The sequence below is a fragment of the Mesorhizobium sp. RCC_202 genome (genome assembly GCF_041355295.1).
In the GTDB taxonomy this organism is placed as follows: domain Bacteria; phylum Pseudomonadota; class Alphaproteobacteria; order Rhizobiales; family Rhizobiaceae; genus Mesorhizobium.
Window position 1 is genome coordinate 113,081 of record NZ_JBFUPO010000008.1, and the last position, 112,683, is coordinate 225,763.

111 protein-coding genes and 1 pseudogene (2 of these 112 only partly in view) are annotated in these 112,683 nt (G+C 64.1%); 54 read left to right on the forward strand and 58 right to left on the reverse strand.

All coding sequences use genetic code 11. The annotated features are described in order from the left end of the window. The 5 genes from AB6802_RS19330 to AB6802_RS19350 form a co-directional block, all read left to right on the forward strand. Positions 1-892, forward strand: the 3' portion of a protein-coding gene (locus tag AB6802_RS19330) for a glycosyltransferase family 2 protein (protein ID WP_371011965.1). The gene continues 122 nt to the left of window position 1, outside the view; the window shows 892 of its 1,014 coding nt (coding positions 123-1,014); its start codon lies off the left edge, out of view; its stop codon occupies positions 890-892. After that, positions 889-1,296: a GtrA family protein gene (locus tag AB6802_RS19335; protein ID WP_371011773.1), complete on the forward strand. Its 408-nt coding sequence runs from the start codon at positions 889-891 to the stop codon at positions 1,294-1,296. Before AB6802_RS19330 ends, AB6802_RS19335 begins: the two co-directional genes overlap by 4 nt. A 2-nt stretch (positions 1,297-1,298) precedes the next feature. Continuing rightward, complete coding sequence (locus AB6802_RS19340; RefSeq protein ID WP_371011774.1) at positions 1,299-2,015, forward strand: methyltransferase domain-containing protein; 717 nt, start codon at positions 1,299-1,301, stop codon at positions 2,013-2,015. Positions 2,016-2,028: 13 nt separating this feature from the next. Further along, the gene (locus tag AB6802_RS19345; protein WP_371011775.1) at positions 2,029-3,639 is read left to right on the forward strand and encodes a hypothetical protein; all 1,611 of its coding nucleotides are present in this window, start codon (positions 2,029-2,031) and stop codon (positions 3,637-3,639) included. 161 nt (positions 3,640-3,800) lie between these two features. After that, positions 3,801-4,064, forward strand: coding sequence for a DUF1344 domain-containing protein (locus AB6802_RS19350; RefSeq protein WP_140783436.1), 264 nt, complete (start codon positions 3,801-3,803; stop codon positions 4,062-4,064). A gap of 235 nt (positions 4,065-4,299) precedes the next feature. Here AB6802_RS19350 and AB6802_RS19355 read toward each other — a convergent pair whose 3' ends face one another. The 4 genes from AB6802_RS19355 to AB6802_RS19370 form a co-directional block, all read right to left on the reverse strand. Then, entirely contained in the window at positions 4,300-4,887 is a 588-nt protein-coding gene (locus AB6802_RS19355) for a histidine phosphatase family protein (RefSeq protein WP_371011776.1), read from the reverse strand. Positions 4,888-4,942: 55 nt separating this feature from the next. Further along, the gene (gene fabI, locus AB6802_RS19360; RefSeq protein ID WP_371011777.1) at positions 4,943-5,761 is read right to left on the reverse strand and encodes an enoyl-ACP reductase FabI; all 819 of its coding nucleotides are present in this window, start codon (positions 5,759-5,761) and stop codon (positions 4,943-4,945) included. 109 nt (positions 5,762-5,870) lie between these two features. After that, complete coding sequence (locus AB6802_RS19365; RefSeq protein WP_371011778.1) at positions 5,871-6,800, reverse strand: DnaJ C-terminal domain-containing protein; 930 nt, start codon at positions 6,798-6,800, stop codon at positions 5,871-5,873. A gap of 111 nt (positions 6,801-6,911) precedes the next feature. Next, positions 6,912-7,361 (reverse strand): RT0821/Lpp0805 family surface protein, encoded by a 450-nt coding sequence (locus tag AB6802_RS19370; RefSeq protein ID WP_371011779.1) that lies wholly within the window; start codon positions 7,359-7,361, stop codon positions 6,912-6,914. On the opposite strand from AB6802_RS19370, the gene pdxH reads away from it, so the two are divergent. Continuing rightward, positions 7,351-8,019: a pyridoxamine 5'-phosphate oxidase gene (pdxH, locus tag AB6802_RS19375; protein WP_371011966.1), complete on the forward strand. Its 669-nt coding sequence runs from the start codon at positions 7,351-7,353 to the stop codon at positions 8,017-8,019. The two genes, AB6802_RS19370 and pdxH, sit on opposite strands and share 11 nt — an antisense overlap. Before the next feature lie 98 nt (positions 8,020-8,117). On the opposite strand, the gene AB6802_RS19380 is transcribed toward pdxH, so the two are convergent. The 6 genes from AB6802_RS19380 to AB6802_RS19405 all read right to left on the reverse strand — a co-directional run bounded on the left by AB6802_RS19380 (position 8,118) and on the right by AB6802_RS19405 (position 13,990). After that, the gene (locus AB6802_RS19380) at positions 8,118-8,687 is read right to left on the reverse strand and encodes a hypothetical protein (RefSeq protein ID WP_371011780.1); all 570 of its coding nucleotides are present in this window, start codon (positions 8,685-8,687) and stop codon (positions 8,118-8,120) included. A 7-nt stretch (positions 8,688-8,694) separates the two neighbouring features. Next, entirely contained in the window at positions 8,695-9,273 is a 579-nt protein-coding gene (locus AB6802_RS19385) for a hypothetical protein (protein WP_371011781.1), read from the reverse strand. Then, on the reverse strand, positions 9,270-9,863 hold the full coding sequence (locus AB6802_RS19390; RefSeq protein WP_371011782.1) for a hypothetical protein: 594 nt from the start codon (positions 9,861-9,863) through the stop codon (positions 9,270-9,272). The genes AB6802_RS19385 and AB6802_RS19390 overlap by 4 nt, the downstream gene beginning before the upstream one ends. Further along, the gene (locus AB6802_RS19395; protein ID WP_371011783.1) at positions 9,856-11,175 is read right to left on the reverse strand and encodes a hypothetical protein; all 1,320 of its coding nucleotides are present in this window, start codon (positions 11,173-11,175) and stop codon (positions 9,856-9,858) included. The genes AB6802_RS19390 and AB6802_RS19395 overlap by 8 nt, the downstream gene beginning before the upstream one ends. A 272-nt stretch (positions 11,176-11,447) precedes the next feature. Next, the gene (locus AB6802_RS19400) at positions 11,448-12,203 is read right to left on the reverse strand and encodes a crotonase/enoyl-CoA hydratase family protein (RefSeq protein WP_371011784.1); all 756 of its coding nucleotides are present in this window, start codon (positions 12,201-12,203) and stop codon (positions 11,448-11,450) included. A 17-nt stretch (positions 12,204-12,220) separates the two neighbouring features. Next, complete coding sequence (locus AB6802_RS19405) at positions 12,221-13,990, reverse strand: acyl-CoA dehydrogenase family protein (RefSeq protein WP_371011785.1); 1,770 nt, start codon at positions 13,988-13,990, stop codon at positions 12,221-12,223. A 476-nt stretch (positions 13,991-14,466) separates the two neighbouring features. Between AB6802_RS19405 and AB6802_RS19410 the strand changes: the two genes are divergently transcribed. Next, positions 14,467-14,697 (forward strand): hypothetical protein, encoded by a 231-nt coding sequence (locus tag AB6802_RS19410; RefSeq protein ID WP_371011786.1) that lies wholly within the window; start codon positions 14,467-14,469, stop codon positions 14,695-14,697. An 8-nt stretch (positions 14,698-14,705) separates the two neighbouring features. On the opposite strand, the gene AB6802_RS19415 is transcribed toward AB6802_RS19410, so the two are convergent. The 6 genes from AB6802_RS19415 to AB6802_RS19440 form a co-directional block, all read right to left on the reverse strand. Continuing rightward, on the reverse strand, positions 14,706-16,313 hold the full coding sequence (locus tag AB6802_RS19415) for an FGGY-family carbohydrate kinase (protein ID WP_371011787.1): 1,608 nt from the start codon (positions 16,311-16,313) through the stop codon (positions 14,706-14,708). 83 nt (positions 16,314-16,396) lie between these two features. Further along, on the reverse strand, positions 16,397-17,125 hold the full coding sequence (locus AB6802_RS19420; protein ID WP_371011788.1) for an SDR family oxidoreductase: 729 nt from the start codon (positions 17,123-17,125) through the stop codon (positions 16,397-16,399). 87 nt (positions 17,126-17,212) lie between these two features. Next, positions 17,213-18,472 (reverse strand): sugar ABC transporter permease, encoded by a 1,260-nt coding sequence (locus AB6802_RS19425; RefSeq protein WP_371011789.1) that lies wholly within the window; start codon positions 18,470-18,472, stop codon positions 17,213-17,215. Next, positions 18,469-19,299: an ATP-binding cassette domain-containing protein gene (locus tag AB6802_RS19430; RefSeq protein WP_371011790.1), complete on the reverse strand. Its 831-nt coding sequence runs from the start codon at positions 19,297-19,299 to the stop codon at positions 18,469-18,471. The genes AB6802_RS19425 and AB6802_RS19430 overlap by 4 nt, the downstream gene beginning before the upstream one ends. A 130-nt stretch (positions 19,300-19,429) precedes the next feature. Beyond that, on the reverse strand, positions 19,430-20,512 hold the full coding sequence (locus tag AB6802_RS19435) for a sugar ABC transporter substrate-binding protein (protein WP_371011791.1): 1,083 nt from the start codon (positions 20,510-20,512) through the stop codon (positions 19,430-19,432). Positions 20,513-20,772: 260 nt separating this feature from the next. Then, positions 20,773-21,657, reverse strand: coding sequence for a helix-turn-helix domain-containing protein (locus AB6802_RS19440; RefSeq protein WP_371011792.1), 885 nt, complete (start codon positions 21,655-21,657; stop codon positions 20,773-20,775). A gap of 357 nt (positions 21,658-22,014) precedes the next feature. Between AB6802_RS19440 and AB6802_RS19445 the strand changes: the two genes are divergently transcribed. After that, positions 22,015-23,127: a glycoside hydrolase family 25 protein gene (locus AB6802_RS19445; protein ID WP_371011967.1), complete on the forward strand. Its 1,113-nt coding sequence runs from the start codon at positions 22,015-22,017 to the stop codon at positions 23,125-23,127. A gap of 19 nt (positions 23,128-23,146) precedes the next feature. Here AB6802_RS19445 and AB6802_RS19450 read toward each other — a convergent pair whose 3' ends face one another. Beyond that, complete coding sequence (locus AB6802_RS19450; protein ID WP_371011968.1) at positions 23,147-23,989, reverse strand: AraC family ligand binding domain-containing protein; 843 nt, start codon at positions 23,987-23,989, stop codon at positions 23,147-23,149. A 246-nt stretch (positions 23,990-24,235) separates the two neighbouring features. On the opposite strand from AB6802_RS19450, the gene AB6802_RS19455 reads away from it, so the two are divergent. The 6 genes from AB6802_RS19455 to AB6802_RS19480 all read left to right on the forward strand — a co-directional run bounded on the left by AB6802_RS19455 (position 24,236) and on the right by AB6802_RS19480 (position 33,222). Continuing rightward, positions 24,236-25,702, forward strand: a complete 1,467-nt coding sequence (locus tag AB6802_RS19455; protein ID WP_371011793.1) for an alpha-glucosidase/alpha-galactosidase — start codon at positions 24,236-24,238, stop codon at positions 25,700-25,702. A gap of 101 nt (positions 25,703-25,803) precedes the next feature. Further along, positions 25,804-27,888, forward strand: a complete 2,085-nt coding sequence (locus tag AB6802_RS19460; RefSeq protein ID WP_371011794.1) for an ABC transporter substrate-binding protein — start codon at positions 25,804-25,806, stop codon at positions 27,886-27,888. A gap of 112 nt (positions 27,889-28,000) precedes the next feature. Beyond that, the gene (locus tag AB6802_RS19465; RefSeq protein WP_371011795.1) at positions 28,001-29,008 is read left to right on the forward strand and encodes an ABC transporter permease; all 1,008 of its coding nucleotides are present in this window, start codon (positions 28,001-28,003) and stop codon (positions 29,006-29,008) included. Continuing rightward, positions 29,009-30,148, forward strand: a complete 1,140-nt coding sequence (locus AB6802_RS19470; RefSeq protein ID WP_371011796.1) for an ABC transporter permease — start codon at positions 29,009-29,011, stop codon at positions 30,146-30,148. It begins immediately after the preceding gene. Positions 30,149-30,158: 10 nt separating this feature from the next. Beyond that, positions 30,159-31,829 (forward strand): ABC transporter ATP-binding protein, encoded by a 1,671-nt coding sequence (locus tag AB6802_RS19475; RefSeq protein ID WP_371011797.1) that lies wholly within the window; start codon positions 30,159-30,161, stop codon positions 31,827-31,829. A gap of 22 nt (positions 31,830-31,851) precedes the next feature. Beyond that, entirely contained in the window at positions 31,852-33,222 is a 1,371-nt protein-coding gene (locus AB6802_RS19480; protein ID WP_371011798.1) for an alpha-glucosidase/alpha-galactosidase, read from the forward strand. On the opposite strand, the gene purD is transcribed toward AB6802_RS19480, so the two are convergent. Together purD and AB6802_RS19490 are read right to left on the reverse strand one after the other, a co-directional pair. Continuing rightward, entirely contained in the window at positions 33,223-34,497 is a 1,275-nt protein-coding gene (gene purD, locus AB6802_RS19485) for a phosphoribosylamine--glycine ligase (protein ID WP_371011799.1), read from the reverse strand. It lies immediately after the preceding gene. Between the two features lie 177 nt (positions 34,498-34,674). After that, complete coding sequence (locus tag AB6802_RS19490) at positions 34,675-35,469, reverse strand: phytanoyl-CoA dioxygenase family protein (RefSeq protein WP_371011800.1); 795 nt, start codon at positions 35,467-35,469, stop codon at positions 34,675-34,677. Positions 35,470-35,617: 148 nt separating this feature from the next. On the opposite strand from AB6802_RS19490, the gene AB6802_RS19495 reads away from it, so the two are divergent. Continuing rightward, a complete protein-coding gene (locus tag AB6802_RS19495; protein WP_371011801.1) occupies positions 35,618-36,529 on the forward strand; it encodes a LysR family transcriptional regulator in 912 nt (303 codons plus the stop codon). A gap of 51 nt (positions 36,530-36,580) precedes the next feature. Then, entirely contained in the window at positions 36,581-37,564 is a 984-nt protein-coding gene (gene ubiA, locus AB6802_RS19500; protein ID WP_371011969.1) for a 4-hydroxybenzoate octaprenyltransferase, read from the forward strand. A 49-nt stretch (positions 37,565-37,613) separates the two neighbouring features. Here ubiA and AB6802_RS19505 read toward each other — a convergent pair whose 3' ends face one another. From AB6802_RS19505 to AB6802_RS19515, 3 genes are all read right to left on the reverse strand, one after another. Further along, positions 37,614-38,180: a DUF6101 family protein gene (locus AB6802_RS19505; RefSeq protein ID WP_371011802.1), complete on the reverse strand. Its 567-nt coding sequence runs from the start codon at positions 38,178-38,180 to the stop codon at positions 37,614-37,616. Positions 38,181-38,366: 186 nt separating this feature from the next. Next, entirely contained in the window at positions 38,367-39,797 is a 1,431-nt protein-coding gene (locus AB6802_RS19510) for an FAD-binding oxidoreductase (RefSeq protein WP_371011803.1), read from the reverse strand. Positions 39,798-39,879: 82 nt separating this feature from the next. After that, entirely contained in the window at positions 39,880-40,842 is a 963-nt protein-coding gene (locus AB6802_RS19515; RefSeq protein WP_371011804.1) for an L-threonylcarbamoyladenylate synthase, read from the reverse strand. Between the two features lie 166 nt (positions 40,843-41,008). Here AB6802_RS19515 and AB6802_RS19520 point away from each other — a divergent pair, with 166 nt between their 5' ends. Continuing rightward, the gene (locus AB6802_RS19520; RefSeq protein WP_371011805.1) at positions 41,009-41,524 is read left to right on the forward strand and encodes a hypothetical protein; all 516 of its coding nucleotides are present in this window, start codon (positions 41,009-41,011) and stop codon (positions 41,522-41,524) included. Between the two features lie 108 nt (positions 41,525-41,632). Next, entirely contained in the window at positions 41,633-42,016 is a 384-nt protein-coding gene (locus tag AB6802_RS19525; protein WP_371011806.1) for a hypothetical protein, read from the forward strand. 71 nt (positions 42,017-42,087) lie between these two features. Here the strand turns inward: AB6802_RS19525 and AB6802_RS19530 are convergent, their stop codons facing one another. Together AB6802_RS19530 and glyS are read right to left on the reverse strand one after the other, a co-directional pair. Next, positions 42,088-42,417 (reverse strand): ATPase, encoded by a 330-nt coding sequence (locus tag AB6802_RS19530; RefSeq protein ID WP_371011807.1) that lies wholly within the window; start codon positions 42,415-42,417, stop codon positions 42,088-42,090. Positions 42,418-42,581: 164 nt separating this feature from the next. Continuing rightward, positions 42,582-44,735 carry a glycine--tRNA ligase subunit beta gene (glyS, locus tag AB6802_RS19535; protein WP_371011808.1) on the reverse strand — a complete coding sequence of 718 codons (2,154 nt, stop codon included), beginning with the start codon at positions 44,733-44,735 and terminating at the stop codon, positions 42,582-42,584. A 255-nt stretch (positions 44,736-44,990) separates the two neighbouring features. Between glyS and AB6802_RS19540 the strand changes: the two genes are divergently transcribed. Further along, positions 44,991-45,167 (forward strand): hypothetical protein, encoded by a 177-nt coding sequence (locus AB6802_RS19540; RefSeq protein ID WP_371011809.1) that lies wholly within the window; start codon positions 44,991-44,993, stop codon positions 45,165-45,167. On the opposite strand, the gene AB6802_RS19545 is transcribed toward AB6802_RS19540, so the two are convergent. Then, positions 45,164-46,084, reverse strand: a complete 921-nt coding sequence (locus tag AB6802_RS19545; RefSeq protein WP_371011970.1) for a glycine--tRNA ligase subunit alpha — start codon at positions 46,082-46,084, stop codon at positions 45,164-45,166. The two genes, AB6802_RS19540 and AB6802_RS19545, sit on opposite strands and share 4 nt — an antisense overlap. Before the next feature lie 272 nt (positions 46,085-46,356). On the opposite strand from AB6802_RS19545, the gene AB6802_RS19550 reads away from it, so the two are divergent. Next, positions 46,357-46,818: an N-acetyltransferase family protein gene (locus AB6802_RS19550; protein ID WP_371011810.1), complete on the forward strand. Its 462-nt coding sequence runs from the start codon at positions 46,357-46,359 to the stop codon at positions 46,816-46,818. A gap of 71 nt (positions 46,819-46,889) precedes the next feature. Here AB6802_RS19550 and AB6802_RS19555 read toward each other — a convergent pair whose 3' ends face one another. The 5 genes from AB6802_RS19555 to AB6802_RS19575 all read right to left on the reverse strand — a co-directional run bounded on the left by AB6802_RS19555 (position 46,890) and on the right by AB6802_RS19575 (position 52,002). Further along, positions 46,890-48,659 carry a tetratricopeptide repeat protein gene (locus AB6802_RS19555; protein ID WP_371011811.1) on the reverse strand — a complete coding sequence of 590 codons (1,770 nt, stop codon included), beginning with the start codon at positions 48,657-48,659 and terminating at the stop codon, positions 46,890-46,892. A gap of 207 nt (positions 48,660-48,866) precedes the next feature. Next, complete coding sequence (locus tag AB6802_RS19560) at positions 48,867-49,283, reverse strand: DUF1284 domain-containing protein (protein ID WP_371011812.1); 417 nt, start codon at positions 49,281-49,283, stop codon at positions 48,867-48,869. Then, positions 49,280-49,870: a biotin transporter BioY gene (locus AB6802_RS19565; protein ID WP_371011813.1), complete on the reverse strand. Its 591-nt coding sequence runs from the start codon at positions 49,868-49,870 to the stop codon at positions 49,280-49,282. Before AB6802_RS19565 ends, AB6802_RS19560 begins: the two co-directional genes overlap by 4 nt. A gap of 359 nt (positions 49,871-50,229) precedes the next feature. Beyond that, positions 50,230-50,892: a GntR family transcriptional regulator gene (locus AB6802_RS19570; protein ID WP_371011814.1), complete on the reverse strand. Its 663-nt coding sequence runs from the start codon at positions 50,890-50,892 to the stop codon at positions 50,230-50,232. Positions 50,893-50,988: 96 nt separating this feature from the next. After that, on the reverse strand, positions 50,989-52,002 hold the full coding sequence (locus AB6802_RS19575; protein ID WP_371011815.1) for a polyprenyl synthetase family protein: 1,014 nt from the start codon (positions 52,000-52,002) through the stop codon (positions 50,989-50,991). Between the two features lie 279 nt (positions 52,003-52,281). Here AB6802_RS19575 and AB6802_RS19580 point away from each other — a divergent pair, with 279 nt between their 5' ends. The 7 genes from AB6802_RS19580 to AB6802_RS19610 all read left to right on the forward strand — a co-directional run bounded on the left by AB6802_RS19580 (position 52,282) and on the right by AB6802_RS19610 (position 56,522). After that, the gene (locus AB6802_RS19580; protein WP_371011816.1) at positions 52,282-52,506 is read left to right on the forward strand and encodes a DUF2007 domain-containing protein; all 225 of its coding nucleotides are present in this window, start codon (positions 52,282-52,284) and stop codon (positions 52,504-52,506) included. Continuing rightward, positions 52,506-53,303: a tRNA1(Val) (adenine(37)-N6)-methyltransferase gene (locus AB6802_RS19585; protein ID WP_371011817.1), complete on the forward strand. Its 798-nt coding sequence runs from the start codon at positions 52,506-52,508 to the stop codon at positions 53,301-53,303. The genes AB6802_RS19580 and AB6802_RS19585 overlap by 1 nt, the downstream gene beginning before the upstream one ends. An 80-nt stretch (positions 53,304-53,383) precedes the next feature. Further along, positions 53,384-54,241: a S49 family peptidase gene (locus AB6802_RS19590; RefSeq protein ID WP_371011818.1), complete on the forward strand. Its 858-nt coding sequence runs from the start codon at positions 53,384-53,386 to the stop codon at positions 54,239-54,241. 82 nt (positions 54,242-54,323) lie between these two features. Beyond that, positions 54,324-54,509 (forward strand): hypothetical protein, encoded by a 186-nt coding sequence (locus AB6802_RS19595; RefSeq protein WP_371011819.1) that lies wholly within the window; start codon positions 54,324-54,326, stop codon positions 54,507-54,509. 22 nt (positions 54,510-54,531) lie between these two features. After that, positions 54,532-55,416, forward strand: a complete 885-nt coding sequence (locus AB6802_RS19600) for a 4-(cytidine 5'-diphospho)-2-C-methyl-D-erythritol kinase (protein ID WP_371011971.1) — start codon at positions 54,532-54,534, stop codon at positions 55,414-55,416. Further along, positions 55,416-55,973, forward strand: a complete 558-nt coding sequence (gene moaB / locus AB6802_RS19605) for a molybdenum cofactor biosynthesis protein B (RefSeq protein ID WP_371011820.1) — start codon at positions 55,416-55,418, stop codon at positions 55,971-55,973. Before AB6802_RS19600 ends, moaB begins: the two co-directional genes overlap by 1 nt. Before the next feature lie 123 nt (positions 55,974-56,096). Next, entirely contained in the window at positions 56,097-56,522 is a 426-nt protein-coding gene (locus tag AB6802_RS19610) for a GFA family protein (protein WP_371011821.1), read from the forward strand. Between the two features lie 51 nt (positions 56,523-56,573). Here AB6802_RS19610 and AB6802_RS19615 read toward each other — a convergent pair whose 3' ends face one another. Further along, positions 56,574-57,077, reverse strand: a complete 504-nt coding sequence (locus tag AB6802_RS19615; protein WP_371011822.1) for a glycosyltransferase — start codon at positions 57,075-57,077, stop codon at positions 56,574-56,576. Between the two features lie 149 nt (positions 57,078-57,226). Here AB6802_RS19615 and AB6802_RS19620 point away from each other — a divergent pair, with 149 nt between their 5' ends. Next, the gene (locus AB6802_RS19620) at positions 57,227-58,381 is read left to right on the forward strand and encodes a PA0069 family radical SAM protein (RefSeq protein WP_371011823.1); all 1,155 of its coding nucleotides are present in this window, start codon (positions 57,227-57,229) and stop codon (positions 58,379-58,381) included. Between the two features lie 147 nt (positions 58,382-58,528). After that, positions 58,529-59,224 carry a ribonuclease HII gene (locus AB6802_RS19625; protein WP_371011824.1) on the forward strand — a complete coding sequence of 232 codons (696 nt, stop codon included), beginning with the start codon at positions 58,529-58,531 and terminating at the stop codon, positions 59,222-59,224. 444 nt (positions 59,225-59,668) lie between these two features. On the opposite strand, the gene AB6802_RS19630 is transcribed toward AB6802_RS19625, so the two are convergent. The 7 genes from AB6802_RS19630 to AB6802_RS19660 form a co-directional block, all read right to left on the reverse strand. Further along, on the reverse strand, positions 59,669-60,160 hold the full coding sequence (locus AB6802_RS19630) for a F0F1 ATP synthase subunit B (protein WP_371011825.1): 492 nt from the start codon (positions 60,158-60,160) through the stop codon (positions 59,669-59,671). Between the two features lie 11 nt (positions 60,161-60,171). Then, entirely contained in the window at positions 60,172-60,753 is a 582-nt protein-coding gene (locus tag AB6802_RS19635; protein ID WP_371011826.1) for a F0F1 ATP synthase subunit B, read from the reverse strand. A 58-nt stretch (positions 60,754-60,811) separates the two neighbouring features. Further along, entirely contained in the window at positions 60,812-61,039 is a 228-nt protein-coding gene (locus AB6802_RS19640) for a F0F1 ATP synthase subunit C (RefSeq protein WP_095816382.1), read from the reverse strand. A 78-nt stretch (positions 61,040-61,117) separates the two neighbouring features. Then, complete coding sequence (locus AB6802_RS19645) at positions 61,118-61,879, reverse strand: F0F1 ATP synthase subunit A (RefSeq protein WP_371011827.1); 762 nt, start codon at positions 61,877-61,879, stop codon at positions 61,118-61,120. Between the two features lie 65 nt (positions 61,880-61,944). Next, on the reverse strand, positions 61,945-62,337 hold the full coding sequence (locus tag AB6802_RS19650; RefSeq protein ID WP_371011828.1) for an AtpZ/AtpI family protein: 393 nt from the start codon (positions 62,335-62,337) through the stop codon (positions 61,945-61,947). A 312-nt stretch (positions 62,338-62,649) separates the two neighbouring features. Next, the gene (locus AB6802_RS19655; RefSeq protein WP_371011829.1) at positions 62,650-63,834 is read right to left on the reverse strand and encodes a cell wall hydrolase; all 1,185 of its coding nucleotides are present in this window, start codon (positions 63,832-63,834) and stop codon (positions 62,650-62,652) included. A 132-nt stretch (positions 63,835-63,966) separates the two neighbouring features. Beyond that, positions 63,967-65,238: an MFS transporter gene (locus AB6802_RS19660; RefSeq protein WP_371011830.1), complete on the reverse strand. Its 1,272-nt coding sequence runs from the start codon at positions 65,236-65,238 to the stop codon at positions 63,967-63,969. A gap of 116 nt (positions 65,239-65,354) precedes the next feature. Between AB6802_RS19660 and AB6802_RS19665 the strand changes: the two genes are divergently transcribed. After that, the gene (locus AB6802_RS19665; protein WP_371011831.1) at positions 65,355-66,275 is read left to right on the forward strand and encodes a LysR substrate-binding domain-containing protein; all 921 of its coding nucleotides are present in this window, start codon (positions 65,355-65,357) and stop codon (positions 66,273-66,275) included. 93 nt (positions 66,276-66,368) lie between these two features. On the opposite strand, the gene der is transcribed toward AB6802_RS19665, so the two are convergent. Both der and AB6802_RS19675 read right to left on the reverse strand, forming a co-directional pair. Continuing rightward, a complete protein-coding gene (gene der, locus AB6802_RS19670; protein WP_371011832.1) occupies positions 66,369-67,799 on the reverse strand; it encodes a ribosome biogenesis GTPase Der in 1,431 nt (476 codons plus the stop codon). A gap of 67 nt (positions 67,800-67,866) precedes the next feature. Then, positions 67,867-68,532 carry a tetratricopeptide repeat protein gene (locus AB6802_RS19675; RefSeq protein WP_371011833.1) on the reverse strand — a complete coding sequence of 222 codons (666 nt, stop codon included), beginning with the start codon at positions 68,530-68,532 and terminating at the stop codon, positions 67,867-67,869. Positions 68,533-68,759: 227 nt separating this feature from the next. On the opposite strand from AB6802_RS19675, the gene AB6802_RS19680 reads away from it, so the two are divergent. Beyond that, positions 68,760-69,770, forward strand: a complete 1,011-nt coding sequence (locus tag AB6802_RS19680) for a polysaccharide deacetylase family protein (protein WP_371011834.1) — start codon at positions 68,760-68,762, stop codon at positions 69,768-69,770. Positions 69,771-69,788: 18 nt separating this feature from the next. On the opposite strand, the gene sbmA is transcribed toward AB6802_RS19680, so the two are convergent. From sbmA to AB6802_RS19695, 3 genes are all read right to left on the reverse strand, one after another. Continuing rightward, positions 69,789-71,045: a peptide antibiotic transporter SbmA gene (gene sbmA, locus AB6802_RS19685; RefSeq protein ID WP_371011835.1), complete on the reverse strand. Its 1,257-nt coding sequence runs from the start codon at positions 71,043-71,045 to the stop codon at positions 69,789-69,791. A 122-nt stretch (positions 71,046-71,167) separates the two neighbouring features. Beyond that, on the reverse strand, positions 71,168-72,313 hold the full coding sequence (locus AB6802_RS19690) for a YbfB/YjiJ family MFS transporter (protein WP_371011836.1): 1,146 nt from the start codon (positions 72,311-72,313) through the stop codon (positions 71,168-71,170). 224 nt (positions 72,314-72,537) lie between these two features. Further along, complete coding sequence (locus tag AB6802_RS19695; protein ID WP_371011837.1) at positions 72,538-72,738, reverse strand: hypothetical protein; 201 nt, start codon at positions 72,736-72,738, stop codon at positions 72,538-72,540. A 99-nt stretch (positions 72,739-72,837) separates the two neighbouring features. Here AB6802_RS19695 and AB6802_RS19700 point away from each other — a divergent pair, with 99 nt between their 5' ends. From AB6802_RS19700 to AB6802_RS19710, 3 genes are all read left to right on the forward strand, one after another. Continuing rightward, on the forward strand, positions 72,838-73,752 hold the full coding sequence (locus tag AB6802_RS19700; RefSeq protein ID WP_371011838.1) for a LysR substrate-binding domain-containing protein: 915 nt from the start codon (positions 72,838-72,840) through the stop codon (positions 73,750-73,752). Between the two features lie 129 nt (positions 73,753-73,881). Beyond that, positions 73,882-75,138 (forward strand): aminopeptidase, encoded by a 1,257-nt coding sequence (locus AB6802_RS19705; RefSeq protein ID WP_371011839.1) that lies wholly within the window; start codon positions 73,882-73,884, stop codon positions 75,136-75,138. 24 nt (positions 75,139-75,162) lie between these two features. Then, a complete protein-coding gene (locus AB6802_RS19710) occupies positions 75,163-75,513 on the forward strand; it encodes a DUF488 domain-containing protein (protein ID WP_371011840.1) in 351 nt (116 codons plus the stop codon). 208 nt (positions 75,514-75,721) lie between these two features. Here the strand turns inward: AB6802_RS19710 and AB6802_RS19715 are convergent, their stop codons facing one another. Continuing rightward, complete coding sequence (locus tag AB6802_RS19715; RefSeq protein WP_371011841.1) at positions 75,722-76,075, reverse strand: ArsC family reductase; 354 nt, start codon at positions 76,073-76,075, stop codon at positions 75,722-75,724. A 172-nt stretch (positions 76,076-76,247) separates the two neighbouring features. Between AB6802_RS19715 and AB6802_RS19720 the strand changes: the two genes are divergently transcribed. Beyond that, entirely contained in the window at positions 76,248-76,601 is a 354-nt protein-coding gene (locus AB6802_RS19720) for an ArsR/SmtB family transcription factor (RefSeq protein WP_371011842.1), read from the forward strand. Further along, positions 76,598-77,077 (forward strand): SRPBCC family protein, encoded by a 480-nt coding sequence (locus tag AB6802_RS19725; protein ID WP_371011843.1) that lies wholly within the window; start codon positions 76,598-76,600, stop codon positions 77,075-77,077. The genes AB6802_RS19720 and AB6802_RS19725 overlap by 4 nt, the downstream gene beginning before the upstream one ends. A 55-nt stretch (positions 77,078-77,132) precedes the next feature. Here AB6802_RS19725 and AB6802_RS19730 read toward each other — a convergent pair whose 3' ends face one another. From AB6802_RS19730 to AB6802_RS19755, 6 genes and pseudogenes are all read right to left on the reverse strand, one after another. Next, positions 77,133-77,486, reverse strand: coding sequence for a SnoaL-like domain-containing protein (locus AB6802_RS19730; RefSeq protein WP_371011844.1), 354 nt, complete (start codon positions 77,484-77,486; stop codon positions 77,133-77,135). A 106-nt stretch (positions 77,487-77,592) separates the two neighbouring features. Next, complete coding sequence (locus AB6802_RS19735; protein WP_371011845.1) at positions 77,593-78,204, reverse strand: 2'-5' RNA ligase family protein; 612 nt, start codon at positions 78,202-78,204, stop codon at positions 77,593-77,595. Between the two features lie 92 nt (positions 78,205-78,296). Next, entirely contained in the window at positions 78,297-79,274 is a 978-nt protein-coding gene (locus tag AB6802_RS19740) for a 2-dehydropantoate 2-reductase (protein WP_371011846.1), read from the reverse strand. Then, on the reverse strand, positions 79,274-80,800 hold the full coding sequence (locus AB6802_RS19745) for an acyl--CoA ligase (protein WP_371011847.1): 1,527 nt from the start codon (positions 80,798-80,800) through the stop codon (positions 79,274-79,276). The genes AB6802_RS19740 and AB6802_RS19745 overlap by 1 nt, the downstream gene beginning before the upstream one ends. Positions 80,801-80,848: 48 nt before the next feature. Beyond that, positions 80,849-82,435 (reverse strand): gamma-glutamyltransferase, encoded by a 1,587-nt coding sequence (ggt, locus tag AB6802_RS19750; RefSeq protein WP_371011848.1) that lies wholly within the window; start codon positions 82,433-82,435, stop codon positions 80,849-80,851. 15 nt (positions 82,436-82,450) lie between these two features. Continuing rightward, positions 82,451-82,756, reverse strand: a pseudogene (locus AB6802_RS19755) (ABC transporter permease); the annotation flags it as partial. Between the two features lie 232 nt (positions 82,757-82,988). Here AB6802_RS19755 and AB6802_RS19760 point away from each other — a divergent pair. Next, a complete protein-coding gene (locus AB6802_RS19760; protein WP_371011849.1) occupies positions 82,989-83,690 on the forward strand; it encodes a GntR family transcriptional regulator in 702 nt (233 codons plus the stop codon). Positions 83,691-83,786: 96 nt separating this feature from the next. Here the strand turns inward: AB6802_RS19760 and AB6802_RS19765 are convergent, their stop codons facing one another. The 6 genes from AB6802_RS19765 to AB6802_RS19790 all read right to left on the reverse strand — a co-directional run bounded on the left by AB6802_RS19765 (position 83,787) and on the right by AB6802_RS19790 (position 89,746). After that, positions 83,787-84,872, reverse strand: a complete 1,086-nt coding sequence (locus tag AB6802_RS19765) for an ABC transporter ATP-binding protein (RefSeq protein ID WP_371011850.1) — start codon at positions 84,870-84,872, stop codon at positions 83,787-83,789. After that, positions 84,862-85,470 (reverse strand): cupin domain-containing protein, encoded by a 609-nt coding sequence (locus tag AB6802_RS19770; protein ID WP_371011851.1) that lies wholly within the window; start codon positions 85,468-85,470, stop codon positions 84,862-84,864. The genes AB6802_RS19765 and AB6802_RS19770 overlap by 11 nt, the downstream gene beginning before the upstream one ends. Before the next feature lie 87 nt (positions 85,471-85,557). Next, positions 85,558-86,628 (reverse strand): ABC transporter substrate-binding protein, encoded by a 1,071-nt coding sequence (locus AB6802_RS19775; RefSeq protein ID WP_371011852.1) that lies wholly within the window; start codon positions 86,626-86,628, stop codon positions 85,558-85,560. 25 nt (positions 86,629-86,653) lie between these two features. Then, the gene (locus AB6802_RS19780; RefSeq protein WP_371011853.1) at positions 86,654-87,472 is read right to left on the reverse strand and encodes an ABC transporter permease; all 819 of its coding nucleotides are present in this window, start codon (positions 87,470-87,472) and stop codon (positions 86,654-86,656) included. Beyond that, positions 87,469-88,359: an ABC transporter permease gene (locus AB6802_RS19785; RefSeq protein ID WP_371011854.1), complete on the reverse strand. Its 891-nt coding sequence runs from the start codon at positions 88,357-88,359 to the stop codon at positions 87,469-87,471. Before AB6802_RS19785 ends, AB6802_RS19780 begins: the two co-directional genes overlap by 4 nt. 103 nt (positions 88,360-88,462) lie before the next feature. After that, positions 88,463-89,746 carry an NAD(P)/FAD-dependent oxidoreductase gene (locus AB6802_RS19790; RefSeq protein ID WP_371011855.1) on the reverse strand — a complete coding sequence of 428 codons (1,284 nt, stop codon included), beginning with the start codon at positions 89,744-89,746 and terminating at the stop codon, positions 88,463-88,465. A 180-nt stretch (positions 89,747-89,926) separates the two neighbouring features. Here AB6802_RS19790 and AB6802_RS19795 point away from each other — a divergent pair, with 180 nt between their 5' ends. The 7 genes from AB6802_RS19795 to AB6802_RS19825 all read left to right on the forward strand — a co-directional run bounded on the left by AB6802_RS19795 (position 89,927) and on the right by AB6802_RS19825 (position 97,896). Further along, complete coding sequence (locus AB6802_RS19795) at positions 89,927-91,084, forward strand: fumarylacetoacetate hydrolase family protein (RefSeq protein WP_371011856.1); 1,158 nt, start codon at positions 89,927-89,929, stop codon at positions 91,082-91,084. A gap of 105 nt (positions 91,085-91,189) precedes the next feature. Next, positions 91,190-92,776, forward strand: a complete 1,587-nt coding sequence (locus AB6802_RS19800) for a sugar ABC transporter ATP-binding protein (RefSeq protein ID WP_371011857.1) — start codon at positions 91,190-91,192, stop codon at positions 92,774-92,776. Next, on the forward strand, positions 92,773-93,810 hold the full coding sequence (locus AB6802_RS19805; protein ID WP_371011858.1) for an ABC transporter permease: 1,038 nt from the start codon (positions 92,773-92,775) through the stop codon (positions 93,808-93,810). Before AB6802_RS19800 ends, AB6802_RS19805 begins: the two co-directional genes overlap by 4 nt. 208 nt (positions 93,811-94,018) lie before the next feature. Next, positions 94,019-94,951 carry a substrate-binding domain-containing protein gene (locus AB6802_RS19810; protein ID WP_371011859.1) on the forward strand — a complete coding sequence of 311 codons (933 nt, stop codon included), beginning with the start codon at positions 94,019-94,021 and terminating at the stop codon, positions 94,949-94,951. 94 nt (positions 94,952-95,045) lie between these two features. Continuing rightward, positions 95,046-96,032 carry an ABC transporter permease gene (locus AB6802_RS19815; RefSeq protein WP_371011860.1) on the forward strand — a complete coding sequence of 329 codons (987 nt, stop codon included), beginning with the start codon at positions 95,046-95,048 and terminating at the stop codon, positions 96,030-96,032. Between the two features lie 3 nt (positions 96,033-96,035). Continuing rightward, positions 96,036-96,830 (forward strand): ATP-binding cassette domain-containing protein, encoded by a 795-nt coding sequence (locus AB6802_RS19820; protein ID WP_371011861.1) that lies wholly within the window; start codon positions 96,036-96,038, stop codon positions 96,828-96,830. Positions 96,831-96,873: 43 nt separating this feature from the next. Further along, complete coding sequence (locus AB6802_RS19825; protein ID WP_371011862.1) at positions 96,874-97,896, forward strand: LacI family DNA-binding transcriptional regulator; 1,023 nt, start codon at positions 96,874-96,876, stop codon at positions 97,894-97,896. A gap of 485 nt (positions 97,897-98,381) precedes the next feature. Here AB6802_RS19825 and AB6802_RS19830 read toward each other — a convergent pair whose 3' ends face one another. Together AB6802_RS19830 and AB6802_RS19835 are read right to left on the reverse strand one after the other, a co-directional pair. Then, positions 98,382-98,963 carry a TetR/AcrR family transcriptional regulator gene (locus AB6802_RS19830; protein ID WP_371011863.1) on the reverse strand — a complete coding sequence of 194 codons (582 nt, stop codon included), beginning with the start codon at positions 98,961-98,963 and terminating at the stop codon, positions 98,382-98,384. 76 nt (positions 98,964-99,039) lie between these two features. After that, positions 99,040-99,342: a hypothetical protein gene (locus tag AB6802_RS19835; protein ID WP_371011864.1), complete on the reverse strand. Its 303-nt coding sequence runs from the start codon at positions 99,340-99,342 to the stop codon at positions 99,040-99,042. A 110-nt stretch (positions 99,343-99,452) separates the two neighbouring features. Between AB6802_RS19835 and AB6802_RS19840 the strand changes: the two genes are divergently transcribed. From AB6802_RS19840 to AB6802_RS19885, 10 genes are all read left to right on the forward strand, one after another. Beyond that, positions 99,453-102,653: an efflux RND transporter permease subunit gene (locus AB6802_RS19840; RefSeq protein WP_371011865.1), complete on the forward strand. Its 3,201-nt coding sequence runs from the start codon at positions 99,453-99,455 to the stop codon at positions 102,651-102,653. 37 nt (positions 102,654-102,690) lie between these two features. Beyond that, complete coding sequence (locus AB6802_RS19845; protein ID WP_371011866.1) at positions 102,691-103,839, forward strand: efflux RND transporter periplasmic adaptor subunit; 1,149 nt, start codon at positions 102,691-102,693, stop codon at positions 103,837-103,839. Positions 103,840-104,208: 369 nt separating this feature from the next. Beyond that, positions 104,209-104,424 (forward strand): hypothetical protein, encoded by a 216-nt coding sequence (locus AB6802_RS19850; RefSeq protein ID WP_371011867.1) that lies wholly within the window; start codon positions 104,209-104,211, stop codon positions 104,422-104,424. Between the two features lie 85 nt (positions 104,425-104,509). Further along, entirely contained in the window at positions 104,510-105,202 is a 693-nt protein-coding gene (locus AB6802_RS19855) for a GntR family transcriptional regulator (RefSeq protein WP_371011868.1), read from the forward strand. A gap of 26 nt (positions 105,203-105,228) precedes the next feature. Then, positions 105,229-106,332, forward strand: a complete 1,104-nt coding sequence (locus AB6802_RS19860; RefSeq protein ID WP_371011869.1) for a mandelate racemase/muconate lactonizing enzyme family protein — start codon at positions 105,229-105,231, stop codon at positions 106,330-106,332. Between the two features lies 1 nt (position 106,333). Next, positions 106,334-107,518, forward strand: coding sequence for a mandelate racemase/muconate lactonizing enzyme family protein (locus AB6802_RS19865; protein ID WP_371011870.1), 1,185 nt, complete (start codon positions 106,334-106,336; stop codon positions 107,516-107,518). A 242-nt stretch (positions 107,519-107,760) separates the two neighbouring features. Continuing rightward, the gene (locus tag AB6802_RS19870; RefSeq protein ID WP_371011871.1) at positions 107,761-109,419 is read left to right on the forward strand and encodes an ABC transporter substrate-binding protein; all 1,659 of its coding nucleotides are present in this window, start codon (positions 107,761-107,763) and stop codon (positions 109,417-109,419) included. A gap of 72 nt (positions 109,420-109,491) precedes the next feature. Further along, positions 109,492-110,445: an ABC transporter permease gene (locus AB6802_RS19875; protein WP_371011972.1), complete on the forward strand. Its 954-nt coding sequence runs from the start codon at positions 109,492-109,494 to the stop codon at positions 110,443-110,445. Next, on the forward strand, positions 110,442-111,323 hold the full coding sequence (locus AB6802_RS19880) for an ABC transporter permease (protein ID WP_371011872.1): 882 nt from the start codon (positions 110,442-110,444) through the stop codon (positions 111,321-111,323). Before AB6802_RS19875 ends, AB6802_RS19880 begins: the two co-directional genes overlap by 4 nt. Then, positions 111,316-112,683 carry the 5' portion of a dipeptide ABC transporter ATP-binding protein gene (locus AB6802_RS19885; protein WP_371011873.1) on the forward strand. It continues 681 nt past the right edge of the window, so only the first 1,368 of its 2,049 coding nucleotides appear in the window; it begins with the start codon at positions 111,316-111,318; its stop codon lies off the right edge, out of view. The genes AB6802_RS19880 and AB6802_RS19885 overlap by 8 nt, the downstream gene beginning before the upstream one ends.

The window sequence follows — 112,683 nt, forward strand, 5'->3', positions numbered from 1 at the left end:
CTACAATGAGGCCACTACCGTTGCGAGCGTGATTTCCGAGTTTCGCCAGGCGCTGCCGCATGCCCACATTTATGTTTATGACAACAACTCTGTCGACGAAACTGCGGCTGTAGCCGCGTCGGCTGGCGCGATCGTGCGCACCGAACGCCGTCAAGGCAAGGGTAATGTCGTTCGGCGGATGTTTTCGGATATCGACGCCGACGTCTATCTCATCGTCGACGGCGACGCCACATACGACGCGACCGCGGCGCCAGCCATGGTGCGTGAGATTCTGTCAGGCCCGTATGACAAAGTGAACGGCGCGCGCGTCCATACCAGCGAGCAGGCGTACAGGCCAGGTCACGTCTTGGGAAATCGCCTGCTTACGTCGCTTGTTTCCGCCTTTTTTGGCGACCAAAGCCGGGACATGCTGTCCGGGTACAAGGCCCTGTCGCGCCGGTTCGTAAAGACGTTTCCTGCTGTAAGCGGGGGCTTCGAGATCGAGACGGAACTTCTCATACACGCACTGCAACTCGGCGTGCCCATGAGCGAGATCGAGACACAGTACAAAGAGCGGCCTGTAGGCTCGGTAAGCAAGCTGGCGACCTACGGGGACGGGTTGCGCATCCTGTGGCTGATTTTCCATCTTATCCGCGACCTGTTGCCGCTTCAGTTCTTCCTAGCCGTGGCTGCGGTTTTGGCCCTGGTGGCGATCGGGTTCGGAACGCCGGTTTTCCTGCAATACTTGTCCACGGGGCTGGTGCCTCGCTTCCCGACCCTGATTGCCGCATCGGCGGTGATGATCCTTGCCTTCCTGTCCGTGTTCGCGGGTCTGATCCTCGACAGCGTGGCGCGCGGCCGCAAGGAGGCAAAGCTGCTTGCCTACCTGGCTTACCAGCCGGTGCAACGGTGAGCACCACCGGCGCCAAGCTGGCGCGCTTCCTGGCCGTCGGCGGAATCGGTTTCGTTACTGACGCTGCCGTGTTCTTCGGCTTCGTCTACGGCTTTGGAGGCACCATCGTCGCCGCGCGCGTGCTGGCAAGCCTGATTGCGATGAGCGTGACCTGGGCCCTCAACCGAAGCGTCACCTTCAGTGACGGTCGCATGCAAAACAGAACTGCCGAGTACGGCAAGTATCTGGTCGCATCCTTCGTCGGAATGGGCGCGAACCTGGTCGTGCTCGCCGAAGCAAGCAAGGTCGATGCCGGCTTCTATCACCTGCCGGCATACCTGCTTGGCGCGCTGGCAGGCCTGTTGGTCAATTATGCGCTTTACGACCGGCTGGTCTTCAACGGTCATGGAAATCCGGGGAGATAGAAATGGCCACTCGTCCGGATCAGGCGCCTGGCGAACAAAACATCGACGCCGTCTTCTACCGCGACGGTGCGTCGAATTCCCTCGCCATGAACCTGCTGAAAACAGCCAGGCTCAATATGTTCAACCTTTTCGTCGAACAGATGCGCCCGTCGGCGGACACGACGGTTCTCGACATAGGCGTTTCGGATGACGAAAACGAGGGTGCGAATTTCCTCGAAAAGTCCTATCCTTGGCCAGAAAAGATTACATGTGCCGGTATTGGATCAGGTGAGCAAGTCAAGGCGCGCTATCCTTCCACGACCTTCCGCCAGATCGCTCCGAACGAACCGCTTCCTTTCGCGGACAAATCATTCGACATAGCAACTTCCAACGCGGTGCTCGAACATGTCGGCGGCGTGGAACAGCGCAAGCAGTTTATCCTGGAGCATCTGCGGGTTGCCAGGTCCGTCTTTATAACCGTTCCCAACCGCTGGTTTCCCGTCGAACACCATACGGGATTGCCTTTCCTGCATTATTGGCCGGCCGCGTTTCGCTTGTTGCTTGGCAGATCATCAATGCAATATTGGACCAAGCCCGAAAATGTGGACTTCCTCAGTAGCGGCCTGATTGGTCGGGAGTGGCCAGGACCAAAGCCTCCCCACATACGGATGGCAGGGATCAAACTTGGGCCTTTCAGCTCCAACATCGCTGTCGTGGCGAGCGACGACATGCACCCCTGATCCGGTATTTCCCATGTATGGATCTTCCGCCCTCAGACTGGTCAACAGATATGCCGCGCCTTTGGCCCTGCTGATCCTGTTCTGCTTCTACCAGTACAAATATTCGACCTATCCTTCGGTGCCGGGCAACAGCACACAGTATCCGCTGGGATGGTGGGGATGGACGGACCAGGGGCTTTACTTGAAATCCGCAAAGGCCTTCGCAGCCTTCGATCTCAAGCCGGGGTCGCATTTCTATCCGCCGCTTTATCCTGCGCTCGGCGCGCTGTTTGTGTGGATCTCGGCACTGCATCCCTTCTACCTGGTCGATCTTGGGCTGATGGTCGGTTTCTTCCTATTGGTCTTCAGCCTGTTTCGGCGCCATCTCGGGCCTGCCCCGGCGGCGATCGTGGTGCTCGCAGGGATGGTCGGCTACCGTATCATCGGGCTGCAGTGGGTCGTTCCCTGGACCAGTACTCTCAGCGCATTTCTCTTCGCGGCGGCGCTGGTGCTTCTTGACCGCTTCGACCAGCTTCGGCAGGCGAGACGCTCGACCTTGAGCTTCGCGTTCAACGCGTTCCTTTTCGGGATGGTTGTTGGCGCGCAGCTCGCCACCCGCCCGGCGGATATTGCCGCAACCGCCGCGGCCGCCCTCACCTATGCCGCGCTTGTCATCGCAATGGGCGTAGCCGGTGAAGCGGATACGCGCCGAAACGGAATCCTATCCATCGCCGCCGGGGCGGCGGGATTCGCCTTGCCAGTCTTGTTGTTCGCGGCCTTCAATGAGCTGAGCGCAGGAACGGTCGGCGGCACATATCTCCAAGTCGTCGCAGGGTCGATCGGGTTCGATATTTCTCAGGTTCCGGAGCGGCTCTTTTCGCTGCTTGTCGCCTCCCAGGTTTATTTCCTGGAGTTCAACGCCGATTGGATCAGCGTCATTCCAATCTTCTTCATCGTCGTTGTTCTTGCGATCGTATCGACGTTCTTCCCGGCGCCGCTGTTCATCCGGGTGGCCGGCTGCATGATGGCCGTGCATCTGATCGTCTATGCGAGCTATAGAGACAGCGTCCCCACCGGCATGTTCCGGTTTTTCAATGTCCATTATTACAAATGGATGTTCCCTGTCGCACTTGGGATTGTCGCGTATCGACTGAGGCCGACGGCCTTCCGGCAGAAAGGGGCAATCGCTCTTGCCGCAGGTGCGGCTGTTATCGTTCTGATCACGTGCGTCACGGCGCGGCGCATGGATGTGACTGTGCTTCAATCGGCGTCCGAGGGCGGAACAGTCAGGCTCCGCATCCAACAGCCGAACGCCGTACAGTTGATCGACCTGATAGGCGTCAACGGAAACCTGGAGAGCAGCGCTATAACCGTTGGCACATCCGTCACGATTGACGGCAAAGCGCTTTTTCCCGTCCGTGATTACCGGTTCGTCGCCAACGAAAAACTTGTCCGTCTCATGCTCGCCAACCCTCGCGATATCGGTTCGATCGAAATTCACCTGTCGAAAAATGTCCAGCCTCCCGCATCTGGCTGGGGCGCGCGGGCGTCGTCGATGCGTTGGAAACTGGGCATGCCGCTCGCGCAGCAACGGCTTGACACATCCGTCGGCCCAGCCCCGGCATCAGGAACCCCTGCCGGGTAACGGGCACTCGAGCGGTTGCGGTCCCATACGATTTTTTTCGGCTGTCAAACTGTGATCTGGCGGATTTAGTTTTGACACATTCGGTTGGTTTCTGCTCTCCTCCATCCGCCGTTGAGGATCCGCCGCTGACCGGCTGGCGCAATGACCTAAAGAGGACGACGATGCGTACCCTGATTGGCGCTGCCTGCGCCATGTTGCTGATTTCCACCGCCGCCGCGTTCGCCGGCCAGACCGAAGGCCTGATCAAGAAGGTCGACAAGGACACGCTCACGCTGACTCTTGATGACGGCAAGGCCTACAAGCTCAACGCCGAGACCGATATCGACTCGCTGAAGCCCGGCATGGACATCGTGATCGCCTTTGACGTGACCAATGGCGAGAATGTCGTCACGGACATGCAGTTGCCGGACAGCGACCAGAATTAAAACTGCGAGGCTGGAGCATCTATGCTTCGTCATTCTAGGGCGAAGCAAGGAGCGGAGCGACGCGCGCAGACCCTAGAATCCATGCCGTTACGTCTGAGCGCCGCTACGGTGTAGAACGACCTCCGTTCTGCACCGCTTTCGCCAATCGACGGAGGTCGCGGCATGGATCCTAGGGTCTCCGCGACGGAGCTTCGCTCCTGCTTCGCCCTAGGATGACGAAGCTAGGGTGCGCTCTTCAAAGCCACTCCAAACTTCGGCCCTCCAGCCGCAGCAGGCGATCCTGCGGGACCTCGAGGCCGGCGGCTTGCTGCTTGGACAGGCCGGCGACGAGGCGGAAGAAGCAGCGGATGACGCCGCCATGGGTGACGCAGACGGTCGGTCCACGAAGCGTGTCGAACCACGGCTTGATCCGCTCGAGCAGCATCTCGTAGCTTTCCGCGCCTTCGCCGGGCGGCTGGAAATCCCATTTGGCGGCGCGGCGGCCGTTGGTGCAGCCGGGGAACCGCGCCTCGAGCTCGGCGAAGGTGAAACCCTGCCAGTCACCGAAACTTATCTCGACCAGGCGCGGATCGGTGCGATAGGCGCTTGGGTCGAGGCCCATCGCGGCGCGCATCAATTCCATTGTTTCGCGCGTGCGGCGCATCGGGCTGGCGACAAAGTCGAAATCCGCCCCCTTGCCAATCAGCTCCGCAAGCCGCCGGCCGTTGAAGGTCGCCTGCTTGCGTCCTAACGCGTTGATGTCCGTATCGGCCTGGCCCTGCAGGCGGTGCTCGGCGTTCCACTCCGTCTGACCGTGGCGCGCGATGTAGACGAGCGGATACATCAAGGTCTTCCGGAGGTCGCGTGAGGGCCTGGACGGAGGATAGGTGAGGAGCGAACTAATCCTTCACGGTCGAGATATCCGGCGCGTCGACCGCCTTCATACCGACGACATGGTAGCCGGAATCGACGTGATGGATCTCGCCGGTGACGCCGCGCGACAGGTCCGACAGGAAGTAGACGCCGGAATCGCCAACCTCTTCCTGCGTCACCGTCTGCTTGAGCGGCGAATTGTATTCGTTCCACTTCAGGATGTAGCGGAAATCGCCGATGCCGGAGGCGGCGAGCGTCTTGATCGGGCCGGCGGAGATGGCGTTGACGCGGATCTTCTTGGCGCCGAGGTCGACGGCGAGGTAGCGCACGCTGGCCTCGAGAGCCGCCTTGGCGACGCCCATGACGTTGTAATGCGGCATCACTTTCTCGGCGCCGTAGTAGGTCAGCGTCAAAAGCGAGCCGCCATCGGTCATCAGCTGCTCGGCGCGCTTGGCGATGGTGGTGAAGGAATAGACCGAAATGTCCATGGTGCGCAGGAAATTGTCGCGCGTCGTCTCGACATAGCGGCCGGTCAGCTCGTCCTTGTCGGAAAAAGCGATGGCATGAACGAGGAAGTCGAGCTTGCCCCAATGCTTGGCGATGTCGGCAAAGACGGCATCGAGGCTTTCCGGATCGGTGACGTCGCAATGGCCGGCGACATGCGCGTTGAGTTCCGCCGCCAACGGCTCGACGCGCTTCTTGAAGGCCTCGCCCTGATAAGTCAGCGCGATCTCGGCGCCATGATCGACGCAAGACTTGGCGATGCCGTAAGCGATCGACCGATTGTTCGCGACGCCGAGGATGAGGCCGCGTTTACCGGCCATCAGGCCCTGTCCACCCGCCATGTGAATGCTCTCCGCAAGAGTATAGTGCTTCGTGGAAAGCCCTATCGCACAGGCACCAAGCCCCTTCAAGCGTTCAAAACAGACAGTCAGGGAGAGAAAACCGGCGCCATCAGCCTTTTTTGCGGCGCATCAAGGCCTCAAGCTCGCTATCCCCGCCTTCCGGCAGCATCAGCCGCACATGGGCGTAGAGATCGCCATGGCCGCCGGCTTTTTCCGGCAGGCCCCTGCCCTTCAGCCGCAGCACCTTGTCCGAGCTCGACCATGCCGGGACGTTGACGGCCAGCTTGCCGGTCGGCGTCTCGACCGCAACCTTGGCGCCTAGCACGGCGTCGGTGAGATCGACGGGCAGATCGACATGCAGGTCGCGGCCCTCCATGCGGTAGCGCGGATGACGGCGGATGTGGATCTTGACCAGCGCGTCGCCCGGCTGTCCCGGTCCCTGCTCGCCCTGACCCTTGAGCCGGATGGTCTGGCCGTCCTCGACATAGGCGGGCAGCTTGACCGCGACCTTGCGGCCGTCGGGGAACATCGCCGTCACCTTTTCGGCGGTGGCTGCCTCCTCGACGCTGACATCCAGCGTGACGTTCAAATCCGCGGCTTGCACCGGCTGACGGCGATCGCCGCCCCTGCCGCCGCCACGCGCGCCGGAGAAGGCGTCGCCAAAAATCTGGCTGAAAATGTCGCTGTTGCCGTCGAACGGATCGCCGCCCGGACGACCGCTGCGGAATTCGAAATGCGCGGCGCCAGGGCCCTGCTGGCGGCGGAAACCACCGAACGGGTCGCCGCCGGCCGCACCTTCGAAACCCTGGAATTTCGGCTTACCGTCGCCATCGATCTCGCCGCGATCATAGGCGGCGCGCGTCTTCTCGTCGCCGACGACCTCGTACGCCTGGTTGGCGGCGGCAAAACGGTCCTTCGCCTTGGGATCATTCGGGTTCTGGTCCGGATGATGCTTCTTGGCGAGCTTGCGGTAAGCCGATTTTATGTCCTTGGCCGATGCGTTCTTGGCAACGCCCAGCACCTCATAGGGGTCGCGCATGCTTCCTGCCTGCAAGAGAGAGTGAGTGTATGGTCGCCCCCTATATGCGCTCGCATAGGAAGAAATTCCAGTGGCGCAAGAGGGATTGACGACCGAAAATCAGAGTGCCCCTTAGAGAGCCTTGAATTCCTGCATGCGCCAGCCGCCGGCGCCGGCCAGGCAGAGCTGGCCCTTGTAGAGGGCCACGCCGTCGAAGCTCTCGCGCGTGGCGGTGAAGCGGCGGCAGGTCAGGCCGCTGTCCTTCAATTCCACCAGCTCGGTGATCGCGCCGCGCGAGCCGGTGCCGGCATTGGCCCATGGCACGGCCTGGCCGCCCAACTCCTTGATGTCGGCGGAAGAGACGGCATTGCCGATGGTGGTCTGGTCGGAATCCTTGTCGGCGGGCGCCGCAGGCGCGCTGGAGGTGATGATCGAGCGGTCGACCTCGGCCTTTTCCAGGCTGAAGCCGCCGGCGCCACAGGCGGTCAGCGGCAGCGCCAGCATCACGAACGCAGCCTTGACGCTGGCCGAAGCGATAACGCTCCGTTGCCTGCTGTCAAAAGCTTGCATGATGCGCGACAACAGGCAAACTCCTCCCGCAACGGTAAAAATTCGGAAAACTATGACCGAAACTGAGTTAACAAGCAGTGACTTCACCGAGGCCGCAGAGCCTTTCCGACTCTTTGCCGCATGGCTGGAGGACGCCACCAAGAGCGAGATCAACGATGCCAACGGCGTCGCCCTGGCGACCGTCGATGCCGACGGCATGCCGGATGTGCGGATGGTGCTGCTCAAGGGATTCGATGAACGAGGCTTTGTGTTCTACACGAATTTCGAAAGCGCCAAGGGCCGTGAAATTCTGGGCAGCATGAAGGCGGCGATGTGCTTCCACTGGAAATCGCTGCGCCGCCAGGTGCGCATACGCGGACCGGTGGAGGTGGTGACCGATGCCGAAGCCGACGCCTATTACGCGACCAGGCCGCGCGGCAGCCGCATCGGCGCCTGGGCCTCAAAACAGTCGCGGCCACTGGAAAGCCGCTTCGCGCTGGAAAAAGCGGTGGCCGAATACACGGCGCGCTACCCCATCGGCGAGATTCCGCGGCCGAAACACTGGTCGGGCTTCCGCATCCTGCCGCAGACGATCGAGTTCTGGCATGACCGGCCGTTCCGGCTGCATGACCGCCTGGTGTTTTCGAACGACGGCAAGGGCGGCTGGGACAAGACGCGGCTCTATCCCTAGACCGGTCCAGCGTTTCACTGAACCGCTGACCCGCTCCAATTCTTTGTTTTTACGCAACTCCGGACGGAAAACCGCTACGCACCTTTCCCAGAATTGCTCTAATCCTTCTCCATCTGGAACAGCAGGAAATGCGGGCGTTCGCTGGCAACGCCGACCGCCGGCCTGATCGACTTGGTCGCTTCCTTCGGTACCAAAAACGTCTCGCGCAGATTGAGCGTGTCGCCGGTCTTGGCACCGGAAAATATCGCCGAGACGCAGGTTTGCACGGTATCGGGGGTTTTCAGCGATACAAGCGTGGTCGGCGACCAGTGGCGGCCGTCCTTGTCGATCAGCACGATCTTGCAGCCGAGCCAGAGATTCTGCAGGTCGGGATTGCCGATCGTAACCTGGAAGTCGGCCAGCACCGGCACTGAATCCGGCGGCAGGTTCGCCATGCCGAAAGCGCCGCGCAGATCGGTCAGCTTCCAGTCGCTGCCGCCGAAATGCGCGCTCTGGCCCCAGGCGACGCGGCGCGAGAAGAGATCGTTGTCGGCAAGCAGCGCCTTGACGCTGTCATAGGCCTCGACCGCGATCGCCAGCGGAATGAGCAGGATGACCGACCACAGGCTGCGGCGGCGCCATTTGCGCTCGCCTGATCTATTCTCCTGAGCAAAAGCCTCTGCCGTCATTGGTACCTCAAAGCGGCTGCGTCATGTCGAATGTGTCGACGGTGCCGGCAGGCATGCCGTCAGCACCTACGGCAATTGGGCCGAGCGAAATCTCGGCCTGAGAATCCAGCGCCGCCAGCAGCTTCTCCGAAATCAGCAAGGTGGCGTTGCTCACCTGGTCCGGCCGCAGTTCGAAGACCAGCCGCGCTTTCCTCGGCAGCCCGGGATCGATGGGGACGGGAAGCAGGTCGTTGGCAAAGGACAGCCGCTCCGTCTGGTCGTAGGTCAGGCCGGTCGGGCCGCGCCAGGACGCGATCGAGACCACCGTGGACTGCGCGCGCGCCGCGAACTTGACCGTCACCACCGCCCAGACGCCGCCGGTGGTCAGGATTTCGGTCTCGCCGAAGCGATCCGTCCTGAGGTTGCGGGCGAACTCCACCTTTTCGGCACGCGCTTCGAAGCCGCGTCCTACAATCGTATCGCCGAGCTTACCGCGCGCCGGGATAGGCCCGATCAGGTCGCCGTAATGCGGCTTCGATAGCTGCAGCCCATAGCAAAACGCCACGGCGACCAGCAGCAGGAGGATGTTCGCCAGCCTGCGCATCATGGCTGCAGATCCGGGGCATCGGGGCCAGCGCCGACAGGCATGGTCAAGGTCCCGATCGGCGCCGGATTGAACCAGCCCGGAAGGCCATAGAGGTTGTCGCGCAGCTTGTAGGTCTTGCGAATGACTGTCAGGCCGAAATTTGCCGGGGGCGCCGCGCCATCCGGCAACTGCCAGATATAGGCCATGCGCTCCGGCATGCCGGGGTGCAATTCGGGTGACATCGTCGAATCGCGCGTGAGTACGATGAAGGGCTTTGTCGCGGGATCGACCGGCGTCGGCCCCGCCTGCAGAAGCTCGAAATAGTCCTTCGTGGATTTTGCCGTGCGGTTGGTCATTTCCAACTCCAGCACCAGCGCCTTGCCGCCGGGCTTGAGCAGTGTGCCGTAGACGTGTTTTTCCGCCGAAACATACGCCTTCAGCGGCCGCACCAGCCATTCGCCGGTGTCGACTTGACTGGAAGGCGCAAGGGCCGCCAACGCTTGATGCCTCGCCTCGAAGGCGCCGAGCAGACCGGCGACGGCAATTGCCGCCGCCGTGCCGATGCCGGCGATCGCCCATGCCTTGACCCGCGAGCGGGCGCTCTCAAGCATGCTGCGCCTCCGCTGTGTCCGAAGGATCGGATGGCTGCGTGCTCTCGCTCGCCTGGCGCTTCGGCAGCGCGAATGCGGTTTCGAGAACAGCGGCGAGGAACGAGATGCGCAGCGGCTCGACCAGGATGCCGGTGGAGGAATCCTGGAAAGCGCTGCCGAACAGCAGCGAGACGCCCTGCGAGAGCACCTGCCAGGTGTCGAGCTCATGCGGACCGATGAGCCGCGTCATGCCGAGCCAGCCCCACGCGGCAGCCCAGTCGATCAGCCGGTAACCGACGATCAGCGTGGCGATCAGCACCACGCCGGAACTCAGCGTGATGCGCACGCCGTTGGCGATCGGCAAATAACGCGAGCGGTAGCCGGAGATGAAATGCTCGGCGAAGTCGCGCAGGAATTTCGGAATGGCGCGGTAGCGCTCGCCCAGGCGCTCGACACGGCTGTGCACGCGCATCAGCTCCCTGTCGTCGCGCACGTCATAGCCGTAGATCAGCGCCGCGAGCACCAGCCAGATCACCGGCAACAGCATGTAGAAGAACAGGTTCACCAGTTTGGTCGTGGTGTCGATGGAGGTGACTTCGACCGGCACCATCGGAGCGGCGAAGGCGATGGCGATGGGATGGGCAACACCGTCAGCCGCGGCCTGCAGGATGGAGAAGATGTTGCGGCTCATGATCCAGCCGACAATCTGGTCCTTCCAGCGCGAGATCACGTAGAGACCGATGAAGATCCAGTTGGTCTCGCAGATCACAACCACGATCTGCCAGAAGGAACGCGAGCCGCCACGCTTCTGCATCGCGGTGGCGAAGCGCCTTATCAGCCAGGAGATGACCACCGACAGGATCAGCCAGCGCGAATCCAGCACGTCGAGCACATTGCCCGCACCTTCCCCGAAGGGCGCCATGTCGAGCGTGACGCGCGAATATTGCCGCACCGTGTCGCCCAAAAACCCCCAGGCGGCGTAATAGGCAAAGAAGGGCAAGAGCGCGACGGTGACCATGCGCGCCAACCTGGCGCTGCCGGTGCCAGGCTCAGCCTCGGTTTCGCCTTGAGCCGCCTGCTGGGCGGCGCGCACCGCAGGCAAGGCCGGCAGCAGCGTCTGGAACATGGCGACGGTAACGATGAGCTGCGTCAGCGCCACCAGCGTCAGCAAGGCGAGGCCAGCCATATGGTTGAAGAAGGCGGCGCGCGCGGCGATCTGCATGAACAGGTCGCCGAACACGATGCCCAACAGCACCAAGGCGACCAATTGCGGCCAGAAGCGCCACCAGAGTTTTAGGGTCAGCGCGAGCGGTTTTGCGGCATCGGCAAACATGTCGGACACTCAATCCGTCAATGCATGCCTCTGATCACTTCAGAAATTTGCTTCCTGGCAGCGACGTTGCGGGCCATGTCCTCTCCACCGACCAAAGTCTCGTTTGACGCAATTCCCGACGGAAAACCGCTACCCGCTTTTCCTGGAATTGCTCTGAGCCCCCGCCCCGTTGGATTTACGAGATAGGGTGCGGCAACGGCAGTGTACAGAGCAAAACTCGCGTCCGACGCGAGTTTTGCTCGAAGCTGCCACAACCTGCCAGTGTCGCCGGATCAGCCCACCTTCTTGCGCGTCATGAAGGCGGTGAGCGCGGCGCGCGCCTCGTCGGAGGTCAGCCGCTCGCGGAAATGCGCGCTTTCGACCTTGATGCGGGCGACAAGCGCCTCGCGCGGCTCGCGCATCAGGTCGCGCGCGATCTTCAGCGCCTGCGGCGGCTTCGCCGCGATCTCGTTGGCCGCCGCCAGCACCGCGCCTTCCAGCGCATCCTCGGCGACCACGTCGTAGATCAGCCCGGCAGCCTTGGCGCGCTCGGCCGAAAAGCTCTCGCCAAGGCCGAGCAGCGCGAAGGCGCCCTGCCGTCCCAGGAGCTGCGGTGCGATGAGGCTGGAGCCGGCCTCCGGCACCAGGCCGAGATCGACGAAGGGCGTGCGGAAGATGGTGCGCGGCGTGGCGAAGGTGAGGTCGCAATGCAGGTTGAGCGTCGTGCCGATGCCGACAGCAACGCCGTCGACGCCGGAGACCATCGGCTTCTCCGCCCTGGCCAGCGCCATCAGGAAATCCCAGACCTCGTTGCCGCCCTCGCCACCGGTGGCGATGACCAGGAAATCGGCGAGGTCATTGCCGGAAGAGAAGGCGCCGGGAACGCCTAGGAAGACATGGACGCGCACCGCCGGATCGGCGTCGCCTTCGGCGAGCGCCGCCGACATTTTCGCGTACATGGCGCGCGTCAGCGCGTTCTTCTTGTCGGGACGGTTCATGCGGATGATCTGCACGGCGCCCCGGCGCTCGATGAGGATATGGTCGGTCACTGTCGGTTCCTTCGTGTTCAGGCGGAGATCAGCGCCTTGCCGGCAGCAGCAAGGCTGTCGGCGCCGTCGATGACGCGTTCCTTGAGCGCGCGCGCCTCGCCAAGCAGGTTTTCGGCAAAGAAACGGCAAAGAGGAATGCGGCCGCGGTCAGCAAGCCCGCCTTGCGCCAGATAGGCGCCGCCGGCGGCGAGCGAGATCAGGCGCAGATAAGGCGTGGCGCCGGCCATCGCGGCGTCGGCATTGCCGTCGGCCAGTAGCGCCTGCAGGAAACGCGTCGCCTCGTCGAGGTCGGCAAGCGCCCGGTCGAGATTGTCGGCGGTGCGGCCGAACCCCTCGATGTTCGACATACGCACCGCGTCGGCAACCGCCTTCAGTTCGCCGATGTAACCATGCACATGCTCGCCGCCGTCGAGCGGCAGTTTGCGCGACACCAGGTCGATCGCCTGGATGCCGTTGGTGCCTTCATAGATCGGCGCGATGCGGGCGTCGCGGTAAAGCGCCGCGGCACCCGTCTCCTCGATGAAGCCCATGCCGCCATGCACCTGGACACCCAGCGAGGCGACCTCGACGCCGACATCGGTCGAGAACGCCTTGGCGAGCGGCGTCAGCAGGTTGGCGCGGTCGCGCCATCGGGCTGCCGCCTCGCCCTCACTGAGGCGCGCGCGGTCGATGGCATGCGCGCAGGCATAGCTGATCGAGCGTGCGATCTGCGTCAGCGCCTTCATGGTCAGCAGATTGCGCTGCACGTCCGGGTGATGGACGATCGGCGCCATGCCGGAGCCGGCATAATCGGACGCCTTGCCCTGGCGGCGCTCATTGGCATAGGCGATCGCCTTCTGCGTCGCGGCTTCAGCCACCGCCACGCCCTGCATGCCGACGCAAAGCCTGGCGTTGTTCATCATGGTGAACATGCAGGCCAGCCCCTTGTTCTCCTCGCCGATCAGCCAGCCGATGGCGCCGGGCGCAGCGCCCTGAAAGCCGTCGCCATAGATCATGGTGCAGGTCGGCGAGGCATGAATGCCGAGCTTGTGCTCGAGGCCCGAACAGAAGACGTCGTTGCGGGCGCCGAGCGAACCATCGTCATTGACGAAAAACTTCGGCACCAGGAACAACGAGATGCCGCGCGTGCCGGCCGGCGCGTCGGGCAGCCTGGCCAGCACCAGATGCACGATGTTGTCGGTGAAATCATGCTCGCCATAGGTGATGAAAATCTTCTGGCCGAAGATGCGGTAGGTGCCGTCGCCGACCGGCTCGGCTCGGCTGCGCAAGGCCGCGAGATCCGAGCCTGCCTGCGGCTCGGTCAAGTTCATCGTGCCCATCCACTCGCCGGAAACGAGCTTGGCCAGGTATTTTGCCTTGAGCGCGTCCGAGGCATGCTTGTCGAGCGCCTCGACGGCGCCCATGGTCAGCGTCGGGCCGATGCCGAAGGCCATGGCGGCGGAATTCCACATTTCGAGCGCGGCGACGCCGAGCATCGCCGGCAGGCCCTGGCCGCCGAATTCCTCCGGACCGGACAACGCGTTCCAGCCGCCTTCGGTCCAGCGCCGGTAAAGCTCCTTCCAGCCGGGCGGCGTGGTCACAGTCGCGTCTTTCAATACCGCGCCATGCTCGTCGCCGATCTTGTAGAGCGGTGCCACCTCTTCGCTGGCGAAACGTCCGGCTTCGGCCAGGATCGCATCGACCAGGTCCTCGCCAAGATCCCCGAAGGTTCCCGCATCAAGCGCCGGCTTCAGCCCAGCCACGTGCTTCAGCGTGAAGGCGATGTCGTCGACGGGTGCGCTATACATGATTTCCTCCTCCCGTTCCGGCCGAGCGTAGGCGCATGGCCGAAGCGAGGCCATCCACCTTTGGGCCGGCCCCGCACCTTCTTTTTACGTAAACGTCAAATTTTGTCACGCGGATTTTGTGGCTTGCCGACTTCGGAGATTAACCGAAGCGCCCGAACTTCGTCATCCACGGGCGGAGCGGGAGCGAAGCGGACGCGTAGATCCGAGGATCCATGCTGGGACTTTTAGCGAAGGGTGCAGCGGAGCGGAATCTGGCCCGTGGAGACCGTTTCAACGTCACGGCATGGATCCTCGGGTCTGCGCCGCGTCGCTTCGCTCCTTGCTCCGCCCGTGGATGACGAACCCGCGAACGGGCTTCAAGGTTGCTCTATGCTTTCGAAGCTACGACCCTCGCCTACCAAAATTCTATGACAGGGAATTTCACCCTGCGGTATGATCTCATCCCGTTAATCGTACAGACCGAACCGGAACATCCCATGCTTGCCAGACCCGACGCCTATCGTTGCATCGAATGCGGCCTGTCTTACCGGGCTCCTGCCTTTAACTACTACCACGGTGAGCTTGAGCAGGGTCCGGCTTACTGGACCGATCGCGGCATATTGTGCTCGCCACAATGCTCGCTAACCCACCACAAGAAGCGCCGGGACGAAGGCACGCTGCCGCAGGAACCGGCGCCCGATCCGTTCGAGGTGCAGTTCCGCCGCTGACGGGCGCCTCAGCGTATGCTGCGTCCCACCGCCTGAAGCGCCAGAAAGGCTTCGTAGCGCCGGTCGTGCCACGCTCGCATCGCACCAGTCGCCGGCTGGAAGATGTCGCCGAGCCGGGACATGGCAGGCATGGCGATCGAAAGGTCGGGGTAACGGCCGGCCGCGACCGCTCCGAGCATCGCGGCGCCGAGCAGCACCGGCTCTGGCGATTGCGAGGCGGCGACCGGCAGGCCTGTCGAGTCGGCAAGCAGCTGGCGCACAAGCGATGACTGCCCGGCGCCGCCGCTGATGACGATGGTGTCGACGGCGAGACCGGACGACGCCATCGCCGCCACGATCTGGCGCACGCCGTAGCCGAGGCCGCAAAGCCCGGCCACGTAGAGGCCGACGAGGCTGTCCATCGAACGATCGGTGTCCAGCCCCGCAATCAGGCCGCGAGCATCCGGGTCGGCGAATGGCGCACGGTTGCCGAGGAACTCGGGCACGACATGGATGCTTCCGGCGAGGCTGGCGGCCGCCGAAAGGTCGGGCGAGCTTGCCGCCGCGGTCGCGGCCAGCCAATCGACCAGCGATTTGCGTTGCGCAGCGGCGCGCTCCGAGGCCTCGACCGCGGCCGGGTGGAAGCGCACCAGGAGATCGATGGCGGCGCCGGCGGCCGACTGGCCGCCCTCGCTCAGCCAGAACCCCGGCACCATGGCGGAAAAGTAAGGACCCCAGACGCCCGGAACGAAGGCCGGACCTTGGCTGCTGGCCATGGTGCAGGCCGACGTTCCAAGCACATAGGCCATGCGTGAAGAAAGCGTGCCGACATTGCCGGCTGCACCCACCGTGCCGACGCCACCGGCATGGGCATCGATCAGCCCGGCGGCGACGACGGTGCCGGCGGCCAGCCCCAGTTCGGCAGCAGCCACCGGCGTCAGGCCGGCGCCCACCGCCGTGCCCGGATCGACCACCTCGGTGCCGATGCGGGCAAAACCCTCGTCGGCCAGCTCGCCTAGCCCGATAGCGTGGAAATAGCTCTCGTCCCAGCGCCGCTCATGGCCGAGATAGGTCCACTTGCAGGCGAGCGTGCAGACAGATCGGGCGAGGCTGCCGGTGGCACGCCAGCTCAGGTAATCGGCCAGATCGAAGAAATGCCGCGCCCCGGCGAACGTCGCGGGCAGGTTCTCCTTCAGCCACAGAAGCTTCGGCGTTTCCATTTCCGGCGAAATGACGCCGCCGACATAATTGAGGACAGGATGCCGGCCGGCATTGATGCGCCTGGTCTGGTCAAGGGCGCGGTGGTCCATCCAGACGATGATGTTTCTGTCATTGTCGCTTGAATGGCCGACCGGCAGGGCCTCGCCTTCGTCACCGACCACCACGAGGGAACAGGTCGCGTCGAAGCCGATGCCTTTGATCTCCCGAGGTTCGACGCCCGACTTTGCGACCGCCTCGCGCACGCTGGCGCATACCGCCTGCCAGATGTCGCGGCTGGATTGCTCGGCGATCTCGCCGGGTTCCATGAACAGAGCGATATCGCGCTTGGCGGAAGCCACGAGCTGTCCGCGCTCATCAAAGACGCCGGCTCGCGCGCTGCCCGTGCCGACATCGACGCCGAGGAAATGGGAAGGCATGGAGGGACCTCAAGATGGAAGCAGTGAATAGTGAGTAGTAATTAGTAAGCGGGATATTTTTCTACTCGCTACTCACTACTCACTCACAAATCATTGCTCTGCGGCAAGATCACCAGATCGCGAATGGTGACGTTCCTCGGGCGCGTGAGCATGAACAGGACGGCTTCCGCGACCTCCACGGGTTGCATCAGCCCACCGGCGGCCAGCTCGTCTTCGAGCTTCTGCTTCGGCCAATCGCTGATCAGCGCCGTCACCACCGGGCCAGGCGCCACGGCGCCGACGCGCAGGCCGTGCTTGGCCACCTGCCTGCGCAGCGTATGGACGAAGGCCTGTATGGCATGCTTGGAGGCCGTGTAGACCGGCTCCCAGACGACAGGGACGAGGCCGGCGATGGAACTGGTTACGATGATGTCGCCGGTCTTGCGTTCGACCATGTGCGGCAGCACCGCATGCACCGAGCGGAAGACCGAGTTGATGTTGAGGTTCAGCATGCGGTCCCAGGCGTCCGGATCGCCGTTGAGGATCTCGCCGCCGACATAGGAGCCGGCATTGGCGTGGAAGATGTCGAGCTGGCCGGCCTTCTCAAGGATTCCAGGCAGCATGGTCGCCACGCTGGCCGGGCTGGTCAGGTCGACCACCAGCGGGATCGCGCCTGCGCCGAGTTCGGCGATGACCTCCTTCAGCCTGTCTTCGGCCCTGTCGACCAGCACGACGCGGGCGCCGGCGGCCAGCATCGCCCTGGCGCATTCGAGGCCGATGCCAGATGCCGCGCCGGTCACCGCGGCCACCTTGCCTGTTAGATCCTGAGCCATGTTTGGTCCTCGCTCAATTTGTCTTGCTGTTGTCGAGCACGATCTTTCCCGACCTTTGGTTGGGATCATGCTCGGGATTGATGGGCGTCAGGCGCGGCCGTGGGAAACCCGCGAACGGCGTGCCAGGGAATCGACGATGACTGCGATCGCCAGGACGGCGCCGGTGATCATGTAGCGAAGCGACGACGACAGATCGAGCAAGGTCAGCCCGCTGGCGATCGACTGGATGACGATGATGCCGAGCAGCGCGGAATAGGCGCTGCCGCGGCCACCGAACAGGCTGGTGCCGCCGATGACGGCCGCCGCGATGGCGTTGAGGTTGACGTCGCCTGTGCCGGCCTGCTGGCTTGCCGAGGCAAGACGGGCGGCCGACAGCACGCCGCCAAGCGCCGCGAACATCGAGCAGGCGGCGAAGGCGCTGAGATAGATCAGCCGGACCTTGATGCCGGCGCGCCGCGCGGCCTCGCGATTGCCGCCGACGGCGGTCATCGAGCGGCCCCATTTGGTGCGGGTCAGCGCGTAGTTCATCGCCACGACAAGACCGACGAACAGGCCGAACATCCATGGAATGCCGCGCGCCTGGTTGAGGTAGCCGACGATGAGTTCGAGCACCAGCGTGATGGCGACGACGCGCACGATGAGGCCGCCGAGCGACGGCGCCGACAGGTTGACGGCACGGCGGCGACTGATGGTGCGCAGGCCGGTGACGAGCATGACGATGCCGGGCAGAGCCGCCAGCCCATAGGAGACCCAGTGCGGCATGACCATGAGCTGGCCGAAATTCACCAGGTTCGAGCCATAGGGCAGGTTGATCGAGCCGGTGGAGCCGAGGATGTAGAGCTGCATGCCGAGCACCGCCAACAGGCCGGCCAGCGTCGAAACGAAGCTCGGCATGCCGAGCCGGTTGAACAGCATGGCATAGAGGCAGCCGATGGCCGCGCCAAAAGCGAGGGCGGCGAGGATGGCGAGCGCCACTGGCCAGCCCTGGTTGACCCACAGCGTGCCGACGAGAGCCGAGGCAAAGCCGCTGATCGAGCCGACCGACAGGTCGATCTCGCCGACCATCAGCACGCAGACGATGCCGAGCGCGATGACGCCGACCGTCGAGCAGTCGAATAGCAGGTTGACGAGGTTGCTGGAGGAGACGAACACCGGGTTGAGGCTGGTGAACACGGTCCAGATGATGACGAGGCCGACGACGACCGGCAGCGAGCCGAGATCGCCGGAGCGGACGCGGTCGAGGAAGGCGCGCAGCGCGCCACCGACGCCGGCCTCATGCTTGACGCGCACGTCGCTGCGGTCGAGCGCCGTCGAGGCCGAGGTGTCGTGCTTCATCTCCGCGCTCATGGCCGTTGCTCCTGGTTTTGCTGGGCCTGATTTTGCTGAGCTTGCCGGCGCTCGGCGCGGCGCGAGACCGCATTGTTCGAGGCGCCGGTGATGGCACTGACCAGTTCCTGGTTGGAGGCGTCGGGCGCGAAGACGCCGTTGTTGCGGCCAAGCCGCAGCACGACGATCCGATCCGCGACGGCGCGCACGTCCTCCATATTGTGGCTGATCATCAAGACGCCGAGGCCGCGCTCGCGCACCCGGTCGATCAGGTTCAGCACTTCCGCCGTCTGGGCGACGCCCAGCGCCGCGGTCGGCTCGTCGAGCAGGATCAGCTTTGGTTCGAGCAGCAGCGAGCGGGCGATGGCGACCGTCTGGCGCTGGCCGCCCGACAGCGAGGCGACCGCTTCGCGAACGCTGGGAATACGCGCCGACAATTCATTGAGCAGCGTCCAGGCGCGGATTTCCATCGCCACCTCGTCCAGCCGCAGCGGGTTGAGCTCCTTGCCGAGGAAGATGTTGGCGACGACGTCGAGGTTCTCGCACAGCGCCAGGTCCTGGAAGACGGTGGCGATGCCCAGCGTCAGCGCCGCGCTCGGGTCAGGCATGGTGACCGGCTTGCCGCGAAAATCGATCGTGCCCGAGCTTGGCTGATGGACGCCGGCCAGGATCTTGACCAGCGTCGACTTGCCGGCGCCATTGTCACCGACCAGCGCCACGACTTCGCCGGCATGAACATCGAGATCGATGTCGGTGAGTGCCGAGACCGCGCCGAAATTTTTCGAGATGCCGCGCAGGCTGAGCACCAGTTCGCCGGTCGAAACCGGTCTGTCGGCGATGTCGGTCATTGGGGGCAAACCTTTCCGGAGAGCCGGTCAAGAGTGGCGTCCGGCCGCCTCGAGCGGCCGAACAGTTTTTGTTGGACGATGACCTTGCCCGAAAACCGGATTCCACTTTTCGGGATCATGGTCGGTTCCCTTAGTTGACGATGCCGAGCTTCTTGCAGCCCTCGACATAGCGGTCGACGCAGAGTTCGGCGGCCGTGTTGATCTTCTTGTCGATGATCTCGGCCTTGAGGTTTTCCTGCGTCACGACAGCCGGCGTGAACAGCTGCGAGGGCGTGTCGTACAAGGTCATCTCGGCCTTTGGCGTTTCGCCAGACAGGAGCTTGATTGCGACGTTGGCGGCGGCGGCCGCGACGATCTCGCTCGGCTTGGAGATGGTGTTGTACTGGTCGCCGGCGATGATCAGCTGGAGTGCGGCGATCGTGGCGTCATTGCCGGTCACCGGCGGCACCGGATCGACGCCGGCTGCCTTGAAGGCGGCGATCGCGCCACCGCCGGTGCCGTCATTGGCAGCGACGACGCCGAGGATCTTGGTCGAGAAGCGGGTGATCTGGCCGCTCGCCCATTGCTGGGCTTTCGGCGGCGCCCATTCCGGCGTGTCGAATTCGGCCAGGATCGGATAGCCGCTGTTGTCGAGGCCTTCGTGAATGCCCTTCTTGATCAGGCCGGCGGCCGCGTCGGTCGGCGAACCGTTGATCTGCAGCAGGCCGCCGCCGGCCGGATCGACTTTCAGCGCCTTGAGGTGCTCGACCAGCGAATCCGCAATGGCCTTGCCGATGCCTTCGTTGTTGAAGGAGACGTAGAAATCGGCGGGCGCGGTCGGGATCGGCCGGTCATAGGCGATGACCTTGACGCCCTGGCTCTGCGCCAGCTTGACCAGTGAGGCGGCGGCGGTCGAATCGACGGGGTCGAGCACGATCGCCTTGGCGCCCTGAGAGATCACCGAGTTGAACTGCTGCTGCTGGCGCGAGGCGTCCGCATCGGCGTTCTGGTAGAGCACCTTGCAGCCCGGGCAGAGCTTTTTCATCTCGGCGGCAAAGCCCGGATAGTCGTGCTGCTCATAGCGGGTCGATGCCTGGTCGGGCATCAGGAAGGCAACCGTGGCGTCGGTGACATCAGCGGCAAAGGCGGCGGTGCCGCTGAGCAGGGAGAGTGCGAGCGCCGCCGCACCGATGGCTTTGCGGGCGGGTGGCGATTTCCAAGCAAATCTGGTCATTCGAATATCTCCGTTTGAAGAAAATGGTTTCACGAAACCTGAGCACCACATGGCGCGCCAGGTCTTGACTGCATGTCGAACTGTTGCGAGGACTATCATCAGCGGCATGGGGATGATCGTCCTTGACCATCTCTCTGCGAGCATCCGCATCCTCTTGATGTTGCTGGATTTCAGGACAAGCGATCTCCAGCGCGGGGCGCCTCCAACGCACCCGCGTCATTCCTTCCAGACGATGTTCAGGCTCCTCCCGGTCCTCCCTGTTAGGCGGCAATCTCCGCGTTTATGTTTTCCGCCAGCAGCGCCCTGAAGCGCGAGGGCGACATGCCTTTCTGCGCCAGGAACTGGCGGTTGAAATTCGAGATGTTGTTGTAGCCGGCTGCGTAGCAGATCTCGGTGATCGAGGTCTGCGCGTCGCTCATCAGCAACTGGCAGGCAAGGTTGATGCGCAGCCGATTGACATACTGCACCAGCGCCATCCCGGTATGCCGGCGAAAGCTGCGCGAGAAGGCGCTGGGACTGCGCCCGGCGATTTCCGCAAGGTCGCTTTCGCTGAACGGCTCGGTCAGGTGGCAATTGATGTAGGCGAGCGCCTGGTTGATGCCGGCCGACATGAAGCCGGAGGGATCGGGAAGGTAGCCGGCGCTGGTCAGCGTGCGGACATCGCCGGCGCGGCTCAGGATGTCGAGCACCGCCATGAACAGCGACAGGCGGCGCACGCCTTGCGCTTCGACCAGTTCGGCAAGCAGCGGCGCGGCGAGCTCGGCCGTCGCCGGCGAGAACAGCGCGCCGCGGCGGCTGGTTTCGAGGATGCCGGCGCAGGCGGCAAGCTCGGGAAGTGCGGCGGTCGAGTCGGCGATGAATTCTTCGGAGAATTGGACGACGCGGCCGCGCAGCGGCACAGTCTCGCCCGGCGGCACGTCGCTGATCCAATTGTGCGGCAGGTTGGGACCGGTGAGCACCAGATTGCCGGGCTCGAACTCGCCGATGAAGTCGCCGACGAAATAGCGACCGGTGGTGGCCACGACGAGGTGCAGCTCATATTCGGGATGGAAGTGCCAGCGCACGGTGCGGAAAGGGTAGCCGTGGGCCCAGGCCTTGAACGACTCACCTTGTCTGATCTGGACGACTTCCAGGTCCGGGTTCATGTTCATTCCTCCCGCGCGGGTCCGGTCTGGTGACCGGTTACTGCGCTTTTCTTTCTGCAGGCCGTGTATTCCCACTGGCCGCCGTGATTGGAAGCTTAGGCGGCAATTGAAGCGCCTGCCACCACGGCTTGTCCACCCGACCGATACTTTTTTGTCGTTTCCGCGTCGCCCGAAAACAGCTCGTGAGCACAAGCGGCGGCGACAGGCCGAAGCCATGACCATTGCGATCACCTGGTTCAGGGCCCCGAAGCACTTCCTTAACCATAAGCGTCCAGGATCGTCCCCTGGTCAGTGGGGACACCCTGATTGAAAAAGCCGGCGCGCCCTCTTCGCCGCCTGGCGCTTCTCGCAGCAGCGATGGTGCTGGGCACGGCGGCACAGGCCTCGGATTTCTCCGAGCCGTGGAAGAATGCCGACCGCGCGCTGATCATCGACGCCTATGAATACAATTCCATCGACTGGGGGCAGCTTGTCACCGACAAGCGCGTCGTCGGCTTCATCAACAAGGCGTCCGACGGCCTGCCGCCGCCCTATTTCTGCTTCGGCGGCGAGACCGACGTAAAGCTCTGCAAGGCGCTGTGGAAGCGCTATGCGGTGACGCGCGAATTGTTCCAGACGCGCAAGGTGGTGGCCAAGGCGCTCGGCCTGAAATGGGGCGCTTATCACCTGGCACGTCCCGGCAATCCGGTCGAGCAGGCCAACAATTTCATCGATTTCGCCGAGCCGGCGGCGGACGATCTGCTGGCGCTGGACATCGAAGGCATCGACCCCGCGCAATGGATGTCGCTGGAGGACGCCGAAGAATTCGTGCGCCAGGTGCATCGCCGCCTCGGCCGCTTCCCGGTGCTCTACACCAATGGCAGGACGGCGCAGTATATCGCCGATAACCGCTACACCTATCGGCTGCTGTCGCGACTGCCGCTCTGGTATGCGCGCTACAAGCCGACCATCGACGTGCATTTCCCGATGGGCAACTGGCAAGGCTACGCGCTCTGGCAGTTCGCCGCGCAAGCCAATTGCGGGCATTTCTCCTGCCCCTACCGCGTGCCGGGCACACCCAACGATATCGACGTCAGCGTGGCGCCGATGAACGCGAGCGAATTGCGCCAGCAATGGGCGTTCGGCGGGCTGATCGACGTACCGTCCGATTACCTCGCCTCGATCCCGGTGCCGCTGTCGCGCGCAGCCGCGATCGCCGGCAAGACCACGATCACCTATGCCGATGTGGCGACGCCGCCGACCGTCGAGGAACTGGTCGCGGTGCTCGGCGCGCGCTGGGGCAAGTTCCGCAGCGGCTTCCACATGCCGGTGGTGAAGACGGTGCCGCAACGCGCCAGTTTCGGCATCGTTCAGTATATCGCCTGGAAGCGCTCGGTGCAGCGCACGCCCGAGCAGATCGATGCCGCCTTTGCCGCCGCCGCCGATCCGGTGAGCACCGCCTCGACGGCGCTCGACAGCGCCAAGCGCTGAAGTCAACCCCGACCAATTTTCAGCGATGGCTGCCGAGGCTGGCATACATGCCGGTGGTGCGGAATTGCGTCGGCGTGATGCCGTAGAAACGGCGAAAGACCTTGGAGAAATAGTTCGCATCCTCGAAGCCGCACAGGACGGCGACTTCCTTGACCGGCAGGAAATCAGCCTTGGTCAAAAGCTTGGCCGCGCGCTGCAGCCGTTGCTGCAGGACGAATTCGGCCGGCGGCAGCCCTTCGCTCTCGGCAAAGCAGCGCGAGAAATGCGCCCGGCTGAGGCCGCTGATCTCGACAAGGTCCGACACCGGCAGAGCCTTGTCGAGATTGGCGTTGATGTGATCGATGACCGGCTGCATGGCGCTCTGCTTTTCGGCGAAAGCGTGCGAGCCAAAGACATCGTCGTAGAGTGCCATCGCAGCCTCGTAGGCGATCGCCGAAGCCCTGCCGGGCGACGCCGCGCCCTTGATGAGGCGCAGGCTGCAATCGGCAAGATGATCCACGGTCGCCGGCTGCAGCCGCAAGACCGGGCCAAAGACGTCGAGGATCGATTTATGGATGCGCAGCGCCTCCTCGCCGTTCATCGAGATCCAGAAATACTCCCAGCGGTCGCCCTGCCCCAGCCAGTAGCGATGGTTGTGCGGCACCAGCACCAGCAGCGTGTCGTTGGCCTGCAGGCGGTAGTTGCGGTTTTCGTAGCGCAACTGTCCTGCGCCGCTGATGGTGTGCTGCAGCACGGTGAACGGCGTCTGGCCGCGCTTGCGCCCATCCCAGTCATAGGTCACGTCCTGGCGGACTTCATAGCCCGTGCTGGTCGGCATCGCGTGCAGGCGCTGGCGGCCGCGCGGCAGCGATACCGTCCGCATCACTTGTCCGTTGGCGATCAGCTCGCGCAGCACAAAATTACCCTCGAAAGCATAATCGTTCTCTGGCCGCGCCCGCGAATAACGGCATAATCCAAAACTCAAGAACGCGAAAGACCCGCGGTCGAGGAGCGGGCGGGAGGAGAAAGAGCCGGAATTCCGGCTCGAATGGCATGTGCGCCACGGCGCGCCGCCATATCCTCCCTTGCTGCTCCTTGCCTGGCATTCGGTTGGATCAAGGTGAAGGTAATGAGCTTCAAAATCGCTATTATCGGCGCCGGCAGCGTCGGGTTCACCAAGAAGCTGTTCACCGACATTCTGTGCGTGCCGGAATTCAAGGACATCGAATTCGCGCTCACCGACATCAGCGAGCACAATCTGGCAATGATCAAGGCGATCCTCGACCGGGTCGTCGAGGCCAACAAGCTGCCGACAAAAGTCACCGCGACCACCGACCGCCGCAAGGCGCTGGACGGCGCGCGCTACATCATCAGCTGCGTGCGCGTCGGCGGCCTCGAAGCCTATGCCGACGACATCCGCATTCCGCTGAAATACGGCATCGACCAATGCGTCGGCGATACGATCTGCGCCGGCGGCATCCTCTACGGCCAGCGCAACATCCCGGTCATCCTCGATTTCTGCAAAGACATACGCGAAGTCGCCGCGACGGGCGCCAAATTCCTCAACTATGCCAACCCGATGGCGATGAACACCTGGGCGGCAATCGAATATGGCAAGGTCGATACGGTCGGTCTCTGCCACGGCGTCCAGCATGGCGCCGAGCAGATCGCCGAGGTGCTCGGCGCGAAATCGCCGAGGGAGCTCGACTATGTCTGCTCCGGCATCAACCACCAGACCTGGTTCATCGATCTGCGGCTGGACGGACGCAAGGTCGGCAAGGATGAGCTGGTCGCCGCTTTCGAGGCGCACCCGGTCTATTCGCAGCAGGAAAAGCTGCGCATCGATGTCTTGAAGCGGTTCGGCGTCTATTCGACCGAGAGCAACGGGCATCTGTCGGAATATCTGCCCTGGTACCGCAAGCGGCCCGACGAGATCACGCGCTGGATCGACATGTCCGACTGGATCCATGGCGAGACCGGCGGCTATCTGCGCTACTCGACCGAGACCCGCAACTGGTTCGAGACGGAGTACCCGCAATTCCTCGAAGCGGCGTCGAAGCAGATCGATCCGGCCAAGCGCTCCAACGAGCACGCCAGCCACATCCTCGAGGCGCTGGAGACCAACCGTGTCTATCGCGGCCATTTCAACGTCCGGAATGACGGCGTGATCAGCAATCTGCCGCAGGACGCCATCATCGAGTCGCCCGGCTTCGTCGACCGGTTCGGCATCAACATGGCTGCCGGCATCACCCTGCCCGAAGCGTGTGCCGCAACCTGCATGGCCTCGATCAATGTGCAGCGCATGTCGGTGCATGCGGCGATATCAGGCGATATCGACCTGTTGAAGCTCGCCGTGCTGCACGACCCGCTGGTCGGTGCGGTGTCGACGCCCGAAGAGGTCTGGCAGATGGTGGACGAGATGGTCGTCGCCCAGGCTCAATGGCTGCCGCAATATGCGCATGCGGTTCCGGCCGCCAAGGAGCGGCTGTCGAAATCCGCGATCAAGACCCGCGACTGGGCAGGTGCGGCGCGGCGAAATGTGCGCTCGATCGAGGAATTGCGCGCCGAAAAAGCGGCGCTCAAGCAGACCGGCTGAAACCCGGGCGGAGCGATGGACCTTGGGAGGCAGGTCCACCGCAATCAGCCGTCCAGGCAGAAGACGGGTAGCAGCCAAATCTGAACACGAGGGAGGAGATTATGAGGAACCTACGCAGCATTGGCCTTGCCGCCGGACTGGCGCTGAGCGTCTCCGTTCCGGCACTCAACGCTTTCGCTTCCGAGCCGACGGTCCCGCCGACGCCGGCGACTTTTCCGGCCGAGGGCAAGATCAAATACGTGGCGCGCGACTCCATCCTGGAGTTCAAGGCGCTGCCCGAATATCACGAGCCCGACTGGGTGACGGAAAAATACGTCAAGACCGGCAAGCTGCCGCCGGTGAAGGACCGGTTGCCGAAGGAGCCATTGGTCTTCAAGACAGCCAACATGCCGGACGGCATCGGCGTCTATGGCGATACCATGCGCCATGTCATCGGCGGCCGGCCGGAAGGCTGGAACTACGGCGCCGGCCAGACGCAAGGCTGGGGCGGCATCGATATCGGCCTCTCCGAATGCCTGACGCGCACCGCGCCGCTGTTCCAGGTCGAGGCCAAGGACACCGAGCCGTTGCCGAACCTCGCCAAAAGCTGGGACTGGTCGAAGGACGGCCACAAGCTGACCATGCATCTGATCGAGGGCGCCAAATGGTCCGATGGCGTGGCCTTCAACGCAGACGACGTCATGTTCTACTGGGATGACGAGGTGGTCGACCCGAACGTCTCGCCGCTCAATGGCGCGACCGAGGAGACCTTCGGCGTCGGCACGACGCTGAAGAAGATCGACGACTACACGGTCGAGTGGACCTTCAAGGACGCCTTCCCGAAGCAGTACCTCTACGCCATGGCCTACGGCACGTTTTGCCCCGGCCCCGCGCACATATTGAAGCCGCAGCATCCGAAATATTCGAAGAACACCTACGACCAGTTCAAGAACGCCTTCCCGCCGGAATATATGAACATGCCGGTGATGGGCGCGTGGGTGCCTGTGGAATACCGCGCGGACGACATCATCGTCATGCGCCGCAACCCTTATTATTGGAAGGTCGACGAGAAGGGCAACCAGCTGCCTTACCTCAACGAGCTGCAATACAAGCTGTCGACCTGGGCCGACCGCGACGTCCAGGCGGTGGCGGGATCCGGCGACTTCTCCAACCTCGAGCAGCCGGAGAATTTCGTCGCCTCGCTGAAGCGCGCGGCCGACAAAAACGCGCCGGCCCGCCTCGCCTTCGGCCCGCGCCTGATCGGCTACAATCTGCGCATGAATTTTTCCGCCAATGGCTGGGGTAACCCGGACGAACGCGGCCAGGCGATCCGCGAGCTGAACCGCAACGAGGACTTCCGCAAGGCCGTCACCATGGCGCTCGACCGCAAGGCGCTGGGCGACTCGCTGGTCAAGGGCCCGTTCACCGCCATCTATCCGGGCGGCTTCTCGTCGGGCACCAGCTTCTATGACCGCAGGTCGACCGTCTATTATCCCTTCGACCTCGCGGGCGCAAAGGCCTTGCTCGCCAAGGCAGGTCTCAAGGACACCGACGGCGACGGCATCGTGAATTTCCCGGCCGGCACCGCCGGCGGTAAGAATGTCGAGATCGTCATGCTGGTCAACAACGACTACGGCACCGACAAGAGCCTTGCCGAAGGCGTGGTCGCCCAGATGGAGAAGCTCGGCCTCAGAGTCGTGCTCAACGGGCTTAACGGCACGCAGCGCGATGCCACACAATATTCCGGCCGCTTCGACTGGCTGATCCGGCGAAACGAAACCGAGCTTACCTCCGTCGTTCAAAACACCGAGCAGTTGGCGCCGGTCGGGCCGAAGACCAGTTGGAACCATCGCGCGCCGGAAAGCGGCCAGGTCGACCTGATGCCGTTCGAGAAGGACCTTGTCGACATCGTCAACAAGTTCGTCTCGACGCAGGACAACGACCAACGCGCCGACCTGATGCGGAACTTCCAGAAAATCTCGACCGAGCACGTCTACAATGTCGGCCTGACGGAATATCCGGGCGCGCTCATCATCAACAAGCGCTTCTCCAACATCCCGCAGGGAACGCCGATCTTCATGTTCAACTGGGCCGAGGATTCGATCATCCGCGAACGCGTGTTCGTCAAGGCGGACAAGCAGGCCAAGTTTGAATTATTCCCGCAAGAGCTTCCGGGCAAACCTGGCGATAAGGGACCGATGGATTAGACTTTACCTCCCTGACTGAGAGACGTCCGGCCGCGCCGCGGTGCGGCCGGACAAAGGAAACCTCCGAACGCACCCGAGGGAGCGGCGGCCAGACAAGAAAGCGGATGATCCGATGCTGCGATTCCTGCTCATGCGCATAGCGTCGGCGATACCGGTCCTGGCCATCCTGAGCCTGGTCACCTTTGCCATCATCCAGGCGCCGCCCGGCGACTATGCCGACTACATCCGCTCGCAGCTGATCAACCAGGGCGGCGCTTCCTATGAGGAGGCCGATGCACAGGCGCAGGCCTACCGCGTCGAGCACGGCCTCGATAAGCCGCTGCCCGTCCAGTATCTCAATTGGATCGGCGGCATCGTCACGCGCGGCGATTTCGGCTACAGCCTCTACTACAACAAGCCGGTGGCCGATGTGGTCGGCGAGCGCCTGCCGCGCACGCTGCTCTTGGCGCTGGTCTGCCATCTGCTCGCCTCGGTGCTCGGCATCACCTTCGGCATATGGGCGGCGACGAGGCAGTACACCTGGATCGACACGACGCTGTCGGCCATCTCCTTCCTCGGCATGACGGTGCCGCGCTTCCTGATGGCGCTGATCATCGTCTATCTCCTGGTTTTCCAGTTCAACGTCTCGGAGATCGGCTCATTCTTCTCGCCGCAATATGGCGGCGCGCCATGGTCGTGGGCGAAATTCGTCGACCTCGTCAAGCATGTCTGGCCGGTCGTCGCGATCGCCACCTTCGGCGGGCTCGCCTACAACATGCGCGTCATGCGCGGCAATCTGCTGGATACGCTCAATGCGCAATATGTCGAGACGGCGAGAGCCAAGGGCCTGACCGGCAGCGCCGTCGTCATGCGCCATGCCGTGCCCAACGCGCTGCATCCGCTGATCATGTATCAGGGCGTGGTGCTGCCCTACATGCTGACCGGCGAGATCGAGACAGCGATCATCTTTGCCTTGCCGACCGTCGGTCCGGCGATCGTCGGCTCGATGGCGGTCGGCGACGTCTATGTGACGGCAACCTTCATGATGGTGCTGTCGGCGACGCTGATCGTCGGCAACATCATCGCCGACATGCTCTTGGTGCTGCTCGACCCGCGCGTGCGCCAGTTCGGGGAGCGCTAGATGCTGGCGCGCGACCCCTCCCCGCCGCCACCGCCGGCCGAAGTGCCCATCGTCGCCAAACCGGCGCGCGGCAATGAAAGCTACATCGCGCTGGTCTGGCGACGGCTTAAGCGCTCCTGGACCGGCATGGCCGGGCTTTGGCTCGTCGTGCTCTTGCTGGTGATGGCGGTGTTCGCCGAGTTCCTGGCGCCGATGGACCCGAAGGCGACCGATGTCGGTTTCGCGCCACCGCAGCTGCCCTCCTTCCATGACAAGGACGGCAATTTCACCTTCCGTCCCAGGGTCTACGCGCTGGCCGATTCGGCCGACCTCGATCCGGTCACCTTCCAGCCGATCGTCGGCCCTGACTACGACCATCCGCGCCTGCTCGGCTTCTTCGCCGAGGGCGCGCCCTACAAGCTCTTCGGCCTGATCCCGGCGGACCGGCATTTCTTCGCTTCGATGGATGGCCAGCCGGTGCATTTCCTCGGCACCGACAAGTTCGGCCGCGACGTGCTGTCGCGCGCCATCCACGGCTCGCGGGTGTCGCTGATGATTGCGCTGACGGTGGTCTTCATCATCACCGTCGTCGGCACCACCGTCGGCATGGTCTCCGGCTATTTCGGCGGCCGCTTCGATGTCTGGGTACAGCGCTTCGTCGAGCTGGTGCTCGCCTTCCCGCAATTGCCGCTCTATCTGGCGCTGACGACGCTGATCCCGGTGACGGCGCCGACAAACGTCTTCCTTGCCTTCGTCATCATCGTCATGTCGGCGCTCGGCTGGGCGCAGATGTCGCGCGAAGTGCGCGGCAAGACGCTGGCGCTGGCGCGGATCGATTATGTGCGCGCCGCCATGGCCGTCGGCGCCACCGACCGGCGCATCATCATGCAGCACATCTTCCCCAATGTGATGAGCCACGTGATCGTCGCCGTGACGATCGCGATCCCGACGGTGGTGCTGCTCGAATCCTTCCTCGGTTTCCTCGGCTTCGCGGTGAAGCCGCCGCTGATCTCATGGGGCCTGATGCTGCAGGACACCGCGACCTATTCGGTCATCGGCACCTATCCCTGGATCCTGTCGCCGGTCGGCTTCGTGCTGGTCACCGTCTTTGCCTTCAACGCGCTGGGCGACGGCCTGCGCGATGCCGTCGATCCGTACTGAGGTGGCTGGGATGACGACGATCACGCTCGCAGACAATTTCGCCCCGGCCGTCCGGCTCGACCATGATTTGCGCCACGAGCAACCCATCATCGACGCGCGCAACATCGAAGTCGCCTTCAAGGTCGAGCACGGCACCGTCGAGGCGGTGAAGGACATCTCGTTCCAGCTCTATCGCGGCGAGACGATCGCCATCGTCGGCGAATCCGGCTCCGGCAAGTCGGTGACGGCGCGCACCGTGATGGGGCTGTTGTCGCGGCGGGCGACGGTGTCGCCGCACTCCAGCGTCGACTATTGCGGTCAGAACATCCTGAAGTATCCGGAGAGCGCCCGTCGCAAATTACGCGGCAACCGCATCTCGATGATCTTCCAAGAGCCTATGAGCTCGCTCAACCCGATCTACACGGTGGGCAGCCAGATCGTCGAGGCGATCAGGGTGCATCGCAAGGTCGGCCGCAGGGAGGCATGGGCCCGCGCGCTCGAGCTTTTGCGCCATGTGCAGATCCCCGAGCCCGAGGCGCGGCTCAAGCAGTATCCGCACCAGCTCTCTGGCGGGCAGCGCCAGCGCGTGATGATCGCCATGGCTTTAGCCAACGATCCCGATGTGCTGATCGCCGACGAGCCGACCACGGCGCTCGATGTCACTGTGCAGGCGCAGATCCTCAACCTGATCCGCAACCTGCAGAAGGAATTGCGGATGGCGGTGATCCTGATCACCCACGACCTCACCATGGTGCGCAAATTCTCCGACTACGTCTATGTCATGCAGCATGGCGAGATGCGCGAGCATAACGTGACCGAGCGCCTGTTCGCAAACCCGCAGGATGCCTACACAAAGCGCTTGCTTGCCGCCGAGCCGCGCGGCCGGCCGCAACCATTGCCCGAGGGCAGCGGCACGATCCTCGAGGCGAGCGGGGTGCGCGTGTCCTACATGCTGCGCCACGGTTCGTTCCTGAAGCCGGACTGGCGCGAGTTGGTGGCGGTCGACGACCTCGACCTGAAACTCTGCCGCCATGAGACGTTGGGGCTGGTCGGCGAGTCGGGCTCCGGCAAGACCAGTTTCGGTCAGGCGCTGATCCGGCTGACCGACACCAAGCGCGGCGAAATAAGTTTCGACGGCCAGCCGATCCAGGGCCTGTCACGCGCCGAGATGCGGCCGCTGCGCTCGCGCATGCAGGTCGTCTTCCAGGACCCGTTCTCCTCGCTCAACCCGCGCATGACGATCGGCCAGATCATCGAGGAAGGGCTGGTCGTCAACCGGATCGGCGCGACGCGGCGCGAACGGGTCGAGCGGGTGCGCGAGGCGCTGGTCAGCGCCGGCATGCCCGGCGACATTCTTTCGCGCTTTCCGCATGAGTTTTCCGGCGGCCAGCGGCAGCGCGTCGCCATCGCGCGGGCGATTGCGCTGGAACCCGAATTCATCCTGCTCGACGAGCCGACATCGGCGCTCGACCTCTCGGTGCAAGCGCAGATCATCGACCTTTTGCGCAAGCTGCAGGACGAGCGGGGCCTGAGCTACCTGTTCATCTCGCATGACCTCAAGGTGGTGCGCGCGCTCTGCCACCGCGTCATCGTCATGCAGAACGGCAAGATCGTCGAGCAGGGACCCGTCGACGAGGTCCTCACCCATCCCAAGACCGCCTACACCGAACGGCTCGTCAGGGCCGCTTTCGACGTGGCGTAGACAAGTGCCGGAGGTTTCAAAAATGGTAAAAAATCCCAGGATCACATTCATCGGCGCCGGCTCGACGGTGTTCATGAAGAACATTGTCGGCGACGTGCTGCAGCGGCCAGCACTTTCGGGCGCGACGATCGCGCTGATGGACATCAATCCGCAGCGGCTGGAGGAGAGCGCCATCGTCGTCAACAAGCTGATCGCGACGCTCGGCGTCAAGGCGAAGGCCGAGACCTATTCCGACCAGAAGAAGGCGCTCACCGGCGCCGACTTCGTCGTCGTCGCCTTCCAGATCGGCGGCTACGAGCCCTGCACCGTCACCGATTTCGAGGTGCCGAAGAAATACGGCCTGCGCCAGACGATCGCCGACACACTCGGCGTCGGCGGCATCATGCGCGGCTTGAGGACCGTGCCGCATCTGTGGAGCATCTGCGAGGACATGCTCGCCGTCTGCCCCGAAGCGATCATGCTGCAATATGTCAACCCGATGGCGATCAACACCTGGGCGATCGCAGAGAAATATCCGACGATCAAGCAGGTCGGTCTATGCCATTCGGTGCAAGGCACGGCGATGGAACTGGCGCACGACCTCGACCTTCCCTATGAGGAAATCCGCTATCGCTCGGCCGGCATCAACCATATGGCCTTCTATCTCAAATTCGAGCATCGCCAGCCGGACGGTTCCTACCGCGATCTCTATCCCGACCTCGTGCGCGCCTATCGCGAAGGCCGCGCGCCAAAGCCCGGCTGGAACCCGCGCTGCCCGAACAAGGTGCGCTACGAGATGCTGACACGGCTGGGCTTCTTCGTCACCGAAAGCTCGGAGCATTTCGCCGAATACACGCCCTATTTCATCAAGGACGGCCGGCCCGACTTGATCGAGAAATTCGGCATCCCGCTCGATGAATATCCCAAGCGCTGCATCGAGCAGATCGAGCGCTGGAAAGACCAGGCGCAGGCCTATCGCTCGGCACAGCGCATCGAGGTCGAGGAGTCCCGGGAGTATGCTTCCTCGATCATGAACTCTGTCTGGACCGGCGAGCCGTCGGTGATCTACGGCAATGTGCGCAACAATGGCTGCATCACCTCGCTGCCATCCGACTGCGCGGCCGAAGTGCCGTGCCTGGTCGACGCCTCCGGCATTCAGCCGACCTACATCGGCGACCTGCCGCCGCAGCTGACGGCGCTGATCCGCACCAACATCAATGTCCAGGAACTGACGGTGCGGGCGCTGATCAGCGAGAACCGCGAGCACATCTACCATGCGGCGATGATGGACCCGCATACGGCGGCCGAGCTCGACCTCGACCAGATCTGGTCGCTGGTCGACGATCTGCTTGCAGCGCATGGCGACTGGCTGCCGGCCTGGGCGCGTGGAAGGCGCAAGAGCGCGGCCGCCTGATCAGGCCTTCTCGCGTTCGACGGCGCGCCAGCCGATGTCGTGCCGGTAAAAGCCCTGCGGCCAGTCGATATGCTCGATCGCGGCATAGGCCTTTTTCTGCGCCTCGCCGACGGTCTTGCCGGTTGCCGTGACGTTGAGCACGCGGCCGCCATTGGCGACCAGCGCGCCGCCATTGATGGCGGTGCCGGCATGGAATATCTGGACGCCCTCGCCCTCCACCTCGTCGAGGCCACGGATGACTGAGCCCTTTTCCGGCGCGCCGGGATAGCCGCGCGCCGCCATCACCACGGTCAAGGCCGCCTCGTCGCTCCAGCGCACCGACATATGCGCCAGCTGGCCATCGACGGCGGCGTTGAGCAGGACAAGCAGGTCGTCCTTCAGCCGCATCATCAGCACCTGGCATTCGGGATCGCCGAAGCGGGTGTTGTATTCGATGAGCTTCGGGCCCTGTTCGGTGATCATCAGGCCGGCAAACAGGGTGCCGGCGAAAGGCGCGTCGAGTTCGGCCATGCCGCGCATGGTCGGCTCGATGATCTCGCGCATGGTGCGCTCGGTCATTTCGGGCGTCATCACCGGCGCCGGCGAGTAGGCGCCCATGCCGCCGGTGTTGGGACCGACATCGCCGTCGCCGACACGCTTATGATCCTGCGCGGTGCCGAAGGGCAGCGCGGTCGTGCCGTCGCACAGGCAAAAGACGCTCGCCTCCTCGCCGGTCATATATTCCTCGACCACCACTTCGGCGCCGGCCGTACCGAAAGCGCCTTCGAAGCAGGCGTCGAGCGCGGCATTCGCCTCGTCCAAAGTCATGGCGATGGTGACGCCCTTGCCGGCGGCGAGCCCATCGGCCTTGATGACGATCGGCGCGCCGACTTTCCCGACATAGGCCTTGGCCGAGGCGAGATCGCCGAAGCGGCCATAGGCGGCGGTCGGAATGTTGAATTTCGCGCAAAGGTCCTTGGTGAAGCCCTTCGAGCCTTCGAGCCGCGCCGCGGCCTTGGACGGGCCGAAGACACGGAGGCCCCAGGCGCGCAGATCGTCGGCAATGCCGGCGACCAGCGGACCTTCCGGTCCGACGACGACGAGATCGATTTTTTTATCCTGGCAGAAGGCGGCGACGGCGGCGTGGTCGGCGACGTCGAGCTTGACCAGCTCGGCGACGCTGGCAATGCCCGGATTGCCGGGCGACGCGTAGAGCTTGGTCAAAAGCGGCGAAGCGGCGATCTTCCAGGCCAGCGCATGTTCGCGGCCGCCCGAGCCGAGAAGAAGAACGTTCATGGCCACCTCTTGCTGCTGCGAACCGGTCTGCGCCTGAACCCGCTATTGCCCCACGGGCAGCGGGTCAAGGCACATTGGCATTTTGGCGGCAGTTGCGCACGGGAACATGGCCCTCATCAAGATGTGATGAGACAGGCCCGTGCGCAACGGAGGTGGTCAGGTCGGTCCGGAGAGGCTTCAGCTCTGGTAGACGACGGGAAACCAGTCCTCGCGCAGTTTCTGGCCGGGCTTCATGTTATGCCCCGGATAGGGCGGCGAAGTGCGGCCGGGGCGCTCGACATAATGCGCGTCGTCGCCGACCCAGCGCAGCGACAGCGCCCGGCGCCTGGCCGAAGTGAGGTTGCCGCGCGCGCCATGCGCGGTGCGGAAATCGAACAGGATGGCGTCGCCCGGCTCCATCTCCCATTCCAGCACCTTCAGCGATGGGTCGTTGTCGGGATCGGGCACCGGCCGGTAGTCGCCCTCGCCGGCATAGAAATTGGCGTCGTTGAGCCAGCGCACCGGCAGCACCATCTTTTCCCATTTGTGCGAGCCGGCGATCAGCCTGAGCGTCGCCTCCTTGACCGGATCGATCGGGATCCAGAAGCTCACCGTCTGGCTGCCGTCGACGAAGTAATAGGGAATGTCCTGGTGCCAGGGCGTCGGCTTTTGGGTGCCCGGCTCCTTGACCAGCACATGGTCGTGGAAGAACTGCGCCGTGCGCGACTGCATGACCGAGGCGGCGAGCTCGGCGGCCGGCGATTCGCGCACGATCCTGGCGAATTCGGGGATGCGCTCCCAGTTGCAGTAGTCGTCGAAGAAGCTGCCCTTGCCGTCGGCGATGTCGGAAGCGGTGGCGCTGCGGTTGCGGATGTTGCGTTCGATGCCGTCGGCGATGACGTCGACCCAGTCCTTGAAAGCGCCTCGGACACAGACAGCGCCATCGCGCTGGTAGTCGGCAATCGTCGCGGCATCGATTTTCGGGTTGGTCATGGCGTTCGGTCTCTTTGTTTGACGCAATTCCGGACGGAAAACCGTTACACACTTTTCCTGGAATTGCTCGTGGTTGGCTGACCGACTATCGCCGCGACCCCATATCAAGTAAAATAATAACTTCTCATCTCTCTTATAGTTTTTACCTATGAAGCCAACTCTCGTGCAATTGCGCTATGTCGTCGCCGTCGCCCGCTATGGCAGCGTTACGGCGGCGGCCGCGATCCTCAACGTGTCGCAGCCTTCGATTTCGGTGGCGATCGACAATGTCGAGGACGCGCTCGGCCAGAAACTGTTCGTGCGCCAGCGTGGCAGCGGCGTCGCGCTGACGTCCTTCGGCCGCCAGGCCGTCGCCAAGGCAAGGCAGGTGCTGGGCGAGGCGGACGAACTGGTCGCGCTCGGATCGTGCGAGGCCAATGTCGGCGGCGAGCTGGTGCTCGGCTGCTTCGAGGATCTCGCCCCCTACTTCGCGCCGGCGCTGATGCGCGCCTTTGCCGAGCGCTGCCCGGCCGTTACCGTCGTTATTCGCGACGAGACCTTCGAGACACTGGGGCGGCGACTGGCCGACAGCGCCGTCGATCTTGGCCTGACCTACGACCTCGGCCTTCCAGTGCATTTCAAACGCGTGCTTCTGCACGAACTCAGGCCGCACGCGCTGCTGCCCGCCGGCCATGTGCTGGCCGACAAGCACGCCGTCAGCCTGGCGGAGCTCGCTTCCTATCCGCTAATCACCACCGATCAGCCACACAGCTGGCAGCACATGCTGGATCTGTTCCTGAGCCGGGGCCTGTCGCCGATAGCCCAGTCGTCGACAAGCTCGTTCGAGCTGCAGCGCAGCATGGTCGCCAATGGCTTCGGCGTCGCCGTCAGCTACACCAGGCCTCACGGCGACCGCAGCTATGACGGCCTGCCGCTGGTCTGCAAGCCGCTCTCCGACCCGCTGCCGATGCAGCGGATCATCCTGACCTTCGACACGCGCCAGCGCCTGTCCAAGGCCGCGCAGGCCTTTATCGATGTCGCAAAGACATGGTTTGCGAGCCACGATGTTTTCACCGCTTGAGCGGCAATGCGGCCGCTTGACGGCGCTCGCCGCTGCTGCCACTCCATGGCGATGGAAACCATCCAGTCGAAAGCAGCACAGGGCCGTGTCGCCGACGCGCCGAGCGGCCATTGGGCCTACCGCATGCTGCCGCGCTGGCTCTGGCCCTATGCACAGCTTGCCCGCTGGGACCGGCCGATCGGCTGGCAATTGCTGTTATGGCCTTGCTGGTGGTCGGCGGCACTTGCCGCGGGCGCCTATCCGCGCCCGACCGACCCGCTGCTGACGCTGCTGCCGGCGCCCTGGTATCTGTTCTTGTTTTTCATCGGCGCCGTCGCCATGCGCGGCGCCGGCTGCACCTATAACGACATCGTCGACGTCGACATCGACAACCAGGTCGAGCGCACCCGTTCGCGGCCGCTGCCGGCCGGCAAGGTGACGCGCCGCCAGGCCTGGATTTTCCTGATCCTGCAGGCGCTGGTCGGCCTGGTCGTGCTGTTGCAGTTCAACAGCTTCGCCATCCCGCTCGGCATCGCCTCGCTGGCGATCGTGGCCGTCTACCCGTTCATGAAGCGCTTCACCAACTGGCCGCAGTTCGTGCTTGGCCTGGCCTTCTCCTGGGGCGCGCTGATGGGCTGGGCGGTCGAGTTCGGCGACATCGATGATCCGGCCATCATGCTCTATATCGGCTCGATCCTGTGGGTGATCGGCTACGACACAATCTATGCGCATCAGGACAAGGAAGACGACGCCATCGTCGGCGTGCGCTCGACGGCGCGGCTCTTCGGCGACAACACCAAGATGTGGCTCACCGGCCTCTATGGCGGCACGCTGATCTGCTTCGCCATCGCTTTCGCCTCGGCGCAAGTGCCGGTGGTGGCGCTGGCCGGGCTGATCGCCGCCGGCGCGCACATGGCGCGCCAGATCGTGCGGCTCGACATCAACGATCCTGAGCAATGCCTGAAACTGTTCAAGTCGAACAACCAGGTCGGCTGGCTGATCTTCCTCGGCCTGATCGGCGGCTCGCTCTGGATATGGCTGAAGCCGCTGGTGTAGCGGCGCTTCCCCTTCTCCCCTTGTGGGAGAAGGAGGAAGAGCTGCCGCACTATTCCCTGGCGATAATCTCCTGGCCGTCGATGACGAGCCTCAGGCCGAGATTGCCGGCCTTGCGGCGGGCGAGGAAGCGCGGGCGGCGCATGTTGGAGACGCGGCCCTTGCGGCGCTGCTGCGGCGGCAGCGCCTTGATGGCGACGCCGAGCGATTCTTCCAGCGTGCGGGCAACGCCGTCGGCCTCGATCAGAAGCATCGGCAGGCGGTAGGCATCGGCCCAGGCGCGCCAGTCGGCGGCGACGTCCTCGAGGTCGTCGGCGACCAAGAGCGGCACCGACAGCATCGGGTCGTTATGGAGAAGCTCCAGCGTCACCGTGACGTTGCCTTCCGGATCTTCCATGGCACGCGCGGCGACGCCGCGAAACGCGTTGGCGGGCAGCGCGATGATCGCCGGCACGCCGCTCATCTCCAGCAGACGGCGGATGACCGCGCCGCGGTGGTCGATGGTGAAGGTGACATCGCCATAGTCGTCGCGGGTGGCATAGCTCACCATCTGCGGCAGGCGAAATGGGTCGAGCCGCATGTTGCGTCCGGCCCATACTGGCTTCAGTCCAGTGTTCATCGAATGTCTTCCCTGTTTCTTCCTGAGGGCCGTTTTCCGGTTCTCTCCGGGCCGGTTTTCCGGCCTCGTTTATGGGAAGAAACATTAGCGCTGGCTCCTTACCGCCGCGCTTAAGAAAGTCGGTTAAATTTTGCTGATCTCAGGGATGGTTATCGGAATGCGACCGACCACCAGATATGGGAACGATCAGATAACCTTACCGGGATTCATGATGCCGGCCGGATCGAAGGCCGCCTTCACCCGGCGCATCAGGTCGATGGCCATCGGCGGCGCCGTGGCGATCAGCTCGTCGCGCTTCAGCTGGCCGATGCCGTGCTCGGCCGAGATCGAACCATGGAAGGAGCGCACGACATCGTGCACGGCGTGGTTCATGGGATGGTAGAGGGCAAGGAACGCCTCGTCCTGCCAATCCACGGGACGCGAGATGTTGTAGTGCAGATTGCCGTCGCCCATATGGCCGAAGCAGACCACGCGCGCGCCGGGGCAGACCCCTTCCACCACGCCGGCCGCTTTGTCGATGAAGTCGGGAATGGCGGCCGTCGGCACCGAGATGTCGTGCTTGATCGAGGCGCCCTCGGGCTTCTGGCACTCGGGCAGCGTCTCACGAAAATTCCAGAAGGCATCGCCCTGGGCAAGGCTTGCCGAGACGACCGCGTCGCCGATGATGCCCTGCTCGAGCGCCTCGCCCAGGATCTCCTCGATCAACGCCCGGCCATCTTCCTCGGAACGTCCCGAGGAGACCTGCATCAGCACATACCACGGCCAATCGTCGGCCAGCGGCCGTGTGATGCCCTGCCCGTGCTTAAGCGTGAAATCATAGGGCCGCTTGCCGATCAGCTCGAAAGCGGTGAGCGAGGCACCGGCCCGGTCCATCGCCAAGGTAAAGAGCGACAGCGCCGCCTTGGGCGAAGACATGCCGGCAAAGGCGACCTCCCTGCCCTTCGGCTTCGGGAAGAGTTTCAAGACTGCGGCGGTGATGATGCCGAGCGTGCCTTCGGCGCCGACGAAGAGGTTCTTCAAATCGTAGCCGGTGTTGTCCTTCTTCAATTTGCGCAAATCGTCGAACACCTCGCCAGTCGGCAGCACCACCTCGACGCCGAGGCAAAGCTCGCGCGCATTGCCATAGGAAAGCACGCCGGTGCCGCCGGCGTTGGAGGACAGGTTGCCGCCGATCTGGCAGGAACCTTGCGCGGCGAGCGACAGCGGAAACAGCCGGTCGGCGGCGTCGGCCGCTTCCTGAAGCGTCTGCAGGATGACGCCGGCCTCGACGGTCACCGTGTTCGACAGCACGTCGATCTCGCGGATGCGGTTCAGCCGCGACAGCGATAGCACGATGTCGCGGCCGGACGTGTCCGGCACCTGGGCGCCGACCAGCCCGGTGTTGCCGCTCTGCGGTACGATCGGCGTGCCGGTTTCGGTCGCCAGCCGCATGATGCGGCTTACTTCCTCGACGGTACCTGGTCTGAGCACCAGCGCCGTCCTGCCATGCCAGAGACCGCGCCGCTCGGTGATGTAAGGCGCGATGTCGGCCTGGTCGCGCAACGCATACTTGTCGCCGACGATTTGTGCAAAGCGGTCGATGACGGTGGGGTCGAGGTCGAAAGGCTGATCGTTCATGACGGTAAGACTAGAGCAATTCCAGGAAAAGTGCGAAGCGGTTTTCCGTCCGGAATTGCGTCAAAACAAAGAGATAGGCCGCTCAGGCGATCTTGTCACGCGGCGCGGCCGCGCGGGCCAGCCGGTCGTTGATCGCCTCGCCCAACCCGTCGAACGGGATCGGCTCGACGGCGATGGTCTTAGCACCGCTGCGATCGAGCGCCTGCATGGCGGCGAAGAGGTTGGCCGCCGCTTCGCGCAAATCGCCGGTTTCAGAGAGATTGCGGATGGCCACCGCATCCCGCCAGTTCTCGGCGCGGTTGCGACCGAAGGCCAGCAACGCCTCCCCCCTAACAATGTGTTGAGCATTAAGCCGCATCGAGGCGCCCGGCGCGTAATGCGAGGCGAGCATGCCTGGCGCCTCGATCCCCTTGGCGCCGCGCAGCAGTTTGGCGCCGGCCACTTGCTCGATCTCTTCGGCGGCGATGCCGCCTGGCCGGAGCAGCCGCAGCTTGCCGTCTTCGACCTTGAGAATGGTCGATTCCACCCCGACGGGCGTCGCGCCGCCATCCACAACCAGCCTGATCCTGTCGCCGAGATCGGCGGCCACGGCCTGCGCGGTGGTACCGCTGATCCTGCCGGAGGAATTGGCGCTGGGGGCAGCGAGCGGCCGGCCGAGCCGCGCGATCAATTCGCCACCAAAACCCCTCGGCATGCGCAGCGCGACGGTATCCAGCCCGGCGGTGACCAGCGGGTGAATGCCGTTCTCCGGGCGCTGCGGCAGCACCAGGGTCAACGGTCCGGGCCAGAAGGCTTCGGCGAGCTTGGCCGAGAGCGGATCGAATTCGGCGATGCGGTACGCCATGCCGTGATCGGCGACATGGGCGATCAGCGGATTGAAGCGCGGCCGGCCCTTGGCCTCGAAGATGCGCGCCACCGCGACGCCATTGCTGGCATCGCCCGCCAGGCCATAGACAGTCTCGGTCGGGATGGCGACGACATCGCCGCCTTCGAGCAGCGCCAGTGCCCGCTCTATCGCCTCGCCAGCCGCCAGTATCTCAGCCAAAATCGCCACCAATCTTAGAGTGCAGGTCCGTAATACGGCGGGGAATGCGGGGCAAGTGCGGCTATTGGCGATTTATCAATCCCTAAAATGTTAAGTATCCGCGCAAGCCGGCTTCAATCTGCCGGCATTAAGGTGCGGGTTGTAGTTGCGGGCTTGGGAGTTTGTAATGCGTTTGCTCGGAGCGTTCGGTATCGGCCTTCTGGCGATGACCGGCGTGTCGCAGGCCTCGTCGATCGTCACGCTCGGGGTGTCGACGTCGACGCCGTCGGTCATCAGGGTGAAGGCAATCGAGCCCGTCAGGCTGTCGGCCGCCTCGACCCCGTCGGTGATCGCGCTTGGCGATCCAGTGCCCGCCGTTACCGACGAGAAGGTGGCGGCGATCCCGTCCGGGCATCAGCAGGCGCCGATGATCATCCGCGGCGGCATCGTCGGCGGCGCGTTCGCGTCGCCCGCGGCGACTGCGTCGGCCCCGCCGCAGACACCCGTGGCCGCCAAACCGGCCAACGGCGCAGCACCCGCGACGCCCGCCAACGGCACGACTGCTGCTTCGAACGACGCCGGCAAGACCGGCGGCCAGCCGGCTGCCACAGCGAGCGCCTCGGGCGGCGCCCAACCCCAGGCGCAGTCGCAAGCACAGCCGCAAAACGCCCCGTCCTTGCCGCGCGTCGGCAAGGCGATGTAAATCACATTCGACCCCGTCTCGACATGCTAGGCGTCTGGCCGGTCTTCTGTCCGATTTCCGTCATCGGGATCGGGCACAACAGGTTTGGCATTTCAAAAGGGGGGTTTGATGACTGTCTCGAAAGCAATCGCGGTTGCCGGGCTGCTGCTGGCAACGTCGCTGGGCACGGCGCGGGCCGACGATATGCTCGGCTCTTACACGGCGCGCATTTCCGATCGCGACCACCGCGCCAGCGACGGCTATCCGCTGAGCAGCGCGGCGCAGATGGTGCGGCAGGACCGCGCCAACTATCACAAATTCCACCGGCGCGACGGCGACGACCAGGGCGATCCGTGGTTCCGTACCGACGGTTCGCGCGCCGACCTGCAGCGCATGCTGGAGCGCGGCGGCGCCATGAGCGGCGCCACCCGGAGCGCCATCGTCAATGGGGAGCCGTTGATCGAGGTCGATGTCTACCCTGACAGCGTGCGGGTCAGCATCCTGGAAAACTAACAGTCCGACCGACGAAAAAGGGCGACGCCCTGGCGTCGCCCTTCGTTTTTCAGATGACCAGAAAGAACGGCTCAGGCCGCCTCTTCCTTCTCGTCATCGTCCTTTTCGTCTTCCTCGCCATCTTCGTCCTCGTCATCGGACTCATCGTCGCCAGAGGCGGTGGCTTCCTTGTCGTCAGAATCGTCTTCGTCTTCGTCGTCGGCGTCTTCATCCTCGTCGTCGGCCGAGGCAGTGGCTTCCTTATCGGCGTCGTCGCCGTCTTCCTCGTCGTCGTCCGACACATCGGCGGCTTCGACCGCCGCGGCGGCGGCATGGTCAAGCACGTTTTCGGAAGCGGGTTCGACACCCTCGGCGGCGGCCGGGGTTTCTTCAATCAGGTCGATTTCGTGATCGGAATTCATGGCATGCCTCCGTGGTTAAGAACGCCTCAGTTCTCCCACGTCGAGGTCATCGCCATATGACTGTAAGCCGGCTCCGGCGCATTAAATTCGCAGGCGCCGGATTGTCGAGGAATGCCCGTATCCTAGCGCGGCCCAGCATACGCTGAACCGCGATTTTTGAGCCGTCAGCCGGCGATTTTTGAAAAATCGGCGACCTGGTCCGTGGCCGCGCGAATGCGCGCGAGCAGCGCCAGGCGGTTGGCGCGCACGGCCTGGTCCTCATCATTGACGAGAACGCCTTCAAAGAATGAGTCAACCGGTTCACGCAGCACGCTAAGCGCCCGCATGGCGGCGGAAAAATCTTCGTTTTGAATTGCTTGGCCGGCTTCCCTCTCGGCCTGATTCACCGCCGCGAACAGTTTTTTTTCCGCTTCTTCGCGGAATAGTGCCGGCTCAACGGTTTCAGCGATCGCCGTTTTCTTCTTCTCCTCGGCGGCCAGGATGTTGGCGGCGCGCTTGGTGCCGGCAACCAAATTCTTGCCTTCGTCGGTGTCGAGCAAGGAGCCCAGCGCCTCGACGCGGCGCACGATCTGCAACAGGTCGTCCGACTGCGGCGTGATAACGGCATCGATGAGATCGTGCCGCGCGCCCTGGTCGCGCAGGTAGACCTTCAGACGGTCGTGGAAGAAAGCGAGGAGATCGGACTTCTGATCCGCGCCGCCGGCGAAATTCGCAAAAGCCTTGGCGAAGGTCGATGTCAGCGCGAGACGAATCCGGTTCTCGATCAGGATCCGAACGACGCCGAGCGCAGCGCGACGCAGCGCGAACGGATCCTTCGAGCCGGTCGGCTTTTCGTCGATGGCCCAGAACCCAGTCAGGGTATCCAGCTTGTCGGCGAGCGCGACTGCAATCGACACCGGATCGGTCGGCACACGGTCGGAGGGCCCTTGCGGCTTGTAGTGCTCCTCGGCGGCTGCCGCTACCGACGGATGCTCGCCCTGCAGCAGCGCATATTTGCGACCCATGGCGCCTTGCAGTTCCGGAAACTCGCCGACCACTTCGGTGGTGAGATCGGCCTTGGCGAGCACTGCGGCACGGGCGACGAGCGCGGCATCGGCGCCAACGGCCGGCGCCAGCTCCACGGCCAGCCGTCTGATCCGCGCCACGCGCGCACCTTGCGTGCCGAGCTTGGCGTGGAAGGTGACGTTGAGGTGGTCGAGGCGCGCCATGCGTTGGTCGAGCGGCTTCTTCAAATTCAGATCGAACGTCTTCGCCGAATCCTCGAGTTGGTCGAGATCCGGCAGATCGCTTTGATCGGTCTTCCAAAAATAGAGCGCGTCGGACAGACGCGACCGGACCACCTTGCCGTTGCCGTAAGCGATCTCCCTGCCGCCATCCGTGGCCTCGATGTTGGCGGTGAGGATGAAGCGGTTGGAGAGATCTTCGCTCGCGGCCTGCGGCCGGGTGACGAAGCATTTCTGGTTGGCGCGGATGGTGAGGCGGATGACCTCGCTCGGGATGGCGAGGAAATCCTGCTCGAATTCGCCCATCAGCACGACCGGCCATTCGACCAGACCCGAGACTTCCTCCAGCAGGCCTTCGTCCTCGACGAGGTCGAGCCCGTTGGCGAAGGCGATGTTGCGGGCGTCGGCCAGGATGATCTCCTTGCGCCGGTCGGCGTCGAGCACGACCCTGGCCGCTTCCAGCTTGCTCACGTAGTCGTCGAAGCGGCGCACGGTGATGGCGTCCGGCGCGAGGAAACGGTGGCCATAGGTGATGTTGCCGGAGCGGATGCCATCAATGTCGAAATCGACCACCACCGGCTCCTCGGTCTCCGGGCCGAAGGTGCAGACGATCGATTGCAGCGGCCGCACCCAGCGCAGCGCGCCCGGTTTTGCCGAAGCCGGCCCCCAGCGCATCGATTTCGGCCAAGGGAAGTTTTTGACGATGGCCGGCACCAGCTCGGCGATGACTTCTTCCGCCGCCCTGCCTGGCTTGGAGATGTGGGCGACGTAGAAATCACCCTTCTTCGGGTCGGAATGGACATGCGCCTCGGCGATCGACGACAGCCCGGCCTTGCGCAGGAAGCCTTGCACCGCCTGCTCGGGCGCCGTGGTCGACGGGCCCTTGATCTCGTCGCGAATGTCCTTCGAGCGTGCGGTCAGCCCACGCACATCGAGCGTCAGGCGCCGCGGCGTCCAGTATTCGCGTGCCGCCTCATAGGTCAGACCCGCCTCGACCAGACCGTCGGTCAGCATCTTCCTGAGGTCGCCGGCAGCCTTGCGCTGCATGCGGGCGGGGATTTCCTCGGAACGAAGTTCTAAGAGCAGGTCAGGCATATTCAGGCTCCTACCCTCCCCTCGATGGGGAGGGTCGGCGCGTTAGCGCCGGTGTGACGAATGGGCGGGGAATAGCAACTCGCCCGGCTGCTGTCACCCCGCAAGCTAAGGCGCGTCGGTCGCCTGTCTCTGGAAATTTTCAGCTCCCTGTCGGGATCGGTCGGCCCGGCCCGTCCTAGGAGCAGAACTTCCCATGAACCGAACGCGGCGCTGAAGCGACACACGCTCAGGCAGAGACCTATTGGCTGAACGACGATGAAAACGGTATCGAGAACCCTGCAGATCCTGGCGCTCAGCGCCTGCTTCGTCGCCCAGGCGCATGGCACGATCACCATGCCAGGGGTCAGGCAAGCGATGCGCACCATCGGTGGCGCAACGGAGCAGATCGCGTTGCCGGTCACCGCCAAGGCCACAAAGACCTTGATGGCTTAAGCCGCCAGCCCGCCGGCCCGTGTCTTCAGGAACGCTTCGCCGCAGGCCTTGGCCAAATTGCGCACGCGCAGGATGTAGCTCTGGCGCTCGGTGACGGAAATCACGCCGCGCGCGTCGAGCAGGTTGAAGACGTGGCTCGCCTTGATGCATTGGTCGTAGGCCGGGAAGACCATGCGGTGCATGGCCAGGTTGTCGCTGGGCTTCGGGCTGCCGGCATCGAGCAACGCCTTGCATTCGGTCTCGGCGTCCTCGAAGTGCCTGAGCAGCATCGACGTGTTGGCGAATTCGAAATTGTGACGCGAATATTCCTGCTCGGCCTGCAGGAAGACGTCGCCATAAGTCACCTTCTCGGCGCCCTCGCGGCCGTTGAAGTTCAGGTCGTAGACATTGTCGACGCCCTGCACATACATTGCCAGCCGCTCCAGCCCGTAGGTCAATTCGCCCGCCACCGGCGCGCATTCGATGCCGCAGACCTGCTGGAAATAGGTGAACTGGGAGACTTCCATACCGTCGCACCAGCATTCCCAGCCGAGGCCCCAGGCGCCCAACGTCGGGCTTTCCCAATCGTCCTCGACGAAGCGGATGTCGTGCAGCAAGGGATCGACGCCGATCGCCGCGAGCGAGCCGAGATAGAGCTCCTGCAGGTTCGGCGGGTTGGGCTTCAGGATCACCTGATATTGGTAATAATGCTGCAGCCGGTTCGGGTTTTCGCCGTAGCGGCCGTCTTTCGGCCGGCGCGACGGCTGCACGTACGCCGCGTTCCAGCGCAAAGGACCGAGCGCGCGCAACGTGGTGGCCGGATGGAACGTGCCGGCACCGACTTCCATGTCGTAGGGCTGCAGGATGAGGCAACCGTAGTCGGCCCAGTAATTGTGCAAGGTCAGGATCAGCCCCTGGAAGGAGCGGCTGGGATGCATGTGGGCAGGGATGTCGATGGTCACGGCGGCCTCGGAAAGCACGGAATGACGCTTCCCTAGTTGTCGGGCCGCCGAGCGTCAAGGCGACGCCCGCTTCGGCTGAGGTTGAACGCTTTGCGGGCGGCTGGCCCATTGCCGGCGAGCCGCGGTGACCTTCTGCTCCGCTAATGCATGTCGCCCAGAAGTGTGCAGCGGTTCTGAGACAACGACACGCATCAAAACAAAGGCTTAAAGCGCGTCGCGCTTTAAGCCTCAACAGAGAAGGTTCAGCCATGCCCGGTCAACTCACGATCCGCCCCGTCACCCGGCAGGATTACGAACAGTGGCTGCCGCTTTGGGACGGCTACAACGCCTTCTACGAGCGCTCCGGCCCGACGGCGCTGGCCGGCGAGATCACCCAGATGACCTGGTCGCGCTTCTTCGACGCCTATGAGCCGATGCATGCGCTGGTGGCCGAGCGCGACGGCAAGCTTCTGGGGCTCGTCCACTATCTCTATCATCGCACGACGACGGCGATTTCGCCGAACTGCTACCTGCAGGACTTATTCACCTCGAAGGACGCGCGCGGCCAGGGCGTCGGCCGCGCCTTGATCGAAGGCGTCTACGAGCGCGCAAAAGAGGCCGGCTCAGGCCGCGTCTATTGGCTGACGCACGAGACCAACCACACCGCCATGCAACTCTACGACAAAATCGGCGATCGCTCTGGCTTCGTCGTCTATCGAAAACTGTTCTAGCGCCTGTCGCGAAGCTGAAACGAAAACGGGGCTCTCAGAGCCCCGTTTCTTTGAACGTTGACGAAAGTCGCTCAGCCTTTCGGCGCGGGCGCCGGCACCGGCTTCACCTTCGGGGTTTCCTGCGCGGTGTTGGATTCGATCGGCGGCAGGCCCTTGAGCAGCTTCTGCTGCAAGGTGGCCAGCACATCCGGATCGGGCTTCAAGTCGCGCGCCTGCGTCCACTGATAGGTGGCTTCGAGCTTGCGGCCGACGCGCCAATAGGCATCGCCGAGATGGTCGTTGAGGACAGGGTCCTCGGGCTTCAGCGACACGGCCCGCTCCATTTCGCGCACGGAGTCGTCGAAGCGGCCCATGCGGAAATAAGCCCAGCCCAGCGAATCCACGATGTAGCCGTCGTTCGGCCGCAGATCGACGGCCTTCTGGATCATCGCCAGGCCTTCCTTGAGCTTCATGTTCATGTCGACCCAGGAATAACCGAGATAGTTCATGACCTGCGGCTGGTCGGGCTGCAATTCCAGCGCCTTGAGAAAATTGGGCTCGGCCTTCGGCCATTCCTTCAGCCGCTCATAGGCGATGCCGCGCTGGTAGAAGATGTTCCAGTTGGCCGCGGTCGGCGGCTTCAGCTGGTCGACGGCCTTGTCATAGAGGTTGGCCGCCGAGCGGAAATCCTCCTTCGAGCCATAGACGCCGCCAAGCGCCAGATAGGCGCGCATATCGTCGGGATGTTTGGCCAGATAGGCGTTGAGATGGGCGATCGCCTCGTCATGCTTGTCGAGATCGGCAAGGTTGAGGCCGAGCTGCAGGTCGGAGAGCTCCTTCAGCGGCGAAGAGTCCGGAATACGGCGGTAGAGGGCGATGGCGCCCTCGCCGTCCTTCAGCTGCTCGGCAACGCCGGCGAGCTGCACCAGTGCGGCATCGCTGTCCGGCTTCAGCGCCAGCGCATATTGCAGATAGAGCCGCACGAAGGGTTCGCCGCCGCCACGGTTCAGCGCCGTGGCGAGGTCGAGCAGGATTTCAGACGCGCCGTCGGCCGGCTTGGCGATGAACGGCTCGATCTTGTCGCCCTTGGCGATGCGGTCGCGCAGCGTGGTGATTTCCAGCTTGCCCGGCGCGAAGGCCTCGGCCTGGTTCAAAATCTCAAGCGCCTTCGACTTGTCGCCCTTGCGCACGAGGAACGAGGCATAGGCTTGCGCATTGCGCATCCAGGTCTCGGGCGCGGAACCGCCGGACGTGGTGTCGGCCATGGTGGCGGCATAGAGTTCGTCAGCCTTGTCGTTAAGACCGGCGGCGTCGGCGATCAGCGCGCGGTGGAAGGACTTGAACAGTCCGAACCAGTCCGGCCCGCGCAGCTTGTCGATGGAGTCCATCGCCTCGGAGGCATCGCCGGCGCCTTCCTTGGCCCAGCCGTCCATGACGCCGGACAAGAGCCGGTCGAGATCGGATTCGAGCGACAGCTTCAGCCAGTACTGGGCCTTGGCATAGTCCTTCTTGTGGAAGGAATCGACGGCCAGCCCCAGGCGCGAGAAGCGCTCGACATCGGGCACTTCCTTGAGCTTGTCGGCATAGACCAGCGATTCCTCGAAACGGCCCTGCGCGACAAGCGCAAGCATCAGGCTCTGCTGCAGATCCTGGTTATCCGGGGCAAAAGCCAGCGCCTGCTTGTAATAGGCGATGGCATTGTCGAGATCGTTGTCGCTTTCAGCGGTATGGGCGGCGAGATAAGCGCCCGAGAAGGACGAGATCTGGACCGGGTCTTCCTTGGCCTGGGCCGGCAGCGCCGAAAGCGCCACACCGGTCAAAAATGCCAGCCTTGTCAGCCAGCGCGCACGTCCTTGCCGCATCGTATCCCTTTCAGCCAGACGCGATTCCGCTCCCGGCGGACCGCCTGTAGACTCGAACTTCTCCGGACAAAGCATGGCCTTTTTGGGGTCAGGCTTCAATCCCGGCCTGATTTCACAATCAGGTCACCGACTTAACAAAGGGTGGCTGCCGACGAAAATGTTGTGATGACGCGCCAGCCAGCTTCGAATGCCGCTCCTGACGTGCCCTCAAAGGCGGGCGCCGGTGTATCCGGCGACCGCCACCGCACTGCACAGATCAGACCATTCGCAGCCACGGCATGCCTCGCGCGTGCGTCCAGTCGCAAAGGCCTGCCGCATCGCGGCAAGGCGCGCGGCATCGAGACTGAAACGAGCGCCGGCGGCGACCGGCTGGCGCAGGAGTTCGCCGACGTCGCGCGCCGCGAGCTGGTCCCTGGCTGCCGCGCTCTCGCCCAGGCAGTGCGGTTCCGGTTCATCGAGCAGCGGAACGCAGATGTCGTCCGGACCGTGGACGACAAGCACGTCCTCGCCGCCTGCGAGGCGCTTCACCATTTTGTCGTAGTTGGCGGTGAAGGCCGGCGAGTAGCCCTTGCCGACATAAGTCAGCAGGCAAAGCAGATGGTGGGCGCGCAGCCTGACGGTCATCGGGCCCCGGGCGAGCGATAGGTGGAAAAGAGCTTTAGCGTCGCCGCGCCCAGCGCCGACTTGAGCAAGCCGCCGACGATGAAGGGCAGGAAGCCGAAGGTGATCGCCTTGCTGGCGCCGATCATGGCGGCAAGCCAGGCCGTGCCAAGGACCAAACAGGCGAGATTGCCGAGCAGCATGGCCGCGAAGGCGAGCAGAACCCGATTGCCGTTCCAGCCGCGTTCGGCCAGCCAGCCGACAAGCGCGCCGACAAGCGGGAACGAGAACAGGTAGCCGCCGGTCGGGCCGACGAAATGCAGCACGCCCGCGTCGCCGCCCGCCAGAACGGGAAAGCCGACTGCTGCCTCAACCAGCCAGGCGGCGATGGTGAGCGCGCCGAGCCGCCAGCCATAGAGCGCGCCGATCAGAGTGACGGCAAAGGTCTGCATGGTCACCGGAACCGGCACCATCGGCACCTCGATATAGGACGACAGCGCCAGGAACAGCGAGCCGGCAATGACGGCGCCGACCTTCCAGGCGAGCGAACGGTGCTGGAGCCGGAGCGGGCTGAAAGAGGGCTGATGGGTCGAAACGGCGGCGTTGGTCACGGTGTCTTCCTTGGCTGGTTTGAATTATAGATAATTTCTTTGTTCGATCTATTATTGAATCCATATTCTTGGAGCGATGACAAGCGCCGACCTGGAACAGGCAACGGATTTCGTCATTCTAGGGCGGAGCATGGAGCGCAGCGACGCGCGCAGACCCTAGAATCCATGCCGTGACGCTAAGGCGTTGCACCGTTCAGGATTTTGCTCCGTTGCATCTCTGGCCAATGTCATGGCATGGATCCTCGGGTCTTCGCTCCGCTTCGCGTCGCTACGCCCAAGGATGACGAAGCTGAGAGGCTCGGCCAACCGCCGTCGCCATCCGATGACGAAGCCGACAGGCCGCGACCGATCGCCGTCACTTATCCGACGATGGCAAACGCCTCGCGCGTTATGCCCGAAGCAGTCTTGACCGGCTTCTGGCCGATCCATTGCACGTGGCGGCCAAGGGTGGCGGCGGCGGATTCGGTGTTGCCTTGCCGCAGCGCGGCAAGAATTGCCCGGTGGTCCTGATCGGTGCGGGTTTCCCATTCGGAGCGCCAGGCGGCGAACAGAAAACGCGCGCTTGCCGCGTGCAGATCGTCGATGGTCGAGAGGAGGCGCGGCATGCGGCACGGCTCGAGGATCAGCCGGTGGAAAGCGCGGTTGGCTTCTTCCCAGGATCGGACATCGCGCGATTTGTCGCCGGCCTTGGTCGCCTCCTCGGCCTGGTCGAGAATAGCCGCCGTCAGATGCGGCGCCGCGTGGCGCAGCGCCAGAACTTCAAGTGCTGCCCGCATCTCGGCGACTTCCTTGACCTCGGACAGATCGAAGGAAGCGACGCGCACGCCGCGCCTGGGCTCGCTGACCGCCAGGCCTTGCGCCTCGAGGCGGCGGAAGGCCTCGCGCACCGGCACGTGGCTGGTTTTGAATTCCTCGGCAATGTGATCCTGGCGCAGCCGCGATCCGGGCTCGATGGCGCCCGAGATGATACGGTCCGCCAGTTCCTTGCTGATGCGGACGGCGATGGTGTCTTCAGTGGCCATATTTTATAGATAATTTGCGGCGCGGCCATTTGTCGAGACGACAAAGACTCTACTCCCGGCTTTTTGCCAGAGAGGCGGGACAAGTTCGGCAGCTGGTCAGTTCACCCGGCTGATGCAGAAATCGATGACGTCGATCAGCGCCGATTTCTGCGGCGTCGCTTCCAGCGGCGCCAGCGCGTCGCGGGCGATCTCGCCGAAATGGCGGGCGCGCCCGATCGTGTCGGCGATGGCGCCATGGCGGGCCATCAGGCCGATCGCCTTTTCCAGCCCGGCATCGTCGGTGACGTTCTCCTCGATGGCGCGCTTCCAGAAGGTGCGTTCGGCCTTGGTGCCGCGCCGGTAGGCGAGGATCACCGGCAGCGTCACCTTGCCCTCGCGGAAATCGTCGCCGACATTCTTGCCGAGGTCCTTGCTGGAGCCGCCATAGTCCAGCGCATCGTCGATGAGCTGGAAAGCAAGGCCGAGATTCATGCCGTAGGAACGCAGCGCCGCGCGGTCGTTGCGCGAGGCGAGCGCAATCACCGGGCCGACTTCGGCCGCGGCCGAAAACAGCGCCGCGGTCTTGGCCTTGATGACGGCGAAATGCTCATCCTCGGTGGTTTCGAGGTTCTTGGCGGCGGCAAGCTGCATCACCTCGCCCTCGGCGATGATGGAGGCGGCGGCCGACAAAATGTCGAGGGCTTCCAGCGAGCCGACCTCGACCATCATGCGAAAGGCCTGGCCTAGCAGGAAATCGCCGACCAGCACGCTTGCCTGGTTGCCCCAGATCATGCGCGCGGTCTTCTTGCCGCGGCGCAGCGCGCTTTCGTCGACCACATCGTCATGCAGCAGGGTGGCGGTGTGCATGAACTCGACCGCGGTGGCGAGCTTGACGTGGCCTTCGCCGGCATAGCCGAACATCTGCGCGGCAGCGAGCGTGAGCATTGGCCGCAGCCGCTTGCCGCCGGACGAGATCAGGTGGTTGGCGACCTCCGGGATCATCTCGACGTCGGAACCAGCCTTGGACAGGATGAGCTCGTTGACGCGCGCCATGTCACCGGCCGTCAGATCGATGAGATCCTTGATGGAAGCGGGATCCCGCTTGCCTTCGATGTTCAGAACGACACCCACCACGACAACTCCCGTCTCAATTTCACGCGCACGACGGCACCCTGGAGCGTTTCGCCGTTTCATGGAAACGACGAACCCCTCCATATTCTCGTTTTAGTGCAATTCCGGACGGAAAACCGCTGACACTTTTCCTGGAATTGCCCTAAGTCCCAGCTCGACTCTAGGGCGGCACAACAGGGCACGGCAAGAGGCGAATTGGCGCGGGTTCGTGAAGCATCGATCTGGGCATCGATCCAGGCACGCGTTTACATCAACGTTCTAACCTGCGATTTTCATTCCATGATCGAGCTTGTCCGCACCAATGACGCCGTCATCATCTCCTTTGTCGAATCGCTGATGCGCGATGCCGGCATCGCCTGCTTCGTCGCCGACCAGAACATGAGCATTCTCGAAGGGTCGATCGGCCTTTTGGCCAGGCGCGTCATGGTCGATGCCGACAAGGCCGATGCCGCGCGCCGCATCCTGAAGGATGCCGGCATCGAGAACGAGATCCGCACCAAATAATGGCAGCGCCAGGCACGCTTACCCCGGACACGCCGGCTCACACGGTCGATGCCTTCCATCGCGGCCGGTTCTGGCTGGTGCAGCCGAGCCGGGGCGGCCACCGCGCCGGCATGGACGCCATGATGCTGGCCGCTGCCGTGCCGTCCGGCTTTTGTGGCCAAGTCGCCGATTTCGGCGCCGGCGCGGGTGCGGCAGCACTTGCCGTGCTGTCACGCTGCCCGGCGGCGCGGGCCGTTCTGGTCGAGCGTTCCGCCGAAATGGCGGCGTTCGCCGCAGCCACGCTTGCGCATCCGGGCAATGCGCATCTCGGCGACCGCGCCTCGGCGCTGACGGCCGACGTCACGCTCACCGGCCGGGCGCGGATCGCTGCCGGCCTTGCCGACAATTTTTTCGACTTCGTCATCATGAACCCGCCCTTCAACGCCGCCGAGGACCGATCGACGCCGGATGCGCTGCGCCGCGAAGCGCATGTGCTGGAAGACGGGCTTTTCGAGAGCTGGATCCGCAGCGCTGCCGCCATCGTCAAGCCGCGCGGTGGACTGGCGGTGATTGCCCGGCCCGAACAGCTCGTCGCCATCCTCGATGCGCTGGAAGGCCGCTTCGGCGATGCCGAGATGCTGTGCGTGCACCCGCGCCCGGACGAAGCCGCGATCCGCATCATCGTGCGCGCCAGGCTCGGCGCGCGCGGCAAGCTTTCGATCCGGCCACCGCATATCCTACACGGACCGTCGGGCAACGAGCCGACGGAACGCACCGAAATGATCAACAACGGGCTGGCATCGCTGTTCGGCGATTGATCCCGGGCCGGCAATGCGGCATTGCCGTCCTTCAGCGACTTCCTACATGCCTCGTGCACATTGTCAGGAGACAATCCTTCGTGAAACGCCTCTTCAACCGCCTGCTGCCGAAATCCTGGCGCTCGACAGTCGTCACCATCCCGGTCATCCGGCTGCACGGCACCATCATGGCCGGCGGCGGCCAGTTCCGACCGAGCCTGTCGCTGGCCTCTACAGCCGGGCTGATCGAGAAGGCGTTTGCCTTCGACGCGCCGGCGGTCGCCATCTCGATCAATTCGCCGGGCGGCTCGCCGGTGCAGTCGCGGCTGATCTTCAAGCGCATCCGCGACCTTGCTGTCGAAAAGAACAAACGCGTGCTGGTCTTCGTCGAGGATGTGGCGGCCTCGGGCGGCTACATGATCGCGGTTGCGGGCGATGAAATCTTCGCCGATCCGTCGTCGATCGTCGGCTCGATCGGCGTGGTCTCGGCCTCTTTCGGCTTCCCGGAGCTGATGAAGAAGATCGGCGTCGAGCGCCGCGTCCACACCGCCGGCCAGAACAAGGCCGTGCTGGACCCGTTCAAGCCGGAAAAGAAGGAAGATGTCGAGCGGCTGAAGGTGCTGCAGCTCGAAGTGCACGAGACCTTCATCGATCTGGTCAAGGAGCGGCGCGGCTCGAAGCTCAAGGACGATCCGGACCTGTTCACCGGCCTGTTCTGGACCGCCAAGAAAGGCCTGGAACTTGGTCTGGTCGATGCGCTTGGCGACATGCGCGGCGTGCTCAAGACGCGCTTCGGGGCAAAGACCCAGCTCCGGCTGATCATCGCGCCGCGCGGGTTTCTCAGCCGCTTCGGCCTGTTCGGCTCGCGCTCATCGGTGCCGGAAATCGCGGCCGCGGCGGCCGGCGGCGTCATCGATGCGGCGGAAGAGCGCGCATTGTGGGCGCGCTTCGGGCTTTGAAAAAGCCATGAAAGCGTCTAGCATACGTGTCTGACTGACCCATCCCAGCCGGCCTTGCCGTCTTTTGCGGGAGGAGTTTGACATGCCGCAGATCATTTTCTTCGCCGTCATCGGCGCCGCCGCCTACTTCGGCTACCGCGCTTTCGTGCGCGAGGCCGAGCGCGTGACCGCCAAGATCCGGCGCACCGAAAAGCAGAGCGCCAACGGCACGATGGGAACGCTGGTCAAGGACCCGAAGACCGGCGAGTACCGCCTGGCCAAGGACTGACGCCATCTCCCTGACAGCCGACATTCTCGAGGCCGGGACACAAGCTCGGACGTGGCTTGCGCCTGCCAAGATCAATCTGGCGCTGCATGTGACCGGACGGCGCGCCGACGGTTATCACCTGCTCGACAGCCTTGCCGTCTTCACCCGCTTCGGCGACCGGCTGGAGATCGCGCCAGCCGATGAGGACGCCTTCACGATCTCGGGCCGCTATGCCGACGGGCTGCCGCTCGACGACGGCAATCTGGTGGTGAAGGCACGCGATGCCCTGCGCCGCGAAGCCGGCGCGGTGCAGACGCCGCCCGTCGCCATCCGGCTGGAGAAGAACCTGCCGATTGCTTCCGGCATCGGCGGCGGCTCCAGCGACGCGGCAGCGGCGCTCAACGGATTGGCGCAGCTATGGAAGCTTGATCTGGACAGCGATGCGCTCGCCCGGATCGGCCTGTCGCTCGGCGCCGACCTGCCGATGTGCCTCAAGGCCAAATCGCTGCTCGCGCGCGGCATCGGCGATGATCTGTCGCCTGTGGCCGGGTTCCCAGCGCTCGGACTGGTTCTGGTCAACCCGGCCGTGGCCGTCCCGACACCGGACGTGTTCAAGGCGCTCGCCGGCCACGACAATGAGGCGCTGCCGCCGCTGCCGAAACGCCTCGACTTCCATTCGATCCGCAATTGGCTGGAGACGACGCGCAACGATCTCGAGGTTGCCGCCCGTTCCATCGAGCCGGCGATCGGCGAGGCGCTCAAGGCGCTCAAAAGAGCCGACGCGGCCTTCATGCGCATGTCCGGCTCCGGCGCCACCTGCTTCGGCCTGTTCGAGACCGGCAATGTCGCCAAGCGCGCGGCGGTCGAAATCCGTGCTCGTCATCCCGACTGGTTCGTGGCCGCGACGCGCAGCATGGAGGCCGAGTGATGGCAAAGCTCGACGAGAGCCGGCCCTTCATTCCGGTGCGCATCGCGGTGCTGACCGTTTCGGACACGCGCAGCCTCGCCGAGGACAAATCCGGCCAGACGCTGGCCGACCGCATCGCTGAGGCCGGCCATCTGCTTGCCGCGCGCGACATCGTCACCGACGACCAGGAGAAAATCCGCGACAAGGTGCTTGGCTGGTCGCGCGACAAAGGGATCGATGTCGTCATCACCACCGGCGGTACCGGGTTCACCGGGCGCGACGTGACGCCGGAGGCGCTGGAGCCGATCTTCGAAAAGCGCATGGACGGCTTTTCCGAAGTCTTCCACCGCATTTCCTACGACAAGATCGGCACCTCGACGATCCAGAGCCGGGCGACCGGCGGCGTCGTCAACGCCACCTTCGTCTTCGTGCTGCCGGGCTCGCCCGGCGCCTGCAAGGACGCCTGGGACGGCATCATCAAGGCGCAGCTCGACTACCGGCATATGCCCTGCAATTTTGTGGAGATCATGCCGCGGCTTGACGAGCATCTCAGGCGTGGCGGCAAGGCTTCCTCTTAAACAAAGGCAAAGCGCGGGGACGGTCGCCCATTTGCCAAGCAGAATGGAGCTTCCGCCTTGGAGACTCCATTCCGAAGCCCAAACTGGCAACGTATCCTGTGCGAACAAGCAAGGAACCCTGCCATGGCCTTTTACAACGGCGGATGCCATTGCGGCGCCATACGCCTCCGTTTCGAAACCGAACTCGATCCGACCCGAATTGAAATCCGCGCCTGCCAGTGCTCGTTCTGCATTCGGCACGGCTCGCGCGCGGCGGCCGACCCCAACGGCAAACTGGTGGTATCGGTCGAAGACAGGGAGCGCCTGCAGGTCTATCGCTTTGGCCTACGCACCGCCGACTATCTTCTATGCCGCGACTGCGGCGTCTATGTCGCCGCCATTGCAGGTGCGGATGAGGATGCGAGAGCGATCGTCATCGTCAACGCCCTCGACGATCGCGGGCAATTCTCCCGCGAGCCGGTCCCGGTCCGCTACGACACAGAGACGCGCGAGCAACGCCTGGCCAGGCGCCGTGGCGCCTGGATGCCCATTGAACTGTCGGGCATTTGACCCCGGCTCAGTGGATCACCGGCTCGCCGTGGAAGCGGCGGCGCGAGCGCCTCACTTCGGCGGCGCGACCCAGATCTGGGCGTTCAGCCTTCTGGTGGCGAGACCGCGCGCCAGCGCTTCGGCACCGCGTGCGCTTTTCGCAAGCGCGGCGGCCTGGCGCTTGCTGATGACAAGGCCCTCGGCCAACGCGCGGTTGCCTGAAAACACGCGCGCCAGAAATGGGGCTCGATTGCCCCTCGCGCGTGAAAAGCGCGCCGGCATGGTCTGCTTCGCCGTATGGGCCGCGACCTCCTCGATCCAGCCTTCGGCAAGGCGCGCGCCTGGTTCGAGCAGCAGCAGCCAGTCGCCCTTGGCCTGACCGATGCCGGCTGCGATACCGCCCGTGACATAGTGGCAGCCGGCGTGCTCGGCCACCCGATGCGTCTGGTCGGTCGAGCCGGCATCGCAGACGATGACGTCGCGCACGACGCCCTCGACCGCGCCGCCGACCAGCGAGGCGAGCGTGCGGGCAAGGCCCTCTTCGTCGTTCCTGGTTTCGATGAGAACGCTGAGCATGCTTAGCCGAATAGCGGAAAGCCACGCATCGCGCCAGTTCCGCATCGCAGCGCAAAAAGTTCTTGCTTTGTTCTCATCGACAAAATAGGAATAGTTTCATGAACAGATCGATTCGACAGCCTGCGGACAGTCCCTGGGAGAGGGCGAAAATGGAACAGATCGTGCGCGCCGACATTGCTGCTTTTGGAGCCGGCAGGGCCGAGATGGCAAATGCGATGATCGAACAGAGCGGCATGCGCGTGCGGCCTGACCGCAATCGCGGCCGCTCGGCCGGCATCAACCCGTCCGGCCGCTTCGAGCCGGTCAGCCGTCATGTGTTCGACGACGGCTGGAACTCGCTCGAGGAATTGCCGCCCTTCAAGACCGAGGTGCAGGTCGAGAAGCCGCGCACCATCATCACCCGCAACGAATCGCCCGACATTTCGTTCGACCGGTCGATCAACCCCTATCGCGGCTGCGAGCATGGCTGCGTCTATTGCTTCGCCAGGCCGACGCACGCCTTCATGGGCCTGTCGCCGGGGCTCGATTTCGAATCGAAGCTGTTCGCCAAGCCGGACGCGGCGCGTATGCTCGACAAGGAGTTGTCGAAGCCCGGCTACCAGCCGCGCACCATCGCCATCGGCACCAACACCGATCCCTACCAGCCGATCGAGAAGCAGTACCGGATCATGCGTGAGATCCTGGAGGTCCTGGAGGCGCGCGGCCATCCTGTCGGCATCGTCACCAAATCGGCGCTGGTGACGCGCGACATCGATATCCTGTCGCGCATGGCCGAGCGCGGCCTTGCCAAGGTGGCGCTGTCGGTGACGACGCTCGACCGCATGCTGGCGCGCACGATGGAGCCGCGCGCCTCGACGCCGACGAAGCGGCTGGAAGCGATCCGGCAGCTCTCCGACGCCGGCATCCCGGCCTCGGTGATGGTGGCGCCGATCATTCCCGGGCTGACCGATCCGGAGTTGGAACGCATCCTCGATTCGGCGCGCGCCGCCGGCACCAGGGAGGCAGGCTATGTCATCCTGCGCCTGCCGCTCGAAGTGGCGCCGATCTTCAAGGACTGGCTGCTGCGCCACTATCCGGACCGCTACCGGCACGTGATGTCGCTGATCCGCTCGATGCGCGAGGGCAAGGACTACGATTCGGAATGGGGCAAGCGCATGAAGGGCGCCGGTCCCTATGCCTGGCAGATCGGCCGGCGCTTCGAGATCGCCGCCAAGCGGCTCGGCCTCAATGCCGAGCGGCGCACGCTCAGGGTCGACCAGTTCGTTGCCGGCGCCAATGCGAGCGAGCAGCTGATGCTGCTTTGAACGTCATGCCGGGCGGCGAGGGCCCCCGGCGCAAAGATCCCGTCCGGCCTGTCCCCCGGCCGTGAGACGGTGCCTTCCTGGTCCGACGCCCCATCCGACCCGGAAGGACTTGCGGAGAATCGGAGCCGATGCGAACCTCGCCGCACCATGGCTCGCGCGCGTTCCGATTCTCCGCTTCTCTTCGAAATGCTCGAGAAGCCCGACTTCTCCATCGAAACCAAGGCGATGGCCGAGGGCCTGTGGCCGGTGGCCGGCATGGATGAAGCCGGCCGTGGACCGCTTGCCGGTCCCGTGGTGGCGGCGGCAGTGGTGCTCAACCCCGCCAACATTCCCGAAGGCCTCGACGATTCCAAGCGCCTCACCCATCTGCAGCGCGAGGCGCTGTTCCTGAAGATCCTCGGTTCCGCGCTCAGTGTCTCGATGGCGTCGATCAGTGCCGAAGGCATCGACAACAGCAATATTCTGAAGGCCAGCCTGGAAGCGATGCGCCGCGCCGCCGCCGGCCTGTCCTTGAGGCCTAAGTTGGCATTGGCCGACGGCCGCGACATTCCGCCCGGACTTACCTGCGAGGGCCGCGCGCTGATCAAGGGCGACCAGCGCTCGCAATCGATCGCCGCCGCCTCGATCGTCGCCAAGGTGATGCGCGACCGCATGATGTGCGGCTGCGGCGGCCACCATGAACGCTACGGCTTCGAGGTGCATATGGGCTATGCGACGGTGCGGCACCGCACGGCCATAGAGGCGCACGGACCTGTGGCAAGGCTGCACCGCGCGTCGTTCGCGCCGTTTCGGCTGGGCGGGGTTGAGGTGGCTGAGGAAGAGAGCTTCGCCGGATTGGAGTAGTTAGCTAATCTCCCCCATTGCGCCGCGGCATGCACACATCTTCTGTAATTGGCGTGACTGATCGACCTGAGGCTTGATTGCCACGTGGTTCCCCCAATCCGTCGCTGCTTCGCAGCGCCACCTTTCCCCCCTCCGGAGGGAAAGGAAGGGAGCGTTGCTGGATGAGCGTTGACGGCAAAAAGCTTGGCGCCTTCCTCTACCCCGTCGATCGGGGGGAGAGGTGGCTCGGCGAAGCCGAGACGGAGTGGGGGTCGACCAGCGCCAGATTAGACAATGCATGCGCCAAGCTGCCATGCACGCTATCGCCAAAGGCCAGCCGGTTGAAAATGTGTATGCCGTATCCCATTGTGGGGGAGATCGGCAGCGTCTTCGCCGCGCTCCCTCGCCAACAAAAAAGCCGCCGGGTTGCCCAGGCGGCTTTGATTTCGAAGCTTCGAAGTCAGCTCAGTTCAGCTTGGCCTTGACGTCCTGCAGCGCGGACTTGAACAGATCGGCGCCCGCCTTGGCGTCAACCTTGGCGGCAAGCAGCGCACGGGCGGCCTCGACGGCGATGTCGACGGCCGAGGCGCGCACTTCGCTGACGGCCTCGCGCTCGGCCTGGGCGATCTTCTGCTCGGCAAGTGCGGTGCGACGCGTGACGTAATCCTCGGTCTTCTGGTGGGCTTCGCTCGCCAGCATCTCGGCCTCGCGCTTGGCCGCGGCGACGATGTCGGCGGCCTCCTTCTCGGCTTCCTTGCGCTTCTGCTGATACTGGCCGAGCAGCTGCTGGGCCTCTTCACGAAGCTTGCGGGCTTCTTCGAGCTCGCTGCTGATCTTGGCCGCGCGGGCGTCGAGCGACTTGGCAAGCATGCCCGGCACCTTCAGGTAGATGATGACGCCGAGGAAGATGATCAGGGCGATGGTTGCCCAAAGTGCCGCGAGTGATGTGGCGTCCATGATCTTACTCCTCACCGGCTCGCGGATTTGACGGCGGCCGCGATCTCGGCCTTGTCGGTCTTGCCGCCGACAAGCGCATCGACGATGGCCGACGTGGTGTCCTCAGCGATCGTGCCGACTTCCTTCATCGCCTTGGCCTTGATCGAGGCGATGCTTGCCTCGGCCGCGCCGAGCTTCTTGTCCAGCTCGGCCTCGACCTTCTTGCGCGCGGTCTCCGCCTCGGCCTTGGCGGCGTCGCTGGCCTGCTGGCCGATCTTGTTGGCGTTGGCCTTGGCTTCCGCCAATGCCTGCTCATAGGCGGCAACAGCGGCGTCAGCCTCGCCCTTCAGCCTTGCGGCATGGTCAAGATCCTGGGTGATGCGATCGTTGCGGACATCGATGATGCCGCCGAGACGCGGCATCACCACGCGCTTCAGGAACAGATAGAAGAGCCCGAAGGTGATGACCAGCCACAGGATCTGCGATGGGAAGGTCTTGGGATCGAACGGCGGGAACGCCTCATGCTCCGCAGCAGGCACCGCGGTGCCCGCATGCGTATCGCCCTCGGCCGCGGCCGGCGCTGTTTCTTGCGCAAAGGCAGATGTCACGAACATCTCATTCCCCTGTCCATACGGGGCCGCACCATGCGGCCCCTTTGTCGGCGCGCGCTTCTTACTTGGTGAAGACCAGCAGCAGCGCGATGAGGAGCGAGAAGATGCCCAGAGCTTCGGTAACGGCAAAGCCGAAGATCAGGCGGCCGAACTGGCCGTCAGCAGCCGACGGGTTGCGGAGCGCACCCGAGAGGTAGCTGCCGAAGATGTTGCCGAGGCCGATGCCCGCGCCGCCCATGCCGATGCAGGCGATGCCAGCGCCGATAGCAGCTGCTGCAGTTGCGTCCATTTCAAAACTCCTGTGTTGCTCTAGTCGTTGCAGTTGGTACGTTGGGTATGCTGGCGCCGGGGCGCCGGTCGAAATCGATCAGTGGCTCGGGTGCAGAGCGTCGTTCAGATACATGCAGGTCAGCACCGCGAACACATAGGCCTGCAGGAAGGCGACCAGCAGTTCCAGCGCCGTCAGCGCGACCGCCATGGCGAGCGGCAGGACCGAGCCGGCGATGCCGACGGCGCCGAGCGCGCTGAGGCTGACGACGAAGCCCGAAAACACCTTCAGCGTGATGTGGCCGGCAAGCATGTTGGCGAAAAGACGAACCGAGAGGCTGACGGGACGCGAGACGAAGGAAATGATCTCGATCGCCACCACCAGCGGCAGCAGATAGCCCGGCACGCCATGCGGCACGAACAGCTTGAGGAAGCCGAAGCCGTGCTTGGCGAAGCCGTAGACGACGACAGTGCCGATCACCAGCGCGGCCAGCGTGAAGGTGACGATGAGGTGGCTGGTGACAGTGAAGAAATAAGGGAACAGGCCGATCAGGTTGGCGACCAGCACGAACATGAACAGCGAAAACACCAGCGGGAAGAACTGCATGCCCTGCTTGCCAGCGGCGTCGCGCAGCATGTTGCCGACGAACTCGTAGGCCATTTCGGAAACCGACTGCAGGCGCCCCGGGATCAGTGCGCGGCTGGCGGTGCTCATGTAGAGGAAGGCGGACGCGAGGATGACCGTCGCGACCATGAACAGAGCAGAGTTGGTGAAGGAGATGTCGTAGCCGCCAATATGCAGCGGAATGATCGGATGGATCTGGAACTGGTGGATCGGGTCGACCTTGTCAGCAGCAGCCACTTTAAATCCCCGTCAAAGCCACAATCGGCTTCACTTCTCTAAACCCGCGCCAGAATGGCGCCACTTCATTGCTTCGGCTCGCGAGGCTTGCCGTCCTGTCCGAACTGCGCCACCTGCCCCGACGAACGCAGGACATTGAGCACGCCCGCGCCAAAACCCAACAACAAACCGACGATCAACCCAAATGGCGCTGTTCCCGCCAGCCGGTCGATGATCCAGCCTAAACCGACACCGACCACCACTCCGGCGATGAACTCGCTGGACAGCTTCAGTGCCTGACCGTAACCGGTCGCGGCGTTGGCTTCGCCTTTCCCCTCGGGCCGGTCCGGGCGCCTCGTCGCAAGCGATGCTTCGAGACTGTGCCGGCGGCGCTCAAGTTCGTCGTCGCGGATGGTGGCGTCTGGCTGCCTGCCGCGGCCGGTTTCTCCGGTCCCGTCTGGCCCGTTTTTGTCGGCCATCGCAACCCCCCTGCCCGGGCAGACGATTGCCGTCCGTCCGCTTCTAAAGTCGCCGGCAACATAGTTAGAGGGTCTGCGCCCGTCAAGCCACGGACCGAACTTCAAAGCGATGTATTTTCGGCAGTTAAATCAATGGCTTATCGAGGTGCGACATCGTGCCCTTCACGGCCGCGTGAGGCAACGGTGCGAATCCGCGCGCGAAGGCGCGCCGATCGGTGCGCGAGGCGAGCGATGCGGAGGGGCGTTTGAGGTGTCATTTAAGTGGTTCGGTTCGAACCACCCTGGCGGCTCAAGTGGAGCCGCTTAAACGGCTCAGCTCCAGCCGCCGCCATAGGTACGGTAGAAGATATGCAGGCCGATCCTGGTCATCTTGTGCATGGCGCGCGCCCAGCCCGGATGGACGTAGTTGGCGTAGTAATGCGTCGATGAGCCGACTTCGGGAATGAATATCTTGCCGGCCGTCACCGCCATGGCGACATCCTGCGCGGTCTTGTAGGAAGCCTGGTCGGTGATGGTCTTCTTCCTGCCGTCGCAGGCAAAGGAGAACTGGCAGCGGTTGAACCAGTCGTCGTTCTGGTAGACGACGCCGCAGATCGTCTTCGGATAAGCCGGGTTGCGGACGCGGTTGAGGATCACCTGGGCGACCGCGGCCTGGCCGCGAACCGGCTCGCTGCGCGCCTCGAAATAGATGCCCTTGGCGAGGCAGGCCTGTTCGGGTTTGGAAAAGACGCTCGCCGGCAGCGGGTTCTGCAGCCAGGCATGGTCGCCCTTGCCCATCGGCGGGATGAAGCGGCCATTGTTGGGCTCCTCGTCCTGCAGCAGGGCTTCGAAGGGCGATGCCTTGGCATAGTCTGGCGCGGCCTGGGCATAGGCGGTGGCGAGGATGTCCGGCTTGTCGTTGTTGACCAGCGCGACAAGTGCCGCCGGCAAATCGGGATCCGGCTTCTTATCCTCGCGCAGATGGAAGGCCTGGGCGATCTGGACTTCCTTGCCCTTGATGCCGGGCTTGGCGAAGGTGAGCTTGAGGTCGCTGTCCGTGCTTGGCCGGATCAGCGAGGAGGAGCGCTCGAAGATCGAGCCGGCGCTGAAATTTTTCGGCGGCGTGACCGGCGATATCTGGACGATGCGTCCCTTCTTGTCGGCGCGCACGACGCGGTCCTCGTCAGGCGTTACGCCGACGGCGCTGCCCTTGCCGCGGAAGGCGACGGTGCCGACGCCCGGCAAGTTCATGCCTGAGCCGGAGATCGAGCCGGTGGTGGTGGAATCGACGAAGGGCATCTCCGCCGCATGCACCGAGCCGGCGGCCGATTTCTCGATATAGGCGTTCCAGCGGGCGTTGGGTGTTTCCAGCCCGGACACCAGGCTCGCCATGTCCTGATAGGCGACCACCGACGGAAAGCCGACCCAGATGCCGAGCCCCAGAACCAACTGTGGAAGGAAGGAACGTCTTTTCGCAGCGGCGGCGGCGATAAGCCGCTTTTGAACGCGTCGATGCACGGAACTCTCCAGAACGCTACTGACCCCGGAGAGTGAAAGTGAAGCATTAACCTTGATGGCGGGTTAACGGCATCGATCATCTTGTCTTCATACTGATGGCAAGCCGGCTTCATGCTTCTTTGTTTTGAAGATTCAGGATTGGCGCAGGAAGATCGGCCAAGCGATCGCCGCGCAGGCTGCGGCGGCCAGCCACACGCCTTGCCACGCAAAGAGCACCAAAAGCCACGGAATGGCGATCGGCACGAGGCAGAAGCCGATGAAGACGAAGCTGTTGGCGAGGCTGAGCGCGGTGCCGACATGGCCGGCGCCGGCCAGAGTGGCAAGTTCGGTATAGGCAACGCCATGCCAGGCCGAGACTGAGATGCCGGCGACGACGACCATGAACGGCAGCGCCATCATCAGTGCCGGTTGCCTGCCGGCCGCCAGCACCAGCAGCCACAGCATCGCAAAGGCCAAGGCGCTGAGCGCGCTGCAGAGCTTCAGGAAGGACCGGCGGTTGCCGCGGCGGTCGGTGAAGCGGCCGCTCCAGACGCGCATCGTCATGGCGCCGGCCTGCACGACGGCAAGCGTGGCGCTGGTCACCCATGTGCCCATGCCGGCGAAGTCGTGCAGGAAGACCGACGCGAAGGTCAGCACCGCGACCTGCGGGAAGCAGAGCAGGCCTATGGCGATCGAGATGCGCCAGACCTCGATGTTGCGAAGCGGCGCCGGGCCGCTTGTGGTCGCAGCGGCGGCACCGCTGTCCTCGGCCGGCGGCTCGTGCAGCCAGCGCCAGGCAAAGAAGGCAGCGATGGCGGAGACGGCCGCCAGCAGGCCGAAGACGGCGGCAAAGCCGAAACTCAAGGCAAGCGAGGGCAGGACCATCGCGCCAAGTCCGCCGCCGAGCGGCACCGCCGTCTGCCTGATGCTCATGGCAAAACCGCGCTCGCCTTCATGGAACCAGCCCATGATGGCGCGGCCGCTGGAACCGTTGACGCTGCCACCGAGCAGACCGACGACGAGCAGGCTTGCCGAAAGCAGCGCGACTTCTGGAACGGTGAGCGTTGTCGGCACAACGAGGATCGCCATGATGAGCAGCCAGGCCGCGGTCGCGCCGAGCCCGGTCAGGAGCACGCGGCGGTCGCCCCAGCGATCGGTGAGCACGCCCCATGGCAGTTCGCTGAGCGCAACGCCAAGGCCAAGAAGGCCAAGCGCCAGGCCAAGCTGGGCGTTGTCGAGATGATAGCCCTGGCGCATGGCCACGGCGGTAGCCGGAATGCCGGAGAAGGTGGCGGAGAAGCCGGCATTGGCGGCGACGCCGATGCCCAGCACCTTCCAGCGGTGATTTGGCCCGAAGGTGCGGCCAGCCGCGATGGTGGCCCTCGCGGTCGGCTGGCAGTCGTTTCGTGCAATGATGGCAGACATGATTTCATTCCCGTGACGGCCGTTTGAGCGGGTTGACGGACGGGATGTAGCGCCATAACTTCATCCATAAAATCAGGAAGTTTTTGACTGACAATCCTGAAAAACAGGACGATATTATGCACCGCGTCACATTCGAGCTCGATGTGCTGAGAACCTTCGTCGCCGGCATGGAGCTGGGCAGCTTTGCCAAAGCGGCTGAGCGGCTTGGACGCTCGACCTCGGCGGTCAGCGCCCAGCTGAAGAAATTGGAAGAGCAGGCCGCGACGCCGATCTTCCGCAAGGCGGGGCGCGGCCTGGCGCTCACCGAGGCCGGCGAGGCTATGCTCGGCTATGCGCGGCGGTTGATCGAGCTCAACGACGAGGCCGCCTCGGCCATCCGCGGCATCGAGCTGGAAGGCTGGGTTCGGCTTGGCCTGCAGGAGGATTTCGGCGAAGCCGTGCTGCCCGACGTGCTCGGCCGCTTTGCGCGCGCCCATCCAAAGGTGCGTATCGAGGCGCGGATCGGGCGCAGCCATGATCTTGCCGAGCGTATCCTGTCGGGCAGCCTGGACATCGCGCTCGCCTGGCACGATGGCATGACCCTGCCCTACAGCCGGCATGTAGCCGATGTGCAGGCGCGCTGGATCGGCCCGGCCAAGCCGATTGCTGTCGGAGCAAATGCCGGCGAGCCGTTGCCGCTGGTGGTGTTCGAAGCGCCCTGCCTGCTGCGCACCGTGGCGACGGAAACGCTCGACCGTGCGGGAATGCCCTGGCGTATGGCCTTTTCCAGCCCGAGCCTCGGCGGCATCTGGGCGGCGGTGGCCGCCGGCCTCGGCCTGACCATCCGCACCGATATCGGCCTGCCCGCCAATGTCAGGGCGATCGCGCCCGAGGCGGTCGGGTTGCCGGCGTTGCCGATGATGGCGCTGCACCTGCACCAGAAGGACGCCGAGCCCGATCCGGTGGCGGCCCGGTTGGCGGAGATTTTATTGCAGGCGGCGCTGGAGACGCTGCCGGAGGGAGCGGTGATAAAGGAGAGGCTGCGGGAGGTGGCTTAGGCCCTACGCGGGTCGTCATCACGGGCGAAGCGACGCGAAGCGGAGCGCAGACCCGTGGATGACGACTTGGTGGGGCGTTGGCGCCCCAACCCGTCAGCGCTTCTTCGCCCTGCCTGCAAAAGGGTTGTCCGAGGTGCGCAGCGCGATGCGGATCGGCACGCCCGGCATGTCGAAGGCCTCGCGCAGGCTGTTCGACAGGTAGCGCACATAGGATTGCGGCATCGCGTCCGGCCGCGAGCACTGGACGACAAAACCCGGCGGCCGGGTCTTGGCCTGCGTGACGTATTTGACCTTCAGCCGGCGGCCGGCAACGGCGGGCGGCGGATGATGCGCGAGGATGCTTTCCAGCCAGCGGTTGAGCTTGCCGGTCGACACACGGCTGTTCCAAACCTTGTGCGTCTTGATGACGGCGTCCATCAGCTTGTCGAGGCCGCGCCCGGTCTCGGCCGAGACGGTGACGGCCTGGATGCCGCGCACCTGCGGCAAGAGCCGCCCGGTCTTTTCGCGCAGCTCGGCAAGCAATTCCTGCGGGTTGTCAATCAAATCCCATTTGTTGAACGCGATCACCGGCGCCCTGCCCTCACGGATGATCAGATCGGCGATCTGCAGATCCTGCTTCTCGAAGGGTATGGTGGCATCGAGCACGATGATGACGATCTCGGCGAAGCGGATGGCGCGCAGGCCGTCCTGCACCGACATCACTTCCAGCTTCTCGTGGATTCTCGCCTTGCGGCGCATGCCGGCGGTATCGAACAGCTTGACCCGGCGACCGCGCCAGTCCCAGTCGACGGAAATCGAATCGCGGGTGATGCCGGCTTCCGGGCCAGTCAGCAGCCGCTCCTCACCGATCAGCGCATTGATCAGCGTCGACTTACCGGCATTGGGACGGCCGACGACGGCGATGCGCATCGGCTTGGTATCGTCATAAGTTGCTTCGGCATCGGGATCGGTGATGTCCTCGCCGATCAGCACTTCGCTGGCGGCGGCCTCCTCCTCGGCCTCGCCCTCTTCTTCGTCGAAAGCGCGCTTCTCGCCAAGGGCTTCGATCACGGCGTCGCGCAGATCGGGCATGCCCTGGCCGTGCTCGGCCGAGACCGGGATCGGCTCGCCCAAGCCCAGTTCCCAGGCCTCCAGCATGCCGCCCTGGGCGCCCTTGGCCTCAGCCTTGTTGGCGACCAGCACCACCGGCTTGCCGGACTTGCGCACGATCTCGGCAAAGGTGCGGTCGTCGGGCAACAGACCGGACTTGGCGTCGATGGTGAAGAAGATCAGATCCGCTTCGCGGATAGCGATCTCGGTCTGCTGTCGCATGCGGCCGGGCAGCGTCGAGGCCGCGGCATCCTCGAAGCCGGCGGTGTCGATGACGTCGAAATGCAGGTCGTAGAGTTTTGCGGCATGGACGCGGCGGTCGCGCGTCACGCCCGGCGTGTCGTCGACAAGCGCCAGCTTCTTTCCAACCAGCCGATTGAAAAGAGTCGATTTGCCGACGTTAGGCCGGCCGATGATGGCGACTTTGAACGACATCGGGTCTACCGTTTATCTTGCATGTCGTTTGTCCCAAAACCGCTGCGCACTTTTGGGCGACATGCAATCACGACGCGTTGCCCGACCCGCGGATCAGTTCGGACATGAGCTGCGCCCGCTGGCGCACATTGCGCGGGGCGCCGTCATCCGAAGAGATCTGGTCGAACAGTTTGAGAGCATCCGCCGACTTGCCATCCTTCCAGGCGGCAAGGCCAAGCGCCTCGCGCGCCGAATGGCGCAGCGGATTGGTGTCGGCGGTGAGCGCCTCGACGCGGCTGGAGACATCGGCGAAGGAACCGTGGTCGACGAGCAGCAGCGCCGCCCTCAGCCGCGCGATGTCACGGATGCCGGCGGGAATGGCGTTGTCGGCCGCAACCTCGTCGAAATCCTTGACCGCACCGTCGACATCGCCCTTGTTGGCCTTGACCGTCGCGGCGCGCATGCGGGCAAGCAGCGGATAGGCGCCGTAGCCGTCCTTTTCCAATTGGTCGAGCGCGGCGATCGCCTCGTCGCTCTTGCCGTCATTGGCGAGCTTGAGCGCGGCCGAGAATGCGTCGCCCGAGCGGTTGGCGCGGGTCTCGTCCCAATAGCGGTAGCCAACGACGGCGGCGGTGCCGAGCACGACCAGGATCGCCAGACCGAGCAGGGCCGGGCCGAAACGGTCCCACAGCTTGTGCGCCTGCTCGCGACGAATCTCATCGTTGACTTCGCGAATAAAACTATCGTCCGACATCAATCAAAAACCATTGCTGCCCCGGGTGAGGCGCTTCTTGAGCCCGCGTTTTAGCGAATATTTGTCCGCATGGAAGGGGGCGGGCCGGAAAATCGGCGGGACAACTCAATGCGACCTCGGGGGGACCTCCGGGGGGAACCTCCGGGCTTGCCGCACCGCATCGGCGCCACATTTGGGCGATAGCCGGCTTCCGACCGGCTGGAAAGGGTCCTGCCAGAAGGGTGCCGATGCTTCGTTCGTACCGTGTCCTTGCGTTCAGTCTCGCCTCGTTTGCCGCCGCCGGCGTGGCCTTCGCCGATCCGCCCAAAGCGCCGGCGGTTGCGCCCCCCAAGCCCAAGCAGATCGTGCTGATTTCCTTCGACGCGGCGCGCGAGATCTCGCAATGGCAGCGCAGCCGGGCGCTGGCAAAGCGCACCGGCGCGCATTTCACCTATTTCCTGTCCTGCGTCTTCCTGCTTTCGCCAGACACGCGCCAGCAGTACTCCGGGCCCGGCAAGACCGCCGGCAAATCCAATGTCGGTTTCGCCGCCTCCAAGCAGGACGTGGCCGACCGGCTGGAACAGGTCCGGCTGGCGGCCGCCGAAGGCCACGACATCGGCAGCCATGCCTGCGGCCATTTCGACGGCAAGGCCTGGAGCAAGGCGGACTGGCTGGCCGAATTCGCTTCTGTGCGGCGCATCTTCGAAAACGCCTATGCCATCAACGGCATCCCGGAACCGGCCGGCTGGCACGATTTCGCTCACCATGCGCTGGTCGGCTTCCGCGCGCCTTATCTCTCGACCAACAAGGCGCTCTACGAGGCGCTGCCGCAGGCCGGCTTCCAGTACGACGCCAGCGGCGTCTCCAAAGGCCCAGCCCTGCCGCCGACCGTGAAAGGCACAATGCGCTTCGCCCTGCCGCTTGTTCCGGAAGGCCCGAAGGCCAAGTCAGTGGTCGCCATGGATTACAATCTCTATGTCCGCCATTCCGGAGGCACCGAGAAGCCAGCCATGGCGGCCGAGTTCACCGAGCGCGCCTACGAGGCGTTTCGCGCCGCTTTCGATGCGCAGTATAGCGGCAAGCGGCTGCCGCTCGAGCTCGGCTTCCATTTCACGCTGATGAATGACGGCGCCTACTGGACCGCGCTGGAACGCTTCGCCGGCGAAGTCTGCGTGAAAGCCGACGTCGAATGCATCAGTTTTCGCGATTATGCGGCGCGGCGTCGTGCCGACACGACGAAGGAGACGGTGGGCGGCTGAGCCGCCCACTGTCCATTTTCAGACGGAATCCCCGGCTTGCCGGGCAAGAAAACGCTGATCGAGATCCGGCAGCGGCTCGCCATAGAGCGTCGCCTCGAAGGCGCGCAGGCGTTTGTAGATCGAAATCAATTCCACGATCGTTGGCCAGGCGTTGACGAGATATTGAAATGAATCGGAAACCTGGCCGAAGGCGGTGCTGATCTGCTGCCAGATACCCAGGGTGATCTTGCCCGCTGCAATGGTCGGAATGAGGATGACGCTGGAGAAGATCGCGTCCGCCTGGCCGAAGCCGGCCCGGAAGACGTTGAAATAAGCATAGTGGAAATAATAGCGGAAATAGGTGCGCCGCACATTCTGGAAGAGCTCGGCCAAGGTTGGCGGCGTGGCCCGGTTCGGATCGTCCTCGCCGTAGACCAGTTCCTTGCGATAGGCAGCCTCCACTCGCTGGTTGCGGAATTCCATGCCGGGCAACTTTAGACCCGCAACGGCCAGCAGAAGCGTGCCGAATAGTGACCATAGCAGCGCGGCGATCACCAGCGAATGCGGAATTGAGCCGACCAGCGGCAGTGCGGTGATGTGGCTCGAAAGCGCATCGAGCACTGGCAGGAAGGCGATCAGCGTCAGTATCGAGTCGGCAAAGGCGACACCCAATTGCTCCATGGTGGTGGAGAAGCGCATCGTATCTTCCTGGACACGCTGCGAGGCACCTTCAATGTGGCGCAGCCTAGACCAATTCGCGGCATAAAATTCGTTCATCGCCGTGCGCCAACGGAAGATGTAGTGGCTAACGACGAAACGTGTCACGACAAACAGCGAGATGAACATAAAGCCTATCAGAGCGTAAATCCCAAACAGGCTGTAAAGCTCGGCCGCGGTCACCGAACCTGGTGTGGTTATTGCCTTTTGGAAGAGGTCGAAGAACGGCCCGCGCCATGTGTTCAGAGCGACATTGAGCTGCACATTCGTGTAGGTCGAAAAGAGGATGAAGGCGGACACCAGGATCGACCAGTTCTGCCAGGGATGGGGTGCGTAGAAGCGCCAGAACAGGTAGAAAATGGCCAGCATCACGCTGAAATAAATGTAAAACCAAAGGAAAGGCGGCGACCAGAATATTGGAATGCCAAGGATGGGTGGTGCGCCGTCGGCTGCCGGCGGCAAGCCAAAATGCGCACCCAGTTCTTGGCCGCCGAAGAACCAGAACAGGACCCCAGCAAGGCTCCAGAGGGCGGCCGAGGTGAAAAACAGCTTCGGCTGCGGGAAAAAAGATACGAACACTGTGGCGGGTTTCCTCGGTCTGACCGCGATTCAGCGGCGTTGCTGTTCGGCGGGCATAAGCTCACACATTAGAGGGAAAGAAAATGCCCTGCCCGACGCCCGGCATCGAGCAAGGCCGCAAATCATGGCGATTTTGGCGCAGCCGACCAGGCGATGAAACCGGAGGCCAACAGAGCGGCCGCGGCCATGACCGAGGCGAGCGTATAATTGCCCGAGGCCTGGGCGAGCAGGCCGGCGGCGATCGGGCCGACGATCTGGCCAAGGCCGAAGGCCGCCGTCATCACCGCGAAGATGCGGCGCGGCGCCCGCGGCGCCAGTTGCCGTCCCGCCTGCAGGCCGAGCGCGGTGATGGCGATGAAGGTGCCGCCGAGCAGGACGCCGGCTATCAGCGGCCCGGCGGCGCCTTTGACGACGACGCTCGCCGAGACGCCGGCAACCTCGATCAGGCAGCTCACGGCGTAGGCGGCATAGAGCCCGATCCGGCCGGCGACCTTCTGCCAGAGCCAGGTGGAAGGAAAGCCGGCCAGGCCGGCGACCATCCAGACCCGGCTGCCGCCGCCCTGACGAACGATGGCGATGAGAAATGTGGCGGTCACCACATAGCCGAAGCCGAACAGGCCGTAGGCGACGATCATCTTCACCAGGGAGTTGTTTCGTGGCAGCGCCGGCTCGTGCCCGGCGACGCCGTTGGCCGTGGTGGCCGAGCCGGCAAGCAGCGCGACAACCAGCAGCCCCGCCAGCGAAATGACGCCCGACCACAGCCAGCCGGCCGACCAGCCGGCATGCTCGGTGACGAGGAAGGCGAGCAGCGCCGACGAGCCGGCGATGCCGAGACCGACGCCGCCGAAATGCAGCGCCTGCAGGTCGCCGCGCCCGGCGGCGGCGAGATGGCTGAAGACGATCGACGACATGAACACCATGACGAAGGCGCTGGCGAGACCGGCGAAGAAACGGATGACGAGAAAGGCGGCCATCGTCTCGTTGAGTCCCATCAGGCCCGCCAGCAGGGCGCTGGCGGCAAGGCTCGAAAACATCAGCAGGCGTTCGCGGCCATGCGCCCAGCCGCCGGCCGCGGCCAAGGCACCGACGAGGTAACCGAGATAGTTGGCCGACGCGATCCAGCCGGCATCGGCCGGGGTCAGATGCAATTCCTCCATCATGCCGGGCAGGATCGGCGTGTAGACGAAGCGTCCGATGCCCATGGCGACGGCAAGCGCTGCCATGCCGGCAAAGGCAAGACGCAAGGGCGATGGCGAGGCGGCGTTCATTGCAGCGCACAATAGGGGCGGCGGTTGGGGAGACAATGCGCTTATGTTGGGCCAGTCGAGGCGTAGCGGGTGCCATTCGACGGCCCCTCACCCAGCCTCCGCTTCGCTCGGCTGACCTCTCCCCGGCGGGGAGAGGAGACAACCAGCGCCGGCGCCAGTCTCTTCTCCCCGCCGGGGAGAAGGTGGCCGCGAAGCGGCCGGATGAGGGGCAGCGCCGAACGGGCCTAGCGGCCAGCAGCGCCTATCGTCTCGTAGGCGGTACGGCGCGCCGTCAGCCGGAACGGCATGTCGCCGAGCTCGCGCTCGGACATCGTATCGAGCACCGGATGCGACAGCGGATCGACGACCCAGCGGACGATATCGTTGTCGCGAGGCTGCCTCATACCGGCGCCGGAAAGCCCCTTGAACAACGATAAAATCTTCATCGGACGTGCCTCCAAGGCCTGCTCCTTCTGTCGCTAAAATCCGCCTTTCCTCGCGCGGTTTCAATTGAGATTTCGGCCCGGCCAGTTTAGAAAAACTGAATGGCCCTGTTGAACCGCGTCCATCTCAATGGCTTGCGCGCCGTCGAAACCGTTGCCCGGCTGGGATCGCTGGCGGCAGCGGCGGCCGAGCTCAATGTCTCGGTCAGCGCCGTCAGCCAGCAGGTCAAGCGCACCGAAAGCCAGCTCGGCCAGGCGCTGTTCGAACGCACGCCGGGCGGGCTGGTGCCGACGGAGTTCGGCGTGGCTTTCACCGCGCGGCTGAGCGACGGTTTTCGCGAGCTTGCGCAAGCGGTGGCGCTGGCCGACGAGGCGAGCCAATGCACGCTGGTGGTTTCGGTGGCGCCGGCTTTCGCCTCGAAATGGCTGCTGCCGCGGCTGTCGCGGCATTTTTCCCGCCACCCTAACGTGCTCCTGCGCATCGACGCTTCGGTCAGGATCGCCGATCTCGACCATTCCGACATCGACATCGCGATCAGGCTGGGCGATGGCAGATGGCCCGGCGGCCGGGCTGAGCTGCTGCTGGCGCAGGAAGTCTTCCCGGTCTGCGCACCGTCGATCGCGGCCAAGCTGCATTCGATCGAGGACCTGGCGCAGACCTGCGCCATCACCGACGAGCGGGCGATGATCAACTGGGACAGCTGGTTCAAGGCAGCTGGCGTCGCGCCGGTCACCTTTCAGAAAGGCGCTCGCTTCACCGACCCGATGCTTTGCCTGGAATCGGCGATCGCCGGCCATGGCGTGATGCTGGCCTGGCAATTGCTGACCGCCGACGCGCTGGCCGACGGCAGGCTGATTGCGCCTTTCGGCGTGCGGGCGCAAAGCGGGCTGGGCTACTGGCTGGTGACATCGGCGGCAAAAAACGAAAGCCGCAAAGTGCGCGACTTCAAGGTCTGGATCCGCGAGGAGATCGAAACGACGATGGCGCAATTCCAGACGCTGGACAGCGCCGCCTGAGCTCATCCGCGATCTGCCGAGCACCTTTCACGCCCCCCTTTGAAAACAGGCCCAGTCGTTCGCGGTGGAAAGGCCAACGGCACCGGTCTATGTATGGACCCAGACCCCAACATAACGGCAGGCAGGATCATGACCACACATTCACGCGGCGTCTCGGCAACCATCGACCCGGTGAAGCTCGACCGGCTGGCTGAAGTCGCCATCAAGGTCGGGCTGCAGTTGCAGCCCGGACAGGATCTGGTGCTGACCTCGTCGATCGCCGCACTGCCGTTGACGCGGCGCATTGTCGAGCATGCCTATAAGGCCGGCGCCGGGCTGGTGACGCCGATCTTCAACGATGACGAGATCACGCTGGCGCGCTTCCGCTATGGCGCGGACGCCGGCTTCGACCACGCCGCCGGCTGGCTCTATGAAGGCATGGCGAAAGCTTTTTCCAACAATGCGGCGCGGCTTGCGGTGCGCGGCGAGGACCCGTCGCTCCTGTCGGCGCAGGATCCGGCCAGGGTGGCGCGCGCCAACAAGGCGAACTCGATGGCCTACCAGCCGGCGCTGGAGAAGATCACCGGCTTCGACATCAACTGGAACATCGTCGCCTATCCCGATCTCGCCTGGGCTCGCCAAGTGTTTCCAGGCGAGCCCGACGATGTCGCCGTGGTGAAGCTGGCCGACGCCATCTTTTCGGCCTCGCGCGTCGACGTCGAGGATCCGATCGGCAACTGGAAAGCCCATAATGCAGCTCTTGCCGAGCGCACCAAATGGCTGAATGCGCATAATTTCGACGCGCTCCATTTCACCGGGCCGGGCACCGACCTGACCGTCGGCCTGGCCGAGGGTCATGAATGGATGGGCGGCGCCTCGACGGCCAAGAACGGCATCACCTGCAACCCCAATATCCCGACCGAGGAGGTGTTCACCACGCCGCATGCAAGGCGCGTCGAAGGCCATGTGTCGTCGACCAAGCCGCTGTCCTACCAGGGGACGCTGATCGACGAGATCTCGGTGCGTTTCGAAGGCGGCCGCATCGTCGAGGCCAAGGCTTCGAAGGGCGAGGACGTCTTGAAGAAAGTGCTCGACACCGACGAGGGTTCGCGGCGCCTGGGCGAAGTGGCATTGGTGCCGCATTCCTCGCCGATCTCGGCCAGCGGGCTGTTGTTCTTCAACACGCTGTTCGACGAGAACGCCGCCTGCCACATCGCGCTCGGACAGTGCTATTCGAAATGCTTCGTCAATGGCGCTTCGCTCAGCCCCGACGAGATCGCTCAGCGCGGCGGCAACAAGAGCTTTATCCACATCGACTGGATGATCGGCTCGGACAAGATCGACATCGACGGCGTCGCCAAGGACGGCAGCCGCGTGCCGGTGATGCGCAAGGGCGAGTGGGCGTAGGAAACTTTCTCGCCAAGAGGTGCCATGGCCTTCGACATAGCGGTGAAGCGTATCTACGAAGCGCCGGACAAGGCGGATGGCCAGCGCGTGCTGGTCGACCGCATCTGGCCGCGCGGCGTCCGCAAGGAGGATGCCGCGCTGACGCTATGGCTGAAGGAGATCGCGCCGAGCGATGAGCTGCGCAAATGGTTCGGGCACGAGCCCGAGCGGTGGGTGGAGTTTCAGAAGCGGTATCGGGCCGAGCTCGAGCGGAACGAAGAGGCGGTGGCGCAACTGCGCAATGTACTTCGCGCGGGCAAGGTGACGCTGCTCTACGGCGCGCATGACGAAGCGCATAACAATGCTGTGGCGCTGGCGGAATACCTACGGGCGTAAACGTTGAGATGCTGGCGGGACAGCGCCCCCCTCTGTCCTGCCGGACATCTCCCCCACTTGGGGGGAGATTGGCAGCTTTGGCGCTCCGCTCAATCTTGCGACGTTGATGATTGGCGAAAACCGGCGCGAGGGCTAATCTCCCCCCTCGTGGGGGAGATGTCCGGCAGGACAGAGGGGGCGCGACAGAACGCGGCTTAAGATGTCGATCCTACTTCCCGCCAACGGCCTCCTCGTAAACCTCCGCCTTGAACCCCACGAAAACCCGGTCCCCCACCTCCAGCACCGGCCGCTTGATCATCGTCGGCTTGGCCAGCATCAGCTTCTTGGCCTTCTTTTCATCGAGCCCGGCCTTGTCGTTGTCCGGCAACTCACGAAAGGTGGTGCTGCCCTTGTTGAGCAGCTTTTCCCAGCCAACCTTGGCCACCCAGCCGTCCAGCTTTTCCGCCTCGATCCCCTCAGCGCGATAATCATGGAAACGATAGGCAACGTCGTGGCTTTCCAGCCAGACGCGCGCCTTCTTGATCGTGTCGCAGGTGGTGATGCCGTACATGGTGGTCGTCAAGGCGGGCCTCGGTCGGATGGGTTACGAATCTGAGCGAATCCTAAGGCCACCGGAACGGCTTTGCCAGCGCTTGACCGTGCATCGCTTTGGCACTTGCCATCACTAAGGTTTTTCCCTAAGTAATCATGCGAGACCGTCGCCGAGCAAGGCACTGGCCCGGAAAGAAACAACCATGAGCCTGCAGACCATCAGCCAAAGACTGCCACCGATCGACGGCATTTTTCGCGCGCTGGCCGATCCGACGCGCCGGCGCGTCGTCGAGCGGCTGAACAGAAGCCCCGCCTCGGTCAGCGAACTGGCCGAGCCTTTCGGGATGGCCCTGCCCTCCTTTGTCGAGCACCTCAAGGTGCTGGAAGGCTGCGGGCTGGTGCAGTCTGAAAAAGCCGGGCGGGTGAGAACCTACCGGCTCTCACCTAAACCGCTGAAACTTGCGGAAAACTGGCTCGCCGAACAGCGCGCGCTGTGGGAACGCCGCCTCGATCAGTTCGACGCCTATGTGATGAGCCTCAAGGAGACTGAAAAGTGAGCTACCCCTTCAAGCCCAATCCGAAGCTGGACCTGACGCTGGAGCGCTTCCTCGATGCGCCGCGCGAGCTGTTGTGGCGCGCCTGGACGACTCCCGAGCATGTCAAGCAATGGTTCACGCCCAAGCCCTGGGTTATCACCGACTGCGAGATCGATCTCAGGCCCGGCGGCCTGTTTCGCACCCGCATGCAATCGCCCGACGGCAAGGAGGTCAGCGACCGCCATTGCTGCTATCTGGAGATCGTGCCCAACGAGCGTCTGGTGTGGACCGACGCGCTGCTGCCCGGATACCGGCCGTCCGGCGAAGCCTTCATCACCGCAATCATTGCACTGACACCCGAAGGCCAAGGAACGCGCTACACCGCCACCGCCATCCACCGCGACGAGGCGACGCGCAACAACCACGAAGAGATGGGATTCTTCGACGGCTGGGGCACCGTGGCCGACCAGCTTGCGGATTATGTGAAGACGATTTGAGACGTGAGCTACGCGACGGTCGAGGCGTGTGACCCGGCCGTCGCGTGAAATGGTCCTAGTAGTAGAAACGTTCTTCGCTGATCTTGCCGTTCTTGACGGTGTAGAGACCGACCTCATCCATCGCGACGCGCTCGCCGGTGGATTTGGGCGTTATGTCGAAGTTGAAGCGCAGCGCGAACTGATCACCATTGACATAAGGGCCGTCAATCGAGCCGCCATGAACCTCATGGTTCGCCTCCCACCACTCGCCTTTCTGCTTGACGGCTTCCTTGCCGTTGCAGACGGCCATCGGCCCTTCCATCGCCTCATAGCTGACGATGTCGTCGGCATTGTACTTCGCGGCAGCGCCGTGGCTGTCGCCCTGCTTGAGGAGCTCCGTGAAATCCTTGGCAATTTCGGCAGTGGTCATGATTTCCTCCTGTTTAGACGGACTGCAAATAGGGGAGCGATCGCTCGCTTGCCACCGGGCCGCCATTCCAAGGTGACAATTGGTGTCAGCAGAATGGCTCGGACGGCTACGTCGTGGCGATCAGGGACCAGCGGTCCAGATCGCGGTATATAGTGCGACGGCGCAGGCTGTGAATAAGACGGAACTCCCTGGCCACAAAACTGATTGGATCGATTGTCTGCCTGGGGACGAATTTCTCGTCATAGGCAAAGGTCATATGCGGAGCAAAATGATCCGCCGATCTGAGACCATTCGCATTCATCGCTGTTCCAATAAGCCGGCTGAGTTCACGCACTGGACCGTCGTCGGCTAGAAGCGCGAAGGGACGCGAAGGCGGCCGGCCTCTTGCTGCCGGATGCCCCGGGAAACTCACGGCCTGGCGGAACGTGACCTCGAACGCCGGCATTTCGATCAAGCGGCCGGACCGCCTGGCCGCGAATTCGAATTTCGGCCGAAGCCTTTTGTAGTCTCCGACATGTTGCAAGCTGACGTGAAGCCGACCCTCCAGCGGCGGCGATCCTGTTATCCCATTGAGATCGCAGAGGTGTCTCTGCAATGACAAAAACGCGGCATGATCCCTGGGCTCCAAAAACAACGCGAAGAACACGCGATCGGGCAGCTTGGGCTGCCAGGGAGGGATGGGTATGCCAAAATCAAACTCTTGTTGATGCCGATACATCTGTACTCGTTCGGCCCCGGTGAAACGCTCCTGTTAAGCTTCCTTAACTAGAACAAAACAGGAACACATCGAAGAGTCAAGCGCCGGCTAGCTCAATAGCAGCCGCGCTCGATGGCCAGACGCCGCACCAGCGCCAGCACGCTGTCGATGGTCGGTGTTGGCTGACCGGTCAGGCGGCCGAGTTCCTGCACGGCGGTGACCAGCGCATCGATCTCCATCGGGCGGCCGCGTTCGAGGTCCTGCAGCATCGAAGTCTTGTGCTCGCCGACATCGCCGGCGCCCTTGATGCGGCGGTCGACCGCGACCGGGAAGCGCACGCCAAGATGCTCGCCGATCGCCTGCGCTTCCAGCATCATAGCGCGGGCAAGGGCGCGCGTGCCTTCGTCGGCAACGATGGCGGCAAGCGTGCTGCCGGTCAGCGCCGAGATCGGGTTGAAGGACAGGTTGCCCCAGAGCTTTATCCAGATCTCCGAGCGGATGTCCTCGCGAACCGGCGCCTGCAGTCCAGCCTTGACCAGCTCGCGGGCCAGTGCCGCGACCCGTTCGCTCTTTTCGCCGGAAGGCTCGCCCAGCGAAAAGCGCGTGCCCTCGACATGACGGATCAGGCCCGGCGCGTCGACCTCGACCGCCGGATAGACGACCGAGCCGATGACGCGCTCCGGCCTGAGGCGCTTCCAGATCGTGCCAGCGGGATCAACAGCGGCAAGGCGCGTGCCTTCAAGCGCGCCGCCCGCCTTGTAGAAATACCACCACGGCACGCCATTCTGCATGGTGACGACCGCCGTGTCGGGGCCAAGCAGTGGCGCGATCTGCTCGAGCGCCGGCGCCAGCGAATGCGCCTTCAGCGCCAGCACGACATAATCCTGCACGCCGAACTCCTCCGCGCGCGCGGCAGCTCGAACGGGGGCGATCGTTTCCTTGCCGCCCTCGATCAGCCTGAAGCCATCAGCCTTGATCGCCTCGAGATGGGCGCCACGCGCCACCACCGACAGATCGACCCGACCGGCGAGCGCCAGCTTTGCCGCGAGATAACCGCCGATCGCGCCGGCGCCGAAAACAGCAACGCGCATCAGCCGAGCCCAAGCTTGGCGGCAAGGCCGATGCGCTGCAATTTGCCAGTCGCGCCTTTCGGAATCTCGTCGAGGATCAGCACCTTGCGCGGCACCTTGAAATCGGCAAGACGCGTCGCGGCAAAAACGCGGATGTCGGCCTCGCTGGCGCTCTCGCCCTCGCGCAGCACGACGGCGGCCGCAACTTCTTCGCCGAGCTTGTCATGCGGCATGGCGAAGGTGACGACCTGCGCCACCGCCGGATGGTCCATCAGCACCTCGTCGACCTCCAGCGGCGAGATTTTTTCGCCGCCGCGATTGATGATCTCTTTTAGCCGGCCGGTGACGCGCAGATAGCCGTCCTCGTCGAGCACGCCCTGGTCGCCGGTGTGGAACCAGCCATGCGCGAAGGCGCTCGCATTGGCGTCCGGGTTCTTCTCATAGCCGGCGGTGACATTCGGGCCGCGAATGACGATCTCGCCGGTCTCGCCGGCGCTGAGCAGCTTTCCGTCCGGCGCCATCACGGCCACTTCCGGCCCGGCGCTGGCGCCGACGCTGCCCGGCTTGCGCTGTCCGGGCGGCAGGCGGTTCGACGCCATCTGATGCGCGGCCTCGGTCATGCCGTAGGATTCGATCACCGGGCAGCCGAAGGTCGCCTCCAATTCGCCCATCACCTGCGCCGGCAGCGATGCCGAGGACGAGCGGATGAAGCGCAGCTTTGCTCCGGCCAGTTGTTCTGAATTACGCGCGGCGCGCGGCAGGATCGCCTGATGCATGGTCGGCACCGCCGTGTACCAGCTCGGCCTGGCGTCGCTCAGCCACTGGAAGAAGCGCAGCGCGTTGAAGCCAGGTGTGCAGAAGACACTGCCGCCGGCGCCGAGCGACGACAGCACCGCCGCGATCAGCCCGTGGATGTGGAACAGCGGCATGATGTTGAGGCAGCGGTCGTCCGGCCCCAGGCCGAGCGTGCCGCCGATGTGCGCGGCCGAAGCGGCAAGATTGGCATGGCTGAGCGGCACCAGCTTCGGGCGCGACGTGGTGCCGGATGTGTGCAAAAGCAGCGCGATGTCGCCATCCTTTGCCGATCCGGAGGTGACTGACGGTCCGACCGGATCGCCCTCGATCGCGAAGACACCCGCGGGCGCGTTTTCCGGCACGACCAGCCGCAGCACGCGGATGCCGAGTTTTGCGGCAATTTCGACCGCCGGCCCTGTCTCGTCCTTGCCGACAAGGATCGCCTTGACGCCGATGTCGCTCAGATAGAAATCCAGTTCGTCGGCGCGATAGGCCGGGTTGAGCGGCGCGGTCGAGGCGCCTGCAGCCACAGAGATAAAGGCGGTCGCCATCTCCGGCCCGTTGGGCAGCACGATGGCGACGCGATCACCACGCCCGATGCCGAGCGCATTGAGCCGCGCGACGGTCTCGTGGATCAGTTGGCGCAGCCCGCCATGCGAAAGGGCTGCCCGGTCAGGCGCCAGGATCGCCGGCGCGTCTTCGCCGCCGGATGCAAGGCGATGGATGAGATCGATGTTTTCTGTCGCGGTCATGATTTTCCGACTATGTTTCGAGCGATTGGCCGATGTCCAGCAAATGGCTTAATATCCGAGCGCCAGCCCGTCCTTGCGCGGATCGGACGCACCCGTCAGCGTCCCCTTCTCCCAATCGATCAGCACCGCCTGGCCACCGCCCAGCGGATGATCCGGTTCCACGACATGATGGCCTCGGCGGCGAAGCCCCTCGGTGGCATCTGGGCGAACGCCACGCTCGGCCTCGACGACATCGTGATTGTAGAAGACGCGCGCAGCATCGATCGCCTGCTGCGGGTCCATGCCGAAGTCGATCATGTTGGTCAAAAGATGGACATGGCCGAAGGGCTGGTAGCCACCGCCCATGACGCCGAACGGCATCATTGCGCGGCCATCCTTGGTCATCATGCCCGGCATGATGGTGTGCATCGGCCGCTTGCCCGGCGCAATGGCGTTCGGATGTTTGGCGTCGAGCCGGAAGCTCGAACCACGGTTCTGCAGGATGACGCCGGTCTTCGGGCCGACGACACCGCTGCCGAAGGAATAATAGGTCGAGTTGATGAAGCTCACCGTATTCAAGTCGCGGTCGACGACGGTGAGGTAGACCGTGTCGCTGCCCGGCAGATCGAGACGCGGCAGATGCGTCATGGCGCGCTCGGGATCGATCGCGGCGCGCAGCCTGTCGGCATAGGTGCCGGAGAGCAACGCCTTCACCGGAACGTCGACATGGTCCTGGTCGCCGAAGAAGGCGTCACGATCCTGGTAGGCAAGCCGTCCCGCCTCGATCTCCAGATGCAGGCGCTCGGCGCCGTTCGGGTCCAGCGCGCCGAGATCAAACCCAGACAGGACATTGAGCATCAGCAACGCGGTCAGGCCCTGGTTGTTGGGCGGCATCTGCTGGATGTCGTGGCCACGGTAAGAGGTGCTCACCGGGGTCCTGTAGTCGCCCTTCGTCGCGGCGAAATCGTCGAGAGTGTGCAGCCCGCCGAGCTGCCGCAGCCGGCCGACAAGGTCTTCCGCGACCGCTCCCTCGTAGAAGCCGGCGCGGCCTTTCCTGGCGATGATGCGCAGCGTCTCGGCAAGCTCCGGCTGACGGTGCACGTCGCCGGCCTTCAGCGGCTTGCCGTCGGACAGGAAAATCCGCGCGGCGACCTCGTCGGCCGACAAATCGGTCTCCGGATCGCGCCAGTCGAAGGCGACGCGGTCATGCACGACATAGCCGTTTTCGGCATAGTGAATGGCTGGCGCCAAAGCATCCGCCAAGCCCTTGCGGCCATGGTCCTCCAGGAGCCGGCACCAGGCGTCGATGGCGCCGGGAATGGTGACTGCGTGCGGGCCTTGTTTCGGCAGCTCGCTGAAACGCTTGTCCTGATACCAATCGACGGTTGCCGCCTGGGGCGCGCGGCCCGAGCCGTTAAAGGCGATCACATTGCCATCGCCCTTCGGGCAATAGAGCACGAAACAGTCACCGCCGATGCCTGTCGATTGCGGTTCGACCACGGCCTGCACGGCCGCGGCGCAGACGGCTGCGTCCATCGCATTGCCGCCGAAGCGCAGCATCTCGATGGCGGCTAAAGTTGCGAGCGGATGCGAGGTGGCGGCCATCGCCTGGGTGGCGCGGACCGGCGAGCGGCCGGGAAACTGGAAGTCACGCATGCTTTATCCCTGAATTCAACGTCCGCGGCCGAAAAGCTGGGCGGCGGACAACAAGACGATCGATAGCACGATCAGGCAAGTCGAAATGGGCGCAATCGTCGGATCGACCTGGTCGCGCAGCGCATTGAACATGCGGCGCGTCAGCGTCGTGGTCTCGCCGCCGGAGATGAAAAGCGAGACCACCACCTCGTCGAAAGAGGTGATGAAGGCAAACAGCGCGGCCGAGACGATCGAGGATCTTATTTGCGGCACCGTCACCTGGAAGAAGGCCGACAGGCGGTTGGCGCCGAGGCTGCGCGCCACCTTTTCCTGGTTCATGTCATTTCCGCTTCTCCAGCCGACGTTCCCGCTATCGTTGATTTGGTATGCGAATTTGTATACAATTTTGAGTGTAATTCTCTGGAAGCCGATGTCAACATCGGCTATCGCGTTTTTTGGCGGTGAAGAAACAGAGCTGTTCGGCACGGCTGCTCCTCGCGAACAGCCCTGTTTCAAGCAGGAACCAAAAGGCACTAGACTGCTAGCCCATGACAGACGGTGAGAGGCGGGACGCTTGAGCAAGGAGAGGAAGGACACGCTGCGCGATTCGGTATTCGGGTCGCTCAAGGCGTTGATCATCACAGGGCAGCTTCCGCCCGGCGCACGTGTGACGGAGAGCGAAATCGCCGAACGGCTGAAGGTCAGCCGCACGCCGGTGCGCGAGGCCTTCAACCGGCTCGAGCGCGACGGCCTGGTGATCGGCCGGCCGCGCCAGGGCTATGTCGTCGCCGAGTTCAACCTCACCATGTTCCGCGAGGCCTTCGACATCCGCGAATTGCTCGACGGCCGCGCCACCGAGCTGGCGGCGGCCAATGCCACCGCCTCCGATAAAGCGCGGCTGCGCGACATGCTGGCCGAATGCGAGCGGCTGGCGGCGATCCCGGTGCGCAGCACAAGGGAAAAATTCGAGGAGCTGCAAGTCGGCATCGACCTGCACCGGGTGATCGCCGAGATTGGCGGCAACGAGATGCTCTGCGGCATGCTCGGCGGCATCCTCGACAAGTGCCAGCAATATGTCTGGACGGAGCTCTTATGGCTCGACGAATGGCAACTCACCCGCGAGGAACACACCGGGATCGTCGATGCGATATGCGACGGCGATGTCATCTTGGCCGGCGAGCGCGCCCGCGCGCATGTGCGCGGCTCGCGCGAGAACATCCTGCGCTTGCTGCAGGCCAAATCCGATTATCAGGGATTTTTCGCCAAGGCGTCGTGAGTGAGGCGTTTGCCCGGGGCGGCCGGCCCTGACGAGATTGAACTGTTCGTGATGTCTTCGCAGCTGTTCGCGATGGCCGCGTAGTGGCGGCGAAGATCAACTCGAAAGCATAGGGCAGCTGGCGCCACGCCGCAGGCTGATATGCGCTACATCGCCGACGCTGAATTGCAAACCGTCGGCGCGGCGCGTCGCGTCGATGACGATCGGCGTGCCCTGCTCGAGCTCGGCATGGAGGCGGAGCGTACGTCCATGGAAGACGACGCCGCTGACCCGCGCCGGCGCGGTGCCATCGGCCGCTTCACCGGCGACCAGCAAATCTTCCGGGCGCACGCCGATGGTGCGCGTGTCGCCGGCGGCCGGCGTCTCGCCCTTGTCGGAAACCGCTTCGAGCGAAAGCGCGCCGGCGGCAAAGCGCAGACGTTCGCCGTCGCGGCCGAGGAAGCGCGACTGCAGGAGGTTCATGGTGCCGATGAAGGAGGCGACGAACTTCGTCGCCGGCCGATCGTAGAGCGTGGCGGGCGGCGCGATCTGCTCGATGCGGCCCTTGTTCATGACGACGATGCGGTCGGAGATCGACAGCGCCTCCGTCTGGTCGTGGGTGACCATGACGAAGGTGGTGCCGAGCCGCGATTGCAGGCGCTTCAGCTCCACTTGCATCTGCTCGCGCAGATGCGCGTCGAGCGCCGAGAGCGGCTCGTCGAGCAAAAGCACACGCGGCTGGCAGACGATGGCGCGGGCAAGCGCCACACGCTGGCGCTGGCCGCCGGAGAGTTCCGAAACGCGGGCGCGGACCTTGTCGGCGAGCCCGACCATGTCGAGCGCCTCGCGCACGCGCTTTGCCTGGTCGGCGCCGGACATTTTCCGCAGCGACAGGCCGAAGCCGACATTGGCCGCCACATCCATATGCGGGAACAGCGCATAATCCTGGAAGACGGTGTTGACCGGGCGTTCGAAGGGCCGCAGCCCAGTGATGTCGCGGCCGTCGAGCAGGACATTGCCGCTCGACGGGCTCTCGAAGCCGGCAATGACGCGCAGGCTGGTTGTCTTGCCGCAGCCTGAGGGCCCAAGCAGGGTCAGGAATTCGCCCTGGGCAATGTTCAGATCAACCGCGTCGAGGCCGACCACGCCACCCGGGAAAACCTTCGAGACTTGTCGCAGCCGAACGAGCACGTCAGGCACCATCGCGCACCTCGGACGGTTTTGTCGTGTTGACCCACAGGATCTGGCAGCGCTCGGCGCCGGGGTTGCCGAAGGCGTGCAGCAACGTGCTTTTGAAGGCGAAGCTGTCGCCGGCCTTGAGCGTGTAGGTGGTGGCGTCGACCACCAGCTCGACCTCGCCGGTCATGACGAAGCCGAACTCATGGCCGGCATGGGCATAGGCCTCCGCCGTGCCGCCACCGGCCTCCACCGTCACCAGCATGCCGGTGAGCGTGGCCGCCGGCGGCGACAGCAGCGCCTTGGCGATGCCTTCCGACTTCACCGGAATGGAACGGCGCTTGTCGGCGCGCACGCAATAGAGGTCGTTGACCGCCTCGCTGCCGTCGGTGATCAGCGCCGACGGCTCGATGTCGAGCGCGGCGGCGAGCGGCCAGATGATTTTGACGCGCAGCGAGGACATGCCGCGTTCGATCTGGCTGAGCGCGCCGATGGAAATGCCGGCCTTTGCCGCAAGCTCGGCCAGCGACAGCTTGCGCTCCAGCCGCAGCGCCCGCACACGCCGGCCGACGCGGATGTCGGCTTCGTCTTTCGGCTTTGCCGCCGCTTCGTCAAGAATGTCCATCAAACAGTCCTCGTTGCATCCTCATACCGGCGCGGCGTCGCCAGGTTTCCCCTTCTCCCCTTGTGGGAGAAGGGGAGTCCGCGCCGCTCACCCCCCGGCCTTCACTTTCTCGAACATCTTGGCCATATCGTCGTTCTGCTTCATCGGCCCGGTGAAGATCGTCGACTTCAGCATGACGTCCGGATCCGCCGGCAATTGCAGCTTGTCCAGCTCGTCCTTCGACACGCCGGCGAAAGCGGTCGAGAGCGAGCTGCCATAGCCATAGGACTGGATCAGAAACCTGCCCGAGTCGGCGTCGAGCCGGCTGTTGATGAAGTCATAGGCGAGATCGACGTTCTTGGCATCCTTGAGCATGACGAAGCCGCAGGCCCAGGTCAGCATGCCTTCCTTCGGCTTCATGAACTCGACCGGCACGCCCTGCTTCTTGAGCGAGGTGGCGGATGCGTTCCAGGTCATGGCGGCGACCAGCTGGCCGCTCGCCAGCGCCTGTTCGACCGAGGTCATGTCGGTGGTGTAGCTGGACAAAAGCGGCCGCTGCTCGCGCAGCTTTTGCGCGACCTTGTCCATCTGGTCCGGCGTCATGTCGAAGGGGTTCACGCCGGCCAGCAGCGCCGCGACGATCGGCGTGTCATGCACGGCGTCGATGGTCGCCATGCGGCCGGCATATTGCTTGTCCCACAGAAGATTCCAGCTCGCCTCGGGGTTCTTCACCAAGTCGGTGCGGTAGAGGATCGAGGTGTTGCCCCAGTCCCACGGCACCATCCAGACCTTGCCGTCGCCGGCCTGCAAATCGGGCAAATTCTTGAACACCGGGAAGATCGAGTCCCAGTTCTTGATGCGCTTGGTGTCGATCGGCTGCAGCAGGCCTTCCTTGTTCCAGCGCGCCACCTTGTCGTAGCAGGGATGGGCGATGTCGGGGCGGAAGCCGGCCTTGACCTTGGTGAAGGCGTCGTCGTCATCGCCGAAGATCGTCGCCTCGACGCCATCGGGATGCGCGGCCAGGAAGCTCTTGTTGAAGTCGGGCAATTCATAGCCCGACCAGGTGAAATACTGCAGCTTGTCGGCGGCAAAGGCGACGGTCGACGACAGCGCCAAGGCCAGCGCCGTGACGCTCGCCAGGGCTTTGCGGCCGGTGATCGATTTCAGGTGAAATGTCATTTTCGTTCTCCTCTCATTGTTGTGGTCATGCTGGATAGCGGCGCGCGGGTGCAACGCCGCGATGGCGCAGGATCTCGGCGGAGCCGGCGATGATGAAGGACACGCACAGGATCGCTGTTCCGAGCGCCATGACGGTGGGCAGCGAACGCGGGAAACGCAGCTGGCTCCAGATGTAGAGCGGCAGCGTCGGCTCGGTGCCGGCCAGGAAGAAGACGACGATGAACTCGTCGAATGAGATCAGGAAGGCGAGCATGAAGGCCGAGATAATGGCCGGCAGGCTGAGCGGCAGCATCACACGGCGGAATGTCGTCCAGTCGGAAGCGCCGAGATCGAGTGCGGCTTCACGAATGGTCTTGGGAATGGCGGCGAAACGGCTGCGCATGATAACCACCGTCGTCGGCAGCGCGACGAGGATGTGGCCAAGAACGATCGCAATGCGCGACGGGCCGAGGCCGATGAGATTGATGAGAATTAAAAGTGATATGCCGACGATGACGCCCGGGATCAGGATCGGCAGCCGGGCGATGGCGCTGATGGTGACGGCGAGCGGCGAGCGGCCGTAAAGGTCCATATAGGAGACGGTGATGCCGCAGAGCGTCGCGCCGGAGGCCGCGATGACGCCGATGACCAGGCTGTTGGCAAGCGCGCCGGAGAGCGCGGGGTTGCCGTAGAGCGTGCGGTACCACTCAAGGGTAAAACCTTGCAGCGGGAAGGCTGCCTGGATGGAGTCGTTGAAGGAAAACAGCGGGATCAGCATCACCGGCAGATAGAGAAAAACCAGATAGAAAAGCACGTAAAGGCCGAGCCAGCGGCCGCCCGAATTGGTGTCGGCGCGCGCGCTCATGTGCGGCTGCCAAATCTGCGGTCGGCGCCGCGCGCGACGAGCACCACGCACAGAATGACCAGCATGACGCAGACCGAAAGTGCGGCGCCGAACGGCCAGTCATTGGCCTTGCCGAATTGCGACTGGATCAGCGTGCCGATCATCGTGCTGGCCGGACCGCCGACCATGGCCGGCGTGACATAGTCGCCGACCGTCGGCACGAAGACGACCAGGGCCGCCGCCAGCACGCCCGGCATGGAATTGGGCAAGACGACGCGGCGGAACGATGTGAAGGGACGCGCGCCGAGATCCGACGCGGCTTCGAGCAGCGACCGCGGGATCGTGTCCAGCGCCACGTAGATCGGCAGGATGGCGAAGGGCGCGTAGGCATGCGCGAGCGTGACAACCACGGCCGCCGGCGTGTTGAGGAAGGCAAGCGATGGCTGCGACCAGAGGCCGGTCTCGAGGAAGGCCGAGTTCAGCACGCCATTATAGGCAAGTACGATCTTCCAGGCGAAGACGCGCAAGAGATAGCTGGTCCAGAACGGCAGCGTGACCAGGAACAGTAAAAGGTTGCGGCGGCGGCCGGCGTGGAAGGCAAGATAATAGGCGACCGGATAGGCGGTGACCACGGTGGCCAGCGTCACCAGCCCGGCAATGATCAGCGAGCGCAGCGTCACCGTCCAATAGAGCGCGTCGGTAACGACGGTGAGGAAATTCTCCAATGTCAGGCCCGCGCCGAGCAGCGAGCCGTCATTGCTCCTGAACGCGAGGAAGATAACCAGGCCGAGCGCGAACAGGATCAGGAAGAAGGTGACCAGTCCGCCCGGCGCCAGCATGGCAAGGCGGAACACCGGCGAGATTCGGTTTTCCGGCAACGGCCGTGCTGTGAGGATGGTCGACGACATTCAACTGCCTATTCGGAACCATTCATGAATTTATGAAATCAACTAATGCTTTTTCATATTCATGAAACTGTCAAGCTGAATCGCATAGATCGCGGAACGCGGCTCAGCGTTCGAACGCGTCGAGCATCCGGTACCAGGTGATAGCAGCCGCGACCCCGACCTGGCGGAAAGCGTGGAACGGGATCGGCCGGATCGGCGACAGTGGGAACGGCAATTGCGTGGCGTCCCCGATTGCGAGGTAATTCGCCATGCGCTTGCCCAATGCGCTCATCAGGCCGACACCCCTGCCCTGGCAGCCGACCACGGCAAGCAGGCCTTTCTCCGGCTGGTGCAAATGCGGCAGGTGATCAGGCGTCAGCGCGACCCGGCCAAACCAGCGCTTTTCGACGGCGATGCCGGCAAGTGCCGGATAGAGGCGGACGAGCGCGCGTTCGCAATGCGCCCAGTCCCCGGCGCTGGAAGGCAGCGCCATGCGGCCACGGCCGCCGAGCACGATGCGGCCATCGGGACTCCGTCGATAGTAGACCAGGATCCGGCGCGAGTCCGAGACGGCCTGGCCGCCTGGCAGGATTTTGGAGACAAGCTCGGCCGGCAGCGACGCCGTGGCGATCTGAAAGGAATGCAATGGCACGATTGTCTGCGCCAGACCGGCCCACAGCTCATCTGTATAGGCGTTGGTGGCAAGCACGACCGACTTCGCGCGAACATCGGCGCCCGCCTGCGTTGCAACGCGCCAGAAGCCGGCTTCCTTGGCGAGCTTCACCACCTTTTGCTGCTCGGCAATCCTGGCGCCGGCAGAGGCCGCGACGCGCGCCAGTTCAAGGGTGTAGGACAGGGGATCGATGACGCCGGCGCGGCGGTCGAGCCAGCCACCGAGATAACCCTCGGCGCCGGTCATCGCCGCGATCTCGTCCCGGTCGAGCAGTTTGACATCGGCACCGCGCGCCCGCCATTGCCGGTCGCGGTTGGCGGCTGCTTTCAAGGCGGTCTCCGTATGCGCGGCCTGGATCCAGCCATTGCGGGTGAACGGCACCGCGAGCTTCTCGTCGCGAATGAGGTCGAACACGGCGTCGGCCGTCGAGGCCGCGAATTGGACAAGCGCCTCGCCGCGCTCCTTGCCGAAGTGTTCAATCAACCATTCCGGATCGTATTTGAGGCCGGGGATGACCTGGCCGCCATTCAAGCCGGAAGCCCCTTGCCCGATCGCGCCGCCGTCCAGTACCTGGACCGAGAGACCAGCGCGGGCGGCATGGAGCGCGGTCGACAGCCCCATGATGCCGCCGCCCACGATGACCACGTCGAGCGCGCCACCGGACCCTAGGTCCGACTGGAATGGCGTGGCTGTTGGCGGCTTTTGCCAGACCGGATCGGAAAAGGCTGTGGGCACGGATCACCTGTAAATGTCGACGTTCGTGAAAATCCTATTGTCGATTTCACAGATTTGAAAGAGCGCATCGATGGGCCAGCACTGCGAAGTCTGTAGCGGCAGACGAGCCGGTTCCCAGACGAGGGATAGACGTTTCGCCTAAATCCGGGGAAAGTGCGCCGCCAATCGAAAGGACCCGACATGACCGACCCGACCCGCTTGCCCTCAGACGGAATTTTCATCGGCCGCGCCAGGACCAGCAAGACGAACCATCCGCAGGTGGTCACGGTGCGCGACGGGCAGGTCGTCGACATCACCTCGAGCACCGCGCCGACAGTGCGCGATCTGTGCGAGCTGAAGGATCCGGCCGGTTATGTGCGCTCCGCAACGGGCAAGGCCATCGGCGCGCTCGACGAGATTGCCGCCAACAGTTTCGAGGCCAAGCGCGATGCGAAGAAACCGATCCTGCTTTCGCCGGTTGACCTGCAGGCGGTGAAGGCTTCCGGCGTCACCTTCGTCGTCAGCCTGCTCGAGCGCGTCATCGAGGAACAGGCGCGCGGCTCGGCCGAGAAGGCCGACGCCATCCGCGCCGATATCGCCGGGCTGATCGGCCATGATCTGTCGAAGCTCAAGCCCGGCTCGGCCGAAGCGATGGAGATCAAGGCCAAGCTGATTTCGCGCGGCGCCTGGTCGCAATATCTGGAAGTGGGCATCGGTCCCGATGCAGAGATCTTCACCAAATGCCAGCCGATGGCCTCGGTCGGCTTCGGCGCCGATGTCGGACTGCACCCCGTCTCGACCTGGAACAATCCGGAGCCGGAGATCGCCATGATCGCCGACAGTTCGGGCCGCATCGTCGGCGCGACGCTGGGCAACGATGTCAATCTGCGCGATGTCGAAGGGCGCTCGGCGCTGCTGCTCGGCAAGGCCAAGGACAACAACGCTTCCGCCTCGCTCGGTCCCTTCATCCGGCTGTTCGACGAGACCTTTTCCATCGCCGACGTGAAGCGCGCCACGGTGCGGCTCAGCGTCGAGGGCGAAGATGGGTTCTCGCTGCAGGGCGCAAGCTCGATGGCCGAAATCAGCCGCTCGCCGGAAGAGCTGGTCAAGGCCGCGATGGGCCCGCATCACCAGTATCCGGACGGGCTGGCGCTCTATCTCGGCACCATGTTCGTGCCTTCGAAGGATCGCGGTGAGAAGGGCAAGGGCTTCACCCACAAGGTCGGCGACATCGTCACCATCTCGTCGGAAAAACTCGGCGCTCTGACCAACCGCGTGCGGCTGTCGCCGGATTGCCCGCACTGGACCTATGGCGCCAGCCACCTCATGCGCGACCTCGCCAGTGCCCATCTCCTCTAGCAGCTGCGGCAACAAGCGGCCGCCATCAACATAATTTTATAGAAATACCGGTGACTGCGGCCGCAATCCGCTCCAAGATCGCATCGCGGTCGGGGGGCCGCCGACATGTCCGATTCGCCGCTGATCTCGGTGCGCAATGCCGCCAAGCGCCTTGGAGGCTTTGTTGCGCTCGAAGATATGAGCCTGGCCGCCGAGCGCGGCACGATCCATGCCGTCATCGGCGAAAGCGGCGCCGGCAAATCGACACTGGCAAGGGTCATGGCAGGCATCCTGCGGCCGGACAGCGGCGCGATCGAGATCGACGGCCATAAAATTGCCCTCGACAATCCGAACGCGGCGCGCAAGCGCGGCATCGCCGCGGTGCTGCAGCAGTCCGCGCTTTTCCCTGAACGTTCCGTGCTTGCCAATCTGTTCGTCAACCGCGAGCCATTGCGCAACGGTCTGGTCTCAAGCCGCGAGATGCAGGCGCGCAGTGTCGACCTGCTGCGCCAGCTCGGTCTCGCCGCCGATGTTCGCGCGCCGCTCGGCGAACTCGATCCGGCCGAACGACAGCTCGTCGCCATCGCCCGGGCGCTGCTCGAACACCCCCGGCTGCTCGTACTGGACGAACCCTGCGAAACACTCGACCGGCGCCAGAGCGGGCGCCTGTTTGCGGTGCTTGGCGAATTGAAGTCCAGGGGAATGACGGTGCTCTATCTGTCGAACCGGCTGGACGAGGCGCTCGGGCTTGCCGACCAGATCACCGTCATGCGCAACGGCCGTGACGTGCTGTCCAAGCGCCGATCGGAACTGACGGCCTCCGAGGAGGCGATGATCGGGCAGTTGCGCCAGGCGCTGTTCCCGCTGCCGCTGCGCTCGCTGTCGGCCGTCGCCGGCACGCTCAGGCCGCAGCTTGCCGTCAGCGGTCTGAGCGGCGGCCGTCTGGCCGGTGTCGAGTTCACTGCTCGCGCCGGCGAAATCCTCGGCCTCGCCGGGCTTCCCGGCTCCGGCGTGTCGGACCTCTTCGCCATGCTGTTTGGGCAGCGCCGGGCGCGCAAGGGCAAGGTGCGTTTTCCCGATGGCGACAGCCTGCCGAAGAACCGGACGGAAGCGGCGCGGCGCAGCATATGCCTGGTCTCCAACCGGACCGGCAACGGGCTGATGGACGACAAATCGATTGCGTTCAACCTCTCCAGTGTGGTGGTCGGCGCGCGCGACTGGGGCCGGCGCATCTACAGGCCGGCTTTGGCCGCCGAGCGCGCAGCGCGGCAGATCGAGGCTCTGCGCATCCGCAGCGATCCGCAGGACCTTGCCGGCGCGCTGCCGCCGGGCAGCCGCCAGAAGGTGGCCATCGCCCAATGGCTGGAGATCGGTCCGCAGGTGATGCTGCTCGACGATCCGGCGCGCGGCATCGACATCGGCAGCAAGCAGGAGATCTACGGCCTGATCAGGCAGATGGCGGCGAGCGGCTGCATCGTGTTCCTGCACTCGACCGAGACATCCGAATTGACCGGGCTTTGCGACCGCGTGATTGCGTTGCGCCATGGCCGGATCGCCGGCGAGGCCGCCGGCGCCGACATGGATCCGACGGCGCTGCGCACGCTGATCGCCACCGATGCGGCTACCGTGCGCGCCCCTTTGCCGACAAGCCAGAAGAATGCGGGCCAGAAGAATGCAGGCCAGAAGAACGCGGCCGAGAGGAATGCGGCATGACGAGCACGGAAGCCAGTCCGCGCCTGGCCGGGTCCGGAACCCCGAAGGCAAAGCGAGGCTTTCGCCTGCCGGTCGAAACCGGCGTGGTCATTGTGCTGGCCATACTTGTCGGCCTGCTCGGCTGGCTGCAACGGCCGTTCGTGGAACCCGCCAATCTGATGGCGCTGCTGCAGCAGGCCGCCCTGCCCGGCATCGTCGCTGTCGGCATGGTGTTCGTGCTTGCCATCCGCGAGATCGACCTCTCGGTCGGCGCGGTGTTCCACCTGGCGGCAATCGTCGCCGCATTACTCATGACGGCCGGGATCGATCCCTGGCTATCGGCGCTCGCCGGAGTCGTGCTGGGCGCCGCCATCGGCGTCGTCAACGGCGCGCTTGCGCTGGCGCTGCGCGTGCCGGTCATCGCGGTGACGCTCGGTACATGGTGGGCGATCGACGGGCTGTCGCTGGTGATCGGCAAGGGGCAAGGCGTTGCCCCGGCGCCTGTGAGCGACAGCAACGTCTTTCATGTCCTTTCCGGCAAGGCCTTCGGCACTTTCCCGGCAAGCGTCGTGATCTTCATTCTGCTGGCGCTCGGGCTACAGCTTGTTCTGCACCGCACCCGCTTCGGCTATCGGGTGCAAGCGACCGGCAGCAACCCGGAAGCCGCCGCTCATGCCGGCATCGCGACAGGCAAGGTGCGGTTGACCGTGTTGGCGGTGATGGGCGCGATCGCCGGGTTTGCGGGCATCATCCATCTCGGCGCGCAAGGCTCGGTCGTCCCCGCCGACGGCAACGGCTTTGTGCTGCTCGCGATCGCCGCGGCGTTGTTCGGCGGCACGCGGCTGTCGGGCGGCCATGGCAGCGCCATAGGTGCCGCCATCGGCGCGCTGCTGGTCCAGGTGGTGCTGAGCGGCATGGCGCTGGTCGGCGTCGACGCGGCATGGACGAGTTGCGCGGTCGGCTCGCTCCTGGTGCTGGCGCTGGCGGCCGACTGGCTCGGCAGAATCTGGCGCGGCCGCCGCGCCGAGCGCCGGCAGGCAGGTCAGCGGGGCTAACGACCTCACACAAATATACAGCAACTGATGCAATCTGATGGAATTGCTGATGGCGTGCGCGCCTGCGCCAACATCCATTGGCGATGGAGGCTTGCCATCGCCTGAAAAAGGGAATGCTCTAGACGTTCCGGTCGGCGCTGGCAGGAGGAGCGGTCTCTCGGCCGCGTTGCGCTGAAGTGGAACTGGTTTCAACATGGGAGGAAATCGAATGCTTTCGAGGCTAAGACTGCTTGTGCTTGGCTTGATCGTGGCGCTCGCCATTCCGGCGGCGGCACAGGCCAAGACGTTCTACTGGATTTCGCATGGCGGGCCAGCCGATCCGGTCTGGACCTATTTCCTGGCCGGCGCCAAGCAATGGGCCAAGGACACCGGCAACACCGTCAACACCTCGTTCCACAATGGCGACGTGGCGTCGCAGCAGGAAGCCGTGCGCGCCGCGATCGCGGCCAAGGCCGACGGCATCACCACCACCAGCCCCGATCCGGGCAGCCTGATCGAGATCGTCAAGGAGGCGCGCGCGGCCAACATCCCGATCATCAACTTCAACACGCCCGATCCGAAGGCCGACTTCAACGCCTATGTCGGCGGCGACAATGTCACCTTCGGCAAACACTGGGCGCAGTATCTGGTCGACAAGGGCCTGGTGAAGAAGGGCGATTTCGTCTGGATGCCGGTCGAGATCCCCGGCGCCACCTATGGCGTGCAGGAAGAAGAAGGCATCAAGAGCGTGTTCGGGCCAGCCGGCATCACCTATGAGGTGACCGAAGCCACGCTCGACCAGGCCGAAGCGATCAACCGCATGGTCGACTACCTGACCGCCCACAAGGGCAAGGTGAAGGCAATCATCGGCCTCGGCGACCTCGTCACCGGCTCGATCAAGCGCGTCTTCGACCAGGCCGGCATCAAGCCGGGCGAAATCCCGGTCGTCGGTTGGGGCAACTCGCTCGACACCACCCAGGAAGTGCTGAACGGCTACGTCAACGCCGGTCAGTGGCAGGACCCGCAGGCGACCAGCTATGTCGCGCTTTCGCTGGCCAACATGGCCGCCAGCGGCATTCCTCCGGGCTTCAACGTCATCACCGGCGCGCTCTACGAGAAGGACACCGCCGGCGTCTACGATAAGATCCTGTCCGGCAAATAATCCCTGAATCCGACGGTCGCGACTACAACGGTCGCGACCGTTTTCCTGTCCTGTCGCGCCGCATCGGGTGGCCGGCCCTCATGTCGCGGGTCCAATGGAAAACCGTTCCTTCATCCAACGTCTGATCGGGCGGCCGGAATTCGGTCCGCTGGTGCTGCTCGTCGTCGAGCTTGTCGTCTTCTGGGGCATCAATCCGGACTTCCTGTCGCCGCAGAACATTTCCAACATCCTGGCCTTCACCGTCGAGCTCGGCCTGATCGCGCTGGCGATGACCTTGCTGATGACCTCGGGCGAATTCGACCTCTCGGTCGGCTCGCTGTTCGGCTTTTCGCCGGTGCTGATGTGGACGCTCTACAACAGCGGAGTCACCTCGCTGGAGGTTGGCCTGCTGATCGCGCTGGTGGTCGCCGCCTTCATCGGGCTGGTCAATGGCTGGTTCGTCACGCAACTCAAGATCCCGTCCTTCCTGGTGACGCTCGGCATGCTTCTGGTCGTGCGCGGCACGGCGCTGTTCGTCACCGACGGTTTCCCGCAGCGCACCTGGAGCGCGGAAGGCAGCTGGCTGGCGAATATGCTGGTCGGCGACTTCTATGTCGGCCCGTTCCGCGTCTATGCCTCGCTGTTCTGGTTCATAGGTGCCGCGATCGTGCTCGGCTACGTGCTGACACAGAGCCGGGTCGGCAACTGGATCCAGGCCGCGGGTGGCAATCCACTAGCGGCGCGAGCGCGCGGCGTCAACGTCAACGGCGTCAAGATCGGCCTGTTCATCCTGTCCGCGGTGATGGCCTCGCTTGCCGGCGTCATCTCATCGCTGCGCACGTCCGCCGCCAATCCCAACAGTGGCACCGGCTACGAGCTCGAGGTCATCGCCATGGTGGTGATCGGCGGCACAGCGCTGACCGGCGGGCGCGGCACCATCATCGGCACCGTGCTCGGCATCCTGATCCTGCGCGTCATGCGCAACGGCATCGTGCTGATCGGCGTGCCCGGGCTTGCCTACAACATCTTCATCGGCGCGATCATCCTTGGCATGATGGCGCTGCACTCATGGCTTGAACGCCGGCACCAGGCAGGGACGTGAACCATGGCTGAGCCGCTCATCCGCATGACAAACATCCGCAAGTCCTACGGGCGCGTGCAGGCGCTGGTGGACGCCAACTTCCACGTCAATGAAAGGGAGATCGTCGGCCTGCTCGGCGACAATGGCGCCGGCAAGTCGACGCTGATCAAGGTTTTGTCGGGCGCCGTGCCGCTGACCAGCGGCGACATCTTCATCCGCGGCAAGAAGGTGAGCCTACGCAGCACCAGCGACGCCATCGCGCATGGCATCGAGACGATCTACCAGGACTCGGCGCTGGTCACGCAGCTGTCGATCGCGCGCAATTTGTTCCTCGGCCGCGAGCCGATCAAGTCGCCGCGCTTTTTGAACCGCATGGACCAGGAGGCGATGAACAATGTGGCGCGCGACCTGCTTCGGCAGGTCGGCATCACCAAGAACATCCCGCCGACGACGCCGATCGGCTCGCTGTCCGGCGGCGAGCGGCAGGCGGTGGCGATCGCGCGCGCCATGCATTTCGACAGCGACCTCATCATCCTCGACGAGCCGACCAACAATCTCGGCGTCGCAGAAACCCAAGGCGTGCTGAGCTTCGTGCGCAGCGCGCGCGATTCCGGCCATTCCTGCATCTTCATCGCCCACAACATCCACCATGTCTTCCAGGTGGTCGACCGCATCGTGGTGATGCGCCGCGGCAAGGTGGTGGCCGACGATATCGATCCGAAAAGGACCACGGTCGCCGAGGTCGAGCGCGTCATCACCGGCATGTCGGACAAGGAAATCCGCGATGCGATTACCGACGGCCCGCCATCGCATGGCTGATTTCGGCTGACACGGGCTCGTATCCGATCCTATGACTGGACCCATGAAAGCCACCGTAGCCGACATCGCCAGAAGCTGCGGCCTGTCGACCGCGACTGTCGACCGGGTGCTGAACAACCGTCCGGGCGCAAGTGCCGCCAACCGCCAGCGCGTGATGGAGGCGGCCAAGCAGCTCGGCTATCTGCCGACACTCGACCAGGTGGTGTTGCCGTCGAAGCCGGCGCATCTCGAATTCTTCCTGCCGATCGGCAGCAACGCCTTCATGGCCGACCTTGCCGGCCATATCGAGGACTACGCCCAGCGCCTGCCGCTTGTCGCCTCCTGCCGCATCCATAACCTTGCCGGCATCTCGCCGGGCGCTTTGCAGGCGGCGGTCGAAAACCTATCGCTCAAGGCCAATGGCGTCGGCGTCATCGCCGTCGATCACCCGCGCACGCGCGACATCCTGCGCGAGCTGGTCGAGGCCGGGATCAGGCTGGTCACCCTGGTCTCCGACGTGCCGGCAGCGCCGCGCTCGGCCTATGTCGGCATCGACAATCGCGTGGCGGGCCGCACGGCGGCGCTGCTGATGGGTCGCTTCCTCGATGGCCGTACAGGGCATCTGGCGATGGTGGTCGGTTCGCGCTCCTATCGCGGCCATGAGGAGCGCGAAATGGGCTTCCGCTCGGTGCTCAGCGAAGAGTTCCCAAACCTCACCGTCTCCAGTGCCGCTGAGAGCAATGACGAGCCGGACGCCTGCTACCGCGCGACGATCAAGGCGCTGCACAACGAACCGGAACTGCTCGGCATCTATTGCGTCGGCGGCGGGCGCTCGGGCGTGGCCAAGGCGCTGCTCGAGGCCAAGCCGCGCAAGAAGCCGGTCTTCATCTGTCACGACCTGACCAAGGAGACGCGGCGCTATCTCGTCGACGACCTTGCCGATGTCGTCATCGACCAGAATGCGCGGCTGATCGCGGAGCAATCGGTGATCCGCCTGCTCGGCTCGATCGCCTCATCGGCGCCCTATCTGACCAAGAAATTCATCGAGCCGCGGCTGATCTTCAAGGAGAATGTCCCCGTACAATAGGGGTCAGTGTCAAAGAGCATGATGCCTTGCGAAACCCGCTTCACACTTTTCGGCATCATTCTCTAGCCGGGCGCCAAACGCGGTTCCTCGTATTTGTCAGACGATTGATCCCGCAATTCTGCACAGCAGCTATGCATGTTTCGCAATTGCCGAATCGTTAGGCAGCCCGTATTTACCTGGGTGTCGGCCGTCTCCTCCTCCCAGATGTGATGCCGACGATGAGTGCGGTACACCTCCTCCCGTGCCGCATTCGAAATCAAGCCCGCTGCCACCTCCTCCCGGCAGCGGGCTTTTTCTTTGCGCGCTTGGATGTGGCGCCAGCCCCCTCACCCGGATTGCCGAGTCGAATTGCTTTGCAATTCGGGCAATCCGACCTCTCCCCGAGGGGAGTGGAGCGGGTTAGCGCAGGCTTCCTCTTCTCCCCTCGGGGAGAAGGTGGCCGCGAAGCGGCCGGATGAGGGGGAGTCGCGCGCTCGAAGCCGCGCTCAGCGTGCTCTAAATGACGCGATCAGGCCCTCGGCCATACGCACGAACTGCGTGCTGGGCCCTTCGGTGCCCACGGTCTGTACGCTGACGCGCGCGCCCTCGAACAGAAGCGATAGCGTATCGGCGAGCAGTTCGGCCTGGCCGATGCCGGCATCCCGGCACAATGTCACAAGGCGGTGGCGCTGGGCTTCCTTGAGCTCCTTGATTACAAGCCTCGCCGGATGGTCCGGCTCGGTCAGCTCAGCGGCGGCATTAGCCATGTCGCAGCCGCGGCCATCGGCATTGAGCATGGCAGCCGCCTTGCGAACCCAGGCATGAAGCTGCGCAAGCTTGTCGCCGGGAAATTCAACTTCGAAAGCCTCCCACATCGCACCGGCCTTGGCCGCGTTGGCGCGCAGGCATTCGACGATCAGTTCGTCCTTGGATTCGAAGTGACGATAGAGCGTCATCTTGTTCGTGCCGGCAGCTTCGGTGATGGCATCGACGCCAACGCCCTTGATGCCGTGCTTGTGGAACATGTCACGCGCCGTCTCGAGGATTCGATCCCGGGGACGTGAGCGTTCCACGACGCCGTCGGTCATCATGATCTCCTTTCGTTTCCTAAAAACCACGGCCACCTCTTGACTAGGGTGTTACCGGTCTGTAACTATGCAAATGTTACTTACTGGTAACACCTATGTCGCCCTCCGTCAATAACAAGGGCGTGAACTGGTCCTGCCAGATCGGAATGAGCGAAAAACTGCAATTCATGCGGCTCCGGCCGGTGAAGAGATGAAAAACGGTTCGCGAGCATGGGCTGCGAATCGACAGACAAGGAGCCGGCCAATGCCACAGCGCCGCGATCTTACCATAGATGAAGCTGTCCGGGATCCGATGATCCGGCTGGTCATGAAAGCAGATGGGGTCGACCCCCGCGCCTTCGAGAAGATGCTTCGCTCGCTTGCCGATGGGCAGCGTCATGAGGTGCCGTTGCTGCGTTCACGGCAAGAAAGCCGTGACGGGGGCGGCCAGTTGTCCATGGTTGCCAGCGCCTTCGGGCGGGCGAGAGCAGCCGGCGAGGCATGTGTGTCATGGTAAATTTCTTCATCCACCGTCCGATCTTCGCCTCGGCGATCGCCATCATCATGGTGCTCGCCGGGACGATTTGTTATTTCCTTTTGCCGGTTTCGCAGTTTCCCGACATCACGCCGCCGCAGGTCGTGGTCAGCGCGCACTATCCGGGCGCCAGCGCGCAGGTGGTCGCCGATACGGTGACGACGCCGCTGGAGCAGCAGATCAACGGCGTGCAAGGCATGACCTACATGTCGTCGACGAGCTCGAATGACGGCTCCTCGACCATCACCATCACTTTCGACGTCGGCTATTCGCTCAGCACCGCAGCTGTCGACGTGCAGAACCGCGTCTCGCAAGCCGCCTCGTCGCTGCCGGCCATCGTCAACCAGGGTGGCGTGACGATCAAGAAGCAGAACCCGAATTTCGTCCTCATCGTCAACCTGACCTCGCCCGACAGTTCGGTCGATCCGGTGGCGCTGTCGAACCTTGCCTATCTGCAGATCGTCGACCCGTTGAAGCGATTGCAAGGCGTCGGCGACGTGCAGATTTTCGGCGAGCGCCGCTATTCGATGCGCGTCTGGCTCGATCCCGACAAACTGGCCAATCTGGGCATCACCGCCGTCGACGTCCAGAACGCCATCTCGGAACAGAACGTCCAGGTGGCGGCCGGCAAGATCGGCCAGTCGCCGGCGCCGGCCGGCACCGCTTTCGAGATGCAGGTCAACGCCGTCGGCCGTTTGAGCGACCCGAAGGAGTTCGGTGACATCGTCGTGCGCGCCAACACCGACACCGGCTCGCTGGTGCGGTTGCGCGACGTCGCGCGCATCGAGCTCGGCGCGCTGCAATATTCGTCGTCGGCCTTCTTCGGCAAGGACCCGACCGTCGTACTCGCCGTCTATCAGATGCCCGGTTCCAACGCGCTCGATCTGCAGCAACGCGTCAAGGACAAGATGCAGGAGCTGTCCGCCCGTTTCCCCAAGGGCGTCGCCTATGGCATGCACTACGACACGACGCGCTTCGTCTCGGCCTCGATGCATGACGTGCTGATCACGCTCGGCGAAGCGCTTGTACTTGTCGTCGCCGTGGTCTTCGTCTTCCTGCAGAGCTGGCGCACGACGATCATCCCGACCATCGCCATTCCGGTGTCGCTGATAGCGACGATGGTCGTCATGGAGATGCTCGGCTTCTCGCTCAACATGCTGTCTCTGCTCGGCATGGTGCTGGCCATCGGCCTCGTCGTCGACGACGCCATCGTCGTGGTCGAAAACGTCGAACGACAATTGGAGGCGGGACTCAAACCGCTGGCGGCGACAAAGGCCGCGATGGCTGAAGTCACCGGCCCGATCATCGCTACCACGGCGGTGCTGATGGCGGTCTTCGTGCCCGTCGCCTTCATTCCAGGCGTCTCCGGCAAGCTCTACAACCAGTTCGCGCTGACGGTAGCGATTTCGGTCGGCATCTCGGCCTTCAACTCGCTGACGCTCAGCCCGGCGCTGAGTGCGGCCTTCCTGCGCCATGGCGGCCCGACGCAATTCGCGCCGTTCCGCTGGTTCAATGCGGGCTTCGACAAACTGTCGCATGCCTATGCGCATGGCGTGCGCATCCTCATCCGGCTGCGCTGGATCATGCTTGGCCTGTTCGCGGCCGGCCTGGTCGCCACCTACTTCGTCTGGCAGAAGCTGCCGTCGACCTTCCTTCCGGTCGAGGACCAGGGCTACTTCTTCGTCGTCATCCAGTTGCCTGACGGCGCTTCGCTGGAGCGCACCGACGCGGTCGCTCAGAAGGCGCGCGACATCTTGCAGGCGACGCCCGGCGTCGACATTGTCGGCTCGATCAGCGGCCTGAACTTCCTGACCAGCGCGGCGCAGTCGAATTCGGCGGTCGAATTCGCCATCCTGAAGCCGTGGGAACAGCGCGGCCCCGACCAGAGCGCATCGAAGCTCGTCGCCGACGTGCGCGGCAAGCTGATGCAGATTCCGGAAGCCTTCGCGCTGTCCTTCGATCCGCCTTCCATTCCGGGTATCGGCACCACGGGCGGCTTCGAATTCGTCGTTGAGGATCTGACCGGCCGCGGCAGCGTGGCTCTCAACGACGCGACGCAGGCTGTGATCGCCGAGGCCCGCAAGCAGCCGGAGATCAATCCGCAGCAGCTGTTCTCGCCGTTCTCGACCTCGACGCCGCAGCTCAACTACGACCTCGACCGCAGCAAGGCCAAACTGCTCGGCCTCAACCTGCCCGACGTCTTCAACACGCTGCAGATCTATCTCGGCTCGCTCTACGTGAACGACTTCAACCTGTTCGGCCGCACCTTCCGGGTGACCATCCAGGCCGACAAGGATGCACGTGCGGGCGTGGCCGACATTTCGCGGCTCTATGTGCGCAACGCGTCTGGCGGCATGGTGCCGCTTAGCACGCTGGGCAAGCTGGTGCCGTTCGTCGGTCCGGAAACCGTGCCGCACTACAACAACAACGCATCGGCCTCGATCAATGGCGGTGCCGCACCCGGCTTCTCTTCGGGCCAGGCGGTCGCTGCCATGGAACGCGCCGCTGCCACCGCGCTGCCCAGGGATTTCGGTTTCGAATGGACCGGCATCACCTTCCAGGAGCTCAAGGCGGGATCGATCGCCTCGGTCGTCTTCGGCCTCGCCATCGTCTTCGTCTTCCTGATCCTGGCGATGCAGTATGAGAGCTGGGCGATGCCGTTCATGGTGCTCTTGGCGGTGCCGCTCGCTTTGTTCGGCGCTTTCGTGGCCCTTTTGCTGCGCGGCATGCAGATCGACGTCTACTCGCAGATCGGCTTCGTCATGCTGATCGGCCTGGCGGCAAAGAATGCGATTCTGATCGTCGAGTTCGCAAGACGGCGGCGCGAGGAAGGCCTGACCATCGTCGAAGCGGCGATGGAAGCGGCACGGCTGAGGCTGCGGCCGATCCTGATGACGGCCTTCGCCTTCATCCTCGGCGTGCTGCCGCTGATGTTTGCGACAGGCGCTGGTGCTGCCAGCCGCCAGTCGATCGGCACCACCGTCTTCGGCGGCATGGTGGCGGCGACGGTGCTGTCGCTGGTCTTCGTGCCGGTCTTCTACGCGGTCATCGAACAGCTGCGCGAACGGCGCGGCGAAAAGGAACCAGCCAAGGGGCACCACGACGCCCCTGGCGAAGAAGAAATTGAACCGACCGCCGAGCCGGCGCTTCAGCCGCTCGCCCAGGCGGCTGAATAGGCCCGCCCAGGCGGCCGAATAGGATTGGAGAACGATCATGCGTAGATGGAAAATCGCCTTAGGAGCCGCCGTCGCGATCGGCGCGGTCTCGGTGGCAAGCGTTCACCTGCTGAACCCGGGCTACCTCGGTAGCGGCACCGCGGGCGCCGCGCCCGCCCCGGCGGCCTTCGTCATGCCGGTGCCGGTGGTCAATGTCGTCAAGAAGACCTTGCCGATCTATCTCGACTACGCTGCGCGTGTCGAAGCGATCCGCAGCATCACGCTGCAGGCGCGCGTGCCGGGCTATCTGCAGGAGCAGACCGCCGCCGACGGCAGCGACGTGAGCCAGGGCGCCCTGCTCTACCGGATCGCGCCGCAGGATTATCAGGCAGCGCTCGATCAGGCGCAGGCGCAGGTGCAGCGCGATAACGCGACGCTAGACTACGCCCGCTCCAATCTCGGCCGCGGCACCGACCTTGCCAAGGCCGGCTACCTCGACAAGGACAGCTTCGACCAACGCACCAGCACCTTGCGCACGGCGCAAGCCGCCCTTGCCGTCGACCAGGCTGCGGTGCGGACGGCCGAGCTCAATCTCGGCTATGCCGAAATCAAGGCGCCGTTCAACGGCCGCATTGGCCGCAACCAGGCCTCGGTCGGCACGCTGGTCAGCGTCGCCGGCACGGTCCTCAACACGCTGGTGCAGCTCGACCCGATCTACGTGACCTTCAACCCGAGCGAGACCGATCTCATCCAGATCGCTCAGGCAAAGGCCGCCGGTCCGATCGCCGTCGATGTGCTGTTGCCCGGCGAGACGGTGCCCAGCCAGAAGGGCGAGCTCACCTTCATCGACAACACGATCGACCATTCGACCGGCACCATCACGGCGCGCGCCACCATCGGCAACGCCAAGTTCACGCTGCTGCCGGGACAATATGTGCGCGTGCGCCTGCATGTGAAGGAGCAGCCCAACACGCTGATGGTGCCGCAGGTGGCGCTCGGCTCCAGCCAGCTCGGCAAGTATCTCTACGTGCTGGGCAAGGGCAACACTGTCGACCAAAAGCTGGTGTCGCTTGGGCCGACCGACGGCGACCTCGTTTCCGTGACCTCCGGCATCTCCGAGACCGACCAGGTGATCACGGGCAATTTGCAGAAGATCGGACCAGGAATGCCGGTTTCTCCCTTGCCGCAACCGAAACCGGCCAGCTGATAACCCCCATCAGTTTCCGGTCCGACGGCGCCCTCGACACCCACGTCGAGGGCGCCGTTTTCTTTTTCACGCAAGTCATGGAATTGCTCCGAGCAACTCGACCAGCCCGACGATATCCGCACGCTCAGACTTCGCCGGCAGCATGAAAGCGCAATAGGGTTGACCTAGGCGCACAGAGACGGATGACAGCGCGATCAACCGGCCTGCTTCAAGGTCGGCGCCGGCCATGATCCTCTGGCCAAGCGCTATCCCCAACCCCAGCCGTGCCGCGCCGATCGCCAGGCTGGAAAGCCCGACGCGCCCGAGCGCGGCGGCGACTTCGAATACCGCACCGATCTGCGGTCGGACAGTGAGCCGAATTATGACGGCGTGGCAAAGCTGCTTGAGGGCCGCGACCCAGAGGCGAAAATCCTGCGCATCAAGGCCGGCACGCTGAACGCCTTCCGCGGCAAGAACACCGCGCACCGGGTCACCACCGTCGAGGGCAATCGCGAACGCATGATCGCGGTGTTTTCCTATTATGAGCGCCCGGGCGTCATATTCAGCGAGGAAGACCGGATCGGCTTCTACGGCCGAGCGGCCTAAGGCGCGGCCATAAAAATCCTGCAGCTCCTACTTGTTAGATTGTCGACAATCTGATTGTCTTGCATAAATCTTCCGGGAGTGATGCATGGCAAAGCTGGATTTCAGTCCGATCGCGGACACGACCCGCAGGGCGGAGATCGTCGCCCTGCTGCGGCGAGCGATCCTCACCGGACAGCTGGAGCCGGGCCAGAAGCTGAACGAGCTGCGCATCTCCGAGCAGATGCGCGTGAGCCGCGCGCCGCTGCGCGAGGCGATGCGGGAGCTGGTGCAGGAAGGCATCCTGACCAGCATCCCCTATGCCGGAACCTTCGTCATCGACGTCACCGCCAAGGACATCGTCGACGCTTATTCGCTGAACAAGGTGCTCGACGAGTTCGCCATCGAGCTCGCCTGGCCGCAGCGCGACCGGCGCTTCTTCGACGAGCTCGACCATCGCCATGAGGCGGTGAAGCAGGCGACACGGGCGCTGGACACCACGCGCCAGATCGAGACGGCGTTGCAATTGCATGGGCTGATCTACGAATGGGCGGACAATTCGGTGCTGCTCGAAACCTGGCAGCGGCTGACCAGCCGGCTGCAGATGTATTTCGCCCTGCATCAGCGGGCGCGCAACGAGGCGGTGCCGGCGCTCGACGTGCACGAGACCTATGTGGCGCTGCTCAAAGGCAGCCACATGAAGGCCGCGCAACGCCATGCGCGCGAACATATCGATCTCGATTTCGAAGAGCTTCTTGCCTATGCGCGCAGCCTCGAAAAACGGTTGCCGAAAGGCGCCTGACCAACATCCTGACAACGGACGGCAAAGTGAAGATCAAGAGCATCAAGGCCTACCATGTCGTGCAGCCCTTCGTGGACGGGCCTTACCGCATGTCCAAGGGACGGGTCGCCGACTGTTTCGACGCGGTGATCGTCGCCATCACCTCCGACAGCGGCGTCACCGGCTGGGGCGAAATGGCGCCGCTCGGCAATTTCTACTCGGCCGCGTTTCCGGCGGGAGCGCGCGCGGGCGTGCCGGAGATCGCGCCGCATCTGATCGGCCAGGACCCACGCGGCCTTGCCGGCATCGGCCGGCTGATGGACACGGTGTTCAAGGGCCATCCCTACATCAAGTCGGCGCTCGACATGGCGTGCTGGGATCTGGCCGCCCGCGCGGCCGAGGTGCCGCTGGTGACCATGCTCGGCGGTCGCGAGAGCGATATGGCCGAGACCTACCGGGTCGTCACCCACGGCACGCTCGATCAGATGGCCACGTTGGCCAAGAGGATCATCGCCGAGGGCTGCCGCCGTCTGCAGATCAAGGTCGGCGGTACTGTCCGCGACGACATCGAGCGGGTGAGCGCGGTCGCTTCGGCAGTGCCGAAAGGCACAGTGATCTTCTGCGACGCCAATGCCGGCTGGACGCCTTACCAGGCGCGCCAGTTCGCCGACGCCACGCGCGGCATCGACTACACGTTCGAGCAGCCGTGCACGACGATCGAGGAGAACATGTCGGTGCGCCGCATGCTCGACAAGCCGATGGTGCTGGACGAGAGCGTCACCTCGCTTGGCGAGATGCTGGAAATCCACCGCCGGGGTGCTGCCGACGGGCTGACGCTGAAGATCTCGCGGCTGGGCGGCGTGACCCAGACGCGGCTGATCCGCGACGTGGCCGTCGACCTCGGCTTCATGATCACGGTCGAGGACACCGGCGGCGCCGAGATCGACACAGCGGCGATGGCGCACCTGTCGCTGTCGACACCGCAGGAGCGCCGGCTGCATGCCATCGCCTTCCACGAATGGGTCACGGTGCGCACGGCCAGGAACGCGCCGCCGGTGACCGGCAGCCATATGGGCGTTCCCGACGGCCCCGGCCTCGGCATCGACGTGGACCCGAATCTGCTCGGCGATCCCTTCTTCGAGATCGGCTGAGATGAAGATCACGCGTATCAAGGCAACGCCGATCAACTACCGGCTCGAGGCGCCTTACGTCTGGGTGTTCGGCGAACTCGACGGTTTCTCGCCGACCATCGTCGAGGTCGAGACCGAGGATGGGCTGGTCGGCATCGGCGAGGCGCCGACGCCGGGCGCGGCCGCCGTCATCAACGATGTGCTGGCGCTGCGGCTTATTGGCCGCGACGCCTTCGACATCGCCGGCGCCGAGGAAGTCTCCCTGCCTTTCTGGAGCGGCGTGCAATCGATCAACGACCGCACCCGCATCATGGCCTTCGGCGCCGTCGAGATGGCGCTGTGGGACCTGCGCGGCAAGGCGTGGAAGCAGCCGCTTTACCAATTGCTCGGCGGCGCGGTGCGCAAGGACATCCCCTTCACCGACTATTTCTCGTTGCGCGGCGACGGCGCCAAGGTGAAGGGCGAGAAGACGCCTGAGGACGTCGCCGACTATTGCGTCGAACTCAACCAGCGCTACGGCACGACCTTCTTCGAGGGTAAGTTCTCGACGCAGGACCCAAAGGTCTCGATGAAGATGGTCGAGCTGATCCGAAAAAAGCTCGGCGACGAGGCGATGATCCGCATCGATTCCAACCAGGCCTATTCGCTGGCGACGGCCAGGCAATTGGCGCGACCGCTGGAAGAGCTCGGCGTGCGCAACTGGGAAGACCCGGTGGCGACATCCGAGGAGATGCGCGAACTGCGCCGGCATTGCTCGATCCCGTTTTCGACCCACAACATCGACGTTGCCCGCGCCATGGAGCTGAAGGTGCCGGACGCCTTCGTCGGCAATCCGACGGCGCATGGCGGCATCAGCCGCATGCTGCGCTTCGTCGGCGCCTGCGAACATGCCGGCATCGATTACTGGTGCTACAGCGGCGACACCGGCATCGGCAGCGCCTGTTATCTGCATCTGTGCGCAGCGCTCGGCTGGATCCGGGAGCCCAATCAGTCGCTGTTTCGCATGCAGCCGATGGACATCATCGAGGAAGGCCCGTTCTCACCCAGGAACAATGTGGTGCCGGTGCCGGAAGGGTACGGTCTCGGCGTCACCCTGTCGCAGGACCGGCTTGCCGCCTGCCATCGCGACTTCGCCCTGAACGGCCCGTGCAACAAATATCACGCCCCGGAAAAACCCGGGACTTACCGCAGACTGCCGCTGAATTAGGAGGATGTCGAAAAGCTGGCAGGACTTATCGAGAAAAGGGCGGCCATGGGTCGCCTGGCCGACAGACAATTCATCAAGAAAATCTGACCTTTCCGCTTCAACGAGCGGATGGACCAGACAAAACCGCATGCTACTGTCCGTCGACCGATATTGATGAAGACCGGGAACAGGAGAACTTCACGGAACTCGTCAACTGGAATGCATTCGCCAACCACAACAATTAGGGGAAAGGGCTTAGACCCATGAAGAACTACCGCATTCTCGACCGCCTGCGCCGCGGCCGGACGCCGCTCGAAAATCACCTTATCGACGGTTTGATCGACGGCCGCATCAGCCGCCGCGAATTCGTCCGCCATGGCAGCCTGCTCGGCCTGTCGCTGCCGCTGCTCGGCCGTATCGGCATGGCCGCCGGCTTCGGCGCGGCGCCCTCGCTCGCCCGCGCCGGCGCACCCGGCGCCACCATCCGCGTCGGCAGCAGCGTGCCCGCGGCGGCGATCGACCCCGTTACCATCGCCGACGCCGGCGGTCTTCTCGTCATGCAGCAGGTCGCCGAATTCCTCTGCGTCGACGGTCCGGACCTGGTGCTGAAGCCGGCGCTGGCCGAAAGCTGGTCACCCAACACCGACGGCACGGTGTGGACCTTCAAGCTGCGCAAGGGCGTGAAATTCCACTCGGGCGGCGAGATGAAGGCCGACGACGTGGTGGCCAGCATCGACCGGCTCGCCGATCCGGCAAACTCGTCCAACGCGCTGTCGGTGTTCAGCGGCATCCTGAAGAAAGGCGCCTCCAAGAAGGTCGACGACTATACGGTCGAATTCCACCTCGACGCGGCGAACGGCAACTTCCCCTACATGCTGTCGTCCGACAACTACAACGCCGTCATCATCCCGGCGAGCTACAAGGGCGACTATGAGAAGAGCTTCGACGGCACCGGGCCGTTCAAGATCGAGAAGTACACGGCCAAGGTCGGCGCCTCCTTCGTACGCAACGACGACTATTGGGGCGAAAAGGCCCTGCCGGATCGCACCGAGTTCACCTTCTTCGCCGACATGCAGCCGCAGATCCTGGCGCTGCAGGGCGGCCAGATCGACATCATCAACCAGATGCCCGTGCTGGCCGGCGTCGCCGTCCTCAACGATCCCAACGTCAACGTCATCAGCCTGAAGTCGTCCGCGCATCAGCAGTTGCATATGCACTGCGACGAAGGCCCGACGAAGGACGCGCGCGTGCGCCGCGCCATAGCGCTCTGCCTCGACCGCGAGAAACTCGCCGCCGGCCTCATGAAGGGACGCTCGGCGCTCGGCAACGACAGCCCGTTCGCCGCCGTCTACCCCTCGACCGACACCAGCGTGCCGCAGCGCAAGCAGGACATCGCCCAGGCCAAGCAGCTGATGGAAGCGGCGGGCGTCGGACAGGGCTTCAAGATGACGCTCACCACCGAGCGCTATCTCGAAATCCCGGAATACGCCCAGCTCATCCAGAACTGGGTCAAGGAAATCGGCGTCGAGCTCGAGCTCAACATCCTCGACCAGGGCGCCTATTACGGCGATGCCGTGTTCGGCAAGTCGAACTGGCTGGATTCGGCGATGGGCATCACCGACTACGGCCACCGCGGCGTGCCCAACGTCTATCTGGCGGCGCCGCTCAAGAGCGACGGCACCTGGAATGCAGCGCATTTCAAGAACAAGGACTACGACCAGCTGGCGACCAGCTACATCGCGGCCCTCGACCTCGAAGCGCAGAAGGCCGACGCCGGCAAGATCCAGAAGCTGCTGCTCGAGGAAACGCCGGTGGTCTTCGGCTATTTCTACGACTATCTGACGGCAACGGCGAAAGGCGTGGAAGGCGTGCAGCCCACCGCCATGTCGCAGCTGTTCCTGGAGAAAGCGTCGAAGGGCTGAACGGAAAGGGAAAGCCAATCCTCTAACGGCCAGCTCCCTCAACGGGGGCTGGCTTCATAAGGAGTCTTAGCCATTCTCTCCTTCCTCGTTCGACGGATTGCCCTGTCGCTCGTCACGCTGTTCCTGCTCAGCGTCATGGTGTTCCTCGGCGGCCAAGTGCTGCCCGGCAATGTCGGCCGAGCCATCCTGGGGCCGTTCGCCGATCAGCGCGCCGTCGACACGCTCAATCATTCGCTCGGCGTCGACCGGCCGCTGCTCGTCCAATACGGAAGCTGGATCTGGAAATTCGTGCAGGGCGACATGGGCATGTCCTATGTCTTCCGCGCGCCGGTGGCTCCGTTCGTCATCGATGCCTTGGGCAATTCGTTGAAACTGGCCTTGATCGCCTTCGTGCTGGTGGTGCCGATCGGCATACTCGGCGGCGTCATCGCCGCGCTCAACCTCAACCGGCCGCTCGACCGCATCATCAGCCTTGGCGGCCTATCGGTGACGGTGCTGCCCGAATTCGTCACCGGCATCATCCTGATCCTGATCTTCGGGGTCTGGCTGCGCTGGCTCCCGATCGCCGCGACCTGGCCGAAAGGCGCCGGCTTCTTCACCCAGATCTATTATCTGATCCTGCCGTCGCTGCCGCTGTTCCTGGTGCTGTTCGGCTACATTGCCCGCATGGCGCGGTCCGGCATGATCGAGGCGCTCGATGCCGATTATACAAGAACCGCCGTGTTGAAGGGGCTGCCGTGGCGCACAGTGATCTGGCGCCATGTGCTGCGCAACGCTCTGTTGCCGACGATCACCGTCATAGCAACGCAGACCGGCTATCTGATCGGCGGCCTTGTCGTGATCGAGACGCTGTTCCGCTACCAGGGCATCGGCTCGCTGATCTTCACCGCCGCGCGCGGCAAGGACTTCCCGATGCTGGAGGCCGGCATCCTGACCATCGGCATCGTCTATTCGGTGGCAACGCTTGCCGCCGACTTCCTCTATTCCGTGCTCAATCCGCGTATCCGGCTGGGGGCAGAGCAATGAGCGCCACTGACACGCCCATCGGCGCCGCGCCCGACACCACGACGAAGCGCAGCCCGTGGGGCGAGGTGCTGCATTCGCTGTTGCGCTCCCGCACCTTCCTGACCGGTTTCGGCATCGTGCTATTCTGGGTGATCTGCGCGCTGTTCGGCGAGCATCTGGTGCCTTACGACCCGCTTGCCGACGACATCATCAACGCGCTCGCGCCGCCATCGGCAGAGCACTGGTTCGGCACCGACCAGATCGGGCGCGACGTGTTCTCGCGCGTCATCGTCGGCTCGCGCGACATCCTGACGGTGGCGCCGCTGGCGACGATCCTGGCGACGATCGCCGGCACCGCGCTCGGCCTCGTCATCGGCTATTTCCGCGGCATCGTCGACGACGTCATCAGCCGCGTGCTGGAAGCCTTCATGGCGATCCCGGTGGTGATCGTCGCGCTGCTTGCCATCGTCGCGCTCGGTACATCCAAGACCACCGTGATCGTGGTCATTGGTCTCAGCTTCGCGCCGATCATCGCCCGCACGGTGCGCTCGGCGGTGCTGGCCGAACGCGAGCTCGACTATGTCGCCGCGGCCAAGCTGCGCCATGAAGGTGCGATGCACACCATGTTCGTCGAGATCCTGCCCAACGTCATCCCGCCGATCCTGGTCGAGACGACGGTGCGGCTCGGCTACGCGATCTTTGCCGTCGCCACCCTCTCCTTCATGGGCTTCGGCATCCAGCCGCCCTCGCCCGACTGGGGCCTTTCGATCTCCAACAATTACGGCATGATTGGCGGCGGCTTCTGGTGGACGGTGCTGTTCGATGCGCTGGCGATCGCGTCGCTGGTGGTCGGTGTCAACCTCGTCGCCGACGGCGTGCACGGAGCGTTCAATGACTGACAAGAACGCGCTCGAACTCAAGGACCTTTCCGTCGCCTATCGCGTCGGCGGCCGCAACCGTGCGGTGCTGCGCAACGTCAACCTCAAGATCGGCGCCGGCGAATCATATGGGCTGGTCGGCGAATCCGGCTGTGGCAAGTCGACCGTAGCGCTGTCGGTGGTGCGCTATCTGCCGCGCAACGGCTCGATCACCGGCGGCTCGATCGCGCTCGACGGCCAGGATCTGATGAAGCTCGACGCCGAGGCGCTGCGCCGTGCCCGCGCCGACAGCGTGTCGATGGTCTATCAGGATCCCGGCAAGGCGCTCAACCCGTCGATCCGTATCGGCCGGCAGCTGACCGAGATCTTCGAGCTTGCCGGCGTCGCTGGGCAGAACGCAACCGACAAGGCCATCGCCATCCTTAACCGGGTTCGGATCTCGGATCCGCCAAGCGTCATGCAGCGCTACCCGCACCAGCTTTCCGGCGGCATGCAACAGCGCGTGGCGATCGCCATGGCCTTGGCCAACGATCCCTCGATGCTGATCCTCGACGAGCCGACGACCGGCCTCGATGCGACGGTGGAAGCCGAAGTGCTCGACCTGATCGGCCAATTGCGGCGCGAGTTGTCGGCGTCGATCCTGTTCATCAGCCACAACCTCGCCGTCGTCTCCAACATGTGCGACCGTGTCGGTGTGCTCTATGCCGGCATGCTGGTCGAGGAAGGCTCGACCAAGGACGTCTTCAACGATCCGCGCCATCCCTACACGGTGGCGCTGCTGCGCTGTCTGCCGCGCGGCGGCCAGCGCAAGGACCAGGGCCGGCTCGACACCATTCCGGGCTTCCTGCCCGGCATCGGCGCCAACATCGTCGGCTGCGCCTTTGCCGACCGTTGCGCGCTGGCGACCGAGCGCTGCCGTGCCGAGCCGCCGCCGCTCTACGAGCTGGAAGACGGCCGGCTGTCGCGCTGCCATTATCACGACAAGGCGCAGTCGCTGCCGCGCGCGACGCCCGCCGAAGTTTCGGCGCCGGCGCCCAAGCAGGCGCCGCCGGTGCTGCGGGTCGAGGGCCTGAACAAGACCTATGGCAGCTACGGTCATCCGCTGCGCGCCGTGAAGGACGTCTCGGTCAGCCTCAGCCCCGGCGAGACCCTCGGCCTGGTCGGCGAATCCGGCAGCGGCAAGACCACTTTCGCCAGACTGCTGCTCGGCCTCGTCGCGCCGGACGATGGCGGCTCGATCGAGCTCGAAGGCAAGAAGCTCGCGCCACGGCTTGCCAGTCGCTCCGAGGACCAGGTCAAGGCGGTGCAGATCGTCTTCCAGAATCCGGATTCCGCGCTCAATCGCTCGCATTCGATCCGGCATATATTGAGCCGCGCCCTG

Bases quoted from the DNA above. Each gene is read 5' to 3' on its own strand.
- AB6802_RS19455 (WP_371011793.1), top strand. From the start codon at position 24,236: ATGAGCTTCAAAATCGCTATTATCGGCGCCGGCAGCGTCGGGTTCACC.
- AB6802_RS19625 (WP_371011824.1), top strand. From the start codon at position 58,529: ATGGCTCGCGCGCGTTCCGATTCTCCGCTTCTCTTCGAAATGCTCGAG.
- glyS (WP_371011808.1), bottom strand. From the start codon at position 44,735: ATGCCTGACCTGCTCTTAGAACTTCGTTCCGAGGAAATCCCCGCCCGC.
- AB6802_RS19640 (WP_095816382.1), bottom strand. From the start codon at position 61,039: ATGGACGCAACTGCAGCAGCTGCTATCGGCGCTGGCATCGCCTGCATC.
- AB6802_RS19880 (WP_371011872.1), top strand. From the start codon at position 110,442: ATGAGCGCCACTGACACGCCCATCGGCGCCGCGCCCGACACCACGACG.
- AB6802_RS19355 (WP_371011776.1), bottom strand. From the start codon at position 4,887: ATGTATCCGCTCGTCTACATCGCGCGCCACGGTCAGACGGAGTGGAAC.
- AB6802_RS19470 (WP_371011796.1), top strand. From the start codon at position 29,009: ATGCTGGCGCGCGACCCCTCCCCGCCGCCACCGCCGGCCGAAGTGCCC.
- AB6802_RS19710 (WP_371011840.1), top strand. From the start codon at position 75,163: ATGGCCTTCGACATAGCGGTGAAGCGTATCTACGAAGCGCCGGACAAG.
- AB6802_RS19435 (WP_371011791.1), bottom strand. From the start codon at position 20,512: ATGACCAGATTTGCTTGGAAATCGCCACCCGCCCGCAAAGCCATCGGT.
- AB6802_RS19480 (WP_371011798.1), top strand. From the start codon at position 31,852: ATGGTAAAAAATCCCAGGATCACATTCATCGGCGCCGGCTCGACGGTG.
- AB6802_RS19855 (WP_371011868.1), top strand. From the start codon at position 104,510: ATGGCAAAGCTGGATTTCAGTCCGATCGCGGACACGACCCGCAGGGCG.
- AB6802_RS19705 (WP_371011839.1), top strand. From the start codon at position 73,882: ATGACCACACATTCACGCGGCGTCTCGGCAACCATCGACCCGGTGAAG.
- fabI (WP_371011777.1), bottom strand. From the start codon at position 5,761: ATGGCGGGTGGACAGGGCCTGATGGCCGGTAAACGCGGCCTCATCCTC.
- AB6802_RS19525 (WP_371011806.1), top strand. From the start codon at position 41,633: ATGACTGTCTCGAAAGCAATCGCGGTTGCCGGGCTGCTGCTGGCAACG.
- purD (WP_371011799.1), bottom strand. From the start codon at position 34,497: ATGAACGTTCTTCTTCTCGGCTCGGGCGGCCGCGAACATGCGCTGGCC.
- AB6802_RS19840 (WP_371011865.1), top strand. From the start codon at position 99,453: ATGGTAAATTTCTTCATCCACCGTCCGATCTTCGCCTCGGCGATCGCC.
- AB6802_RS19510 (WP_371011803.1), bottom strand. From the start codon at position 39,797: ATGAACGATCAGCCTTTCGACCTCGACCCCACCGTCATCGACCGCTTT.
- AB6802_RS19580 (WP_371011816.1), top strand. From the start codon at position 52,282: ATGATCGAGCTTGTCCGCACCAATGACGCCGTCATCATCTCCTTTGTC.
- AB6802_RS19490 (WP_371011800.1), bottom strand. From the start codon at position 35,469: ATGACCAACCCGAAAATCGATGCCGCGACGATTGCCGACTACCAGCGC.
- AB6802_RS19620 (WP_371011823.1), top strand. From the start codon at position 57,227: ATGGAACAGATCGTGCGCGCCGACATTGCTGCTTTTGGAGCCGGCAGG.
- AB6802_RS19810 (WP_371011859.1), top strand. From the start codon at position 94,019: ATGCTTTCGAGGCTAAGACTGCTTGTGCTTGGCTTGATCGTGGCGCTC.
- AB6802_RS19865 (WP_371011870.1), top strand. From the start codon at position 106,334: ATGAAGATCACGCGTATCAAGGCAACGCCGATCAACTACCGGCTCGAG.
- AB6802_RS19405 (WP_371011785.1), bottom strand. From the start codon at position 13,990: ATGTATAGCGCACCCGTCGACGACATCGCCTTCACGCTGAAGCACGTG.
- AB6802_RS19690 (WP_371011836.1), bottom strand. From the start codon at position 72,313: ATGAACGCCGCCTCGCCATCGCCCTTGCGTCTTGCCTTTGCCGGCATG.
- AB6802_RS19820 (WP_371011861.1), top strand. From the start codon at position 96,036: ATGGCTGAGCCGCTCATCCGCATGACAAACATCCGCAAGTCCTACGGG.
- AB6802_RS19765 (WP_371011850.1), bottom strand. From the start codon at position 84,872: ATGGTGCCTGACGTGCTCGTTCGGCTGCGACAAGTCTCGAAGGTTTTC.
- AB6802_RS19585 (WP_371011817.1), top strand. From the start codon at position 52,506: ATGGCAGCGCCAGGCACGCTTACCCCGGACACGCCGGCTCACACGGTC.
- AB6802_RS19775 (WP_371011852.1), bottom strand. From the start codon at position 86,628: ATGACATTTCACCTGAAATCGATCACCGGCCGCAAAGCCCTGGCGAGC.
- AB6802_RS19380 (WP_371011780.1), bottom strand. From the start codon at position 8,687: ATGACGGCAGAGGCTTTTGCTCAGGAGAATAGATCAGGCGAGCGCAAA.
- AB6802_RS19595 (WP_371011819.1), top strand. From the start codon at position 54,324: ATGCCGCAGATCATTTTCTTCGCCGTCATCGGCGCCGCCGCCTACTTC.
- AB6802_RS19795 (WP_371011856.1), top strand. From the start codon at position 89,927: ATGACCGACCCGACCCGCTTGCCCTCAGACGGAATTTTCATCGGCCGC.
- AB6802_RS19425 (WP_371011789.1), bottom strand. From the start codon at position 18,472: ATGAGCGCGGAGATGAAGCACGACACCTCGGCCTCGACGGCGCTCGAC.
- pdxH (WP_371011966.1), top strand. From the start codon at position 7,351: ATGCGCGACAACAGGCAAACTCCTCCCGCAACGGTAAAAATTCGGAAA.
- AB6802_RS19365 (WP_371011778.1), bottom strand. From the start codon at position 6,800: ATGCGCGACCCCTATGAGGTGCTGGGCGTTGCCAAGAACGCATCGGCC.
- AB6802_RS19560 (WP_371011812.1), bottom strand. From the start codon at position 49,283: ATGACCGTCAGGCTGCGCGCCCACCATCTGCTTTGCCTGCTGACTTAT.
- AB6802_RS19825 (WP_371011862.1), top strand. From the start codon at position 96,874: ATGAAAGCCACCGTAGCCGACATCGCCAGAAGCTGCGGCCTGTCGACC.
- AB6802_RS19610 (WP_371011821.1), top strand. From the start codon at position 56,097: ATGGCCTTTTACAACGGCGGATGCCATTGCGGCGCCATACGCCTCCGT.
- AB6802_RS19735 (WP_371011845.1), bottom strand. From the start codon at position 78,204: ATGTATCGGCATCAACAAGAGTTTGATTTTGGCATACCCATCCCTCCC.
- AB6802_RS19695 (WP_371011837.1), bottom strand. From the start codon at position 72,738: ATGAAGATTTTATCGTTGTTCAAGGGGCTTTCCGGCGCCGGTATGAGG.
- der (WP_371011832.1), bottom strand. From the start codon at position 67,799: ATGTCGTTCAAAGTCGCCATCATCGGCCGGCCTAACGTCGGCAAATCG.
- AB6802_RS19475 (WP_371011797.1), top strand. From the start codon at position 30,159: ATGACGACGATCACGCTCGCAGACAATTTCGCCCCGGCCGTCCGGCTC.
- AB6802_RS19555 (WP_371011811.1), bottom strand. From the start codon at position 48,659: ATGCGGCAAGGACGTGCGCGCTGGCTGACAAGGCTGGCATTTTTGACC.
- AB6802_RS19720 (WP_371011842.1), top strand. From the start codon at position 76,248: ATGAGCCTGCAGACCATCAGCCAAAGACTGCCACCGATCGACGGCATT.
- AB6802_RS19675 (WP_371011833.1), bottom strand. From the start codon at position 68,532: ATGTCGGACGATAGTTTTATTCGCGAAGTCAACGATGAGATTCGTCGC.
- AB6802_RS19730 (WP_371011844.1), bottom strand. From the start codon at position 77,486: ATGACCACTGCCGAAATTGCCAAGGATTTCACGGAGCTCCTCAAGCAG.
- AB6802_RS19465 (WP_371011795.1), top strand. From the start codon at position 28,001: ATGCTGCGATTCCTGCTCATGCGCATAGCGTCGGCGATACCGGTCCTG.
- AB6802_RS19740 (WP_371011846.1), bottom strand. From the start codon at position 79,274: ATGCGCGTTGCTGTTTTCGGCGCCGGCGCGATCGGCGGTTATCTCGCG.
- AB6802_RS19635 (WP_371011826.1), bottom strand. From the start codon at position 60,753: ATGTTCGTGACATCTGCCTTTGCGCAAGAAACAGCGCCGGCCGCGGCC.
- AB6802_RS19550 (WP_371011810.1), top strand. From the start codon at position 46,357: ATGCCCGGTCAACTCACGATCCGCCCCGTCACCCGGCAGGATTACGAA.
- AB6802_RS19385 (WP_371011781.1), bottom strand. From the start codon at position 9,273: ATGATGCGCAGGCTGGCGAACATCCTCCTGCTGCTGGTCGCCGTGGCG.
- AB6802_RS19650 (WP_371011828.1), bottom strand. From the start codon at position 62,337: ATGGCCGACAAAAACGGGCCAGACGGGACCGGAGAAACCGGCCGCGGC.
- AB6802_RS19770 (WP_371011851.1), bottom strand. From the start codon at position 85,470: ATGGACATTCTTGACGAAGCGGCGGCAAAGCCGAAAGACGAAGCCGAC.
- AB6802_RS19545 (WP_371011970.1), bottom strand. From the start codon at position 46,084: ATGCATCCCAGCCGCTCCTTCCAGGGGCTGATCCTGACCTTGCACAAT.
- AB6802_RS19845 (WP_371011866.1), top strand. From the start codon at position 102,691: ATGCGTAGATGGAAAATCGCCTTAGGAGCCGCCGTCGCGATCGGCGCG.
- AB6802_RS19680 (WP_371011834.1), top strand. From the start codon at position 68,760: ATGCTTCGTTCGTACCGTGTCCTTGCGTTCAGTCTCGCCTCGTTTGCC.
- moaB (WP_371011820.1), top strand. From the start codon at position 55,416: ATGGCAAAGCTCGACGAGAGCCGGCCCTTCATTCCGGTGCGCATCGCG.
- AB6802_RS19630 (WP_371011825.1), bottom strand. From the start codon at position 60,160: ATGGACGCCACATCACTCGCGGCACTTTGGGCAACCATCGCCCTGATC.
- AB6802_RS19440 (WP_371011792.1), bottom strand. From the start codon at position 21,657: ATGAACCCGGACCTGGAAGTCGTCCAGATCAGACAAGGTGAGTCGTTC.
- AB6802_RS19410 (WP_371011786.1), top strand. From the start codon at position 14,467: ATGCTTGCCAGACCCGACGCCTATCGTTGCATCGAATGCGGCCTGTCT.
- AB6802_RS19835 (WP_371011864.1), bottom strand. From the start codon at position 99,342: ATGACGCTGCCCATCGGCAAGCGAGCGAAGCATCTTCTCGAAGGCGCG.
- AB6802_RS19805 (WP_371011858.1), top strand. From the start codon at position 92,773: ATGACGAGCACGGAAGCCAGTCCGCGCCTGGCCGGGTCCGGAACCCCG.
- AB6802_RS19395 (WP_371011783.1), bottom strand. From the start codon at position 11,175: ATGTTTGCCGATGCCGCAAAACCGCTCGCGCTGACCCTAAAACTCTGG.
- AB6802_RS19460 (WP_371011794.1), top strand. From the start codon at position 25,804: ATGAGGAACCTACGCAGCATTGGCCTTGCCGCCGGACTGGCGCTGAGC.
- AB6802_RS19350 (WP_140783436.1), top strand. From the start codon at position 3,801: ATGCGTACCCTGATTGGCGCTGCCTGCGCCATGTTGCTGATTTCCACC.
- ggt (WP_371011848.1), bottom strand. From the start codon at position 82,435: ATGCGTGACTTCCAGTTTCCCGGCCGCTCGCCGGTCCGCGCCACCCAG.
- AB6802_RS19660 (WP_371011830.1), bottom strand. From the start codon at position 65,238: ATGTCTGCCATCATTGCACGAAACGACTGCCAGCCGACCGCGAGGGCC.
- AB6802_RS19785 (WP_371011854.1), bottom strand. From the start codon at position 88,359: ATGTCGTCGACCATCCTCACAGCACGGCCGTTGCCGGAAAACCGAATC.
- AB6802_RS19495 (WP_371011801.1), top strand. From the start codon at position 35,618: ATGAAGCCAACTCTCGTGCAATTGCGCTATGTCGTCGCCGTCGCCCGC.
- AB6802_RS19745 (WP_371011847.1), bottom strand. From the start codon at position 80,800: ATGACCGCGACAGAAAACATCGATCTCATCCATCGCCTTGCATCCGGC.
- AB6802_RS19530 (WP_371011807.1), bottom strand. From the start codon at position 42,417: ATGAATTCCGATCACGAAATCGACCTGATTGAAGAAACCCCGGCCGCC.
- ubiA (WP_371011969.1), top strand. From the start codon at position 36,581: ATGGAAACCATCCAGTCGAAAGCAGCACAGGGCCGTGTCGCCGACGCG.
- AB6802_RS19570 (WP_371011814.1), bottom strand. From the start codon at position 50,892: ATGGCCACTGAAGACACCATCGCCGTCCGCATCAGCAAGGAACTGGCG.
- AB6802_RS19815 (WP_371011860.1), top strand. From the start codon at position 95,046: ATGGAAAACCGTTCCTTCATCCAACGTCTGATCGGGCGGCCGGAATTC.
- AB6802_RS19870 (WP_371011871.1), top strand. From the start codon at position 107,761: ATGAAGAACTACCGCATTCTCGACCGCCTGCGCCGCGGCCGGACGCCG.
- AB6802_RS19345 (WP_371011775.1), top strand. From the start codon at position 2,029: ATGTATGGATCTTCCGCCCTCAGACTGGTCAACAGATATGCCGCGCCT.
- AB6802_RS19420 (WP_371011788.1), bottom strand. From the start codon at position 17,125: ATGGCTCAGGATCTAACAGGCAAGGTGGCCGCGGTGACCGGCGCGGCA.
- AB6802_RS19415 (WP_371011787.1), bottom strand. From the start codon at position 16,313: ATGCCTTCCCATTTCCTCGGCGTCGATGTCGGCACGGGCAGCGCGCGA.
- AB6802_RS19430 (WP_371011790.1), bottom strand. From the start codon at position 19,299: ATGACCGACATCGCCGACAGACCGGTTTCGACCGGCGAACTGGTGCTC.
- AB6802_RS19540 (WP_371011809.1), top strand. From the start codon at position 44,991: ATGAAAACGGTATCGAGAACCCTGCAGATCCTGGCGCTCAGCGCCTGC.
- AB6802_RS19830 (WP_371011863.1), bottom strand. From the start codon at position 98,963: ATGACCGACGGCGTCGTGGAACGCTCACGTCCCCGGGATCGAATCCTC.
- AB6802_RS19780 (WP_371011853.1), bottom strand. From the start codon at position 87,472: ATGAGCGCGCGCGCCGACACCAATTCGGGCGGCCGCTGGCTCGGCCTT.
- AB6802_RS19800 (WP_371011857.1), top strand. From the start codon at position 91,190: ATGTCCGATTCGCCGCTGATCTCGGTGCGCAATGCCGCCAAGCGCCTT.
- AB6802_RS19700 (WP_371011838.1), top strand. From the start codon at position 72,838: ATGGCCCTGTTGAACCGCGTCCATCTCAATGGCTTGCGCGCCGTCGAA.
- AB6802_RS19340 (WP_371011774.1), top strand. From the start codon at position 1,299: ATGGCCACTCGTCCGGATCAGGCGCCTGGCGAACAAAACATCGACGCC.
- AB6802_RS19450 (WP_371011968.1), bottom strand. From the start codon at position 23,989: ATGCGGACGGTATCGCTGCCGCGCGGCCGCCAGCGCCTGCACGCGATG.
- AB6802_RS19505 (WP_371011802.1), bottom strand. From the start codon at position 38,180: ATGAACACTGGACTGAAGCCAGTATGGGCCGGACGCAACATGCGGCTC.
- AB6802_RS19390 (WP_371011782.1), bottom strand. From the start codon at position 9,863: ATGCTTGAGAGCGCCCGCTCGCGGGTCAAGGCATGGGCGATCGCCGGC.
- AB6802_RS19445 (WP_371011967.1), top strand. From the start codon at position 22,015: ATGGTGCTGGGCACGGCGGCACAGGCCTCGGATTTCTCCGAGCCGTGG.
- AB6802_RS19615 (WP_371011822.1), bottom strand. From the start codon at position 57,077: ATGCTCAGCGTTCTCATCGAAACCAGGAACGACGAAGAGGGCCTTGCC.
- AB6802_RS19520 (WP_371011805.1), top strand. From the start codon at position 41,009: ATGCGTTTGCTCGGAGCGTTCGGTATCGGCCTTCTGGCGATGACCGGC.
- AB6802_RS19665 (WP_371011831.1), top strand. From the start codon at position 65,355: ATGCACCGCGTCACATTCGAGCTCGATGTGCTGAGAACCTTCGTCGCC.